This is a genomic window from Propioniciclava tarda (genome assembly GCF_900182665.1).
Lineage (GTDB): Bacteria > Actinomycetota > Actinomycetes > Propionibacteriales > Propionibacteriaceae > Propioniciclava > Propioniciclava tarda.
Genome location: NZ_FXTL01000006.1, coordinates 1 through 115,343, shown reverse-complemented (window position 1 = coordinate 115,343; position 115,343 = coordinate 1). Strand labels below are relative to the sequence as shown.

Genomic DNA, 115,343 nt, shown 5'->3' with positions numbered 1-115,343 from the left:
GATCGCATTCAACTGCAACCCGAAGGATCACTCAGATCAAGTTCGGCGATCGCCGACGCAGCAGCGGGTGATGATCCGAGCCATGCCTACCTTTGGATCCAGGACGCCCAGCCGCTCGTCTTCGGTGAGGAAGCCGGTCATGGCTGATATCGCTGCACGGCGCGAATCTAGATCTATACAGGTACAGTGGATCTGTAAAGAGTTGGATGCGAAGGTGCGTGATGAGTCGAACGGTTGGCATCGCCCCCTTGCCCGACTACTTCGGGCATCGGGAGGGGGTCGCAGCGCTGGGCGCGCGTGGGCTGAGGGCGGAACTGGACGCTGGCCGGATGATCCGCCTCAGCCGTGGGGTCTACCGAAAGAGCGACGCCGTCGGCGACGACAACCTCGCCGAGATCGGCTTGCTTTCGTCCACCGCAACGCTGTGTCTCACCTCGGCTCTAGCCCACCACGACCTCACGGACGCCATTCCCGCCAGCATCGACATCGCGATCCCACGCGGCACCTGGGCGCCGGCGACCAACGCCCCCGTGACCTGGCATCGCTTCGACCCGGCCACCTTCACCATTGGCCGTACCGACCTGGCGGTCACGCCCGAACTGTCCATCGGCCTCTACAACGCCGAACGGAGCATCGTCGACGCGTTCCGGCTAGCCCACACCGAGGGCAGCGAACAGGCGATCGACGCCCTGAAACGCTGGCTCAGGCGCGGCGGCCAACCGTCCCTCCTCCTGAACACCGCAGCCAACTTCCCCAAGGTGCTGCCCAAGCTCCGAGCGGCACTGGAGGTCCTGCTATGAACCGGCCAACACGCGACACCGTCGCTGGACGCGCCTACCTCGACCTGCAGAACCTGGCCCGCAAGCAGGCCCGTCCGAACGCCGAGTTGCAGCAGCTCTACGTCTTGGAAGGATTCCTCGCCCGACTGGCCGCGCACCCTGAGCCCACGCACCTCGTCCTCAAAGGCGGCGCACTTCTGGCCGCCTTCGGCGATCGCCGACCCACACGCGACCTCGACTTCCAAGCCTCACACCAGTCCAACGACACCGCAGAGGTGCTGGAGGTCGTCCGCGCCGTCGCATCCACCCCGTTACCCGACGGGCTCGAGTTCGACATCGACACCGGCCGGGCAGCCACCATCCGCGAAGGTGAGGACTACTCCGGCGTTCGGGTCAGCATGCAAGCAAGCCTGGCGGGCGCACGCCTCACCTTCCACGTCGACGTGAACTTCGGCGACCCCCTCTGGCCGGGGCCCGAACCGGTCGCGGTGCCCCGCATCCTCGGCGGGCCGCCAATCCTGGTCATGGGCTATCCGCTGCACATGGTGCTGGCCGAGAAGCTCGTCACGGCCATCGACCTCGGCACCGTCAACACCCGCTGGCGCGACTTCGGCGATCTGTGGACCCTCACCAGCACCCACCCCATCGCGGGCAGCGACCTGACCGTGGCCGTCGAGGAGGTCGCGCGCTACCGCAGGGTCACGATCCTTCCCCTAGCCGAGGCGCTCACCGGATTCGGGTCCCACGGCCAAGCACGATGGGCTGCCTGGCGAACCAAGCAACGCCTCGAAGCACTACCGCCCAACTTCAGCACCGTCGTTGGGGCCCTGATCGACTTCGCAGACCCCGTGCTGGCCGGCCAGGCAGCGAACAGCGACTGGGATCCGCAGGCCACGACGTGGCGTCCGCTAACGCACGACTAACGCACGAATCTGAACTCTTAGGATGTTGTACGAAGTCAGATCAGGAATCACCGAGGTTTCCTAAACCTTGTGTCGCAAGTTCGAATCTTGCTGGGGTCGCCACGCATCGTCCTGTCGGATGTGCCTGATGGCCCCGCAATTTCCCGATCAACCTCGGCACCCTCCGGCACGGTGTCGACCCGCTGAGGATCCGGATGGGCGCTCACCAGCCGCCCGCCCCGGACGCCGCCGCGTCTCATCATCTAGCCTGGGGCGTCCGATAACTGTCCACTTAGTCCGCCTCCCTCCACCGCGGTCACCGGGCGCTGACAAGGCCTAACAGCAGGAGGGGACAGCTACCCGGGGTACACATCCCCTCCGCGGATGAAAATTCGGCGCGTGTCCCCCAGCGAGAGGACTTGCGCATCCCCGTTCGACGCGTAATCTTTGGTGATGAGAGCGACGCCAGGCTGTTGATGTCTCCTGGGGGTGGGTAGACGGCTTCTAGCCCTTCGGCCGGCGTCGCTCTCTTTCTCATTTAACCCCCGCTGCCAGGTCGCCTGCGAGCGGCCCCACTACATTGGGCCGCATGGCGCAGACAGCACTCGACCGGGCACAAGCCAAGATGCGCGACCGTGGCGTCGCGCCCGGAGCCATCGACAGTTTCGCGCACTACTTCGAACTCGCCCGATCCGGAGCTACCGGCATCATCGCCGAGGCGTCTATCGAGCCGTTGACGGCGCCGGAGTCGCTCGCCGGCGTCCAGATCGACCCGGACGCCGCCCGCCAGGCCCTGGCCCAGACCGTCATGATCAAGCTCAACGGCGGACTCGGCACCTCCATGGGGCTCGATCGCGCGAAGTCGCTGCTGAGCGTCCGCGACGGCAAGAATTTCCTCGATCTGCAGGTCGCCCAGGTGCTGCACGCGCGCCGCGCCCACGGCGTCCGGCTGCCGCTGCTGTTCATGAACAGCTTCCGGACCAGGGACGACACCCTCGCCCACCTGGCTCGGTACGGCGACCTCGCGGTCGAAGGTCTGCCGCTCGATTTCGTCCAGAACGCCATCCCGAAGATTGACGCCCAGACGTTCGAGCCGGTTGCCTGGCCGGACGATCCCGAGCTCGAGTGGTGCCCGCCGGGGCACGGCGACATCTATGTCGCGCTGGAGGCGTCGGGCATTCTCGAAGACCTCCTTGACAAGGGCTTTCGCTACGCGTCCCTGGCCAACGGCGACAACCTGGGCGCCGGCCCGAACGCGACGCTCGCGGGCTGGTTCGCCGCGAGCGGCGCGCCGTACGCGGCCGAGGTGTGCGTCCGCACGCCGAACGATCGCAAAGGCGGCCACCTCGCGGTCCGGCGATCGGACGGCCAGTTGATCCTGCGCGACACCGCTCAGACGGCGCCCGACGAGATGGACTTCTTCACCGACGAGCACCGCCATCCGTACTTCCACGCCAACAACCTGTGGCTCGACCTGCGCGCCCTCGCAGACCGGTTCGCGCGCCACGGCGCCGTCCTCGGCCTGCCGCTGATCGTCAACCGCAAGACGGTCGATCCCGCGGATCCCACCTCGACGCCGGTGCTGCAGCTCGAGACCGCGATGGGCGCTGCCATCGAGGTGTTCCCGGGGGCGCGCGCCATCGCCGTCGGCCGCGACCGCTTCCTGCCGGTCAAGGGGACGAACGAGCTGCTCCTGCTGCGCTCCGACGTCTTCGACTTCGGCCCGGACGCCGTCCCGCGCGCCACCGTCCCGGACCAGCCGCGCGTGGACCTGGGTGCTCCCTACCGGCTCGTCGACGACTTCGAGCGGCTCGTGCCGGTGGTTCCGTCCCTGAGGCAAGCGCGATCGCTCACCGTCCGCGGTGCCTGGACCTTCGACCAGCCCGTGACCATCGTCGGTGACGTCACGATCCCGGAGGCCGGAGCGCCGGCGTCCGTTCCTGGCGGAGCCCTGGGCGACGCATGACGGACGCCGACTGGCACGTCGCCCTGGCGTACGCGCTCGTGGGCGAACGGCTGGACCTCCCCTCCCGAAGCACGCCGGACGCCTCCCTCCTGGCCGACGAGCTGGCCCGCGCGGGCTGGACCCAAGAGCGGCTGCTCGAGCATGCGCTGGCGACGCAGGCGTCCGAAGCGCCCTGGCCGCACCCCGTGCCGAGCGAGCTGCGGGCTGGACTCGGGGCGGCCCAGTTCCATGCCGCCGTGGGTCGCGTCCGCGTCGAGCTGGGCCTGGACGCCCTCGCTGCCCGTCCGCCGTCGGGCCGGACCGCGTTGACGCCGGACGAGCGCCGCCTGCTGGCCGAGGTGCCGCCCCACCACGTGCCCCACTAGGCAAAACACACGGGCCCGCCACCGATCGGTGGCGGGCCCGTGTGGGCTAGCTGGCTGAGATCAGCGCTTGGCGAGCAGGTCGCGGATCTCGGTGAGGAGGTCCTCCGTGGTCGGGGCGGAAACCTCGACCTCGGGCTTGGCGACGCGAGCCTGGATGGCCTGCACCGGCTTGATCACGAAAAAGTAGATCACCGCAGCGACGATGACGAACGAGATCGCGGCAGTGAGGAACGCGCCCACGTGAATGCCGTTGGGGGCGTAGTTGGAGAAGTTCGGCGAAGCGCCGATCATGCCCAGGATGTCCATGAACATCGTGGTGAAGGCCTCGACGACCTTCCCGAAGGCGCCACCGATCACGACGGCGACGGCCAGGTCGAGCAGGTTACCCCGCATCAAGAATTCCTTAAAACCCTTCATTTCATACCTTTCAGTCGAACCGCCCGTCGGCTTCCTGCGGGACTGCCCCGATCTGGGGCTCTGGGGGCGATTCCGTCCTCAAGTATGACCCGAACGGTTTTTGGTCGTCCACACCAAACCGGGAGCGGCGCATGAGAGTCTTGTAACAATTCCAAGCGAAACGGCTCTGGCTTGCTGCGATACCCCGTGTGGCGCGCCTACCTCACCGTGACGGTGAGGGTGCCCGAGTCGACCGCGGCGGCGACCGCACCTGCGGCGTCCAGGCTGACCTCCACGAGCAAGACGCGCTCAGCTGGTGTCAGCATGCCGGACGCGACCGGCGCTGGCGCAGCGACCACCCGCACGTTCGAGGCGACGGGTCCCTTCGAGGCGATGAGATCAATCCGGCTGCCCGCCTTCACCACATCGGCCAGCGCCGCGCTTGGCATCGGGACGGCCATCACGACGAACCCCGGGGACGCCAACGCGGCACCGGTGGCGACCGTGGCGCTCGTGATCGGCGTGCGCGCCGTCACTGGACCGTTGAGCACGGCCCCGGCGAGCCGATCGGGGGCGCCCACCGACCCGGAGGGCACGACGTCGGCCCCCAGCTCGAGCCGGATCAGGTCGGACGCCGCGAGCTTCGTCCCAGCCGGAAGGTCGCGCGCCGCCGCAACGACCGTGACGGTCGGCGTCCGCTGTGGTTGGAACTGGCCCACGAGCGCCAAGACGGCAACGAAGGCGGCCACCGCCGCGATCCAGCGACGATGCCAACGGAGGACGCGGACGATGGCGTCCGCGGCGCGGGGGAGGGCTGACGTTCTCACGTCAACACATTAGGCGGGCCGTGTCAGTTATCCACAGGCCCGGATCGGACGGCCGTCAGGCGGCCGGGGTGGACGTCGTAGAAGCGGTCTTCGACGCCTTGTCAGGCTTCGAAGCCTTGGTCGTGGACGCGGTATCCGAGGAGGTCGACTCCTTCGCGCCAGACGACTCTTTCGTCGACTCTTTCGCAACGGCCGTGGACGACGTGCCCTTGGTTCGGTTGTCGGTGGCGTAGAAGCCCGAGCCCTTGAAGACAACGCCGACCGCCGAGAAGACCTTGCGCAGATCGCCGTCACACTCCGGGCACTCGGTGAGCGCGGCGTCGCTGAACTTCTGCACGATCTCGAACTCGTTGGTGCAATCCGAGCAGCGGTACTCGTAGGTGGGCATGCGTTCGTCCTCGTCGAAAGGTGTTGAGCGCCCATCTTAACGGCCCGCGGCCCGGACCCTATTCCTGACCAGCCCGCGCCCACCCAGGCGCAGATTTCGGCCGCTCCAGGGCGTGCTGCGAGGCGTCCTGCTCGGGGGTAACTATCGTGACCCCATGGCCCTGTTCTCTCGCAAGAAGCCCGTGCCCGAGCCGGTCGTCGAGCCGGTCGTCGATGACGTCCCGCTGCCGCGCCGGACGCCCGACGAGCAGTTGGCCCGCCTGCTGGGCGGCGTCGACGCGCTGCGTCCGTTCGGCATGCAGATCAACGACGTCACGGGCTTGACGCTGTGTGAAGAGATCGTCAGCGACCTCGACCTGCCGATGGTGTCCACCGCGCGGACCGCCGGCTACGGCGTCCGGGCGGCGAACCTGGTGGGGGCGACCCCGGACCATCCGATCGACCTGCACGTCGTCGGTGTCATCGATCGCCGCGACACCATGCCGGCTGAGGCGGTCGCATCCGGGGCGTGCGTGGTGCTGTCGGAGGGCGCGCCGGTTCCGGCCGGAGTGGACGCCGTCGTGCCGGCGTCCGAGGCCACGTCGACCGGACGCGTCGCGCGGTTCGTCGGCGAAGCTGCGGTCGGGCAGCACCTGGCGGTGCGCGGATCGGAGTTGGCAGACGGCGCGAAGCTGATGAGTCCCGGACGCATCCTGGACGCGCGCTCGATCGCGCTGCTGGCCGAGATCGGGCTCGACAAGGTCCTGGTGCGGCCGAAGCCGCGGCTCGTCGTCTTCGCGGTCGGGGAGGGGCTGGTGTCGCCCGGCCTGCCGATCACCTCGATCGCTCAGCGGTACGCCTCCGGCACGTCGTACGTCACCGCCGCCGCCCGTGGCGACGGGGCCACGGTCTACCAGCTCGACGTGGTCGGACGCGAGGCCGCGGTCATCCGGCAGACGATCGCGGACCAGGTGATCCGCGCGGACGCCATCGTCGTGCTTGCCGAGGACGACACCGACGCGCACCTGGTGGCCGGCCTGCTCGCCGACATCGGGACCGTCGACGTGGCCCACGTCCTCGTCGACGGGGGCCAGACGCTGGCCGTCGGCCGCGTCGGCGACGAGCGCATCCCGGCGCTCGTGCTGCCGGCAGGAGCGGTGCGCTCGTGCGTCGGCTATCACCTGTTCGTTCGGCCGCTGCTCGACCGGCTCGGGGCGCGGGCGACGTCCGCGGCGACGCTGCGAGGCGTCCTGGCTACGGACCTGACGGCGGACGCCGACGGCGTCCGGTATCTGCCGGCGCGCCTCGAGGGCGAACGGGTGCGTCCGGTGTCGTCGGGGAACGACCACGCCTACGACCTGTTCCGGGCCGATGTGCTGGTGCGGCTGCCTGCGGGGGCGGAACTCCCGGCGGGGTCGAGCGTCGAGTGCATCGTCCTTCAGCCGGACGCCGACGCGTCGCCCGGACGCGGAGCCGCGGCGACGGCGTCCTGAGATGTTCACCAGCCGGAACTGGCCGGTGACGTTGGAGCACGGACCCGTCCGGCTGAGGCCGATCCGCCGCTCGGACGAGGCGGCCTGGAACGAGGTGCGCGCGCGGAACGGGGCGTGGACGGGTCCGTGGGACGCGACGCGGCCGCCCGAGGGCGCGGACGCCGGACGCACGTTTCCCCAGCTGGTCGGGGACTTCTCGCGGCAGGCGCGTACGGGCGCGATGCTGCCGTGGGCCATCGCCTACTCGGACGCCGGCGCGCGGCACGTCTTCGCAGGGCAGATGACGGTGTCGGGGATCACCTACGGGTCGGCGCGCTGGGCGATGGCCGGCTACTGGGTCGACCAGCGGTGGGCCGGACGCGGGATCGTCCCGACGGCCCTGGCACTCGCGGGCGACTACCTGTTCTTCGGGCTGGGACTGCATCGGCTGGAGGTGGCGATCCGGCCCGAGAACGCGAAGTCGCTGCGCGTGGTGGAGAAATTGGGGCTGCGCTACGAGGGACGGCGTCCGCGGTATCTGCACGTCGACGGCGACTGGCGCGATCACGAGATGTTTGCGATCCATGCCGACGAGGTTGGTCCGGGAGGGCTGATCGGACGCCTCGCGCGGTGAATCTTGCCGCCGTTCGGCGGGCCGTGGCGTGTCGGCCGAAGGCGGCGGAGGCGTCCCACTTAGGGTTCTGGCGTGGGGTTGACCGGACTGATCTTCGTAGCCTTTGCCTTGGCATGGCTCGTCTATCTGGTTCCCCTGATGCTGAACCGCAAGACGAACGGGCTGTATGACGACGTCGTCTCCGACGAGCCGATCACGCCCTCGGTGACGATCGTGCGGCGTGGCGTCCCGTTGGACGTTGCCGTCGAGGCGCCGGTCGTCGTGTCGACGCCGCTGAACCGTCGCGCCGCGCTGCGGGAGCTTGACTTGGTGGACGCCCGCGCGTCCGTCCGTCGGCGGATCGTGCTCGGCGTGCTGCTCGTGGCCGGGATCGTGCTGGGGCTCTTGGTCCATCTCGGACGTGTCCCGTGGTGGTCGATCGGGATTCCGGTCGGGTTGCTGGTGCTGTTCGTCGGTGTGGCGCGTGTGACGGTCGTTCAGATGCGAAAGTCGTTGGACGCCCGCGCGGCGGCGATTCGGTCGCTGGGTCAGGTCGAGGAGACCGTGTCGATCGCGGTGCTGGGTGCCGGGGACGACGTGGTCAACGGGGAGACCGTCGACCTGACGGCCCCGATCCAGGCGGTGTCGTCGCTCTGGGATCCGATCCCGATCACGAAGCCCACGTATGTGTCGAAGCCCCTCGCGCCGCGGACGGTCCGCACCATCGACCTGTCAGCGCCGGTGGCCGCGGTGAACGGTGGCATCCCCGTGACCGCGGACTCGCCCGAGCCTCCCGTGGCCGAGGGCCGGGGGGACCGGGCAGTCAACGAGTGACGCTGGCTTTTGGGGCGTCCGGGGTGCTGGTGTAAGGTGTTCGTGCTGTCGGAGACGTCCGGCAACACCTGGGGCTATAGCGCAGTTGGTAGCGCGTCTCGTTCGCAATGAGAAGGTCAGGGGTTCGAATCCCCTTAGCTCCACCCGGTTGAAACCCTGCCTGACAAGCAAACTCAGGCGGGGTTTCTGCTCGCCTGGGGCCAGGCGTGCAACATACGTGCAATAGCGCTGAGGGTGTTGGGCGCCGATGGCCGTCGGTGGTCAGGGATGCCCCTCGTGCTTCAGCGGTGCTCGGCGCGCCGACGGAAAGCGTCCAGGACGCCGTTGAGGGCGACGGCCAGATCGTTGAGCTCGCGTTGGTAGACCGCTCCTGAGACGAGCGCATGCCTGAGCTCCTCCAGGTCAGCTGCCCACTCCTGGACGCTGCGGTGCGCCGACGCTCTCGTAGAGCGTGGTTCGAGCGACGCCTGAGGTCCGTCGATGGCAGCGTGCCGGAGAGAGTTATCAGAGGGCGGGGTCACTGCCGACAGGACGTGCCCCCATCGTGGGTCGCCCTCCCTCGCTCGATCCTGAACGCCCAGCAGGACCTGCAAGCGCCGACTCCGGATTTCTCAGGACGCGTGCGACGGCCGTCTCGTCATCGGTGGGCGTGGGGCGGAGCGACCTATTCGGCGGATCGATAACGGACACGAGCCGAGGTTGGATGCCGACGACACGGTTCCCGCGCCGCTCGATGGATGCCTGAACCCGGCACGTCGACGAGCACCAGATCGGACGCCGTCCGCGCCCGCCGTAGTTCACCGGCTGTCCGCAGCGAGGGCACGGGTGTGGGCCGGATCGTGGTCGAACGAGCTCGTCCATGGGTCCTCGCACAGGGGGAACGTTGTTTCGTAATAACGAAACTAGCACCCTGGGTGCACCAGGTGTGCATGACTTCGTTGTTAGGGGGTACGTGGCCGGATCTCGCGAGGCGATGTAGCCACCCTAGGCGCCGTGTGTTCGTCAACGTAACCTTGACGGCCCGGCGCTCGCGAACGCAACGAAGTTGCCCGAGGGCTAGACGGCGTCAGTTCTCGGACTCACCCGGCAACCGACGCTCAGCACTTCCGACGGATCGTGAAGGCGCGCCAGCGGGTGGAAGTCTCCGAGAGAGCCCTTCGGGACGCGGTCCAGTCCGCCCGTGACGCCGGCGACTCGTGGACGATCATCGGCGCCGCCCTGGGTGTGACACGGCAGGCGGCGCAGCAACGCTTCGGCAGTTGACCGCCCCTGGGGCCTCCTCTCGGGCAGCGCCCTTGGACTCGCAGCCATTCCGTATTACGCTTTTGTCCATGGAGACGATCAACGGGAAGCCGATCACCGACGAACAGATCCAAGAGTGGGCAGACGAGGCCGAGCAGGGATACAACGTCGCCCAACTTCGGAAGCGCGGACGGAAACCCAAGGGCGACGGCCCGGCTAGGGTCGTGCCGATCCGGCTGGACGACAGTCTGTTGGCGGCGCTGGACGATCGCGCCGATCAAGAGCGGGTCAGCCGTTCGGATGTGATTCGAGCCGCCATCCGCGCCTACGTGGCATGAAGGTGCATCCTTCAGCTCTGAAGCACGGGATCGCCCCAGAGGATGCGCTACGGGCCGCCACCGAATGTGTGTACGTGAGCGAACCTGACGACGACGTTCCAGCCAAGCAGTTCCGGCTCGGCTTCGACACTCAGGGTCGTCTGCTTGAACTGATGGTCTTGTGCTTCGACAGCGGCAACGAACTCATCATCCACGCGATGAAGGCCCGTCGTCGCTACCTCAATTTGCTCAACTAAACGGGCTACTCGTAGTTGAGCGTGGTGGGTCGTTGATGCAAGGGCTCGTGGCCTTGCGCTGGGATGGGTGTTGCGAAGCATCCTCCCGGACAAGGACCACGAGCTGTGATCGAGCCTACGTGTTCGCTGCGTGACGCTGCGAGCGTGTTTTTCAACCTGCCCGACTACCACGTGATCGACGCGATCGACCTGCCCTCGGGTGGCCGTCGCGTGATCGTGCAGGCCAACACCGTCGCGGACGGCTGTCCTGACTGCGGAGTCGTGTCCGAGCGGGTCCATGCCTGGTCCCGGCAACGGGTGAAGGACATCCCGCAGGCCGGCGGTATCGAGCTCGTCGTGGTCAAGCCGCGGTTGGTGTGCGCCGAGCGAGCGTGCTCGCGCCGGACGTTCACCCAAGCCACGGCAGAGTTGCCGTCACGGGCCCGGTGCACGAGCCGGCTACGGCAAGCCTTGTTGACCTCGGTGATCGACCTTGGCCAACCTGTCGACCAGGTCGCGCGGAGCCACGGGGTCGCCTGGTGGACCGCCCAGAAGACGATCAACATGGCGATCGACACACTGCCCGATATCGACGCTTTGCACGTCACCCAGCTCGGGGTCGATGAGCACCGCTACCGAAGGGTGCGCTGGTACCGGAATGTCGATACCGGCTCCTGGACGCGGGTCGAGCCGTGGATGACCACGATCGTGAACACCCGCAGCGGGCAGGTCCTCGGCATCGTCGACGGCCGCGACAGCACAGCAGTCGAGGTCTGGCTGTCAGGTCGTAGCCGGGCGTGGGGGACCGGATCAGTGTGGTGGCAATCGACCCCTCGGCAGCGTTCCGCAAGGCGATCGTCGGCTGCCTCCCGAACGCGAAGATTGCAGTCGACCCGTTCCACCTGGTCCAACTCGGCAACCTCTGCCTCACCCGGGTCCGGCAACGCCTCGCCCACGACCTCCACCAACGACGAGGACGCAAGATCGACCCGGCCTGGGCACACCGGATGCTGCTGCTACGCGGCTACAACACCCTGTCGGCGCGTGGCCGCGACCGACTCCAAGCCGTGCTCGCCACCGACGACCCAACCGGTGAACTAGGCGCCGCCTGGGGCGTCAAGGAAGCCCTCCGGCTGATCCTGGCCAGCCCCACCATCGAGGCCGCCCGTGCCGCGAAGGCCCGCTTCGACGCCTGGGTGGCGATCGCGGACACCGACGAGACCGACCGATTCGCCGCGACCATCACCTCTTGGTGGCCCGCCATCGAGGTGACCATCGCCACCGGCGCGACGAACGCGCGGACCGAGGCCGCGAACACTGCCATCAAGCACATCAAGCGGACCGGGCGCGGCTACCGCAACAACGCCCACTACCAAGCCCGCATCCTGCTCCGCAGCGCCCACCGGGCGCGGCAACACCGCTTGACCAGCCAAGGCACCACGGCCAAGTGCGAATAGCCAGAAAGCTGGTCAAGGCGCTACGCCGCTACCGCACCGTCCAGATCAAGGCCGGCAACGAAACCGTGACCGCCGAGGACCCACTGCCCGACGGCATCCGCGCCGTCCTCGACGCCATCTACGACCGCACTAATTGAGCCAAGTCAGGTCGCACGTGGCCCCGCGTTGGACGCGACGCGACCGGGCAGCCACTCACTACCTACGCGACCGAGTCAGATGTGGCGAATATCCTTCCAAAACTTCACTAGGTTGGGTAGCCCAGCCCCACTCTCGGCGCGGAGAACATCATCTAACCTTGCGGTAATCTGCCAAATTCGATCCTGGCCGGCCCCCCTCCAAGTACGTGACTCGATGATGGAGTTTGCAACTGCCGCCTCGACAATTTCACCGATCAATGAGTCGGAGCTTCCCTTGAGTTTCAACTTGATCTGAGTCTCGCGAACAACCGTCGAGCGCTTGAACATGGAGAAGAGAGCACGAGCAGCTGAGACCGACTCCAGATGATCCTCGAAGTCTGTCAAGCGCGGCTCCGAGTCCTCGACGCGGAATATTCCGACTGACTCCAATGCGGCGCGAATGCGGTCCGGAGAAAATTCCCTCATCGAATCTTGGCCCCCGACCCTCACTGAATCTACCGAGCATCCATGCAAGGTAACCCGCGAAAACTGCGAGTGGGAGCCAATCTGAAGGTCGCCCAATTGGCAGTCGCGTAACTGCACATCATCCCACGTAACATTATCGAGACTCACGTTGACAAACGCCACTCTGTGCAGAATTGTGTGTGCCAGGTTCGAACCCTCCCATGAAATGCTCGAACTGATCGCAGGTGCGTCGAAGGTCCACGTTGCCGTGTGACGCATTGATAGAACAAAGGGTAACAAGGTCCCGACATTCAACTGAAGGTACGTCGGCCTAAGTTCAGTAACGACGATCGATTGCAGGGCCTTTAGTAGCTCTATCGTCTTGGCTTCGTCAAGCATCAGCATGCCAACGACGTATCGTGCCGTCGAGTCCGAGAGTTGAGAAACGGCAAGAAAGCGTGCCAGACCCGACCGGTCATGTCCCAATGCCACTTCGAGAAGTCGCCCGGCCAGCGCTACTGCAATGAAGTAGTCACGGAACTCAGGATGGTCGAAAGAGCGCATGTCTTCGGTGCTCTCCGGGGGACGTATCAGCAAGACGTGCATCCGCACCATATTAATGACTTGCTGGCGCGAATCTTGCGGGATGCCCCACGTGTCGAAAAGCATGGATGCGATCGTGTCAATGACTGGTACGGGCAGCCTGTCCGTGGCGCTCTGGTACATTTCCTCGGCGACATTGGCTAGGAGTTCACTATGCTGCTCAACAGTTAGGAATGGTTCGCCGGATACCCGATCCTTCCACTTCTCTCCGACCTCCCGTTGAATGAAGGCGTCCACGAGTGCGGCAATGCTCTCAAATTGGTCTTGCCCAGGACGCAAGAACTCGTCTACAGAGAGTCCAAGTTCAACGACAGCCTTGGCTGTTCGGGACAGCAGGAACGGCCTCGTAAGTACAGGGTGGTCTTCAACGCCACCCAGAGCCTCCAAAATCCTCTCATATAGGCCGACCGGATCCTCGGGTTCTCCGACCGGGGAGTCGAATCGCGTGCTCCCACCAGTTTCAAGTGCGTACTTGTCCAGGAGGTCGACAGACTCACGCCGCCCCCAGGGGATCAATCCCATTTCAACGAATTCGCAGGGCGACGTCGTAGACCGCTGGACCATTTTTGCGCGTCGAAGATAGTCGTCTGCGTCGAAGAAGGTGCGTCGGGCAGCAGCTACTATTGTTCCTTTGCCATCAAGCTGCGCTGTAATGCTCGCGAGAGCACCCAGTGACGTGTTACTTCCCTGCTCAGCCGACAGTTCATCGAAACCGTCGATTGCAACAACAAGGGCTCGCGATCTCATCAGTCGAACTAGGCCAGGCATCCATAGGCCGAACATGCGCAGGTCTCCGAGGTCACCCATCAGTGCCTCGTTCAGTCGCAGCAGCTGTCTCCCTTGAAGATCCAAGTGCCACAATAGATATCGAGACTGACCCGCGAGGAACTTGCTCGCCGTTCTTGCTTGTAGTTCTCGTAATAGCGCAGTCTTGCCCAGGCCCGCGTCGGCCGTAACGAAAACAATCCTAGTAATGAATGGACTTCCTTGTTTTAGCTCGTTATCTAGTGCGTGCATGGCGGAAGTTGCGTATTCAACATCCGAAGCGGGTCTTAATAGCCGAGCGGGGCCCTCCACAAAATGCGGTACGCCCGGTGCTCGCGCAAGGAGTCGATTGGCTAGGACGTCAAGCCTTCCGAGATTCACGGTCAGGAACTGCCGGTAGGTCAGTAGATCCTCGCCGACTTGGACGAAGATATCGTCGCCTTCCTCGAGAATTTGGCCCGATAGCTCGCGACCTTGACGCAATATCATGAAGTGGCCGTCGGGGCCAAGTGCGACCTCATCTTCATCGTCTGCAAATGCTGCCAGGTCCAGCAGGACCTCTTCGGGTCTCATGCCATCTCCTCGGAATCAATAGCAATATTCAGTTGTCGGACTCCAAGGTTTGCAAGTAAATCTCTTGTCGCCTGATCGTACGGATGCTCAAGGTTTGCGAATGCGACTGGTGCGCTTTGTATCGATGACGCGATTAGGCCAGGGACGAAGTCAGTGTCGTCGGAAAGGCAAACGATGGCGGGGTGAGCCAAGGATGCCAGCTGCAGCAGGTCGGCTGTGAGAAGAGTGTCGACTTGTTTCTGCTCGCGAGTTGTAAACATCTCGGCCGTGCGCACCTCGCAGCCAATGGTTGGACACACCTTGCTTCCCGCCCGGGTCATTTTTTGGAGTAGTCGGGGAGGGCACGTGTCGACAGCCCCGGCACACCCATCGGGACAAGGAGCTTTAGCTAATCTGAGTCTCGGCGGGGCTTGACGCTCGCGGAGTGTGTCACCGAATTGAATGTGCGGATGGGACAGCAGGGACTGAGCCAAATCCCAGGTTCCGTGGATGATCTTCCCATCGAGGACCAATGGAAATGGGAAGGCCAGGGCCATCGTCTGCCTTATCTTGCTCGCGCCTGTGGTAGCCAGCCCGCCTTGCTGCCAACCTCCGTACAGACGTATCGCGACTCGCGAAACGTCTCCGAATAGGGAAGTGCAGTCCCTTAGAAGGCGGATCAGTGTGTGTCGGGCCCATGCTCCATCCTGGTCATCTCGGTAGAAGAAGTTGTCAGCATCGATCAGCCAGTAGAGGTCCGCGCGTGGCTCACGCTCATCGGTGCGGAATGAGGTCGCCTCCGAGGCCAGGGTCTCGCTTGGAGCTTGCACGGTCCCACCATAGGCGTTGCCAGTGATTGAGCCTGGGTAGCCTGACAAGACTCGTCGCCGGGTCCGTCTTGAGTGTTCGGTGGAGTCGCAACGGATCCTTGTCGAGGGCTTAGTTCCTTCTACATGGCGGTTGCGCCGTCTCTTAGATGTGGTCGAGGAGGCTGCCTTCGCCGCGACGGCCATCGGATTCCCTCAGGTGATCGAGGGCGTCGGCGATGCGCTGGTCGGCTCCGGCGGCCGCGTGTTGGTAGCGCATCGCCATCGCCGGGGTCGTGTGGCCGAGGCGCGACATCAACTCGGCGAGAGTGGCGCCAGTCTGCGCGGCTAAGACAGCGCCGCTGTGGCGGAGATCGTGGACGCGAAGCGTCGGGCGGCCGGCGGCCTCGCGGGCCTCGGCGAACGACTTGGCGAACGTGGGGGCCCAGATGTGGCGTCCGGTTGCGCTCGGGAAGAGCAGCCCGTCCGCGCCCTTCTGGGCGTGGCGCACGAGGTGCTCCTGAAGTGGTTGGCCTGAGGAAGGCGGGAAGGTGCACGTCTCGGGTGCCGGCGGCCGTCTTGGGTGGCCCGACGGTCGCGACGCCTTTGGTCCAGGTGACGCCGCGTCGAACTTTGATGACCGCGTGCTCGACGTCGACGTCCTTGCGGCGTAGTTCGGCGATCTCCCCGTAACGGAGGGCTCCCCAGCTGCCGAGCAGCACGGCTAGACGCAAACGCTCGGGCATCGCGGCCACGAGCACGTCCAACTCGGCCGGGGTGAGCGGTTCGATCTTGTGGGCGCGGCTGGTGACTCCGGCGCCGCGGACCTGGCATGGGTTCGGTCCTGCGATCAGCTCGGCGTCGATCGCGCCGTTGAGGATCGAGCGCAATAGCGAATACGCCTTCGATCTGGCACGCGGGGTGCTCGGGTCGAGTTGGGCGTACCAGGTCCGGAAGTGGGCCTTCGTGAGCCCGTCGAGGGGAAGGTCGCCGAGGGTCGGCATGATGTGGTTCGTCAGCAGGCGCTCGTAGCCATCGCGGGTGGTCTCGCGCAACTCGCGGGCGGCCAACCATTGGGTTGCCCAGTCGCCCAGGGTGGTCGGCACCGTCGGGGGAGCGGCGCTCACAGGCTGAGGCGGTCGCCAGTCGCCGGCGTCGATCAGGCGCCGCTGTGAGATGAGCCAGCCCTCGGCGTCCATCTTGGTCGCGAACGTCGACGGGGCGGTGAAGCGGGCTCCGTTCGGGTCGAGGCAGCTGGCCTGCCAGCGCTTCGACGGGAGTTTCCGGATCGCTCCGAAACTGCGCCTGGTTCTGCCCGTCATCGCTACCCCTTAGTGCCGACGTGCAATATACGTGCAATAACAGTGGCCCCTTATAGGCGTGGTTGTCCACCTGTGGCCTTCGATGCACGTCGCCTGGCGTCGGTAAAACGCCTTGTCATCACAGAGTGAGAAGAGCAGATGTCCGCATCGAGCAGGAAGTAGGGGATGGGGTTCGAATCCCCTTAGCTCCACCGAAGTGAAACCCCGTCTGACAAGCAAAGTCAGGTGGGGTTTCTGCATCACGCCGCGAAAATTTGAATCCCTTACTAGCCAGCCTGTCTCCCGTCCCCCGCGCCTGCGACCAGCAGCACGACGGTGGTGGCCGGCTGCGTGGTGGTGGCCGGGGAGGGCTACAGCGTCGCGGACGCCACCGCCGCGGTGGACTCGCTGAACGTGGACTGGAACGGGGAGGCGGTGCGGTCGGCGGAGTCGTACCTCAAGTACTCTGCGTTCTCGTGCTCGGGGCTGCAGCGGCAGCTTTCGTCGTCGTCGGGCGAGGGGTTCACCAAGGAGCAGGCCGCCTACGGGGCGAAGAAGACGAAGGCGTGCGCCTGAAATCTGTCTGACCCTGCCGCCACGCAGGGTGGGCGATTGATGCTCGGTCCCACGTTTTGGGGCATCACGACCCGCTTCCCGCCCGCCTTCGACCGGCAACATCGCCGTGCGGAGGTAGCACCGCGACGACCCGCCAAAGCCCCCTGCAGCGAAGCGTTGCGATCCTGGCAGGGGTCAACACCCATCCTCAACCGCGCCGGGATGCAGAACCCGCGACCTCGCTACCCCGGACGCGCGCTCGGGTCCTACGTTGAGGACCAACCGAAGGGAGGGTCCGCATGAATCGTGTTGCGATCGTCGTGAACCCGACGAAGTTCGATGATCTGGACGCCGTGAAGGCGTCCGTGGCCGAGGTCACCTCCCGCCTCGGCTGGGACGAGGCGTCCTGGTTCGAGACCACCGCCGACGATCCTGGGCACGGTCAGGCCCGCGCGGCCGTCGACCAGGGCGCGACGCTCGTCTGCCCCCTCGGCGGCGACGGGACGGTTCGCGCGGTGGCGTCCGCTTTGGTGAAGACCGACACCCCGCTTGGCCTGCTGCCCGGCGGCACCGGCAACCTGCTCGCCCGCAACCTCGGACTTCCCGTCGACGATCTCGCCTCGGCCCTCGACGTCGCCTTGACCGGCGACGAGAAGCGCATCGACGTCGGCATGGTCAGCTTCGACCGCGGCCCCGAGGACGTCTTCCTCGTCATGACCGGCATGGGCCTGGACGCCGAAGCCATGGACACCGACGAGAAGCTGAAGGCGCGCGTCGGCGTCCTGGCGTACGTGGCGTCCGGACTGAAAGCCCTTCTCAAGCCCGGGTTCCGGGCGTCCCTCACGGCACCCACCGGACACCTCCGCCGCCAGAACGCCCGCATGATCGTCGTCGGCAACTGCGGCGAGCTGACCGGCGGCGTCGCGCTCCTCCCGGACGCCTCCGTCGACGACGGCCACCTGGACGCCGTCGTGCTGTCCCCGAACGGCCTGTTCGGTTGGGCCGCGGGGGCCGTCGACGTGCTGACCCGACACCGCCGCGGCCACGCACGCCTGCAGCACCTCACGGGCGAGCGGTTCGAGGTCCGGACCACCAAGCCCGTGGCGTCCGAAATCGACGGCGACATCGTCGGTGAACGCACCCACCTGGCAGCCCGTATCGAGCCGGCGGCACTGACCGTGCGTGTCCAGCGGAAGAACGCCTCATGAGCTGGCTGCACCGCTACGACGAGATCGACCGTCCGACGGTCCGCGGGGCCATCGGCGCGATCGGCAGCCGGGGCATCTTGCCGATGCTCGGCCTGCTCACCGTCAACCTCGTGATCGGCTTCATCATCACCCACCCCGGAGACGGCTGGCGCTGGGAGGACTCGGTCAACAAGGCGCTCCAGTCCGGACGCACCCCCCTGATGGACGCCCTCACGCGCGGCGCGTCTGCGATCGGCAGCGCGCCCGGCAACATCGGCGGCTGCATCCTGTTCATGGCGGTCGTCTCCTGGATCACCCGCCGCTGGTGGGTCGCCCTGCTGCCCGGCCTGGCGCTCTCGCTCGAGGCCATCGTGCACGCGGTGACGTCGACCATCGTCAACCGGGACCGTCCCGCCGTCGAGCACCTGGACGCCGCCCAGCCGACCGCCAGCTTCCCGTCCGGCCACGTCGGCGCGACGCTGGCGCAGCTGCTGATCCTGATCCTGCTGACCCAACACCTGCCGCAGCGCGCCAAGGCGATCATCGCCGGCGCATCGCTCGCGTTCGTCGCCTTCCTCGGCTTCTCGCGCCTCTACCTGGGCATGCACCACGGCTCAGACGTCACCGTCGGGATCGTCAACGGCATCGTCTGCGCCGCCCTCGCCTGGAACTACCTGCCCCGGAGACCAGCGGCACGCCGTGCGCTCTGATGATTGGCAATGTCCCGGGCCGTGGGCAGAGCGAGCGAGACCGCTCCGAAGACCAGCCAGGTGCCGGTGAAGGCCACGGTGTCGTAGGTCGATACCGCCGTGGTGAATCCCAGCTCGTACTTCGTGGCAGCCACGCTCAGTAGCATGGCGGCCATCCCCAAAGCAGAAGCCCCCCACACGCCGGAAAGGCTCCGCACCCTGGCGCTCGCCAACGCGAAGGTGGCGATCGTGATGGTCGACACGATCACCCCCGAGAAGGGCACGCTACTGCGGGTCGCCTTGATCAGGCCCATGGCGACGGGGCCGTTGAGGTAGTTCTTGGCATTGATCGCGAGCGGAAGCAGCGTCAAGCCCACGGTCACCACGGCGGCCGGGACCATAAAGACCAGCGTCCTCCGCCACTTGAAAGTCCTGACGAACAAGACGAGCAGCGGCAAAACGGTAGGCCACATGATGAAGCGGTAGGTGAGGCAACACCCGTATAGGGCGCCCACCGCGATGATGAGCCAGCGCCGCTCGGGGTGCTTTCTGGTGACGAGGTAGCCCCATCCAGCCGTCGCCACGACCCCGGCGGCGGTGATCCAGTTGTCGCTCTGAGAAGGGGTGGCGAGGCGGGTCCAGAGTGTGAGGCCGAAGATCATGCTCGCGGCACAGGCGCCATGGACGCCGACGGACTTGAGCAGGGCGATCGCGCCACCGAGGACCCACACGATGGTCTGGAAGAACACGTTGCCGAACAGCACCACAAAGGGGAGCGCCAGCAGGAAGCCTCCGAGCATCGGTGACAACGTCCCGCCGAACTTGGTCACGACGGCGTAGGGATCGCTGAGCCGCAGGATTTGCGTCGCGCCTCTCTCGAGAGCGTCGGCGTTGTCCGACCATGGACCCCACTTCGGCACGTACCAGGCGTACCAGGCCACGGTGAAGATCACGACCTCGATGAAGAGCAGACCCACGACCGGTCCGGGAAGTCGGAGTCGCGTCGGTGACATGAGAAGCAGCCAGATCAGCGCCGCGAGCAGGAAGCTCACGATGATCGCCGACTTGATCGTGGTGGTGACCATCGCGAGTTCGTTCTCAAGGTGGAGATTTCTCAAGAACCAGATGATCGGAACCGTCGAGGCGACCAGCATCACCGTGCAGGCGAGGAACTCCGGAAGCCGCCAGGTTCGGGCGGGGACTCGGTCCGCGAAGAGGTCGGCGAACGCGGCGCGCAGGTGCTCGATTGCCGTCGTCACTTTGGTCATCTAACACCATCGAAGGGCGACGATTGGGCGCCGCCGCGAAGGCGCGCCGTCGTCCCCTCGGAGCCGAGCCGCAATCTGAATGCCTCGCCTGGAACCTCTCTGCCCCCGCGAGAGCCGGACGCCTCATGTCCGGGCGAAGCGCGCCCTCGCGAACGAGTACAGCCCGTAGGCCGCGAAGCCCAGCCCGATCCCGGCGACCAGCGCTGGCCCGAAGGGGGCGCCCAGCAACACGGCCAGCGCGCCGTCGAGTCCGGTGGAACCGCTCGGGTCGTGCGTCCAGGCGGCGCGGAGGAACAGCCCGCCCACGACGAGCAGCGCCAGCCCCTTCGCCACATAGCCGACGATCGCCAGCACGCCGACGAGGCGTCCGGGACGCTCCACCAGATCAGCCACGAACCGTTTCTGGACGCCCTTCACCACGTGGAAGACGCCGACGCCGATCACGACCAGGCCTGCGACTCCGACCAGCGCCGCACCGAGCGGCCACGACATCAGCAGCGCGGTAATGTCGCGGGTCTGGGCGGCCGAGGACGCCGGCGTCCCCCGCATGAAGCCGACCGCGCCGGCGGCCAACGCCAGGTACAGGACCGCCTTCGCCGCGGCCTTGCCGCGGCTTCCGATCGGACGCCGACGCGCCACTTGGACGACCTGCCAGAGGCCGAGCAGGGCGAACCCGAGGACACACAGCCCCAGCAACGCCCAGCCCAGCGGCGTCCCGGCGACGGTGGCGAGCGCGCCCGACTGATCCGGTGACGCCGTGTGATCGCCGGACGCCAGTCGCACGGCCAACACGCCCATGATCAGGTGCAACACCCCACTGACCAGGTACCCCAGCCGGGCTCCGTGCTGGACGACCGGATGCGCTGCGACGTCCTCGGCGGCGTCCGCCACGACCTCGACCGCCGCCTCGACGGCATCCGAGACCTCGTCGGGGACGGCGTCCGAGGCGGCCATCAGCTCGCGTCCAGCTTGGGCACCAGGACCTCGCGGTACAGCAGCAACAACGACGCCACGGTCGGGATCGCCAGCAGTGCCCCGAGCACCCCCATCAGCGCCATGCCGCACGCGACGCCCATGATGACCAGTGCCGGCGGCACCTGCAGCGACCTAGCGAACAGCCGCGGCTGGACGAGGTAGGCATCCAGCTGCTGGTAGACGAGCATCACGCCGGCGACCACGAGGGCCGCGGTCGGCGACGCCGACAAGGCGATCAGGCCGCACAGCGCGATGGCGACGAACGACCCCACCGCCGGGATCGCCGTCAACGCCATCGTGAGCAGCGCCAGCGCCACCGCGAACTTGCCGAGCCCCATCACGGTCAGCACGGTGAACGTCAGGACGCCCCACAGCGAGACCACGAGCAGCATCGACAGGAGGTAGTCGCCGATCCGCTTGAAGATCTCGCTGGCCAGGTAGCGCACCCGAGGCCGCTTGGACGCCGGGGCGAGTTCGTAGATCGCGTCCTTGATCTGCGGGGCCGAGAAGGTGAAGAACAGCATGAGCACCGTCGTCAGGCCCGTGGACGCCGCGAAGTTCGCCGCCGCCAGTCCCGCCGCCGCGAAGCCGCCGAAGGCGCCGGAGATCCAGTCACCGGAGGCCAACATGGGCCCGACCCTGTCGAGGATCTTGAACTGGCTGTCCAGCTGAGCGATCACCGGGTTCTTCTGCAGCTCGGTGACGTAGGCAGGCGCGTTGTCGGCGAACGTGGTCGCCTGCTCGATGACCAGCGGGACGATCGCCCAGAGTCCGAGGATCAGCGCTGCGAACAGGGCCAGCGTCACGAGCCCAGCGGACGCCGTCCGCGGCAGCCCGCGCTTCACGAGCCATTCGATGACGGGCTGCAGGCCCAGCGCGACGAACAACGCGACCACCAAGGTGACGATGATGCTGCGCAGGTTGCCCAGCGCGGACGCCAGCGCCCACGCCGTGAGCACCCCGACGGCGAGGAAGAAGCCCAGCTTGAACGCGCGTCCGGGATTGCTGAGCAAGCCTTCGAGCACACTGCGGGTCTGACTGGCGATCGCGGCGGCGTCCACGACCGGGGCAGGAGCGGAATCGGACGCCGAAGCGTCGGCCGCAACGGCGTCCGCCCCCGAAACGGACGCGGGCACCGCGGACGCGACGGGCGGCTTCTGAGGGCCGCCGGGGCCGGGCAATGCGGAGGACTGCTGGTTCATCGGACCCCCTGGGCGGACGCCTCGTCGTCGGGCGCCGAGGTCTGACGCTGAGCGTAGTCGCAGGCGCCGACGGTCTTGCCGAGGGGTAGACGTGCAGATTTCGGCGGGGAGCAGGTAGATCCGGCCGACATCTGACGGTGGACGCCGCGGCGTCCTATGTTGAGCCCATGAGCGATGGCGACCAACTGATCAAAGAGGGACAGAGCTGGGCCATCATCGTGCCCGCCCTCGTGGTGTCGAGCCTGGAGCGGAGCGTGGACGTCTACACGCGCCTCTTCGGCTTCGAGCTGGACCACACCGAGCCGGAGCGGTTCGCGGTCGTCCAGCTGGGCGGCGGGCAGATCGTCCTCAATCAGTACCGGCCGGACGACCCCATGGTCGTCGCCGAACTGAGCACTCCCTTCGGACGCGGCGTCGCGATCCACGTCCGGACGTCTGACCCGAAGCCGGTCTACGAGGCGTTGCGTGCCGAGAAGTACCCGATCTATGTGCCCATGGAGCTCTCCGAGTTCACCCAGGGCGACCAGCGCTACACGATGACCTCGTTCGTGGTCCAGGATCCCGACGGGTACCTGCTGCGCTTCAGCGACTAGACGGACGCCGACAGCGGCGGTTGCGCGGACGAGTCTGGATGGGCGCCAGTCGTGGCTGGGGCGTCCGGCACGAAGCGTCCGTAGGCTCTGGCCAGCTGGACCAAGGTGACGGGGCCGTCCGGGCCTATCAGCGCTGTTTGGACGTCGGGGCGCTTGAGGAGGGCACGGGCGGTCTTGACGTCTTGGGGGTCCTTGTCGGAGTCCTTGGTGGCCGCGTCGATCGTGGTGAGCCAGGTGGAGCGCAGCACGAGCTCGGCGAGGGTGGGGAACTGGATGGCGACCACGGCGGCGCGCATCAAGACGTCTTGACCGAGGCCGTGAGCCAGATAGAGCTTGAGGGCCTGCAGCATGGTCCAGTAGTTGGCGATACGCCTGATCAGCCGGGGGTTGGCTGGGAGCAGCGCGACGTTGCGCTCCAGCAGATGCTCCTTGGCATGTTGGGCAGCGGGCTCGGCCTGACGGTTGACCACCATGCCTAGCACGCGGTTGCGGTCGTCCGTTGAGAGGGTCGTCACCCGGTTGTCACGGGCAAGGTCGTCCAATCGTGAGAGTGGGGCGCTCTTGATCTCCTCGACGAGCGCGTCGGCTGAGGCGATCGCTTGTTGGGGGGTCGAGGGCATGGGATCGGTGTCAACCTGCACGCCGGTGGCGTCGACGGTTTCGTCGTCGCGTGACATGGCCCGATGTCCGGGAACAGGGGCCGCTTGGGGTGCCAGGTTGGGCGGTTGGGTGCCCAGCCCGGTGACGTGCCGGGTGAAGGTCGCCACCTGCTGAGGGTTGAGTTCGGGGACGAGGACGGTGTGTTCGAACAGCTTCTGCAGGAAGTCGGCCCCGAGCGTTTTCGCGTCGTTGCCCAGCCCAGAGAAGTCCTTGAAACTCGTTGAGAACGCGGTGCGCACCCACTGGCTGTCCGCAGGAACGACAACCACGAGCGGCGCGATCGGTTGCTGGTCGTCGCCTCCGTCCGCCTGGCGAATCAAGACCTGGATCGTCTCGAGGAACGCGACGGTCGCCTCGGTCGAGCAGCGATCGAGGTTGTCCACGATGAGAATGATCGGGCGATGTGCGGAGGGATTGGTCTGGCCGACGGAGGTGGCCGGTGGCGGTGCGGTGAACAGCGTGGTGAGGCCCAGTACGGCGGCGATCGTGAGCAGGAGCACTGTGAACAGTGGCTGCTGCTGCGGCGGGATGGGAGTGTCGGGCCACAGTGCTAGGCCGACTTGCATCATCAGCAGGGCCAGCCCGAAGGCTGCCGTCCACTCCCATCGTCGGGAGGTGTTGTAGCGGGGGGTCCAGGCGCGCAACTGGGTCAGCATGGCGCGCACTTCTTCGTTCGGGTTGTCGTCCGTGCGGTGCTGGAGTTGCCCGAAGACGGGCGCAGACCAGAAGAGGACGCGGCTCAAAGCCAGGGCTGCCACTGCTACGCCGCCGATGGGCGCCAGCAGTTCGCTCATGGACTTCATCTGGGTCGGCCACAGCAACCCGATCAAGAGGACCACGACTACGGCGAGGGCAGTCCAGATGAGCGCGGGGGATCGCGCGATGCGTTGGGCAGCCCAAGTCAGGTTGAGAGCGGCCCGGGCTGGCCAGCTCCGCGATCGCTGGACCGCACGATGTAGCCCTACCGCCAGCGCCCACCAGGGCGGCTTGACGCCGCTCTCGCGCCAAGCGTCGAACTCCACGACGATCGGGTGGCGCAGAGCGCTGCCTTTGAGCACGTCGCTGGGCTGGCCTCCTTCGCTCAGCTTTTCCCGGAGTAGGCGGGTCAGCACCGTTTTGCCGCTGCCCCAGGGTCCGTCAAGCTGGACCACGATCGTGCCCCGGGTCGTCGACTCGGTGTCCAACAGACGATCGGAGCTGGCGATCAGGTGCTGCACGAGAATGTCACGGCTCAAGGCGTCCTCAGCCCCTGTGTTCTCACCACTCAATGCGCCCGTTTCCGATTGAGGGTCGGCCAACGGCTCCGAGCCATCATCGACCAGAATCCAATGGCGAATAGTGCCGTCTTGCCCCCCTGAAACAGCTGACTTGCCTCTGGTGCGGTCGGTGCCTATGGCGATCGAAAGAACCGGGCCGCGGTGACTCGTGATTGCCTGGCCGATGGGTTGGCCTGTGGTGGCGTCCCAGCGGCGGATGGTGGCGTCGTCACCTCCAGAGGCGATGTAGGGGCGGCCGGCGCGGTCGGCGCCGAGCGCCACCGACACGACCGAATCTCGATGGCCCGTGATGGCCTGGCCGATGGGCTGGCCGGTGGTGGCGTCCCAGCGGCGGATGGTGGCGTCGTCGCCTCCTGAGACGATGACAGTACGACTGTTGGCGTCGGCGCCGACCGCCAACGACACCACCGAGTCGTGATGCCCTTTGATGGCCTGGCCGATGGGTTGGCCGGTGGTGGCGTCCCAGCGGCGGATGGTGGCGTCTTCGCCTCCAGAGACGATGACGGTACGACTGCTGGCGTCGGCGCCGAGCGCCAACGACATGACCATGCCTTGATGGGTCGTGATGGCCTGGCCGATGGGCTGGCCGGTGGTGGCGTCCCATCGGCGGATGGTGGCGTCAGCGCCTCCAGACACGATCACGGTACGACTGTTGACATCGGCGCCGAGTGTCACCGACATGACCATGCCTTCGTGGCCGGTGATAGCCTGGCCGATGGGCTGGCCGGTGGTGGCGTCCCAGCGGCGGACGCTGCCGTCCTCGCCTCCAGAGACGATCATGGTGCGACTCTTGGCGTCAGCGCCGATCGCGATCGAGCGCACCCAGCCTCGGTGCCCCGTGAGGGGGGCCCCGATGGGTCGGCCGGTGGAGGCGTCCCAGCGGCGGACGGTGCCATCAGCGCCTCCCGACACGATCAGGATACGACTGTTAGCTTCAGCGCAGAGCGCGACCGAGCGCACTGCACCGCGGTGGCCGGTGAGAGCGTCACCGATGGGTTTGCCGGTGGTGGCGTTCCAGCGGCGCATGACTTCATCGCCACCCGAAACGATGTAATAGACGCCGGTGACGTCCTGGCCCGCGGCCACGGAACGCACTGCGCCTTCGCCATCACCAAGCGCGCTGCCGACGGGTCCCCCGCCGCTAAGGTCCCACCGCCGGGTGGCACCGTCCTCGCCGCCCGACAGAATGAGTGCGCGGCCATTGGCATCGAAGCCGAGGGCAACTGAACGCACTGCGCCACGGTGGCCGGTGATGGGGTCGCCTACAGGTCGGCCGGTGGTGGCGTCCCAGCGGCGAATGGTTCCGTCATCCCCGCCGGAGATAATGAGGGGCGCGGCGTCGGCGCCGGTCCCTATGGCCACTGATAACACTGAGCCCTGGTGGCCCATCAACGGATCGCCCACGGGCATCCCAGTGCTAGCGTCCCACCGGCGTATTGTTCCATCGGTTCCCGAAGAGGCGATGAGGGCTTTGCCTGCGACGTCGACGCTGATCGCCACGGAAAGGGCAGAACCTTGGTGACCGCTCAGGGGCTCCCCAAGGCTTTCGCCGGTGGTTGCGTCCCAGCAACGAATCGTGCCGTCGTCTCCAGCGGAAACAATCTGAAGTTGCCCATTGTCAATGGCTGCGATCGCCACTGACCACACCGAGCCCTGTTCAGACTGGATGGGCTCACCAAGTGCCTTGCCGGTAGAGGCGGTCCAGCGACGGATGGTGCCATCGTCACCACCCGAAACGATGAGTGCCCTTCCGGCGTTGTCGGTTCCAATCGCCACTGACCACACGGGACCTTCGTGATTGGTGGCAAGGTCCCCAACCGCGTTTGCGGTGTACCCTCCCCAGCGGCGGATGAAGCCGTCACGGCTGCCGTAAACCACAATCGGCATTCCGTCGTCGATGCCAACAGCCACCGACCGAACGGCCCCCGGGCTGGTCGCCGTCCACTCCTCGACCCACTGCTCTGCCACGTTCAGCCCCCCACCGACCTCGCTCGGGCGCCGAACCTACAGGACGCCGCCCTTGCCGACCAGGAAGCGGTTGAGCTCGTCGGTCAGCATGTCGACGTGCTCGCGCTCCTCGGCGGCCAGCTCTTCGTAGAGCTCGCGCTCGACCGAGCCCTCGGGGCATTCGGCCACGTGGCCCTCGAAGAACGCCACCGCGCGCTTCTCGAAGCCGATGGCGAGCTTGAGCAGGTTCGCGGGGTCGTCCGGCTGGTGCTCCAGGCCGGCGAAGATCGCCGCGCGCTTGGTCTCGAAGTCGGGGCTCGGCGCCGGAACCTCCGCGTGGTAGCGACGGGTCAGGGTGTCGAGGTGCTCGTCCTCCATCTCGGACATGCGCTGGAAGAGGTCCTTCAACGCCGGGTCGGACGCCTCCGTCGCGGCCTTGCGGTAGTACGCGCCGCCGCCCAGTTCGATCTCGAACGCGGTCCGGATCGCCTCCATCGCCCGCTCGTTGGACTCGTCCACCGGGCCCGCGCCGGCGTCCCGCACGAGCTTGCCCTGGCACATCGGGCACTGGCCGTAAGGGAAGGCAAAGCCTTCGCTCACCTTGCCGCACTGGGTGCACTTCCACTGCAGGGTGTCGCCGGCGCAGCAGATGTACTGCTCGGAACCCTCGATCGGACGGTGACAGCGGGGGCAGATGGTCACGCTTTCCTCCTGGTCGGTCGCGGTTGCGGTCGGTTGGGCTTCGATCATGGACGCCGCCGGCAGCGGCGTCTCCTCGGGGGTGGCGCCGATCTCCGGCTTGGGCGCCTCGACGGCGCCGACGGAACCGGCCGCCGCGGCGGCCTTCGCGTCGGCGTCCGATCCCAGCGCCGCGGTCACGGCGTCCATCACCTCGGGCGACGCGGGAACCTGCGGCGCGGTCGGCGGGACGAAGGCGTCCGCCATCTCCGACGTCACCGGCCAGGTGCGGCCCTCGAGGGACTTGCCGGACGCCAAGAAGGCGCCGATGGACTTGGCGGCACGGCGTCCGGAGCCCATGGCCAAAATGACCGTCGCGCCGCCGGTGACGATGTCTCCGCCGGCAAAGACGCCGGGCTTGTTCGTGGCCTGCGTGTCGTCGTCGGCGATGATGTAGCCCCACTTGTTGAGGGCCAGGTCCGGGGTCGACTGGGCGATGATCGGGTTCGCGTTGGTGCCCAACGCGTAGATCACGGTGTCGCACTCGATGTCCTCGAAGACGCCGGTGCCGACCGGGCGGCGGCGTCCCTTGTCATCGGGCTCACCGAGCTCGCAGACCTCGGTCTTCATGGCCGTGACGTTGCCCTCGTCGTCCAGGCGGATCTCGACCGGCGCGTGCAGGAAGCGGAACTCGATGCCCTCCTCCTTGGCGTGCCGCAGCTCCTCGATGCGGGCGGGCGCCTCCGCCTCAGAGCGGCGGTACACGCACGTCACCTTCGGGACGCCGACGCGCTTGGCGACGCGGAGGCAGTCCATGGCGGTGTTACCGGCGCCGATGACGATGACCGACTGGCTCTGGCTCACCGGGGTGTCGAGGTAGGGGAACTTGTTGCCGCCCATGAGGTTGATGCGGGTCAGGAACTCGTTGGCGCTCAGCACCTGGCCGGCGTGCTCGCCCGGGATGCCGAGGAACGACGGCGCACCGGCGCCCGTGGCGACGTAGACGGCGTCGAAGCCGCGATCCTGCATGAGCTTGTCGATCGTGAACGTCTTGCCGACGATTTTGTTGGTGTCGAACTGGACGCCGAGGTCGCGCAGTCCCTGGACCTCGCGCGTGATGATCTCGCGCGGCAGGCGGAAGCTCGGGATGCCGTACTGCAGGACGCCGCCCACGACGTGCAGCGCCTCGTAGACGACCACCTCGGCGCCGGCCTTGGCCAGGTCGGCCGCAGCGGCTAGGCCCGACGGGCCCGAGCCGACGATCGCGACGCGGCCCAGGGGCTCGTCCACCACCGGGGGAGTGTTGCGCCGCGGAACCGCGTTGTCGCCGACGAACCGCTCGAGGCGTCCGATACCGACGGCCTCACGACCCCGCTTCTCGTTGCGGACGATGCACTGGGCCTCGCACTGGGACTCCTGCGGGCACACGCGTCCGCAGATGCTGGGGAACAGGTTCGACTCGTTGATGACCTCGAGCGCGCCGTTGAGATCGCGGACGAGCACCTTGCGGATGAACCCCGGGATGTCGATCGACACCGGGCAGCCGGCGACGCACTTCGGGTTCGAGCACTGGATGCAGCGCTCAGCCTCCTCGAAGGCCTCCTTCATGCCGTAGCCGAGGTTGACCTCGGAGAAGTTGGTGGCGCGGATGTGCGGATCGGCCTCGGGCATCGGCGTCTGCTCGGGCGAGACCTTCATCGCGCTCTTGTAGTTGCGCTTGCCGTCGCCGATCAGCTCCTGCTCGACCTTGCAGACGTGGTCGTAGGCCTCGGCGGCCTTGACCTCGAGGTTCTTGAAGCGCGCCTGGCGCACCATCAGCTCCTTGAAGTCGACGGCGTGCCCGTCGAAGTCGGGGCCGTCCACGCAGGCGAACTTCACGACGCCGTCCACGGTGACGCGGCACGAGCCGCACATGCCGGTGCCGTCGACCATGATCGAGTTCAGGCTGACCATCGTCTTCGTGCCGTACGGACGCGTCGTCTCGACGCACGCCCGCATCATCGGCATCGGGCCGATCGCGACGACGAGGTCCGGCTTCTCGGTCTCGACGACCTCGCGCAGCGCCTGGGTCACGAACCCCGGACGCCCATAGGAGCCGTCGTCGGTGCAGACGATGAGCTCGTCGCAGAACTCCTTGAAACGGTCCTCCCAGAAGATCAAATCCTTGTTGCGGAAGCCGATGATGCCCGTGACCTTGCAGCCGGCCTGCTTGTAGGCGCGCAGCTGCGGGAACACCGGCGCGACGCCCAGGCCGCCACCGACGAGCACGACGTGGCCCTCGTTGCGAATGTGCGTCGGCAGACCCATCGGGCCCACGAAGTCGGTGAAGTACTCGCCCTCGCGGTACTTATCGCGCATCTCCTGGGTGGTCTTGCCCAGCGCCTGGACGACCAGGGTGATGGTGCCGCGTTCGCGATCGAAGTCGGCGACGGTCAGGGGCACACGCTCGGAGCCCTCATGAAGGCGGACCATGATGAACTGCCCCGGTTCCGCGGACGTCGCGACGTCGGGCGCCTCGACCTCCCACAGGAAATTCGTGTCCGAGAACTGCTCACGCCGAACGATTTTGTACACGTCTGTTGACCTCTCCGTTGATAGCCACGTCGATCGTATGACGACGTCGAGAGATTCGTGGCGGAAGCGGCAGAAGCGCACCAAGTGCACTTGTGGTGTATGACGGTCGGCCGACAGCGGGGCCCGTACGATGCCCGGGTGCACACAGCCACGAGGCCCGCGGCTCGGCCGGCGGCGTCCGGACTGTTCCTGTGCGCCATCGGGATCGTCAATCTGGTGGCGCTGCGCGAGGTCGTCCGAGCGCGCTGCCCTGGTACGGCGTCCTGGCGCTGCCGATCGTCTTCGCGGCCGGCATGAGCCTGTTCGACACCCTCGACGGCGTCATCATGAGCCGGGCCTACGGCTGGGCGCTGGACGACCCGCTGCGCAAGCTCAACGACAACCTCGTGGTCGCGTCCATCTCCGTCGCCGTCGCGCTCGGGATCGGCCTGGTCGATTTGGTCGGCATCCTCGTGGAGCGGGTCGGGGGTCCGAGTTGGTTGGACGCCGTCGCGGGCCTCGACCTCGGCTGGGTCGGCGTCACGCCGGCGTCCGGCTTCGCGGTGCTGTGGGTCTGGCTCGGCTGGCGGCGGAGGCGTCCGGCGTCGAGCTAGGCGCAGTAAGCCCGACCGAGTGCATGAGTGGGTGACCCGGGCCACGATGTCGGATCATGTCTGTCCGCCGTCCTCGCGTGAGATAGGAGCCTCATGTCGCATCCCGTTAGCCCTGGTCAGCCCGAGGCTGCTCGTCTGGACGCCCACGCCGCATCCCTGGTCGCCCTCGCCCGTAACGCCGTCCACCCGGACGGCGGCTTCGGCTGGCTGGATCCCGACAACCACGTGGTGGCGGAGCGTCCCGTGGAGACCTGGATCCACAGCCGCATGACCCACGTGGCCGCGCTCGGCGTCCTGCGTGGCGACGAGAGCCTGCGTCCGCTGCTGGACGTCGGCTACGACGGCCTCGTCCGACGCCTGCGGGACGCCGACCATGGCGGCTGGCTGCCGGCCGTCGGTGGCGTCGGCATCTACGAGGCGACCGACACGACCAAGGTGGCGTACGCGCACGCGTTCGTGATCTTGGCGGCGGCGTCCCTGACGAAGGCAGGTCATCCCGGCGGTCGCCACCTGTTGGATGAGGCCCTCGCCGTCTTCGACCGCTACTTCTTCGACCCGGACGCCGGCCTGGCGCGCGAGCAGTACGACCGCGCCTGGACGACGTGCGAGGGCTACCGCGGCGTGAACGCGAACATGCACACGGTCGAGGCATACCTGGCCGCCGGCGAGGTGCTCGGCGACGCCGCGCTCACCGACCGCGCGGTGGGCATCATCGAGCGGGTCATCCACGGCTTCGCCCGGGACGCCGACTGGCGCCTCCCGGAGCACTTCGACGCGTCCTGGAACGTCGAGCTCGACTACAACATCGACGAGCCCGCGCACCCCTTCCGTCCCTACGGGGTCACGATCGGGCACCTCCTGGAGTGGTCCCGGCTGACGCTGAACGCCCGCAACGCGCTGCTGGCCCGCGGCGAGGAGCCGCCCGCCTGGATGCTGGACGACGCCGCGTCACTCTACGAGGCGTCCAAGACCCGCGGCTGGTCGGTCGACGGCGCCGCCGGGTTCGTCTACACCACCAACTTCTCGGACGCCCCCGTCGTCCGGGAGCGCCTGCACTGGGTCTGCTGCGAGGCGATCGCGGCAGCCTGGGCGCTGTACGAGGCGTCCGGCGACGAGAAATACCGCGCTGACTACGACGAATACTGGGCCTATGCCCTTGAGCACCTCGTCGATCACGAGCGCGGCGGCTGGATCCACGAGCTGAGCCCGACCAACGAGCCGTCCGAGCTGGTGTGGTGGGGCAAGCCCGACCTCTACCACGCCTACCAGGCGACCTTGGTGCCGCTGCTGCCCGGCATGGTCAGCTTCGCCGGGGCGGCGTCCGGTCGCTGAAGCACCTGGCCACCCTGGGCTAACCATTCACCCGTTCGTCCACGAACGAGAACCGAGACAAATGCGGGTCGAGCGACCGCGTTTGGGGCTCTGCGCGCCAGATCCCCGCTCCTCCACCCGCATGAGTCGCGGGCGCCGACGCATCCGTCCGGCCGTGGCGGACTCACCTACCTGATACCCACCCAGCCGTAGATGCCCGTGAGCGGGACGTTGCGCTCGGTGACGCGGTCGTCGACGTTGCCTCCGATGACGCGGAGGTGGTCCGGGAACACCGCCACCACGATGTCGACGTGGGTGGAGCTCTTCACCGAGCCGGGACCTGTCCCGTAGAGCACCACGTCGCCGACACCCACCCCGGCCGTGCCCGGGTGTGCCTTGCCCTTCTTCTTTCCCCACGCGTAGATGTCGCCCGTGAAGCCGTAATCGGGGATCTTCACGCCCGCCTGCTGCCACACCCAAGTCGCGAAGTGGCCACACCAGGCCTCGCAGACCTTCGAGTAGGGGTTGCAGTTGGTCGGGGTCTCGGCCACGCCGAGTTGGCTGCTGGCGATCGCGGCCGCGATCGCGCCGACATCGGCCGCCGACGGCGTCCCCGCCGGAAGAGGCAGGGGAGTGGGGGCGGCGGTCGCCGAGTAGGGGCAGGCCGGGATCCGGGCCGCGTCGCCGCCCTCGACGAACGCCGCGGCGATGTAGCCGGCGGCGCCGTTGTAGGTGAGGTAGTCCCAGGTGGCCGTAGAACCCTGCGTGCCGGAGACGAGCGTCCCCTTGGCGCGACAGTCGACGATCACCGAGGCGCCCGGCGGAATCTGGCCGAGCTCGTTGCCCGTCGTCGCGGGGATGTGTCGCACCTTCAACGTGGCCGTTCCGCTGGCCACGGTCACGGTGAAAGTCGTGGGCGTCGCGGTGGGCGTCGGCGTCCCGGCGGACGGCGACGGTGACGACAGCAACGACGGGACGGCGCAGCCCGCGGTCAGCGCCGCGGACGCCGCCCAGGCCAGGAGTCTTAGCCGTCGCATGCCTCACGGTAAACCCGGTCGCGCGTAGGCGTCCGCATTGGCGGTGATCAGACGCGGGTGTCGTCCTGGGTCGTCCCGGCGCCGAACGCGGACGCCGCCGTGGTCGACAGTCAGTACTTTCGACTGATCGCACTGGAGTCCTCAACGGTTAGCCTGCTGGGAGCCGCGCTGAGGCGGCGTGAGCCAGACATCACTGGAAGGTGGTCCCTTCGTGAGGATCAAGTCTCTACTCATAGCGGTCAGCGTCCTTGCGCTGGCGGTCCCGACCGCCGCGCAGGCGGCCCCGACCAGCGGCGCGCAACGCGTCAACCCCGTTCGAGCCAAGGTGGACGCCAGCGTCCTGCCCAAGTCGATCGCGGACGACACCCGCGTCAACGTGATCTTGGAGATGGAGGGCGACCCCGTTGCCGTCGTCGAGGCCAAGGCGGAGCGCGTCCTGTCCGACTCCGAGCGGACCTCGATCCGCTCCGGACTGAAGAGCAAGCAGGACGCCGCACGCGCGGCCATCTCCGCCAAGGGCGGCAAGGTCACCGGCCAGATGCAGTCGGCCTACAACGGCGTCCAGGTGTCGGTGACCCGCAAGAACGTCGAGGCGCTCGCGTCCGTTGCCGGCGTCGTCGCCGTCCACGCCATCGCTCAGCACACGCCCGACAATGCGGTGAGCGTTCCCTACCTTGGCGTCCCGGGAGTGTGGCAGAGCACGGGCTACACGGGCGCCGGAGTGAAGATCGGCATCATCGACACGGGCATCGACTACACCCACGCCGACTTCGGTGGCCCGGGCACCGCGGCCGCCTACGCCGCCGCGAACGCCGCGGACACCGTGGCCGCTGACCCGGCGCTGTTCGGACCCAACGCTCCGCGCGTCAAGGGCGGCTACGACCTCGCCGGTGACGGCTACGACGCGAGCGGCAAGAAGGGGTCCACGACCGCGACGCCGGACGTCAACCCGCTCGACTGTTCGGACGCCGGTCACGGCACGCACGTCGCCGGGACCGCCGCGGGCGGCGGCGTCAACGCCGACGGGACGGCCTACGCCGGTCCGTACAACGCGGCCACCAGCGAGCGCTCCTGGTCGGTCGGACCGGGTGTTGCGCCCCAGGCGGACATCTACGCCTACCGGGTCTTCGGCTGCTTCGGCTCCACCGACCTCACGACCCTGGCCATCGACCGCGCCGTCCAAGACGGCGTCAACGTGATCAACATGTCGCTGGGCTCGCCGTTCGGGCTGCCCGATGACCCCTCCGCCGTCGCCGCCAGCAACGCGGTCGGGGCCGGCGTCGTCGTCATCGCGTCCGCCGGCAACAGCGGCGGCAACCCGTACCTCGTCGGCTCGCCGTCCACGGGCGCCGGCGTGATCTCGGTCGCTGCTCAGGACAGCACCAAGGAGTTCCCGGGCGCCCTGATCACCATCGCCGGTGGGACGCCCATGCAGGCGATCAACGCCAACGGCGCGTCGCCGCTGCCTGCGGGACCGTTCACGATCGTGGTGCTGACCGACGATCCGGCCACGGGCGAAAACGAGGCCCTCGGCTGTTCGGTCGCGGCCTACACGAAGGCCGGCGTGGTGGCCGATGGCGGCCAGATCGCGGTCTCGAAGCGCGGCACGTGCGCGCGAGTCGCGAAGGCCGTGAACGCGCAGAAGGCCGGCGCGGCGGCGGCGCTCATGTTGAACACCACCGACGTCTACCCTCCCTACGAAGGTGCCATCGCCGGCGATCCCGACACGGGTGAGGCCTACCCGGTGACGATCCCCTTCATCGGCGTCAAGTCCAGCCAAGCCGCCGCCATCATCGCGGCCGCTGGAAAGACCCTGACGCTGGCGGCCAACCGGCTCGCCAACCCGGCCTACACGGCGCTGGCCGACTTCAGCTCGGGCGGCCCCCGGTCCTACGACTCGGGCCTGCGCCCCAGCGTCACCGCGCCGGGCGTCTCGATCATGTCGGCCCTGGTCGGCTCGGGTAGCGGCAGTGAGATCCTGTCGGGTACCTCGATGGCCGCCCCGCAGACCGCCGGAGCGGCGGCGCTGACGGTCCAGGCGCATCGCAGCTGGAGCTCCCAGGACATCGCGGCAGCCCTCGTTTCGACGGCTGACGCCGGGAAGATCGCGGGCTACCGGCTCACCCTCGGTGGCCAAGGCCAGATCGATGTCGCCCAGTCAGTCGCCACGAGGTCGGTGCTCCTGGGCGACCAGTTCACCACCAGCACGGGGGTCCGCCTGCGTGAGCCGTCCGTCAGCTTCGGTTTGGCCGAGCTGTCGAGCAAGTACTCGGCCACCAAGAACGTCGTGATCAAGAACAACGGGACGACGCCGGTGACCTACACGATGTCGTCCGCGGCCACGCCGCAGTCGGTGGCCGCGTCCGTGATGGTCACGCCGCAGACGGTCCGGGTCGCTCCCGGACGGAGCGAGATCGTTCGCGTCAAGCTCTCGGTGGATCCGGCCAAGCTGAGCACGTCTGAAGGACCCGGCTTCCAGTTCGCCGAGGTGTCGGGCTCCGTGGTCGCCACCGCGTCCGACGGCTCGACGCTCGCCGTGCCCTACCTGCTGGTGCCGCGCGCCGAAGCCAAGGCTGCGGTGTCGCTCGGCGGCCGTCCGCAGGATCGCGACGGTCTGACGGCGACCTTCACGAACAAGGGCGGCGCGCTGCCGGCCGGCCTGGACTTCTACACCCTGGGTCTGCTCGACGGACGTGATCTGCCCGCAAACTCGCTCAGCGCCGGCATGGATCTGAGGGCCGCTGGCGTGCAGGCGTTCCCTGCTGACGACTTGCTCGTCTTCGCCATCAACAACTGGACGCGGTACTCCAACGCCGCCGTCCACGAGTTCGATGTGCAGGTCGACACGAACCTCGACGGGACGCCCGACTATGTGGTCTTCGCCGCTGACTACGGCTTGGTCACCACGGGTGATCCGAACGGGAAGATGGCGACGTTCGTCTACACCATGAGTGACGGGTCGCTGTACGCCACAGCGTTCACCACGGCGCCGACGGACAGCAGCACCGTGCTGTTGTCGGTGGGTCTGTCCGATCTCGGGCTGACGAGCGCTCATGGCACGTTCAAGTACACGGTCATGAGCTACAGCGGCGAGGACACTGCCACCGTCGACAAGATGGCTGGATGGGCCACGTACAACCCCTTCGCGAAGGCGCTGCTCAGCGACGGAACGTACGCGACGGTGGAGCGCAACAAGTCCCTGTCGATGAAGCTGCCCGTTGATCCGACTGCGATGGCCGCCACCAAGCCCCTCGGCCTGATGGTCGTCGCCTACGACAACGCGGCTGGTGCGTCCGAGGCGCTGTTGGTGCCCGTGCGCTGATCTCAAGCCCCGACGAATCGACGTCCGGCGCGCGACGCTTCCCGTCCGCGCCAGACGTCAACTTCGTGAGTCAGGCGTTGGGGCTGTCGCCACCTGTCAGGTGAGGGCGCGTGCAGAGCCGCGGGATGTCGTCGCTGCCGAAGTGCAAGTCGTAGCGCGTTCCGGACGCCGTGACGACCACTTCCCAGCCGGGCACCAAGGCCTGGGTGTACAACTGGCCAGGCTCGGGGCAGCCCAAGGAGCCGTCCCGCCAGGTGACCGCACGAGCGCTCGCCAGGATCACCCGGTCGGCGCCCACTCCTCGTGTGGCGAGGTCGGTGAGGATCGCGGTCCACTTTGCGTCCGGCACGGCCGCGGCACCTCCCGAAGGTCCCGGTGGGACCGACGGGACGGGCTCAAACCCTGCCGACGGATCCCGAGTGGGCGAACCACCCGGGGACGCCGGGGTCGCGGCCCCTCCCGGGCCCGCCGAGGTCGTTGGGCCTGCGGATGAAGTGGCTGACGTAGCCCCCGACGCGGGCGCGGCCGGCGCGCCGGACGGGTCACTGGGGGTCGACACGATTCCTCCTGACGAACAACCGGCCACGAGAACGCTCAGACAGACCACGGCAGCCGCCCGGCTGCGGTGGCGCTGAGGCGTCCATCCGGTCACGCCACCAGCATCGCTCGCGATGCAAGGCCACTGTCAATCCGACGGCAGGCGGTGTTCGATCACTCCCATCGCCTCCATGGCGGCGTACATCGTCACCGGCCCCACGAAGACGAAGCCGCGCCGCTTCAACTCCTTGCTGAGCGCCAAGGACTCCGGCGACTTGCTGGGGTAGCCCTCGGCCTCCGCCGTCGGATCCTCGGGACGGAACGACCACACCAACTCCCCGAGGTCGATGCCCTCGGCGGCGAGGGCGACCGCCGCCCTGGCGTTGGTGATGGTGGCGCGGATCTTCTGCTCGTTGCGGATGATGCCCGCATCGGCCATCAGCCGCGCCACGTCCCGTTCGGTGAAGCGGGCGATCTTGGCCGGATCGAAGCCATTGAACGCCTTGCGAAACGCCGGACGCTTCGCGAGCACCGTCGACCACGAGAGCCCGGCCTGGAAGCCCTCGAGCACGATCCGCTCGAAGACGTCGGACGCCTCCCGCACGGGGAGACCCCATTCCGTGTCGTAGTAGTTGCGCAGGAGGTCGGACGCCTCCGCCCACGTCGGTCTGTTCACGGCAACACATTAGGCGGGCCGTTTCAAACCTGTGGATAACCCGCCAGTACCTCAGTCGGCGTCGTCGTGACTAGGGGCTCCGGCCCCAAACACGCCAAACGCCGCCCCACGCCAGAGGCGCGGAGCGGCGTCCGATCAATGCAGCAAGCGGTTTAGTCCTCGTTGGAATCGTCCCGGTAGGCGCCGGGGGCGTCCACGATGAGGACCGCGCCCTCGGCGTCCTTCTTGAGCTCGGCCGGGGCGAGCGCGTGCGCGAGGTGGTAGACGATGACCGTCACCAGGGTGCCGAACGCGATGCCCGACAGCGTGAAGGAGTCGGTTACCTTCAGCGACACGTCGCCGATGCCGATGATGATGCCGGCGGCGACGGGAACCAGGTTGATCGGGTTGCCGAAGTCGACCTTGTTCTCTTTCCAGATCTTCGCGCCGAGCAGGCCGATCATGCCGTAGAGCACCACGGTGATGCCGCCCAGGACGCCGCCCGGGGTCGCGGAGATCACCGCGCCGAACTTCGGCGAGAAGCCGAACAGGATCGCCACGCCGGCCGCGACCACGTAGGCGGCCGTCGAGTAGACGCGGGTGGCGGCCATGACGCCGATGTTCTCGGCGTACGTGGTGGTCGGTCCGGCGCCGAGGGCGGTCGCCAGCATCGACGAGGCGCCATCGGCGGCGATGGCGCGGCCCATGTCCTGATCGAGGTTGGCGCCGGTCATCTCGGCGACGGCCTTGACGTGGCCGGTGTTCTCGGCGATGAGTGCGATGACGACCGGCAGCGCCACAAGGGCGAACGCCAGGTTGAAGGTGGGGGCGTGGAAGCCGACGACGTTGGTCGCGGCGTTGAGCTTCCAGGTGGCCAGGTCGGTCACAGGCGGCAAGCCGAACCACGGTGCGCTGGCCACTCCGGACCAGTCCACGCGCGGGTGCGTCGTCACCTTGCCAGCCGCGGGGGAGTAGCTCGTGATCGGGCCGAAGACGTTGTCGAACAGCCACGACAGCACGTAGCCGATGATCAGGGCGAGGAAGATCGCAATGCGTCCGATGAAGCCGCGGACGCCGACGCTCAACACGACGACGACCAGCATGACCAGCAGGCCGATCCACTGATCCTGCGGCCAGTAGACGTTGGCGACGACTGGCGCGAGGTTGAAGCCGATCAGCATGACGACCGCGCCGGTCACGACCGGCGGCAGCGCCTTGTGGATCACCCGCGACCCCGCCGCCGAGATGATGATGCCGACGATCAGCAGGGCTAGGCCCACCCAGAGCATGGCGCCCGTGACATCGCTGGGCTTGCCGCCGGCCCCGTAGATCGCTGTCGCGACGCCCACGAAGGACGCCGACGAGCCCAGGTAGCTCGGGACGCGTCCGCGGACGATGGCCAGGAACAGCAAAGTCCCGATGCCCGACATCATCACCGCGAGCTGCGGGTTCAGGCCCATGAGCAGGGGGAATACGAACGTCGCGCCGAACATCGCGACCACGTGCTGTGCGCCCAGGCCGGCGGTCTTGCCCCAGCTCAATCTCTCGTGGGGGGCCACCACCTCTCCGGGCTTCAAACTTCCGTCTCCGTGCAGCGTCCAGAGCGCCATGGTGGGTCCTCCCCGTTGGATTCGGCGAGGAGTCTAAGGGACGCCGCGGGGGCTCGCTATCGGCGTCCGGTGAGGCGCTGAGGCAGGGCTGAGATCAGATCCAGGAGCCCAGCCACATGCGCAGGCGCCAGTCGTTGTAGGGGAGGATCACGTCGGTCAAGACGGGGTACAGGAAGCCGAAGTTCACGATGACCAGGGCGACGACCAGGCCGGCGACGATGGCGCCGCGGAGGCGTCCGGACGATCGCGCTTTGCCCAGGATCAGCCCCAGCACCATGGCCAGCCCGATGACGGTGAACGGCACGATCGTGATGGCGTAGAAGAAGAACAGCGGACGCGTCGTCGTCACCCCTTGGTAGACCCACGGCAGCCAGGTGGCCGCCACGGCCACGACGGGGACGCCGAAGCGCCAGTCGCGTCCGGCGACCCACCAAACCACCGCGACGACCAGGGCGATGGCGGCGAACCACCACAGCAGCGGCGTCCCGATGCCGCTGATGACGCGCAGGCAGTTGCCGGACGTGGTGACGCACCCGTCCACGCCTGGCTTGATGTCGTTGACCGCGTCGATCCCGATCGGACGGATCATCAGCAGCCAGCCCGCGGGGTGAGCGTTGTAGACGTGCGTGGCCTTGTTGATGAAGTCGCCCGTGTGGAAGCCGTAGATCTCCTGGTGGTAGTGCAGCCAGCCGGCGATGTCGGGGCCGAACGTCGTGACCAGCGGATCGGTGGGGTTCTTGAATCCCCAGTCCCGAGCCCAGCCACCATGGCCATCCGTCGGGCTGGCGAACCAGCCCGCCCATGATGCGACGTACGTGACCACCGTGGTGCCGACGAGGGCGATGAAGGCCGGGACTCCGTCGAACAGCAGGGCCAGCCACGAGCGGAAGTCGGCGCCGGCGAGGCGGCGGGCGCCAACGTCCCAGAGCACCGACAGGACGCCGAACGCCGCGAGCACGTAGATCGAATTCCACTTCACGGCGATCGAGCAGCCGAACATCAGCCCGGCGACCCAGCGCCACGGACGCCACAGCGCGAGGCGTCCGAACCGGCCGTCGAGATCGGACGCCCCCAGGGCCGTGAGCTGGTCGGCGAGCCGGTTGCGGAACCAGTCCCGGTCGGCGACCACTGCCGCGACGCCGGCGACGACGAAGAAGGCCTGGAAGATGTCGAGCAGCGCGATCCGCGACATGGTGAACGCGAGGCCGTCGAAGGTGAGCAGGAGCCCGGCGATGACGCCCACCAGCGTCGAGCGCGACACTCGGCGAGCGAGCCGCATCGTCATGCCGACAAGGAGCGCGCCGAAGACGCACGCCATGAACCGCCAGCCGAACGAGTTGACGCCGAACATGGCCTCGCCGACGCCGATCAGCCACTTACCCAGCGGGGGGTGAACGACGAAGCTCGGGCCAGCCTGCAGATAGGAGTAGTCACCCGCGACGAACGCCTTGTTGGTCACGTCCATCGGGTCGGGCCACTGCCGCTCGACGCCGAACCGCATCATCGAATAGGCGTCCTTGGCGTAGTACGTCTCGTCGAAAATCAGGTAGTCCGGGTAGCCGAGGTTATAGACGCGGATCGCGAAGGCCATGGCGGTGACGATCGCGGTGAGTAACCAGGCGCGGAGGCGATCGGTGGGCATGAAGTCACGGAGTCGGACGATCGTCGGCAGGTCCGTGGTGCGGACCCCGGCCCTCGTGGCGCCGCCGAGCCCCGACGAGGGCGCCGCGGGGGCGGGGGTGCTGGCGGTGGGGGTCGTCACGGCGGTCATCCTAGACTCCGGGCTAGCTCATACTGAGGTCCGTGACCGTTCCCACAGGTTCCGACGCCGGCGGCGTCCTGGTGCTGGCAGCGACCCCGATCGGCGATATCGCGGACGCCAGCCCGGCGTTGATCCGCGAGCTGACCGGCGCCGGACTCATCGCCGCTGAGGACACCCGCCGCTTCAAAGCCATGCTCGGACGCCTCGGCATCACCGTCGACGCGCCCGTCGTGTCCTACTTCGACGGCAACGAGGCGTCGCGCGTCGGCGTCCTGCTGGACGCCCTCGCCGAGGGTCGCCGCGTGGTGGTCGTGACGGACGCCGGCATGCCGGTGGTCTCTGATCCCGGGTTCCGGGTGGTGGCGGCCGCGGCCGAGCGGGGCTTCCGGGTGACTGCGGTGCCGGGGCCGTCGGCCGTGTTGACCGCCTTGGCCGTGTCCGGGTTGCCCTCGGACCGCTTCTGCTTCGAGGGCTTCCTGCCCCGCAAGTCGGGGGAGCGTCGTCGCCGGCTCGAGGCGCTGGCGTCCGAGGAGCGCACGATGATCTTCTTCGAGGCGCCGCATCGGCTGGGCGATTTCTTGGCGGACGCCGCGTCCGTTCTGGGCGCGGACCGGGCAGGCGTCGTCTGCCGCGAGCTGACCAAGACGTATGAGGAGGTGCGTCGCGGATCGCTCGGGGAGTTGACGGCCTGGGCCGCGGAGGGCGTCCGCGGCGAGATCACCGTCGTCATCTCGGGTGCCGTCGCCGTCGTCGCTTCACTGCCGGACGCCGTCGGCGCGGTGTTGGGTCGGGTCGCGGAGGGGGAGCGCCTCAAGGACGCCGTCGCCGAGGTCGCCACGGCGTCCGGGCTGAGCAAGAGCGCGCTCTACGACGCGGCGCTCGCGGCCCGCAAGGGCTGAGCTGGAGCGCTCCACGCACGCTACCCCGGGGGGGTATGCTTCCGCCGTCCGACGAAGGAGCGTGGTGGCTCGATGGTGAACTGGTGGCTGATCCTCGCCGCGGGCCTGCTCGCGGGGGCGACCACCTGTGCGGTCACCCAGGGCGGGCTGCTGGTCGGCCTGATCGCGCGGCAACGCAAGGCGTCCGGTGCCGTTCGGCGCTCGGTCGCGGACGACCTGGCCCCGGTCGGCGGCTTCCTGATCGGCAAGCTGATCTCGCACACGGTTGCGGGCGCGGCGCTCGGCGCCGTGGGCGTGGCGCTCGGGCTGAGCCCCATGGTCGGCACGGTCGCGCTGCTGGTCGCGGGCGCCCTCATGGTGGTGCTCGGGTTCTCGGCGCTCGGGGTGCCCGGCTTCAAGAACCTCACCTTCACACCCCCTGACTCGTGGTTGGGGGCCGTCCGCAGGCAGACGCGTTCGGGGTCGGCTCTGGCGCCCTTCCTCCTGGGGCTGGCCGTCCTGCTCATCCCGTGCGGCGTGACGCTCTCGATGATGATGCTGGCCGCGACGAGCGGCTCGCCGATGACGGGCGCCCTTGTCATGGCGGTGTTCGTCCTCGGCACGGCGCCGCTGTTCGCCGTCTACGGCTTCCTCTCGGCCCGCCTGCCGTTTGGGCGCGCGCTGTCGACGGCGCTCGGCGTCCTCGTCGTCGCGTTCGGCGTCTGGACGTTCAACTCCGGCCTCGTCGCCGGTGGATCGCCGGTCTCGCTGCCCTTGCCAGGTGCGCGGGGGAGTGGTCCGGGGACTGTCGTGTCTGCGGCACCCGGTCAGGTGCAAGAGGTCCGGATTCAGGCCTTCGATCAGGGGTATCAGCCCAGCGACGTCACGGTCGCGGCGGGTGCCCCGGTCAAGGTGACCTTCACCACCAAGAACGTGTACTCCTGCATCCTGGCCACGACGATGCCGACGCTGAACCAGCGCACCTTCCTGCCCTCCAACGGCAGCAAGACGCTCGACCTCGGCGTCCTGGCCCCCGGCGACTACCCGATCGTCTGCAGCATGGGCATGTACACCGCGACCCTCCACGTCCGATGATGCGCAAGGTCACCTTCACCGTCACCGGGATGCATTGCGCCGCCTGCGGACTGCTCATCGACGACTTCCTGCTGGACGTCGAGGGCGTCGCGTCCGCGTGCACCGACCTCCGGACGGCGCGCACCATCGTTCATGCGGACGCCGACGTCACGGACGCCGACCTGATCGCAGCCATCGCCGAGGCCGGCTACCAGGCCACCCATATCTGCTAGGGCGCTGACGCCTGCGCTAGGGCGCTGACGCCTGCGCTAGGGCGCTGATGCTGGGTGCGGACGCGTATCGCACATCTCTGGACGCGTAGCCGGCCCGGCTAGGCTGCTTGGCGAACCACAGGAGGGTCACTCGTGAGCCACGCACGTCCGCCACTGCCCGAGCCGCTGCCGGCTCCCGTCACGGACGCCCACACGCACCTCGAGTCGACGACCGTCAAGGGCGGCCTGCGCGCGGACGAGGCTGTGCCGCTGGCCGCAGCCGTCAACGTCACCCGGCTGGTCGACGTCGGCTGCGACGTGTCCAGTTCGCGGGAGGCGATCGTGAACGCCGAGAACCACCCCGGGGTCATCGCCACGGTCGCGCTGCACCCCAACGACGCCGCGCGAGCCGGCACGCTGCAGGACGGCCCGAATGGCGTCACGGGGAGGCGCGCGTCGCTGGCCGACCAACTCGCCCACATCGAGGCGCTCGTGACGGCGTCCGACCGCGTTCGAGCCGTCGGCGAGACGGGACTCGACTTCTTCCGGACCAAAGACCCCGACGCTCAGGCGCGCCAGCGCGTGTCGTTCGCCGCCCACATCGCCCTGGCGAAGGCCTATGGCAAGGCGCTCGTCATCCACGACCGGGACGCCCACGACGACATCCTCGACGTACTCGACGCCGAGGGCTGGCCCGACCGGGTGCAATTCCACTGCTTCTCCGGCGACGCCGCCTTCGCGCGTCGCTGCCTCGCCCACGACGCCTTCCTGTCCTTCCCGGGCACGATCACCTACAAGGGCAACGACCAGCTGCGGGAGGCGCTGCGCGTCACCCCGGCTGATCGGCTGCTCGTCGAGACCGACGCTCCGTACCTGACGCCCGTCCCCTACCGCGGGCGCTCCAACTCCTCCTTTCTCGTGCCCGTGACCGTACGGGCCATGGCTGACATGCGCGGCGACGACCTCGGGAGCCTGTGCATCGCGCTGGACGCCAACGCCACGGCCCTGTTCGGCGACTGGGGTGGGCCGGCCCTTCGACAGGCTCAGGGGGCGGGTCCGGAGGCGCAGGGATCGGAGCCGAACCATGGCTGAGGGCCTCCTGGACCCGCGGACGATTCGCGCGCTGGCGTCCGAACTGGACCTGCGTCCCACGAAGCAGCGCGGGCAGAACTTCGTCCACGACGCCAACACCGTCCGGCGGATCGTCGCGGCGTCCGGCATCACCCCCGACGATGTCGTCCTGGAGATCGGCCCTGGACTCGGCTCGCTCACCCTGGGCCTGCTCGAAGTCGCCAAGCACGTCACCGCGATCGAGATCGAGTCGTCGCTGGCCCGCCGGCTGTCGGCCACGGTTGAACAGCGCCTCCCGGACGCATCCGGACGCCTCACCGTCGTTGAGGCCGACGCCCTGGACGTGACCGAGCTGCCCGGACCGCCCCCCACCGCCGTCGTTGCGAACCTGCCCTACAACGTGAGCGTCCCGGTGCTGCTGCACCTGTGCGAGACCTTCGACTCCTGGACGCGCGGCCTGGTGATGGTCCAACTCGAGGTGGCCGACCGCCTCGTCGCCGGACCGGGGAGCCGCACCTACGGCGTCCCCAGCGTGAAGCTGGCCTGGTTCGCGGACGCGTCCCGCGCGGGCACCGTGCCTCCCGCGGTGTTCTGGCCCGTGCCGAACGTCGACTCTGGGCTGGTCCGCATCGTGCGCCACGAACCACCCCAAACGTCGGCGTCCCGAGACGAGGTCTTCGCCATCATCGACGCAGCCTTCGCGCAGCGCCGCAAGATGCTCCGCGCCGCGCTGGTCGGGGTGTTCGGGTCATCGTCGGCGGCGTCCGAGGCGATCGCGGCCGCCGGAGTCGACCCGCAGGCCCGCGGGGAGACGCTGCGCGTCGCGGACTTCGCCCGCATCGCCGAGCAGCGCCGAGCCCGGAGCTGACTGGTCGGTCACGGTTCGCCCTCGGGCTTTCTCGTCCTAGCTAGGGGTGATAGGAAAGGGCCATGGCTGACGTCCGAGGGATCGACGGGGTGCGCGTGCGCGCCTCCGGCAAGATCAACCTCGCGCTGCGCGTCGGTCCGCGCCGATCCGACGGCTATCACCCGTTGGCCACCGTCTTCCAGAGCGTCAGCGTCTACGACGACCTGGAGGTGCGTCCGGCGCCGCCCGGCGAGTTCCCGGTCACGGTGACGGGGGCGCAGGCCGACCTCGTCCCCACCGACGGACGCAACCTCGTCGTCAAGGCCGGCCGGCTGCTGGCCGAGGCCTACGGCAGCCCGGACGCCGGCGCCGCGATCGCCATCCGCAAGAGCATCCCGGTCACCGGCGGCATGGCAGGCGGATCCGCCGACTGCGCCGCCGCCCTGGTCGCCCTCAGCGTGCTCTGGGACCTCGACGTCACCCAGTCCGAATTGCTGGACCTGGGCAAGCAACTCGGCGCCGACGTGCCGTTCTCGCTGATGGGACAAACGGCCTACGGCATCGGACGCGGCGACGACCTCGTGCCTGTTCTCAGCCGGGGCAGCTACCACTGGGTGCTCGCGTTCGCCGACTTCGAGCTGTCAACGCCCGCGGTGTTCGCCCGCTTCGACGAGTTGAACCCCGATCCAAGCCCGGCGCTCGGCGTCCCGACCGGAATGCTCGAGACGCTAGCGTCCGGGGACGCGACCGCGCTCGCGGGCGTCCTCGTCAACGATCTTCAGCCGGCCGCGCTGTCGCTGCGTCCGGAGTTGTCCAAGACGATGGCCGAAGGCATGGACGCCGGCGCTTTGGCGTCCATGGTGTCGGGCTCGGGACCGACGATCGCGTTCCTGGCGTCCAGCGAAGAGGCGGCAATCGACCTGTCCTTCCGGCTGAGCGCCGCGGACGTGTGCCGAACAGTGCGGCGGGTGAGTGGTCCGGTGCAGGGCGCGAAGTTGGTCGCCTGAGCGGCTCCAGGCGGACGCCGCACGCGCGCGTCGGCGTCCAAGCGGTCTCCAGACCACTCGATGCGCACGGTCAACTCGGCCTACCGCGCGTCGGTGTGCGGTTCAGTTCTGACCGTCGGGGAGCCGCAGCTCCGGATGAGGGTTGAGCTGGCGCATCCCGTTCCACGTCAGGTTGACGAGGTGGGTCGCGACCTCGCGCTTGGCAAGGCGGGTGACGTCGCGGTTGTCGACCCACCACTGCCCGGCCAGCGCCACGAGCCCGACCAGCATCTGCGAGTAGAGCGGTGCGATCTCGGGGTCGAAACCGCGGTGCGAGAACTGGGCGGCGAGCAGCCCCTCGACCCGGCTGGCGATCGAGCTCAGGATCGTCTGGTACGAGCCGCCCTGGGTGTACGGGGACGAGTCGCGCGAGATGATGCGGAACCCGTCGGTGTTCTCCTCGATGTAGTCGAGCAGGGCCATCGTGCCGAGTTCGATGAGCGAGCGCGGGTCGGTGCCCGGACGCGTGATCGCCCCGGCGATCGCTTCGTGCAGCTGCCGGACCTCGCGGTCGACGACGACCGCGTAAAGGCCTTCCTTACCGCCGAAGTGTTCGTAGACGACGGGCTTGCTGACCTGGGCGTGGATCGCGATCTCTTCGACCGACGTGCCTTCGAGGCCGCGCTCGGCGAACAGGGCGCGGGCTACGTCGACGAGTTGCTCGCGACGCTCGGCCCGCGTCATCCGGACGCGCGCGCGACGGGCACGGGGGGCGACCGGGCTGCTGCTCACGCCGCCAGTGTGTCCGATCGGACGCCGACGTGCGACCCGGACGCCCACGCGTCCCGAGTCGCGCCCGCAGCGTCCGCCGCCGTAAACTCCCCTGAGGCCCTTCGGGGCCGTTCCCCGGTTGGTCTTTCGGCAGGGCCCGCCTGACTTTGAATCAGGATTAGCGAAGTAGGTTCGACTCCTACCCGGGGAGCCACCATCGAGGAGTCATCGCCAACAACTGCCCATGCCTGAGGCCGCAGAATCGTCGCCCCGATAGAGTGCTGACAACGCATCAGGAGGGCTCGATGGTGGAAACAGGTCAGGTCTCGGGGGTCGCCGCAGTCGTCGTCTTGGCCGCCGGCGCAGGCACGCGGATGAAGTCGACGACGTCCAAGCTGCTGCACAAGGTCGCCGGACGCACCTTGCTGTCCTATGCCGTGGACGCCGCGGGCGCGCTCGATCCGCAGCACCTCGTGGTGGTGGTCGGCCATCAGCGGGACCAGGTCGAGGCCCACCTGGCCGAGATCGCACCGGGCATCACGATCGCCGTCCAGGAGAGCCCCAAGGGCACCGGGGACGCCGTCCGCTCCGGTCTGCTCCCCATCCCGGACGTCACCGGCGAGGTCGTCGTCACCATGGGCGACGTCCCGCTGCTGACCGGTGAGACGCTGAAGGCGCTCGTCGGCGTCCATCGGAGCAACGGCGACTCCGTGACGATCCTCACCACGATCCTGGACGACGCCGGCTCCTACGGACGCATCCTGCGCGACGAAGCCGGCGAGGTCGTCCGCATCGTCGAGCGCAAGGACTGCACCCCCGAGCAGGCCGCCATCACCGAGATCAACGCGGGCATCTACGTCTTCAACGCCGACACGTTGCGCGCCGGGCTCGCCTCGCTGACCACCGACAACGCCCAGGGCGAGCTCTACCTCACCGACGTCATCGCTTACGCGAAGGCCCAAGGCGGACACGTCCACCCGATGGTCCTGGACGACCCCTGGGAGGCCGAGGGCGTCAACGACCGCTCCCAGCTCGCCACGCTCGGACGCATCAAGAACCAGCGCATCTGCGAGTCCTGGATGCGGGGCGGCGTCACGATCATCGACCCCGCCACCACCTGGATCGAGGACGGCGTCGACATCGCCACCGACGTCACGATCCTGCCGGGGACGCACCTCGAGGGCGCGACGACCATCCACACCGGCGCGATCATCGGCCCCGACACCACCCTCCGCGACGCCGAGGTCGGCCAGGACGCCAAGGTCGTCCGCACGCACGGCCTGTTGGCCACGATCGGCGATCGCGCCTCGGTGGGACCCTTCGTCCACCTTCGTCCCGGCACCGAGATCGAAGCGGACGCCCGCGTCGCGGCTTTCGTCGACCTGCGCGCCGCCCACATCAGCGAGGGCGAGCGGGTGGCGCCGTTGTCCGCCGTGGACGGGCACGTCGTTTGAGCCTGGAGAGGCTGGGGCACGTCGCGGCGACGGTGACGTCGCCCGACCAGAAGGGTCCGTCAGTCTGAGGTCCGGATTTCGGCCGGTCCGGCGACGCCACCGTCCTCACCGCTCTCGTCGGAGCGTGGCGTCCCGCCAGGCCAGCCGACGCGACACGGGGGCGTCCGTTCACCGTTAGGATGGCCCGGTCACTGCCCACCAGGCACGCGAGGGGATATCGAGTGAGCGGCATCACCAGGCCGAACGACAAACACCTGATGCTGTGCAGCGGTCGCGCTTTCCCGGAACTCGCCGAGGAGATCGCCGACCTGCTGAACGTGGATCTCGTCCCGACAAGGCAAGTCACCTACGCAAACTCCGAGATCTACGTCCGCTTCGAGGAGTCGGTGCGCGGCGCGGACGCGTTCGTCATCCAGAGTCACCCGGCGCCGGTGAACGAGTGGCTCATGGAGCAGCTCATCATGATCGACGCCCTCAAGCGGGCGTCTGCCAAGCGCATCACGGTGGTCTCGCCGTTCTACCCCTACGGCCGCCAGGACAAGAAGCACGCCGGACGCGAGCCCATCTCGGCCCGCCTCATCGCCGATCTCTACAAGACCGCGGGCGCGCACCGGCTCATGTCGGTCGACCTGCACGCGGCGCAGATCCAGGGCTTCTTCGACGGCCCCGTTGATCACCTCATGGCGCTGCCGGTGCTGGCCGACTACATCAAGTCCAAGTACCCGGTGGACAACATGACGATCGTCTCCCCGGATGCGGGACGCGTCCGGCTGGCCGACATGTACACCGACCGGCTCGGCGCGCCGCTGGCGATCATCCACAAGCGCCGCGACCCGAACAAGGCCAACGAGGTCGCGGTCGGCGAGGTCGTCGGCGACGTCGAGGGCCGCTGCTGCCTCCTAGTCGACGACATGATCGACACCGCTGGGACCATCGTCGGCGCCGCCAAGGTGCTCAGGGAGCATGGGGCGGCCCAGGTGATCTGCGCGGCCACGCACCCGATCCTGTCCGGCCCCGCGATCGAGCGCCTCAACGCGTCCGAGTTCGAAGAGGTCATCGTTACGAACACCCTCCCCGTGGCCGACACGGACGCCATCCCGAAGATGACCGTCCTGTCCATCGCGCCCATGATCGCCAAGGCGATCCAGGAGGTCTTCACCGACGGCTCCGTCACCTCGTTGATGTCCGATTAGGTCGGACGTCGACCGTCGGCTCCCCGGTGGTCGGCTCACAAGACTCAGCTACGAGTGTCTTTCAGGGGCCGGATTGAAGGGGGCGGTATCCGTTCCCTGAGCTTGTCGAAGGGTCTCGACGAGCGCACTCAGCCGCGATTCGTGCCCGACGCCGCCGCGGCGCTACGATCTTCGGGTTACCTCGGCGAGGGGCTGCGGCCCGTGATCGACAAGGCGTTCCTCCCTTGCTGAGTCCCTGTACGCAAGGTGGTAGGAGAACACATGTCCAACGAAATCAAGCTCGTCGCCGAGTCGCGTGACGAGTTCGGCAAGGGCGCATCGCGCCGGATCCGCCGCGCCGGCAAGGTCCCCGCGGTCCTGTACGGCCACGGCACCGATCCCGTGCACATCACGCTGCCGGCCCACGAGACGCTGCTGGCGCTGCGCACCGCGAACGCGCTGCTCGCCCTCGACCTCGGTGGCAAGAAGCAGCTCGCCCTGCCCAAGCAGGTCCAGCGCGACCCGATCCGCGGAACCCTCGACCATGTCGACCTGATCCTCGTCCGCAAGGGCGAGAAGGTCACCGTCGAGATCCAGCTGGTCGTCGTCGGCGAGTTGTCCGAGTCCGATCTGGTCCTCAACCAGGACCAGCAGACCCTGGCGCTCGAGGTCGAGGCGACCAACATCCCGACCTCCATCGAGGTCAACATCGAGGGCCTGGGCGCCGGCGATCGCATCACGGTCGCCGACCTGACGCTGCCCGAGGGCGCGTCCTACCACGGCGTCGAGGCCGCCGAGGACAACGTCATCGTCTCCGTCGTCGTCGCCAAGGACGAGGTCGAGGAGACCGAAGCCGCCGAGGGCGAGGACGCTGCCGCCGAGGACGCCGAGTAGGCATTGGCTGCATGGCTCGTGGTCGGGCTCGGTAATCCGGGCCCGACCTACGCAACTCACCGGCACAACGTCGGCTTCATGGTGGTCGACGAGCTGGCCCGGCGTGCCCGGGCATCCTTCACGGCCCCGCGCCTCATGCGGGCCGAGGTGTGCGAGACGCGACTCACGGCGTCCGGTATCGGCGGCATCGGGGCGGACGCCGAACGCGTCGTCCTACTGAAGTCGCGCACGTACATGAACGAGTCCGGGATCGCCGTGTCGAAGGCGTCCGCCTTCTTCAAGATCGATCCGGCGCACACCATCGTCGTCCACGATGAGCTCGACATCGACCTCACTCAGCTGCGCCTCAAGCTGGGGGGCGGCGATAACGGCCACAACGGCCTGAAGTCGATCCGGGCCCACCTGGGCACCGGCGATTTCTATCGCGTTCGGTTCGGCATCGGACGCCCCCCGGGCCGCCAGGAGCCCGCGGACTTCGTCCTCACCAGCTTCCCCGCCAGCGCCCGCGACGACGTGGCCGTCGAGGTCGGACGCGCCGCAGACGCCGTCGAGGTGCTCATCGCCTCCGGCCTCGCCGAGGCGCAGAACCGCTTCAACTCGTAGCAGAGCCCGTCCGAGGGACGTCGGCGCACCTCACTACACTGACCGGGTGAATCTCGTCGGCCTCATCGACCTCGTCGCGTCCGAACCGGCCGTCGCAGAACTGCTGGACGATGCGCGGGCGTCGTCCGTGACCAAGGCCGACATCGCCGCACCGGAGGCGATGCGCCCGCTGCTGGTCGCGGCGCTGGCCTCGGCAACGCGTCCGCTGCTGCTGGTGACGTCCACGTACCGCGAGGCGGAGCAGCTCACCGCGTCCCTCAGCTCGTTCCTGAGCCCGGACGCCGTCGCGTACTACCCCGCGTGGGAGACGCTGCCGCACGAACGCCTCTCGCCGCGCTCGGACACGGTCGGACGCCGGCTGGCGGTCCTGCGCCGCCTGGCCGGCACCGATGAGCTGCCCCGGCCCCAGGTCGTCGTCGCGCCGGTCCGGGCCGTCCTGCAGCCGCAGGTGCAGGGCCTGGCCAACCTGCGTCCGGTCAGGCTCGTCGCCGGGCAGGACTTCGACATCGACGACGTCGCCCAGGCCCTCGTGGACGCCGCCTACCTGCGCGTCGACCTCGTCGAGCGGCGCGGCGAGTTCGCCGTCCGGGGCGGCATCGTGGACGTCTTCCCGCCCACCCAGGAGCACCCGGTCCGCATCGACTTCTTCGGCGACACGATCGAGGAGATCCGCCACTTCCAGGTCGCGGACCAGCGGTCGGACGCCGAAACCCTGCCCGAGATCACCGCGTCCCCGTGCCGCGAGCTGCTGATTTCGGACGCCGTCCGCGCGCGTGCCCGCGCCCACGCCAACAACGGAGCCATCCCGGCGCACCTGCGCGAGCTCTTCGAGCGGATCGCCGACGGGCACGCCGTCGACGGCATGGAGGCCCTCTCGCCGGCCCTGGTCGACGGGCTGGAGTTGCTCATCGACGTCATGCCCGCCGACACGATCGTCCTCGTCAGCGATCCCGAGAAGGTGCGGGCCAGGGCGCTCGAGCTGCACGCCACCTCGCAGGAGTTCCTGCAGGCGTCCTGGGCTGCGGCCGCCGAGGGCGGTAAGGCGCCGATCGACCTGGACGCGTCCGCCTACCGCAGCCTGGGCGACGTTCGGGGCGCGGCGCTCGACAGGGGCCAGGCCTGGTGGACGCTGTCGGCCTTCGCCGAGGATCCCGAGTCCCGCCAGGTCGCCGGGGTCGCCGGCGAGGTCTTCCGGGGCGAGGTCGAGCGTGCGCTCGGTGCCATCTCGGACGCCGTCGCCGCCGGTGCGACGACGGTCCTGGTCGCCGACTCGCCGGGACGCGCGTCCCGGATGACCGAGGTCTTGGGCGAGGCCGACCTCGCCGGACGCGTCAGCGTCTTGGTCGCCGACCTTCCGCACGGCTTCCGCCTGGTCAGTCCGCCGCTCGCCGTGTTTACCGCCGGCGATCTCTCGGGACAGACCGACGTCGACAAGGCGTCCCGGAAAATGCCGACGCGTCGGCGCAACACGATCGATCCGCTGGAACTCAAGTCGGGCGACTACGTCGTCCACGATGCCCACGGGGTCGGACGCTACGTCGAGATGGTGCAGCGCACCGTGGCCGGCGCGACCCGGGAGTACCTCGTCGTCGAGTACGCCCCCAGCAAGCGCGGTCAGCCCGGAGACCGGCTGTTCCTGCCCATGGACCAGCTCGACCAGATCACCCGCTACGTCGGGGGCGAGGCGCCGAGCCTCGACCGACTTGGTGGCGGCGACTGGGCCAAGCGCAAGTCGCGGGCCCGCAAGGCCGTCCGCGAGATCGCGGCGGAGCTGATCAAGCTGTACGCCGCGCGGCAGGCGTCCGCGGGGCATGCCTACTCGAGCGACACGGTCTGGCAGCGCGAGCTGGAGGACGCCTTCAGCTACGTCGAGACCCCCGATCAGCTCGCGGCCATCACCGAGGTGAAGGCCGACATGGAGCAGCTCGTTCCCATGGACCGCCTCATCTGCGGTGACGTCGGCTACGGCAAAACCGAGATCGCGGTCCGCGCGGCCTTCAAGGCAGTCATGGACGGCAAGCAGGTCGCGATCCTGGTGCCGACGACGCTCCTGGTCCAGCAGCACTACGCCACGTTCGCCGACCGCTACGCGGGCTTCCCGGTCACCGTCGCCCCGCTCAGCCGCTTCCAGTCGGACGCCGAGGTGAAGCGCACCGTCGAAGGGCTGGCGTCCGGTGCCGTGGACGTCGTGGTCGGGACGCATCGCCTGCTGTCCGACTCGGTGCAGTTCAAAGACCTCGGCCTGGTCATCATCGACGAGGAGCAGCGCTTCGGCGTCGAGCACAAGGAGGCTCTGAAGAAGCTGCGGCTCAACGTCGACGTGCTCGCGATGTCGGCGACGCCGATCCCGCGCACGCTGGAGATGGCCGTCACCGGCATCCGTGAGCTGAGCGTCATCTCGACCCCGCCCGAAGAGCGCCACCCCGTGCTGACGTTCGCCGGGCCCTACGACACGGGACAGGTGCGGGCGGCCATCCGGCGCGAGCTGGCCCGCGAGGGCCAGGTGTTCTACATCCACAATCGGGTGAACTCGATCGAGAAGGCCGCCAAGCAACTGGCCGATCTGGTGCCGGAGGCGCGCGTCGCCGTCGCGCACGGGCAGATGGGGGAGAAGGCACTCGAGCAGGTCATGGTCGACTTCTGGGAGCGCCGCTTCGACGTCCTGGTCTGCACCACGATCGTCGAGGCGGGCCTGGACATCTCGACCGCCAACACCCTGCTCATCGAGCGCGCCGACCTCATGGGGCTGTCCCAACTGCACCAGCTCCGCGGACGCGTCGGCCGCGGACGCGAGCGCGGCTACGCGTACTTCTTCTATCCCGGCGAGAAGCCCCTCACCGAGACGGCCCACGATCGGCTGGCCACCATGGCCGCCCACACCGACCTGGGCGCCGGCATGGCGATCGCCATGAAGGACCTCGAGATCCGCGGCGCCGGCAACTTGCTGGGCGGCGAGCAGTCGGGTCACATCGCCGACGTGGGCTTCGACCTCTACCTGCGGCTCGTGGGCGAGGCCGTCGCGGACTATCGCGGCACCACCCCCGAGCCCGAGCCCGAGATGAAGATCGAGCTGCCTGTCGAGGCGCATCTGCCCGGCGACTACGTCGAATCCGAGCGGCTCCGGCTCGAGATGTACAAGCGGCTCGCGTCCGTTCGGTCGGACGCCGACCTGGACGCCATCCGCGACGAACTTCAAGACCGCTATGGGACGCCGCCGGCGCCGGTCGAGGCGCTGCTCGAGGTCGCCCGCTTCCGGCTGCTGTGCCGTTCTGCCGGCATCACCGAAGTGCTGTCGGCGGGCACCATGATCCGGTTCGCTCCGGCCGAACTGCCCGACAGTCGCGCGCTGCGGCTGGCGCGCCTGTACCCGGGCGCCCAGCTCCGCAAGGCCCTGGGACACCTGCTGGTGCCCCGCCCCCTGACGCGTCCGATCACCGGGTCGCCGCTCAAGGACGCCGAGCTCTTGGCCTGGGCCACTCGGGTGGTGACCGACCTGTTCCTGTGAGCCTTGGCCACCGGTGCGGCATCCGGGAGCCCGACAAGCCCGGGCCAGGGCGGCCACCAGCCCGCCGGACGGCTAGGATTCAGCCCGACTCACGCACCAAGGAGAGCACGATGAAAACCGCCCGTTGCGCCGTCGCCGCAGTCTCGGCCGTCCTCGCACTCACCGGCTGCGCGACGTCCGCCGGTGACGCCGCCGTCGTGGACGGCGTCCCCCTCTCGATCTCCGACGTGTCGGCAGCGGCCAAGGTGGCCTCGCCGCTCGTGGGCCAGTCGGCGAACGACCTCACGCCCACGATCGTCCAGGCAGAGATCCAGGGCGTCATCGCCCAGAAGATCGCGGCCGCGCAGAAGATCGAGTTGAGCGACGTTGCCCGCGCGGAGGTTTTCAAGTCCAACGGCGTGCTGGCTGATCTCGCGGCTACCGCCGACGGCAAGCAGCTCGCCGTCCGCCTCGCCGACACCGCGATCGTCGCGGGCAAGCTCGACCCGGGGGTCTTCGCGGAGCAGTGCTCCACGATGTCCGTGGCGGCCAATCCCCGCTACGGCGTCTGGTCGAAGGAACTCTGCGGGTTCGAGAGCGCTGTCGGCAGCCTGAGCAAGCCGGCTCCGACCCCCACCACCAAGGGCTGAGGTCGTGGACGCCTCAGCGCAGTCGGGCCTAGCCCGACTGGCGGAGGTGATGCGTTCCATCCGACGCGGCTGCCCCTGGGACGCGGAACAGACCCACGCGTCCCTCGTGACGTACCTCGTCGAAGAGTCGGCTGAGCTCGTGGACGCGATCGACTCAGGCGACGACGCCGACCTGCGCGAAGAGCTCGGCGACCTGTTGCTGCAGATCTTCTTCCACGCCGAGATCGCGGCCGAACAAGGGCGGTTCACGCTCGACGAGGTGGCGTCCGAGATCGCCGACAAGCTCGTTCGCCGCCATCCGTACGTGTTCACCGACGAGGCCGTGCCCGAGGACGTGGTGGCTTCCTGGGAGCAGCGCAAGCGCCAAGAGAAGGCCCGCACCTCAGCCCTCGACGGCATTCCCGCCTCGCTCGCGACCCTGGTCCGGGCGACCAAAGTCATCGGACGGGCGCGCGCCCACGGCGTCCAACTCACGCTCCCGTCCGAGCCGATCGAGCCGGACGCCGTCGGCGCCGGTCTGCTTTCGATCGTAAGTCGCGCGCACGCGTCCGGCGTGGACGCCGACGCGGCCCTCAGAGCCGAACTCGGGCATGTTGAATCCCACATTCGGGCAGTGGAGGAGGGCGCGAAACGCCGTCATCCCTAACTCGCGGGTGGTGCGCTCGATTCACGGATCCGGAGGGTGGTGGGAATCAGTTCCTCGCCGGGTTCCAGGGGCTCCTTGCCCAACAGGGCAAGGGTCGCTCGCCGTCCTAGTTCGTAGAAGGGCAGCCGGACGGTCGTGAGGGTGGGCGTCAGCATGGTCGCCACGGGCTCGTCGTCATAACCCACCACCGTCATGTCCTGAGGCACCCGGAGGCCATGACGGGCCAGCGCCAGGTAGGCGCCCGCCGCCATCTGGTCGTTGCCACAGATGAGCGCCGTGGGGCTAGGCGTCAGCTCGAGGACCCGTTGGGCGAGGCTGTAGCCGGTGGTGAAGGTGTAGTCGCCGTAGAAGAGCCTGTTGCCCAGCGACAGTCCCGCAGACCTGAGAACCGCCTGCGTCTCCTGCACTCGAACGGAGGTGGCCCAGGCCTCACGCGTTCCGGCGAGCGTGGCGATCTCGCGATGGCCGAGCTGGACCAGGTGGCGCGCAAGCGCCCGCGCCCCACCCCGCTCGTCGGGCAGAAACGTGGGGAAGTCGCCATCATTCGCGAATGCGTTGACTAGCGCCACCCTTGCTCGACGGGCGGGCGCCGGCACATGGATCGTCCTGGTGCCGATGGCCGCGAAGAGGATCCCGTCGACCTGGCGAGCGAGCAGATCCTCGACCGCAGAGCGAGTGCGGTCGTCTTCGAGCGTCGTGTTGACCATCAGGATCATCTGGCGGTTTTCCCACGTCACATCGTGGGCCGCCGACACCATGGGCCCCGAGTAGGGCTGCACCCCGATGTGGTCCGTGATGAGTCCGATGGTCGACGATCGGCCGTGGCGCAGGCCTTGGGCGGTGCGGTTAAGTCGGTAGTCGAGCTGGGCGACGGCGGCGAAGACCTTCTCCTTGGTGACATCGCTAATGCGATCTGCCTTGTCAGCGAGCACGAGAGAGACGGTGGTGGGGGAGACGCCCGCGAGACGCGCGACATCGGCGCTGGTGGGCCGACTCCGGGTGGACGAATCGTCGGGTCGCGGCACGGATGCTCACCTCCTTGGGCGCCACCAGTGTGGGCCATGGGTGCGTTCCAACACCACAGTCCTGGGACGGTAAATCGGTTGACTAGATGCGATGGCGACGGTTGGGCGCCTGTAAGAACCCTTGATGCAGGCTCGTTGACGCGCCAAAACCCACATTCGGGCAGGTTGCGGAGACGTCACACCTGCGAGAACGGACACAAACAAGCAAAAGGATTTGCGTTTTCTCAACTCGGAGGCCTAGCGGCCCCTGCGCTCGTCCTCTGCGCTGGGGCCGCGCCTTCAGTCTGAGACCGAGAAGCTGAAGGTATGAAGCAAACAAAAGTGAGGTTTCAATGTCGAGTCCCGAACTCACCCGTCGCTCCCTGCTGATTGGCACCCTGGGTGTCGCAGCCGTTGGCGCGCTCTCCGCCTGCAGCACCGGTTCCACGGGTGGCAGCACCGCCGCTCCTGCGGGGGGCTCGTCCTCCGCCGCGGCTGCCGGCATCGACTGGACCAAGAAGGGTCCCATCAACTACGTCCAGGGCAAGGACACCTCCGGGTTCGTCCAGCCCACCATCGACGAGTGGAACAAGGCCAACCCCGATCAGAAGGTCACCCTGATCGAGCTGGCCGACAAGGCCGACGAGCAGCAGGCCAAGATGATCGAGAACTTCAACACGAAGGGCTCGTACGGCTACGACGTGCTGTCCGTCGATGTCGTCTGGACCGCTCAGTTCGCCGCCAACAAGATGATCGTCGAACTGCCGTCCGACATGTCCACCGACGGCTACATCAAGCCGGCTGTTGACGCCTGCAAGTACTTCAACAAGCTGTACTGCTTCCCGGCGACCTCTGACGGCGCGATGATGTACTACCGCAAGGATCTGCTGGACGCCGTCGGCGCCCAGGCCCCCAAGACGTGGGACGAGATGGTCGCCACGGGCAAGAAGGTCCAGGCTGCGAACCCCGGCATGATCATCTGGGGCGGCCAGTTCCAGAAGTACGAGGGCCTGACCTGCAACTTCGCCGAGTGGGTGAACGGCGGCGGCGGCAACTTCCTCGACGACCAGGGCAAGCCCTCGGTCAACACGGCCGAAGCGGTTGCTGGCGCCCAGTACATGGCCAACCTGTTCAAGGACGGCGTCATCGCCGCTGAGGAGTCCACCTGGCAGGAGGAGCCGTCTCGCACCGCTTTCCAGGACGGCAAGGTCATCTTCCACCGTCAGTGGCCGTACCAGTACTCGCTGGCCAACAAGACCGACGGCTCGTCCAAGGTCAACGGCAAGTTCGCCGTTGCGCCGCTGCCCGGCAAGTCCGGCACGGGCGTGTCGACCCTCGGTGGCCACAACATGGCCGTCACGGCGACCGCGAAGAACGCCGGGACCTGCAAGGCGTTCATCCAGTGGTGGAATGCCAAGGAGCAGCAGAAGGCCAACGTCATCAAGACGTCGAACGCCCCCACCTTCGAGGCGCTGTACACCGACGCCGACCTGGTGAAGCAGTTCCCGTACCTGCCGGTCCTGCAGGCGTCCATCGGCAACGCGAAGGCTCGTCCGAAGGCCGTCAAGTACTCCGACGTCACCCTGGCCATCCAGGATGCGGCGTACTCGATCGTCAAGACCCCCACGACCGACGTCAAGGCGGCTCTCGACACCCTGCAGACGAAGCTGACGGATCTCACCAAGTAGTTCTGGTAAGCGTCAACGTCCACCTGGGGCGGCTGGTAACCCATGGGTGCCAGCCGCCCCGTCTTCTAGGAGGCCACTCTTGTCTGTTACAACGCAGGCGGCCGCGCCGCCGGTCAATCGTAAGAAGAACTCTCTGAGCGATGGGCAGGGACGTCTGGCAGCGATGCTGCTCTCGCCGACGCTCTTGATCCTCGTGGTCGTCGTGATCATCCCGGTGATCATGTCGATCCGTGAGTCGATGTACCGCAAGCTGGATGGCGTCGACCCGAACACCGGTGAAGTGTTGGCTGGCGAGCCGTTCGTGGGCCTCGGCAACTACATCACGGCTTTCACCTCGGCGAGCGGTGAGAACGTCACGGGCGTCTTCGGCACCATGCCGCGCCTCGTGAACGCCTTCATCAACAACATGTACTTCACGGTCGTTGCTGTCTCCTTGGAGACGGTGCTCGGCGTGGCGATGGCTCTGATCATGGCCAAGGCCTTCCGTGGCAAGGGCCTCGTGCGCGCCTCGATCCTGATCCCGTGGGCTATCCCGACGATCGTGTCGGCCATGATGTGGAAGCTCATCTTCGACTCCAACGGTGTGGCCAACAAGATCCTGGGCCAGAAGATCCTGTGGCTTCAGGACAACGCGTACAGCCAGTGGGCGATCATCATCGCCGACGTCTGGAAGACCGCCCCGTTCATCGGCCTGCTGGCGCTGGCTGGCCTGCAGACGATCGACACGCAGGTCTACGAGGCGGCGTCCGTCGATGGCGCGAACAAGTGGCAGCAGTTCGTGAGGATCACGTTGCCACTCATGAAGCCCGCCCTGGTCGTAGCCGTGCTCTTCCGCACGCTCGCCACCATGGCGGTCTTCGAACTGCCCTGGGGCATGATGGGCCCGAACAAATACTCGGTCGAGACGCTGTCGACCTTCGCCTTCACCGAGGCTCGTGCCACGCGGTACGGCCAGGCAGCGGCGTACTCAGTCTTGATGTTCTTGCTGGTGGCCCTCGTGGCGTACCTGTTCATCAAACTCCTGGGTGCCGACGTCATCGGTGACGAAGAGGTCAAGGCAGTGTCGGCTCAGCGCAAGCGCGCCAAGGCCGCCCACAAGGCCGAACTGTCCGGCGGTGGGCACACCGGCGGCGGCGCAGGGGTTGTCACGACCACGAGTGGGGAGGCCCAGCAATGACCGCACCGGCATCAACGACTGAGTTCAAGACGACCGCTGCAGAGGTCGCGAGCCTGGCCAGGAAGGAACGCGACGGCAAGTACTGGTTTGGCACGATCGCTTCGATCGTCGGCATGGCCGCGATCGTCCTGTACTGCGTCCTGCCCTTCTACTGGATGATCGTGTCGTCGCTGCGCCTGCCCACGATGGGCATGAGCAACGACTTCCTGCCCAACCCGCCGTCTCTGGAGAACTTCGCGGCCGTCTTCAGCCCCGCGAACAACTTCGGCCAGGCGCTGATCAACTCGGTCATCGTTTCGTTCGTTACGACGATCCTGACCCTGCTGTTCGGCATCCTCGGCGCGTACGCCCTGGCCCGCCTTCGCTTCCCGCTCAAGGGTCTGGTCTTGGCGCTGATCATCGGCTGCTCGATGTTCCCGGGGATCACCCTGCTCATCCCGCTGCTGAAGATGTTCACCGGAACGTACGAGTGGTTCCCGAACTGGATGAACACCTACCAGGCGCTGATCATCCCGTCGCTCTCGTTCGGCCTGCCGCTGTGCGTGTGGAACCTGACGGCCTACTTCCGTCAGCTCCCGGTCGAGCTGGAGCACTCCGCGATGGTGGACGGCTGCACGCCGGCCCAGGCGTTCCGGCTCATCATCATGCCGCTGGCCGCACCGGGCGTCTTCACGACCGCCATCTTGGTGTTCATCGCTGTGTGGAACGAGTTCATGATCGCGAACACGTTCGGCACGACGAAGGCGATGATGACGGCCCCCGTGGCGGTGAACCAGTTCACCGGCTCGCTGGGCTTCAACACGCCGTTCGGCACGATCATGGCGGCGGGCGTGATCATCACGATCCCGCTGATCGTCCTGGTGCTCTTCTTCCAGCGCCGCATCATCGGTGGCCTCGCCGCCGGCGCCCTGAAGTAGCCTGCACGACCGTTTCGGCCCGCCGCCCCTGGGGCGGCGGGCCGTTTCGCATCACCCGGACGCCGGCGCGAGTCGCGCGCAGGGCGGCCACGGCCTCCGAGGTTTCTTTGACTTCCGAGCTGCTCGCTCGGACGCCGACGCGAGTCGTGCGCAGGCCGGCCACGGCGTCCGAGGATTCTTTGAAGACGCCCGAGTGGGACGGAGCCGCGCCGCGGCTGCCCGAGGGCCAACTAGGCTGTTTGACGAACATCGTGGGCACGGAGCGTTGCGCAGGCGCGAACGATCGGCGTCCGGGGGCTGGCGAAGGCGCGGTGGGGGCGGGGGTCCACTAGGCTGGCGCCGACGTCATTTTCTCTCCTGAAAGGCATCATCGTGGCATCCATCGACTTCATCGTCGCGCGCGAAATCCTCGACTCCCGCGGCAACCCCACCGTCGAGGTCGAGGTCTCCCTCGACGACCTCAGCACCGGCCGCGCAGCGGTTCCGTCCGGCGCGTCCACCGGCCAGTTCGAGGCAGTGGAACTGCGCGACGGCGACAAGTTGATCTACGGCGGCAAGTCGGTCCGTAAGGCCGTCGAGAACGTCGTGGAGCAGATCCAGGACGAGATCGTCGGCTTCGACGCCACCGATCAGCGCCTCATCGACAACGCGATGATTGAGCTGGACGGCACCGAGAACAAGGCCAAGCTGGGTGCCAACGCCATCCTGGGCGTCTCGCTCGCCGTGGCCCGCGCGGCCGCCGAGTCCGCCGACCTGCCGCTCTACCGCTACGTCGGCGGCCCGAACGCGCACATCCTGCCCGTCCCGATGATGAACATCCTCAACGGTGGCGCGCACGCCGACTCCAATGTCGACATCCAGGAGTTCATGATCGCCCCCATCGGCGCCGACTCCTTCCGCGAGGCGCTGCGCATGGGCGCCGAGGTCTACGCCGCCCTCAAGGGCGTTCTCAAGGCCAAGGGCCTCTCGACGGGCCTGGGCGACGAGGGTGGCTTCGCCCCCAACCTCGAGAGCAACCGCGCCGCGCTCGACCTCATCCTCGAGGCCATCAAGGCCGCCGGCTACGAGCCCGGCAAGGACGTCTGCCTCGCGCTGGACGTCGCGGCGTCCGAGTTCGAGAAGGATGGGAAGTACACGTTCGAGGGCAAGGAGCTCTCGGCCGACGACATGATCGCCATCTACTCCGAGTGGGTGGACGCCTACCCGCTGGTCTCGATCGAGGATCCGCTGAACGAAGAGGACTGGGCCGGCTGGAAGTCGATTACCGACAAGCTCGGCAGCAAGGTCCAGCTGGTCGGCGACGACCTGTTCGTCACGAACCCGGTGCGCCTCAAGCGCGGCATCGAGTCCGGCACCGCGAACGCGCTGCTGGTCAAGGTCAACCAGATCGGCACGCTGACCGAGACGATCGACGCCGTCGACATGGCCCACCGCGCCGGCTACAAGTGCATGATGTCGCACCGCTCCGGTGAGACCGAGGACACCACCATCGCCGACCTGGCCGTCGCACTGAACTGCGGCCAGATCAAGACCGGCGCCCCGGCCCGCTCCGACCGCGTCGCGAAGTACAACCAGCTGCTCCGCATCGAAGAGGACCTGGACGACGCGGCGGTCTACGCCGGTCGTTCCGCCTTCCCTCGCTACAAGGGCTGATCACACCAGCAATCGGTGGCCGGATCCTTCGGGATCCGGCCACTGTTGCGTTTGGCCGACATCGGACGCCGTGCGTCCGGTTCCCGTCGTCAGCTTGGGGTCTCAGCGTGGGGGTGGCCCCTCGGGGTGCGCCAAGGCGCCAGAACGAACCGGGCTGAGACTCGGGCAGCCTGTCTCGCGGGTCGCTCCAAGGGCAGCGGTCCGGCCCCGCCTATCCTGGCTGTCCGAGGGGAGGACCAATGGCACGCGAGCGCACCACCCGCCAGCCGGCCGGGCCCGGACGTACCGTCCGGCGTCCCCGCTCGCCCAAATCCGCCGTGTCCGCCTCGGAGGCCCCGACCCAGAAGCTCGTCACGGCGAAGCCGCGGAGGCGTCCGATCGCTCCCCGGTTCCGCGACATCGGCTTCACTCGCCGGGCCCTCGTGCTGGTCGGCGTGGTGGCGATCCTTGCCCTCTCGTACGCCAACTCGCTGCGCATCATGATCAACCAGCAGCGCGACCTGGCTACGGCCAACGCGCAGATTGCGGGACGCTCCGCCCAGATTGCAGAGCTGGACGCCCAGCTGCAGCGCTGGCGTGACCCGGCCTACGTCAAGAGCCAGGCGAGAACGCAACTGGGCTGGGTGATGCCGGGGGAGACCGGCTACCGGGTCATCGGGCTCGACGGCAAGGTCGTCACCGAGGACGGCGCGAGCTCGACGATCTCGACCACGGCCACGACCGATCAGATCCGCTGGTGGGAACGGCTGTCCAGTTCCGTCCAGGCCGCCGACGCCCTGCCACCGAAGGGCTGACCGCCTGGCGGCGGTGCCACGATTCGGCTCACGAACCGGCTCCACGTGTGACTTTGTCGGGTACACGCCAACAACGTCACACGTGAACGCCCGGCACGATCGCCAGGACGCCGCACTCGGCGTCCCCGCTAGATTTGCCCCCATGCCTGTCGAGCCTTACTCGGACGCCGACGCGTCCGTCGTCGAACAGCAGCTCGGACGCCAGCCGCGCGGGGTCGCCGGGGTGGCTTGGCGGTGCCCGTGCGGAAAGCCGGGAGTGCTGGCGACCGAGCCGCGCCTGCCGGACGGGACGCCGTTCCCGACCACGTACTACCTGACGTGCCCCCGGGCCGTGGCGGCGGTGTCGACGATGGAGGCCGACGGGGTCATGGCGGAGATGTCGCAGCGCCTCGTCGACGACCCCGCTCTGGCGGCCCACTACTACCGCGCGCATGAGGCTTACCTGGCCGCGCGCGCCGAGTTCGGCCCGGCCGTACCCGAGATCGGCGGCATCAGCGCCGGCGGGATGCCGACCCGGGTCAAGTGTCTGCACGTGCTGGTGGGCCACGCCCTCGCAGCCGGACGCGGCGTCAATCCACTCGGCGACGAGGCGCTCGACCTGCTCGGCGAGTTCTGGGCGAAGCCGTGCCTGGGGGAGCAGTGAGAGTCGCTGCGATCGACTGCGGGACGAACTCGGTCCGGCTGTTGATCGCCGAGGGCACGGACGCCGGCTTCGTCGACCTGGACCGGGACCTGCACCTCACCCGCCTCGGCCAGGGCGTGGACGCCACCGGACGCTTCGCCCCGGACGCGCTCGCGCGCACCCTGGACGCCGTCGCCGACTTCGGCGCCCGCATCCGAGCCGCCGGGGCCCAGCGGGTGCGCTTCGTCGCCACCTCCGCGGCCCGCGACGCGACGAACCGCGACGAGTTCTTCGTCGGCGTCCGCGAGCGGGTCGGCGTCGAGGCCGAGATCATCACCGGCGACGAGGAGGCCCGCCTGTCGTTCACCGGCGCGCTATCGGTGGCTCGGGATGTTGAGTGGCCCGTCCTGATCATGGACATCGGCGGCGGCTCGACCGAGCTAGTGCTGGGGCGTCCGGACGCCTCCGGCGCGGTGGCCGTCGAAGCCGCACGCTCGCTCGACGTCGGGTCGGTCCGGCTCCGGGAGCGCTTCCTGGCCTCGGACCCGCCCACCGCCGACCAGGTCGCGTCGGCGTCCGGCTACATCGACGAGCTGATCGACGCCTCGGGCGTCGACGTCGGCGCCGCCCGGACCTGGATCGGGGTCGGCGGTACCGCCACGGCGCTGTCGGCGATCAACCTCGGCCTCGATTTCTACGACCGGACGCGCGTCCAGGGTTCCGTGATGACGCGCGCCCAGGTGCAGGCGCTGGCGGCTCTGCTGCTGCAGTTGCCGGTGGCCGAGGTGGCGGCGATGCCGACCATGCAGCCGAAGCGCGCCGACGTCATCTGCGCCGGGGCGCTGATTGCGGCGCGGGTGGGGGTGCGCTGCTCGGTCGACCTGCGGGTGTCTGAGGCCGACATCCTCGACGGGATCGTCCTCGATCTGCTGCGCCCGTAAAGTTGTCTCCGGCCCTCGTAGCCCAACGGCAGAGGCAGGCGGCTTAAACCCGCTCCAGTGCGGGTTCGAGTCCCGCCGAGGGCACCGGCTCGCCGCGGCTGCCGGCCGCGCCGTCCTGCCCGACCCCAGCCCCGAGTTGCAGTCCGCACTCGATCGGACGCCTGCGCCAGGCGGCTCAGCCAGGCGTGCTCCGGCGCGACCGTCGCAGACCTCTCCGACTTGTCCACAGGTCGACCCCGGTCGAGCCGTTCTTTGTCGGATGCCCGTGAGAGGGTGACGGACGTGACCGAGTTCTGGCTGAGCGAGCCCCCGCCGGAGTGGGACGAGCTGCCGCCCGACCCACTCGACGACGACTGCGCGCTGTTCGCGGAGGCCCTCCCTGTCGCGCGACGCGCGCCGGACGCCGCCCCGACACCCCGGCCCGCGGGCCGCCGACCCGCGGGGTCACGACCAGAGTCCTCGACTCCCCGGGCACCAGCCGCACCGTCCGCGCTCCCACGACCGGACGCCTTCGGCGGCGACCTGCGATCCGAGGCGCTTGATGCTCTTCGGGCGCTGACTGGCCGCTCGGACGCCGCCTTCCACGACGGCCAGTTCGAGGCGATCGAGGCGCTGGTCCAGCGGCACGAGCGGGCCTTGGTGGTCCAGCGCACGGGCTGGGGCAAGTCGGCGGTGTACTTCATCGCCGCCTTGCTGCAGCGCCGCCGAGGTTCGGGTCCGGCGCTGATCGTGTCGCCGCTGCTCGCCCTGATGCGCGACCAGGTGGCCGCGGCCGAGCGGGCGGGCGTGCGGGCGGCGTCCATCAACTCGTCGAACGTGACGGAGTGGTCCGACATCCGCGACCTGCTTGATCGGGACGCCGTCGACGTGCTGTTCGTCTCACCGGAGCGCCTGGTCAACCCCACGTTCCGGGTCGAGCAGCTGCCGACGCTCATCGCGCGCTGCGGCCTGCTGGTGGTCGACGAGGCGCACTGCATCTCGGACTGGGGCCACGACTTCCGGCCCGACTACCGGCGCATCCGCGACCTCATCGCCGACCTGCCTGAAGGCGTCGGCGTCCTGGCCACGACCGCGACCGCCAACGCGCGCGTGGTGGCTGACGTCGAAGAGCAGTTGGCCGCCGGCGGCCATCCCGTGCACACGCTGCGGGGTCCGCTGGCGCGCGCGTCCCTGCGGCTCGGTGTCCTCGAACTCGGCACCAACTGGCGCCGGCTGGCCTGGCTGTCCGAGCACCTAGGCGACCTGCCTGGTTCGGGCATCGTCTACTGCCTCACGGTCGCGGCCGCCGACGACACCGCCGACCTCCTGGCCAAGGCGGGCCACCAGGTGCTCGCCTATACCGGACGCACCGACGCCGCCGAGCGCGTGGCCGCCGAAGAGGCGCTGAAGAAGAACGAGGTGAAGGCCCTCGTCGCCACGAGCGCCCTCGGCATGGGCTTCGACAAGCCCGACCTCGGCTTCGTCATCCACCTGGGCGCGCCCAGCTCGCCGGTCGCGTACTACCAACAGGTCGGACGCGCCGGGCGAGCGACCGCCTCCGCGGACGTCTTGCTGCTGCCCGGCGAGGAAGACCGCGCGATCTGGCACTACTTCGCCACGAACGCCATGCCCACGCAGGCCAAGGCCGACGCGATCCTGGACGCCCTCCGTTCGTCCCCCGGGCCGCTCAGCGTCGCGGCACTCGAGGCCCGCGTTGACATTCGCCGTAGTCAGCTTGAGTTGTTGCTGAAGGTCCTGGCGGTGGACGGTGCCGTCGAGAACGGTCCGGGCGGCTGGCGCAGCACCGGTCTGGCCTGGGCGTACGACGCAGAGCGCTATGACCGCATCGCCGAGGCGCGTCGGGTGGAGCAGCAGTCCATGCTCGAGTACGAGCGCCTGCAGGCCTGCCGCATGGCCTTCCTGACGACCGCCCTGGACGACCCGCACTCGGCCCCGTGCGGGCGTTGCGATGTCTGCGCCGAGCCGTGGTATCCGTCGTCGGTCACCATCCCAGCCGCCGAGAAGGCGCGCGCCGACCTCGATCGCGTCGGCGTCCCCATCGCGGCGCGGGCCCTGTGGCCGACGGGCGCCGACCGGCTGGGCATCACGGCCGACGGGCGTCCGGTCAAGGGCAAGATCGCCCCCGACGAGGCCTGCGACGAGGGTCGGGTGGTCGCCCGGCTCTCGGACCTGGGCTGGGGTGGCGCGCTCCGCGACCTGTTCGCGCCCGGCCCCGACGGCGGACCGGTGGACGCCGACGTGCCGCCCGACCTGGCGCGCGCGTGCGTCCGGGTGTTGGCCGGCTGGGGGTGGTCCGAGCGGCCGGTGGCGGTGGTGAGCGTTCCCTCGGTGACGCGTCCGAGGCTGGTCGCGTCGTTGGCTTCCGGCATCGCGGCGGCGGGACGCTTCGCCGATCTCGGCCCGCTGGCGCTCGCCCCCGGCGCCGGACCTCTGTCGGCGTCCACCAACAGCGCCTTCCGCCTCCGCGATGTCTGGCACCGCTTCAGCGTCCCGCCCGAGCTGGCGGGGGCCCTCGCCGACCTGGCGGGCGGGCCGGTCCTGCTCGTGGACGACCTGATCGACTCCCGCTGGACGATGACCGTGGCCGGACGCCTCCTGCGCGCCTCGGGCTCGGGGCCGGTGCTCCCGTTCGCTCTGGCCTCTGTCGGCTGAGCCCTCCGGTTCCACACCGTGCGCCCGAGGCTGAACGCGCGGGCCGAACCTGCGGCGTCCGGGAACCTCGCTGCTCGCCGAGGACCGCGATGCGGCGTCCCGGCTCCCCATCCCGGTGCGATCGCCGCCCCCCAAAAGCCCGGGCCCGCCCTGGTTCACCCCGGAACGAGCCGCAGGAACATAGGCGGCACCGGCGGCGTTGGATATCGTGATGAGCGATCCCCATCTTGAGAGGACCAATCCGCACATGCGAAGCACCAATCCGGTTCTGTCCCGTCCTGAGGCGTTCCAGCGCTCGGGCGGTCAGTACGACCAGTCCCAGTACGGCCAGGCGCCCTACGGGCAGGCCCCCTACGGCCAGCCTCAGTCGGGCCAGCCCCAGTACGGCCAGCCGTACCCCCAGCAGGGCTACCAGCAGGCCCCGTACGCTCCGGGCCAGTACTCGCAGCCCGGCTACACGCCGCAGGCTCCCGCGCAGGGTGTCATGACGATCGAGGACGTGCTCGCCAAGTCCGGCACGATCATGGGCGCGCTGTTCGTTGTGGCCGCCATCACCTTCATCTTCCTGCCGATGAACCTGCTGTTCCCGGCGATCATCGTCTCGGCGATCGTGGGCTTCGTCACGGTGCTCATCGTGTCGATGCGGCGCGTGGTCAACCCCGCGGCCGTTCTCGCCTACAGCGTGGTCGAGGGCGTCTTCATCGGCGCCCTGTCGAAGATGTTCCAGACTCTGTACCCCGGCATCGTGGTGCAGGCCGTGCTGGCCACCTTCGTCGCGGCCGGCGTGACGCTCGCCGCCTACAAGTACTTGCGCATCCGCGTCACCAGCCAGTTCCGCAAGATCGTCACCATCGCCACGATCGGCATCGCGGCGATGTACCTGATCAACCTGGTGGTCTCGCTGTTCGGCGTGAGCACCGGACTTGTCCAGATCGGCCCCACGGCCGGGCCGCTGTCCTGGCTCGTGTCGGCCGTGGCCGTCGCCCTGGCGGTCGCCAACCTGATCATGGACTTCGACTACATCGAGCGCGGCGTCGCGGCCCAGGCCCCGGCGTCCGAGTCGTGGCGCGCCGCCTTCGGCCTCACCGTCACGATGGTCTGGCTCTACACCGAGCTGCTGCGCATCCTGTCCTACTTCCGCAGCAACTAGCCCCGCACCAAGCAGAGCGGCCCTCCCGATCGGGAGGGCCGCTCTGTTGCGTTGTGCTAGGTGAGCCGCTGCTGCTGGCGATCCCAGCGCCACTGGCGAAGCTGGAGCGGCGCGTGCCGCTGCAGCAACGCGCGTGCCCCGGTCGCCCACGGCAGGTCCCGCCATCGGTCGGCCGGGATCCAGGCCGAGCTGGCCGTGGTCCCGCCCACGTCGTGCACCACGGGGTCGGTGGGGGCGGCGCAGTGGGCCACGTAGATCAGGCGGACGGCGTGAAAGTCCTCGAGCACGCCGCCGGGGGACATGCCGATCCAGTGGTCGGTCTGCAGGTCGATGAACTGGCGGACGTCGACAAACTGGCCGGTCTCCTCGTGGATCTCCCGTTGAACAGCCTGGGCCGGGTTCTCGCCCTCGTCGATGCCGCCTCCCGGCAGCGACCACAGCCCGGGGACGGCCGTCCGATCGCTGAACTCGGTCGCCAGGATGCCCCGCTCCGAGATCACCAGCGCGTAGGCGGCCAGCCGCTGCCGAAACACCGGCGCGACTCGGACGCGGGCGTCCGGAACCATCGTGCGGGTCCGCTGGGGGCCGCGCGGGACGACGGCCCGCCGGTGGCGCGTCACCTGCAGGGTGACCGCCAGATCGTCTTTGGTGCCGGACGCCGACAGCGGCCGGACGACTTTGTACCCCAGCTCCCACGTGACCTGGTGAGGATCCTCGCCGTGGCCGAGGGTGTAGGCGAACAGCGGCGCCGCGCCCCCCACCTCGACCCCGACGATCTCCATCCCGCCATGATCGCCCCCCGATGGCGGACAATCCAGTCGACGCACACAGTCGAGGGCGTATCGGGAGCGTCCGGGTTGGGTCCGTACGGGTATCGTTGGCGCGTCACTCAGCCCTTGGAGGAGCCGTGCAGTACAACTCGGGAGCCCAGCTCGATCCGTCGCAGGTCGAATACCGCAGCGGGGGAGTCGGCGGTCGCGTCGCGGTCGGCGGCGGCGTCAGCATCATCATGCTGATCCTGGCGTTGGTCTTCGGCATCAATCCCGGCGAGTTGATGGGCGGCACCAGCGGGTCCGCCGGCGGCTCGGCGTCCGGCACCGACCTGACGCAGTGCCAGACGGGCGCTGACGTCGCGAAGGACCGCAACTGCCGCTTCGTCGTCTACGCGAACACGGCCAATGCCTACTGGGCCGGCCTCCTGCAGGGATACCAGCCGATCAAGACGGTGCTGTTCGACGGCCAGACGCCCACCGGCTGCGGCACCGCCAGCACCCAGGTCGGCCCGTTCTACTGCCCGAACGACAAGAACGTCTACCTCGATCCGACGTTCACCGAGCAGATGCTCGTCAAGCAACTGGGCGGCAGGGGCGGCGACGCGGCGGAGGCGTACGTCATCGGCCACGAGTACGGCCACGGCATCCAGGACATGGTGGGGACGCTGGCCCAGGTGCAGTCGGCCGGCCAGTCGACCGGAGCCGACTCGGCGCAGGTCGCGCTCGAGTTGCAGGCCGACTGCTATGCCGGTGCCTACCTTGCACACGTCGCCCAGCAGCCGAACTCGCCGATCTCGCAGATCACCCAAGACGACCTGAACCGCGTCGCCGACGCGGCCCGGGCGGTGGGCGACGACAGCATCCAGAAGATGTCGACCGGCCAGGTCAACCCCGAGTCCTGGACGCACGGCAGCTCGGCCATGCGTCAGCACTGGCTGGCGGTCGGCTTCAAGACCGGCGATCCGCAGTCCTGCTCGAAGGTCTTCACCAACGGGCAGTGACCCGGACGCCTCGCGCGCATGATCAAGTACCTGGGTTCCAAGCGCGCGCTGGTGGGGGTACTGGGGTCGTTGGCGGACGCCGCCGGCGCGCGCTCGGCCGTCGACCTGTTCACCGGGACGACCCGCGTGGCCCAAGAGTTCTGCCGTCGCGGACTCGACACCGTGGCTGTCGACACCGCCGCCTACTCAGAGGTGCTCGCCCAGTGCTACGTCGAGACGGACGCCGCAGCGGTCGACGCCGACGAGGTGGCGGACGCCCTCGCCCGACTGTCCGCGCTGGCGTCGCGACGCGGGTACGTCACCGAGGTGTTCTGCGAGCGGGCGCGCTACTTCCACCCCGACAACGGCGTCCGGATCGACGCCATCCGCGACGGCATCGACGATCTGTACGCCGACTCGCCCCTGCGGCCCCTCCTGCTGACGTCGCTGCTCGAGGCCGCCGACCGGGTGGACGCGACGGTCGGCGTCCAGATGGCGTTTCTGAAGCAGTACCCGCCGCGGGCGCTGCGTCCGTTGCGGCTGCGGGCGCCGGTCCTGACGCCGGGTCGCGGCACGGCCGTCCGGGCGGACGCCCAGGCCTACGTCGCGACGATGCCGTCGGTCGACCTGGCCTACCTGGACCCGCCCTACAACCAGCACCGGTACTTCACGAACTACCACGTGTGGGAGACGCTGGTCCGCTGGGACGCCCCCGAGCACTACGGCATCGCCTGCAAGCGGGTGGACGCGCGCGACGACGCCACCCGCAGCGCCTTCAACTCCCGCCGGACCATTCACGCCGCCCTCGCCGACACCATCGCGCAGGTGCGGGCTGAGGTGGTCGTCGTGTCCTTCAGCGACGAGGGGCTGGTCGGCATCGACGACGTGGTCGCCTTCTGCGCCGCCCGGGGCGGGGCCGTGCGGGTGCTGGCGTTCGACTCGAGGCGCTACGTGGGGTCGACCATCGGCGTGTACAGCCCGTCCGGGGTCAAGGTCGGCCAGCCTGGACGCAGCCGCAACACCGAGTTTCTGGTGCTCGTCGGTTCTGAGGACCGGCTGCGTGCCATGGTGGTCGCCGCGGGCCCGGCCCACCTGGTGTCGGCGGCTACGGCTTGATCTCGTTGCCGGTCAGGTCGGTGACCAGCCGCGTGCCCTTGATCGTGAAGTACAGCCGGGGGGCGGTGAGGCTGTCGCGGGCGTCCGCCACCACCGACCACACCGTGTCCGCGCCGAACGTGCCACCGGTCTGCCGCTGCAGCACGCTCCAGATCACCGATCCGCTGACGGTGCGCGGGTCGAAGGGCGGGAGTCGTTCGTTGCCGCTGCGGCTGGCGTCCAGGACCGGAAACCTCGGACGCCGCTCGCGCCGCACGATCGTGGAGCCGTCCTCGCCCGGGTACTCGATGTAGGCCCCGGCGGCCGACGACACCGACACCGTGGTCGCGCTGGTGTGCGAGCCGAGCGCCTCGGCCAGGCCCTCCGTGATGCCGTAGGCGGTGTTGAAGTTGAACTCGCGGACGGGGGTGCCGTCCGGATCGAAGAACACGGTCCGGGTCTCGGGGTTCGTCGAGACGCTCATCTTCAGCTCGCTGGCGGCATGCTCGACGCGCCGCAGGTCGATGATCTGCAGCTCCTGGTTGGCCGACGAGCCGGCCAGGTAGCTCGCCGTCTTGAACAACTTGCCGACGTCCGACAGGTCGAAGGCGTCCGGGCTGAACGTGACCTGGCCCACGTAGACGAGGTCGGTGTCGATCTGCCGGATGAGGCCCTCGCGGTACGCCCAGGTGTACGGCTTCCCGTCGCGCAGGACGCTGACCGTGGCCTCGTGCTGGCGGACCGACACCATGATCACCTGGGTGCTGCTGGACGCCCGCACCAGGTCGCGGATCATGGTCTTCGCCACGCCGGGCTGGGTGAAGTCGAGGACGTCAGAGGTGGGCGACGCCGACGGCGTCGGGGTGAACGTTGATCCAGCGCTGGGGGAGCCAGCCAGAGGGGCCGAGTTGGCCGGAACGCAGCCAGCCAGGAGCGCCGTGACGGCCACGGCGGCGGCCTGTCGCGTCCAGAGCATGTGGCGAGCCTATGACCTTCCCGGCGAAGCGTTCGACCGGGTCACCTCATACGTGATCCGGTCGCGGTTCTTGTCTATCGCGACCGGATCAGGTGCCCGGTGAGGCGCGCCGCCGAGGCGTCCAGCTCAGGCGAGCGGCAGGTGCCGTCCCCACCAGTCGAGGATGGCGTCGAACCGCTGCTTGCGGTGGTGCGGCGTCCCGGAGCGCGACAGCTCGTGGTTTTCGCCCGGGAAGACCAGCAGTTCGGCGTCCACCTTGTTGAGCTTCAGCGTCGTGTAGTAGCGCAGGGCGGGTCCGAGCGGGCAGCGCAGGTCGTCCTCGGAGTGGATCACCAGCGTCGGCGTCCGCACCTCCGACGCGAACGACATCGGCGACTGCGTGACGCGATGGGCGGCGTCCGTGCCGTTGTACTCCTCGACGAAGAACCAGCCGATGTCGGAGTGGCCGATGAAGCTCTCGGTGTCGAGGAAGCCCCGCTCGACGATCGCGGCGGCGAAGCGGTCGGTGTGGCCGATCAGCCACGCCGTCATGTAGCCGCCGTAGCTGCCGCCCTGGACGCCGACGCGCGAGGCGTCCAACCCCGGGACGCTCGCCAGCGCGTGGTCGAGGAAGCTCAGGATGTCGGAGGCGTCCAGGTCGCCCATGGCGTCCTTGATGACGCGTCCGTGGTGCTCGCCGTAGCCGCCCGAGCCGCGCGGATTGCAGGCGACGACGGCGTAGCCGGCCTCGGCGTACACCTGGAACTCGTCGAAGAACGTGGGACCGTAGGTGGAGTGCGGTCCGCCGTGGATGTTGAGCAGGACGGGGTGCGGGCCATCCCCCGCAGGGACGTAGGCCCACCCGTGGACCGGGTAGCCGTCGGACGCCGTGGCCGTGAGCTCGATCGGACGCACCCCGGGCGAGGCCGCGCGGAGGCGTCCGGAGAAGTCGGTCAGCACGGTCAGCGCGCCGGAGGCGTCCAGGATGCCGACCTCGGGCGGGGAGTCGGGGGTGGTGACGGTGACGACGATGCGGGTGGGGTCGCCGGGGATCTCGGCGGCGCCCAGCACGGACGCCTCGCCCGTCGGCCACGTTGCGACGGTGCCGTCCGCGCGGACCGTCAGCGGACGCGTCGTCCCCCGCTCGTTGACGATGGTCAGGACGCCGTCGCGTCCGAAGGGCGTCAGCCCGTGCTCGACCTGCACGGTCTGGGCGTCGGTGAGCCGCCGGGGCTCGCCCGAGGCGTCCAGGGCGAAGACGCCACCGAGGCGTCCGACGAAGTCGCGGTTGGTGTCGCCCAGGTCGGCGCCGATCAGGAACATGGTGGCGCCGTCCGCGGCACCGCACGCTTCGTAGGCGTTCAGCCCCGGGGCGATCGGGCGCGGGTCGGCGTCCGGGGTCAGGGCGAAGGCGAAGACCTCGGTGAGGAGGTCCAGGTCGCGCTCGTCGTGGCGGGACGAGGCGGCGAGCAGGGTGCCGTCCGGGACGAACGTCGGGTCACTGTGGTCGAAGTCGCCGCGGGTGAGCTGCGTCGCCGGACGTACCGCCCCCGGCACGTCGACCGGCTTGTCGAGATCGGACGCCGCGGCCGCCAGCTTGGCGTCGGCCAGGGCCTTCGCCGCCCGGCCCTTGGGCTCGACGAACGGCTCGCCGTAGGGGTCCGGCACCTCGGTCACGAACAGCTGGCGGCGGCGGTCGTTGGTCCAGCCCAGGCCGTTGGACTGGAACTGCAGGGTCGTGATGCGGCGCGCGTCCTCGGCGGAGGCGCCGACCCCATCGAGGGTGCCGTAGCGGCCCTCTTCGGGCGTCCGGGCCGTGAAGGCGAGCAGACGTTCGTCGGGCGCGAAGGTGAACTCGCCGACGCCCAGCTTGGCGTCCGTGGCTTGGACGGGTTCGCCGCCGGCCGCAGGGATGACGTGCACTTGGGGGCGTCCGTCGGCGGGGGCGCGCAGGAAACCGATGAGAGAGCCGCCCGGGGAGAACTGCGGGGCGGCGTCCGCCTTGCCTCTGGTGAGGCGGCGGGGCGGCTCGGCGCCCCGCAGGTCGATGCGCCACAGCTGGCCGACGTACGCGTCGGCATCCAGGCTGGGGTAGGACGCGGCCACGACGGCCCAGGTGCCGTCGGGGTGGACCTGCGGGGCGGAGACGGACGGCAGCAGCGGCAGATGGTCGGGACGCATGGATCGACAGTAGCCAGATCGACGCTCTTGGGGCCCCGCGCGAGGGCGTTGGGGCTCTTCAGTTGTCCACTCCGGCGGCTACGGTGTCGACGTGGGGCACGGTCACGATCACGGTCACGGGCACTCGCATGCCACCGCGGCCCCGGACCAGCGTCGCCGCATCGGCGTGGCGCTCGGGATCACCGGCGCGATCCTGGTGGCGCAGCTCGTCGGGGCCGTGTGGACCGGCTCGCTGGCCCTGCTCACCGACACCGCCCACATGCTCACCGACGTGCTGGGGCTCGCTGTCGCCTTCGTGGCGTCGCACCTGATGTTGCGTCCGTCATCGGCCCGGCGCACCTGGGGCTTCCGCCGCATCGAGGTGCTCGCCGCGCAGGCCCAAGCCGGCATTCTGCTGGCCGTCGGGGTGTTCGCGGCCGTCGAAGCGCTGCACCGGCTGTCCGATCCGCCGAAGGTTCCGGGGGCCGAGCTGTTGGCGTTCGGCGTGATCGGGCTGGTCGGCAATCTGATCTCCGTGGCCGTGCTGGCCTCCCAGCGGGCGTCCACGTTCAACATGAGAGCCGCCTTCCTGGAGGCGGCGAGCGACGCGCTCGGCTCGGTCGGCGTCATCGCGGCCGCCGTCGTGATCTCACTGACCGGCTGGCAGGCGGCGGACGCCGTCGCCGGGCTCGCCATCGTGGCCCTCATCGTGCCCCGGGCGGTCATGCTGCTGCGCGAGACGGCGTCCGTGCTGATGGAGTTCACCCCGACCGGGCTGGACCTGGACGAGGTACGTCGCCACATCCTCGAGGTCGAGCACGTGCAGGGCGTCCACGAGCTCCACGCGTCGACCGTGGCGTCCGGGCTACCGGTGCTGTCGGCGCACGTCGTGGTGGCGGACGAGTGCTTCAACGACGGGCACGCGCCCGAGATCCTGCGGGCGCTCAAGGAGTGCATCTCGGCGCACTTCGAGATCGCACACTCGACGATCGAACTGGAAACGCCGGGCTTCGATGCCTTTGACCCGGCCCACCACGACTGAGGTCGGACGCCTCAGCGGCGCCGCGGCACCTGCACGACGACGGTGCCGGCGATCTTGTCGTGCAAGGCCTCTGACGGTCCCCCAACGGGAACCGCACGTCGAGCAGGCAGCACCAGGGTGCCAACCTTGTGTGGACGCCTCGTCAGAGTCCGAGGTGGCCGGCGGTCAGGCGTCCGGGGGCCAGGGCGGCGACGGCCAGCGCGGCGAGGAAGAGCAGCACCAGCCCGAGCAGCGTGACGGCGCCCGTGCTGAGCAGCGGCTGCTCGCCCAGCAGGCCCTGAACAAGGCTCGGCACGTCGCGAACGAACAGCAGCACCCATATGACGGCGGCGATCCAGACCGGCCAGCTCCCGCGCCGCCACGGCGGTGCCTGGGTCGGGGTGGGTGCGAGGAAGCCGGGAGCAAGGGCGTTGGTCATGGTCGTCCTGGGAGAGCGAATCGGTTGGTTCATGGCGAGGCGATCGCCAGCGACGTCGCCACGGGCTCGGGCGGAGGGTCCGGTGCCGCTCGGGGCCGTGCCGGACCTCTCGCTCAGAGGCTGACGAAGTCGATGGTCCCCGAGGTGTAGCTCTTCGTGGGCTGAGGGGCCCGCGATCCATCTGCGCGCCACCCGAAGACCGCCGTAGAGAAGCCCGTCATGGCGAGCTCCTTGCCCGCCCGGACCACCCGGAAGGGGCCACGGATGGTCAGGGTCTGGAGGTTGTCCAAGCCGATCGCGAGGCCGTCGTCCCGTACGGTGACGGAGGTCAAGCGGTGACAGTTGTCCATGGGGCGTCCGAACCATCCGTCGGGCGACCTCAATATCGGTGCATGGTCGGTGAAGGACCCAGCAATCTCGCTGATGGCAGCCTCGTACGACGCACTCATCGTGGACAGCGAGGACGCAAGCCTCGGCCGCAGCGAGCGTTCACGCCAAGCACACCCCGGTGGCATGGATCGGGCAGTAGCCCCCCGGGTTCTTGATGAGGTACTGCTGGTGGTAGCCCTCGGCGAAGTAGAACGGACCCGCGTCCGTGATCTCGGTCGTGATCGCCCCGTATCCGGCCCGCGCGTAGGCTTCCGCGAACTGATCCCGGACGCCCTCGGCGACGCTCCGTTGGGCGTCCGACACGAACAGCGCCGAGCGGTACTGGGTGCCGACGTCGTTGCCCTGACGCATGCCCTGCGTGGGGTCGTGCGCCTCGAAGAAGTGCCGTACGAGCGCCTCGTAGCTGACGATGGTCGGGTCGAAGCAGGCTCGGACCGTCTCGGTGTGGTTGGTCCGTCCCGAGCAGACCTCCTCGTAGGTCGGGTTGGGCGTGATGCCGCCCATGTAGCCGACGGCCGTGTTGGTCACGCCCGGCATCGACCAGAACAGCTTTTCCTCGCCCCAGAAGCAGCCCAGCGCGAAGTAGGCGACCTCCGAACCGGGCGGCGTGTCATGGACGTCCACCCCGAACACCAGGTGCTGGCACGGCCCGAGAATGGACGCCTCGCGTCCGGGCAGGGCGACCCGCGGGTCGACCAGGGTCGTCTTGGCGAACAGTCCCATGAAGCCTCCTGAAGGTTCCCTGCCCAGGGTAGGCGGCGCTGAAACGAAAGGGGAGGGCGGCCGCCCGTCGGCGTCAACCCTCCCCGATCGCACCCTAGTAGCGCAGCTGGGCTCCCATGACGACCGTCCGCTCCGGCGGGAGGTGGAAGACCGACGTGCGGTTCGCGGCGGCGGACGCCAACGTCAAGAACAGCTGCTTGCGCCAGGTCCGCAGCGTCGGGACGTCCGCGGCGTCCAGTCGCAGCGACGACAGGAAGTAGCGCGCCTCATCCGGATCGAGATCCATCTCCGGGCACTTGCCCTGGGCCCACAGCAGCGCCTTCGGGACGTCCTGGGAGTCGTTGAAGCCGACCCGGTACGACACGTGGACAATGCCGTCGTCGGTGTACCCGAGGTCGTGAACGGACGCCCGATCAACGTGCCGGATGTGCGGCACGTTCTCGTTGATGATGCTGACGATCGCCACCTGGTCGTGCAGGACGTGGGTGAAGTCGACCAGCTGGCGCAGCGCGAGCGGTGTCGTCTGCCGGTCCGGGTGCGGGAAGACGGCGAGACCGGGAACGCGGGGAATTTTCCGCTGGTGCAGGTCCGCGATGAACTCGTCGAGGTGACCCTCGATGCCGGCCCGCTCTGCTTTGACGTTCGCGTTCCCCTTCATCCAGGTCGTCATGATCGTGATGACGATGGCGGCGATGAGGAGCGGAAGCCAGCCGCCGCTGACGATCTTCGTCACGTTGCCGGCGAAGAAGACCACCTCGAGCGCCACGAAGGTGCAGACCGCGACCGCGATCTTCAGTGGCCCGACCTTCCAGACCCACGCAGCCAGGCAGAGGAACAGGAACGACTCCAGCAGCAGGGTGCCGGTGACGGCCAAGCCGTACGCGGCGGCGAGGTGCTCCGAACTCTGGAAGACCGCGACGAGCGTGACGACGCCGAAGAACAGGATCCAGTTGATGGAGCCGATGTAGATCTGCCCGCCCTCTTCCTTGGAGGTGTGCTTGACGTTGAGCCGGGGCAGCAGTCCGAGTCGGGTGGCCTGGCGGGACACGGAGTACGCGCCCGAGATCACGGCCTGCGAGGCGATGACGGACGCCATGGTCGCCAGGACGACCATCGGCACCTTCGCCCAGTCAGGCGCGAGCCTGAAGAACGGATTGTCGACGTAGTCGGGGTGCAGCAGGATCATGGCTCCCATGCCCATGTAGCACACGGTGAGGCAGGGCAACACGAGGATGAACCACGCCAGCAGGATGGGGCCACGGCCGAAATGGCCCATGTCGGCGTACAGCGCCTCGGTGCCGGTGATGACCAGGACGACGGCGCCCAAGGCGATGAACGCGACCCACGGCGTCCGGACCACGAACAACAAGGCGTGGTGGGGCGAGAGAGCGCCCAAGATCTCGGGGTTGGCCAACACCCACGGTAGGCCTGCGGCCGCGAGGGCCAAGAACCACAGGGCCATGATGGGTCCGAAGAACTTGCCGACCGCTGCCGTGCCCTTGCGTTGCACCGCGAACAGCGCCGACAAGATCACCAGAGAGGCGGGCAGCACCCAGGCGGCGAAGCCCTCATTGACGACCTTCAGGCCCTCGATCGACGACATCACGGTGATCGCTGGAGTGATCACCGAGTCGCCGTAGAAGAGGGAGGCGCCGATGATGCCCAGGATGGTGGCGATTCCGACGAACTTGGTGTTGCCGCCGAGCTTGAGCCGCAGCAGTGCGACGAGCGACAAGATGCCGCCTTCGCCGTCGTTATCGGCCCTCATGACGAGCATCGCGTACTTGAAGGTGACGATGATCATGAGCGTCCAGAACACCATCGAGATGACGCCGAAGACGTCTTCGCGCGTGGCGGCGACGGTGTTGTGGTTGATGCTGAAGACGGTCTGCAGCGAGTACAGCGGCGAGGTGCCGATGTCGCCGAAAACGACGCCGAGTGCGGCGAGCGCCAGACCGGTAGCCGGGCCGTGCTTGGTGTCCTGAGGCTCCGCGGGGACCGCGGGTCGCGGTGGGTCCGTCAACGGATCCGGGGTGGTGGAGCTGTCGGGCTCAGGCGAGGACGGCCCCGCGGTGTGGCTCATGCCGCACATCGTCGCAAGGTCGGCGTCCAATCGCCACTTCCGTTCACCACACGGCGCCCCGCAGCCGCTCAACGCCCGTCCGCGGCGTGGGTCTCCCGGCCCAGTGCGGACGTCCGCCGGAGCGGGCTCAGAGCTCGACGGTGCCGCGGACCATCGTCCGGACGGCCCCGCCGATCCACAGTCCGTCGGCGTCGTCCCGGACGTGGATCAGCCCGTCCGAGCCCAGCTGCATGCCCTGTTTCACCTGAGAGGACGCCGGCGCGGCGCCTTTGGCCCGCTGCCAAGCGGCGACCGCTGCGTTGAGCGAGCCGGTGACCGGGTCTTCGGCGGGTGACCCTGCGACGAAGGCCCGGACCACAGGACGCCGTCGGCGCCCTTCACCTGGATCAGGCCGGCCCCACACTCCTGGACGACGACGCCCGGACGCCGCGGCGCGCCGCCCGCCTCCAGCCAGGCATGGGCCGACCCCAGGGTGGGGTGCCCCGCAAACGGCAGTTCCTCCGACGTCGTGAAGATCCGAACCCGATAGTCGGCGTCCGGGCGGGTCGGGGGCAGCAGGAAGGTCGTTTCCGACAGCAGCGTCCAGTGCGCGAAGGCCTGGAGTTGGACGTCGGTCAGGCCCTCGGCGTCCAGGACGACGGCCAGCGGGTTGCCGGAGCAGGGTCCGGACGCGAAGACTCCAGGTGGGTGAAGCGGCGCATGAGACGAGCCTAAGCTGCTAGCCCGCTAGCGTCCGGCGGTCGGCGTCAGGGACGCCTCAGGGTCCAGGCGGATGCCGTGCCCTTGAATCTGCTAACTCCAGCTAGCAGCATGGTGCGCATGCAGGACTGGGAGTCGACCAAGGAGACGGACGCGCGTCCGGCGAGCCTCGGCGACTTCATCGCCACCCAGCGGCGCGCCGCGGAGCTGTCGCTACGCCAGCTCGCCGAGCGGGCCGGCATCTCCAATCCCTACGTGAGCCAGATCGAACGCGGCCTGCGGCGTCCATCGGCCGAGGTGCTGCAGTCGCTGGCGACGGCGCTGCAAGTCTCCGCAGGCACCCTCTATTCCTACGCGGGCATCGACCCGACCGACGAGGCGCGTCCGACGTCGGTGCAGGGCGCGATCCGCAACGACCCGCGGCTGACCGACGCGCAGAAGCACGCCCTGCTCGACGTGTACGCCGCCTTCCTCGCCGCCCCTGGTCCGATCCAGGGCGGTAACCCCGAGCCCACCCACGCCGGCTGACCGGCAGAGAAGGAGAACCCATGTCCGACAACGAGTTCCAGGCCGACGAGTTTCAGACTCCGGACGCCCCCGCCGACGTCACCGCTGAGGAGATCGTCGACAAGGCCGACGACAAGCTGACGATCGACAAGATCGACAAGGTGACCCCGAACCAGCTGGGCGACCTCGCGATGAAGTTCGCGTCCGAGACCGCCTACGCCGCCGCGGGCTTCGCCAACCTCGTCGCCGACAAGGCGCGCGAGTTCGCGGACAAGCAGCGCGAGTTCGCCGACAAGCAGCGGGCAACGCTCGCCGAGGCCGGCGAAGGCGACCCGGGCAAGGCGATCCTCGAGCAGTTCACGGCCCAGGTGAACAAGTTCGTCGAGGAACTGGGCCACACCTATAAGGACCTCGCCGATCGCGGACGCGACGCTCTGGCCAAGGCCCAGGCGCAGGCTAAGTCCGTCGCCAAGGACGACGCTCCCGGCATGTTCGACCTCGTCGACGGCGCCGAGACCGCCGAGCCGGCGTCCACGGTTGCCGAGGACGCCATCGACGAGGCCGAGATCCTCGACCACGAGCCATTGCACGTCGAGACCACGGAGGTCGACGAGCGCCAGGAGTCCTGACTCGCGCGCAGTAGCTAAGCGAGAGGGCCCCGGGATCACTCCCGGGGCCCTCGTCGTCGTTCAGGTCGCTGCTCAGGCGTCCTGGCTATAGACCAAGGCCGAATAGGGCGCGATCGACACGGTGCCGTGCCAGGCCTGGCCATCGGCCTCGCCCTCGAAGCCCTCAGCATCGAACGAGTCGAAGTCGCCGAAGAGCGCGCTATAGGCGGCGGCGTCCGAGTTGAACCGCAGCTTCCACAGACCGGGACGCGGCAGCCCGATGGTGAGGTCGGACTGCGCCTCGTTCGACAGGTTGACGACCACGATCGTGTCGTCGCCGGGGCCTCCGTCGGCGAAGCGGTGGAAGACGATCAGGTTGTCGTCGTCGTTGGCGTGGTAGACGTTGAGGCCCTGGCCGGTGAGCCCGCGGGTCTGCTGGGCCCGGTTGAGGCGCAGGTTGATCAGGTCGCGGTAGAGGTTGGCGATGCCCTGGAAGTGGCCGTCACGAGCCCAGTCCAGCGGCACGTTGTCGCGGAACCACGCGCCCTCCAGGAACTCCTGACCCTGGAAGAGCATCGGGATGCCCGGCGACGTGAGCACCAGGGCGGCCCCCAACGTCGAGCGCTTCTGCGCCGCCCAGCCGGACTGGTCGCCCGGATCGATCTCGGCCGGCACCCGGGCGCTGCCGTTGGCGACCTCGTCGTGGCTCTCGGTGTAGATGACGCGCGCGAAGGCGTCCCCGTAGTTGGTGCTGATCGCGTCGACGACGCTCGGGATCGAGCGCCACTCGTCGTTCGTCGTGGTGAGGGCCTCCCGAATCGGGTGCACGAAATGGCTGTCCCACTGCGCATGGAAGCCGGCGCCGTCGGCGTCCAGGCTCGTCACCGCGGCGTTGCCGTGCAGGTCCTCGGCGATCAGGATGCGTCCAGGGAAGTCGGTGCGGACGCTGTCGGCGATCCAGCGCATCAACGACCAGCCCTCGGGGATCTCGAAGCCGGAGCCGTCCACGGAGCGCATATAGGGGGTCATGTCGAGGCGCAGGCCGTCCATCTGGTAGTCGCGCAGCCACATCATGGCGTTGTCGTTGATGTACTGCCGGACCTCGCCGCGACCGTAGTCAGGACGCGTATCGCCCCAGGGCGTCGAGCTCTTCCAGTCGTTGAAGAAGTAGATGCCGCCCTTGCCGTTCTCGCTCCAGCCGTCGAACTGCCAGAGATCGAGGTCGGACGGTCCGAAGTGGTTGTAGACCACGTCCTGGATGACGGCGATGCCGCGCTTGTGGCACTCGCGGACGAACGTCTTGAGGGCGTCCGGGCCGCCGTAGGAGCTCTCGACCGCGAAGGGGTCGGACGGGTTGTAACCCCAGGAGACGTCCCCGGCGAACTCGGCGACCGGCATGATCTGGACACAGTTCACGCCTAGGTCGATGAGGTGGTCGAGGCGGTACGCGGCGTCGTAGAGGTTGCCGACGTTGCCAAAGGCCTTGTTGAACGTGCCGACGTGCAGTTCGTAGACGACGAGCTCGTTATGCGGCGGGCAGTGGGCCGAGGTGCCCTCCCAGTCGAAGGCGCCGTGGTCGTAGATCACCGAGTTGCCGACCGAGTTGGTCACCTGCAGCGAGTAGGGGTCGCGTCGGGCGACGGTGTTGCCGCCGTTGGTGATCGAGTACTTGTACTGCTGGCCGACGGACGCCCCCGCGGCGAAGCCGTACCAGTAGCCGTTGCCTTCGGACGCCAGCGGGGTCGCGCCGGCGTCCCAGCTGTTGAAGTCACCCATCACGGTGACGGCCTCGGCATGCGGCGCCCAGACGCGGAAGCCTATGCCGCCGTCGCCGATGATCGCGCCCATCCCGGACAGTGCTTGACCGTCGCTCACGAGTTTCGCTCCTCTGTTCACGTTCATCGTCATCGTAGGGCGCCTGGCCGGGGCGCCTGACCACGGGGGCGTCCGGTGGGTGTGGTGGGTACTAGAAATGCGTCTTCAACCCCACCGCGCGCGACGCTGGCGACGTTACGTGGCGGAGTTGGTGTTGTGGGGCAACAACAACTCCGCCACCAGTCGTTGCGTGGGCGTGGAGTAGCGTCCGGGCATGACCCGTCCCGTCTGGTTGCAGCTGTTCATCGACGTTCCTGCGTCCGGGTGGGACGCCGCGGTGCCCTTCTGGGCCGCGGCGTTGGGCTGCACGGTCTCACCCGCGCGCGGCGAGACCGGCCAGTTCGTCACGCTGGTGCCGCCGTCCGGGGACGCCTGGGTCAAGCTGCAGCGCATGGACGCCGAGGGCGGCGTCCATCTCGATCTTGACGGCCTGACCAGGCCGGAGGCCGTCCGCGCGGTCCTGGCGGCGGGGGCGTCCCCGGCGTGGCGCTACCACGACGTCGAGGTGCTGCGGTCGCCGGGCGGGCTGCTGTTCTGCTGCACGCTCGGCCGGCCCGGACGCCTCTACCGCGGCGGCGACACCGTGGCCGACCAGGTGGCGATCGACATCCCGGCCCTGTGGTGGGACGCCGAAGTCGCGTTCTGGACGCAGGTCCTGGGCCGCGAGCCGGTCCAGGGCAGGCGTCCGGAGTTCGTCTTCCTGCCCGACCCGGACGCCGGCGCGCGCGTCCTGCTGCAGAAGCTGGGGGAGGCGTCGGGGCCGGTGCGGGCGCATCCGGACCTGGCGGTGCGCGACCGTGCAGCCGTCACCCAGCGGCACGTCGGGCTGGGCGCGGAGGTGGTCGACGTCCGCGAGCGCTGGACGGTCCTGCGAGCGCCGGGCGGCCAGGTCTACTGCCTCACCGACCGCGATCCGGCCACGGGCCTCTAAGAAACACTGAGGGGTCATTCGTTGGCTGGGCTTGTCGAAGCCCCTTGCCGAGACGGCTTCGACCGGCTCCAGCGACAGATCAGTGCTTGCCTACAGCAGCGTCGCGAACCGCCGGACGCCCCAGGTGCGGATCAGCGTCCAGCCACCGAGGGCCAGCAGGGCCAGAACGCCAGTGACCAGGCCGAACGCTGCGGAGGCCCCCAGCGGCCTCGCCATCGCGAGACCAGCCACCGCCGCTAGCAAGACGAGCGCCATCCCGCTGAACAGCGTCACCACGACGGCCGCGCTCTGCTTCACGATGATGGTGTCGTTGGCGGCGTTGAGGTTCGTCCACACGAGGTTGTAGATCAGGCCCAACTCCGCGACCAGCACGCCCACGGCCAGCGGCAGGGCGACCAGCAGCAGGGCGTCCGCGATGCCGGCCCGGGTGGCGATGGCGGCCGCGATGGCGAACGGGACGATGCCGACGGCCATGAGCAGCACGTTGAACGCGAGCTTCGCGCCCAGGATGGTGGAGGTCGCCAGCGGGGCGCTTTTCACGATCCACAGACGCTGCCCCTCCAGCGAGATGGACGGTGCCGTCGTCGTCACGGTCGTGAGCATTCCGGACGCCGCCAGCGCGGCCAGCGTCGCTGGGGTCACGGCGATCACGGACGCCACGGTCCACCACTCGTTGGGCAGTGAGCGGACGACCAGGAGATAGCCGGCGCCGACGAGCAGAAAGGCGAGCCCGATGCCGGTGTTGAGGAAGTAGATCGACGTGCCGAAGAACCGCTTCGCCTCGCGTCGCACCAGCGCGGCGAACGGCGATCGGGTGCGCAGGGCGTCGAGGTCGACCCTCACTGCCGTGCCCCGCCGTGCGGACGCCCCCGAGACCAGGGCGACGAAGGCGCGCCCGACCAGCCAGGCAACGGCAGCGAACGGCACGACCGTGGCGAGGCCGAGCAACGCGATGGCCCCCGGCGAGCCGTCGATCGCGCCGTCGCGGACCCACGCCAGCGGGGCCAACCACGTCCGCACCCCTGCCCGCACCGAACCCGGGTTCGAGGTCAGGCGCTCCATGAGCGGCACTTGCGCAACCGCCGAGCCGCCCACCAGCGCGAGCAGCAGCACCATGCCCGCGACGTTCACGATCGTGGTGCCCTGGCGCAGGTTGCGGATCACCGAAATCCCTAGTCCGAACAGGACGGATGCAGCCGTGGCGAGCAGAGCCAGCAGCACCGCGTCCAGGATCAGGACTGGCCAGAACCAGCCCGGCGTGACGCCGTGCATCGAGTAGGCGAGGCCCGCGGGCAGCAGCATGCAGGCCATGAGCAGCAGGTTCTCGATGCCGACCGCAGCGAGCTTGGCGAGTGCGAGCGTCAGCCGCGAGATCGGCAGCGCCAGCAGCAGGTCGTTGTCGCGTCCCGCGAACACGAACATGCCGGCAGCCTGCGAGCCCATCAGCACCGCGAAGATCAGGCCGAGGGCGGGCATCAGCATGAGCACCAGATCGGCGTTGCCGGTCGGGGCCAGCATGGCGGCCAGCGCGAACGAGTAGACCGAGCTTATGTAGACCGCGAGTGCCCCGAACAGCGCCAGGATCAGCCACGCAGACCGCACCTTCGACTTGCGCGTGTTGCGGGCGCCGATCGAGGTCAGCAGTCCGCGCAACTGGACGCGCGTCAGCGTCCACAACAGCGTCATGCGGACGCCCCCGGCTGCGGACCTTCCTGGGCCGGCTGGGGCGTGGCTCCGGGCGGGGCCGCGCCGGCGGAGTCCCCCTGCAGATCGAGGAAGACCTTCTCGAGCGACGAGTCGCCGACGACGGAGGAGGTCGGTCCGGAGACGACGAGGCGTCCGGCGGAGATGATGGCGATGTTGTCGCACAGCGCCTGCGCGACCTCGAGGATGTGCGTGCTGAACAGCACGGCACCCCCGGCGTCGCAGAGCGAGCGCAGGTCGCCCTTGAGCCTGTGCGCGGCGACCGGGTCGAGGCCGACGAACGGCTCGTCCAGCATGAGCAGCCGCGGCGTCCGGATCAACGCGCTGACCAACGCGAGCTTCTGCTTCATGCCGTGCGAATAGCTGCCGACGGACGAGCCCAGGTCGCCGTCGATGCCATACGCGGTCGCGTAGCGCTCGATGAGGCTGCGTCGGGATGTGGCTGGGATGCCGTAGATGTCGGCGATGAAGCTCAGGTAGTCGAGCCCGGACATGAACTCGTACAGGTCGGGGTTGTCGGGCAGGAAGGCCGTCACGCGCTTCGCGCTGACCGGGTCGGTGCGCACGTCGTGGCCGTCGATGGTGATGACCCCGGCGTCGAAGTCGAGGATGCCGGCCGCCGAGCGGAGGGTCGTGGTTTTGCCGGCGCCGTTGCGTCCGATGAAGCCGGTGATGGCCCCGGGCGGCACGGTCAGGCTCAGGTCGGCGACGGCGGTCTTGTCGCCGTAGTGCTTGGTGAGGTGGGTGATGGTGAGCATGGGTGGCCTTTCGACGCGTCCACGCTACCCGCGTGCGGAGTCCGTCAAATCGTGTTGGGGCGGGACTCGGTCGCCGCTGGGGCGTTCGGCGGCTAGGGGGCGGCGACGCCCCAGGCGGCGCGCAGGGCGTCCACCTGGGAGGCGTAGAACAGCTTCGACTGCGGGGCGTTGAGGGCCAGGCCGTCGGCGCCGTGATAGAGGCCCTCGACCACCTCGATCGTGACGTCGACGCCCTCGGCGCGGAGCCGCTCGGCGTAGGCGACGTCCTCGCCGACGAACAGGTCCGGGGTGCCGACGCCGATCCAGGCGGGCGGCAGCGCGGCGAGCGAGGCGCGACGGGACGCCACCGCGTACGGCGGCGCGGCCGGGCCGCCGGGCTCGGCGCCGAGATAGGACGTCCAGCCGAAAAGGTTGGACGCCGGCGTCCAGACCAGCTCGCCGACGCCGGGCGGCGGGGTCTTGGTGCAGGTGCGGTCGTCCAGCATGGGGTAGATCAGGAGTTGCAGGGCCAGCGGGATGCCCGCGTCCGTGGCGCGCTGGGCGAGGCAGGCCGCGAGGCCGCCGCCCGCCGAGTCGCCGCCGATGGCGATGCGGTCCGGATCGATGCGGAGGGCCTCGGCGTTGTCGCGCACCCAGGTGAGTGCCGCGAAACAGTCGTCCAGCGCCGCCGGGAACGGGTGCTCGGGGGCGAGGCGATAGTCAACGCTGACCACCAGGGCGTTCAGGTCGTTGGCGTAGCGACGACAGACGGGCGTCGACGACGCCGCGTTGCCGGCTACGAAGCCGCCGCCGTGGATCCACAGCAGGACCGGCGAGCCCTTCGGTCGGTCGGGTCGCTCCGAGATCAGCACCGTGAGGTTGGGGTTGGCGTCCGGACCCTCGATCGCCTGGCCGCGGGTCGACACCCCCGGCAGCGTCGGCGCCGGCAGGTTGGCCAGCGCCCTGCGCAGGAAACCGAGGGTGGTCGCGTTGAAGGTCAACGGCACGTAAGCCATCGGCGCCCGGAGCTCGGACGGGATGCGCTTCACCTTCTGGATGCGGTCGCCGACCACTGCCGCGGCCGCCAGGCCCGTTGCCGCGATGCTGAGCCAGGTCGTTGCGCCGCCGAGTCGTCGAGCCATGGGACCTCCTTCGTTGCGTGAAGACTAGTCGCGCGGTCCCAGGGAGGGGGCGCCCAGGTGTGCGCGCCCGCTGCTGCTCAAACTGGGTGCGCCCGGACCTGGGTCGCCTGGCACGACCAGCGGGCGCGCTGAGGCGGTTCGCGTGTGACTTTGTCGGGGTAGGCGCCACCAACGTCACAGGTGAGGCGCCTCGGGGGGTTCGGGGGCAGCATGGGCCGACAACGACGACGTACAGTGCCCGGCATGTCGGCGATGCGGTCCTGGACGCCTCTCGCCTGGGCGGGCACGGTCGTCCTCGCCCTCGCGTTGGCTGCCTGCGCCCAACCGCCGGCGCAACTGCTGGACTGGCGCCCGGTCGAGGTGACGGGCGTCTCCGCGCTCGGGGTGGCGCCGGACGCCGTCATCGTCGGCCTAGCCGCGGACGCGGCGAAGGGGCAGGCGCCGCGGGTGTTGGTGTTTCGGGCTGGGCTGTCGTCTCCGGTCGAGGTGCGTCCGACAACGGGCTACGGCGCTGAGGCGTCCTGGCTGGGGTTCGCGTCCGGTCCGGACGGACTGGTCGCGGTCGGCGGAGCACGGGGCGGCGCCCACAGCAACGTCCGGTGGTCGGTCTGGGGTTCCTTGACAAGCTCGCGTTCCGCAAGCTCCCCTTCGACAAGCTCCCCTTCGACAAGCTCAGGGGCCGGGAACGGGTCCTGGACCTTTGGCACGGTGGCTGAGCCTGTCGAAGCCCCTAGTCCGACGGCCGGCTCGGCGGCCACTTCCTCAAACCTGACGTTGGTCGAACAGCCGCAGCCCTTCGAGACGTTCGGTGGCTGGGGCGCGGGTGCGCTCGTCGGGATCACGTCCGGCCCGGAGGGTCCGGTGATCGCCGGCTCCTGGGCCGGTGCGGTCGGCCTCGACATCGCCCTCTGGACGCCGGCCAGCCCGGCCACCTGGACGCGTCTCCCGGCGTCGCCCGACCTGAGATCGACGCCGCAGCTGCTCCGCAAGGCGGCGGGCATCGCGGCCACGGCGTCCGGCCTGGTTCTCGTCGGCGACGAGATCGACCTGACCGGCGAGGCGAGCCAGACGCCAGCGGCGTGGGTCGCGCGCGGGGCGTCCGGGCCATGGACCCGCGTCGCGCTCCCCGGCGGGCCCGGACGCGCGGAGGCGATCGGCTGTGGCCCGTCCGACTGCCTGATCGCCGGCGTGGGGGCCGACGGCCACGCCCGCGCGTGGCGACTGAGTGGCGTGGCGGCGTCCGAACTGGCTCTGCCGACCATCGGCGTTCCGGAGGGCGCCAAGGTCCCCAGCCCGACGACGGGCCAGCTGGCCTTCCCGACGGCGTCCGGGGGAGTGCTGCTCAACGTCGCGGGCGCCGGCGTCCGGCAACAAACCGCGCCCCCCGGGACGCCGACCGCCCTGGTCGAGCGGAATGGGTCCATCTACCTGGCGACCACGGACGCGGCTGTCACGACCCTGTGGACCGCCAACGTGGCCGCTTAGGGCTGCCTCTCTTGACGCCTCCCGCACGCGACCGTAATGTGCGCAGCGAACGGTTCGTTCGCAGGGTTGCTACTCCTCGATGAGGCAAGACCTGAGAGGCACTTCGTGTGCGTCTCGGGTCTTTTTGTTTGCGAGGCCTTGTGAGCGCGGCCGTCGACCCAGCCCGAAGGAGAGCCATGGCCACCTCAGCCGAACAGATCGTCGACGCAGTCGGCGGTCCAGGAAACATCCGATCCCTTACCCACTGCGCGACGCGCCTGCGCTTCGAGCTCAACGATGCTTCGAAGGTCGTCACCAAGACCGTCGAGTCCATCCCCGGCGTCATGGGCGCCGTCCCCCAGTCCGGCGACCGCTACCAGATCGTCATCGGCGGCGCGGTCCAGTCCTACTTCAGCGACATCATGGCTCTGCCGGCCATGAAGAGCATTGGCAGCGGACGCCTCAGCGACGCCGATGTCAAGGCCGCTGAGCGCGCGAAGGCACGCGGCAAGTTCGCGTGGCTTGACGCCTTCTTCGAGTACCTGTCCGACTCGTTCCGTCCGCTGCTGGGCGTGCTGCTGGGCGGCTCGCTGATCATCGCCATCGCGGCTGTCTTGGACGCGTTCCACATCGTCCCCTTCCAGGGCGTCGACCGTGCCAAGGAGGCGGGCGCAAGCTGGATCTTCTGGGATTCGATGTGGCGAGCCGTCCTCTACTTCCTGCCCGTGATGGTGGCCTACAACGCCGCCAAGAAGCTGAAGGTCGACCCGTGGCTCGGCGCCACGGTGATGGCGGCGCTGTTCACACCTGAGTACATGAGCCTCAGCAACCCGAAGGTCTTCCCGGGCACCGTCTGCACGACGAACCCGACCCTGGGCACCGACTCGTGCGTCGCCCAGATCTTCGGCCTGCCGATGCAGCTCAACGGCTACGGCGGCCAGGTGTTCGTGCCGCTGATCATGGTCGCGGTGCTGGCCTTGGTCTACCGGTTCTTGAAGAAGATCTTCCCCGAGAACATCCAGATGGTGTTCGTGCCGTTCTTCTCGATGCTCATCATGATCCCGGTCACGGCCTTCCTCATCGGCCCGCTCGGGATCTGGCTTGGCACCGGCCTCGGCTCCGGCCTCGCCTGGCTCAATGGCAACGCTCCGATCCTGTTCGCGATCATCATCCCGCTGCTGTACCCGTTCCTCGTCCCGCTCGGACTGCACTGGCCGCTGAACGCCCTGATGCTCGCCAACATCGCGAGCGCCGCCACCAACCATCAGGACTTCATCCAGGGCCCCATGGGCTCGTGGAACTTCGCCTGCTTCGGCGCGACCGCCGGCGTCCTCTACTTGACGACGCGCAACAAGAACCGCGAGCTGCAGCAGACCGCCATCGGCGCCCTGGCCGCCGGCCTGCTGGGTGGCATCTCGGAGCCGTCCCTCTACGGCATCCACCTGCGCTACAAGCGCATCTACCCGCGCATGCTCATCGGCTGTCTCGTCGGCGGTCTCGTCACGGGCATCCTGGGCTGGAGCTCCGGCGGCGTGAAGACGGGGACGTTCGCGTTCACCTCGCTGCTGACCATCCCCGTCTTCAACCCGGTGTGGGTCTACGTCATCGCGATCACCGCCGCGTTCTTCACGGCCATGATCCTCGTCATCATCTCCGACTACCGGACGCCGGAGCAGAAGGCCGAGGAAGAGGCCGAGCGCGCCCAGGAGGCCGCTGACCTCGCCCGCGAGCGCGAGCTGGCCCTGGTCGGCGCCGGTTCGGTGGCCGCCCCGGCCGCCGCGGCTGTTGCCCCCGCCCCCGTCGCGGCCGCACCTGCGGCGTCCGCCGCCGGGACGAAGACGACGATCGTCGCCCCCGTCGGTGGACGCGTCGTCGCGCTCGACGACGTGAACGACAAGGTGTTCTCGTCCCGGGTGCTCGGTGACGGCGTCGGGATCATCCCCACGTCCGGACGCATCACGTCGCCGGTGAGCGGCGTCCTGCTGACGGTGCCGAAGAGCGGTCACGCGTTCGGCATCAAGACGGACTCCGGCGTCGAGGTGCTCGTGCACATCGGCATCGACACGGTGCGTCTGAAGGGCGAGAATTTCACCGTGGCCGTCGAGAAGGGTGCGCACGTGAACGCCGGTGATCTGTTGGCCGAGGTCAACCTGGACGGCATCCGCGCCGCCGGGTACGACACGACCACGATGGTCACCGTCACCAACACCAAGGCCATGGGCTCGGTCACGCCGCACGTCGGCGAGACCGTCGTGGCCGGTGCTCCCGTCATCGACGTGGTTCGCTGACGTCCATGAGAACTGTTGAAGGCGCGGGTCGGCCGTGAGGGTGGTCCGCGTCTTCAACAACAACGTCGTCCTCGCGCTGGACGACGCTGGTGGCGAAGTCATCCTGACCGGCCGTGGCCTGGGCTACCAGGCCCGGCCGGGTCAGGTCGTCGCCGCCGACAAGGTCGCTCGCACGTTCGTCCCCGCCGACGGACGCGACCCCGACCACCTCGCCGCGCTGCTGGCGGGCATCCCGCCCGAGCACATCGCGCTGGTCGCGTCCGCCATGACCGAAGCCGGCCTGGACGCCCGCGCGGCAGCCTCCCCGACGCTCGTCATCGCGCTCGCCGACCACGTCAGCTTCGCCCTCAAGCGCCTCGACCTCGCCATGGTGTTCGATTACCCACTGCTCGCCGAGGTCCAGAACCTGTACCCCGAGGAGTACCGCCAGTCGGTCGCCCTGCTGGCCGCCGTCAACCGTCGCGTCGAGACGCCGCTGCCGGACGCCGAGGCCGTCGCCTTGGCGTTGCACCTGGTCAACGCGGGTTTCTCAACCGGCGACCTGTCGTTCACCTACACGATGACCGGCGTCATCCAGCAGCTCATCGAGGTCATCGAGCGGACCTACGGCTTCGCGCTCGACCTGGGATCGGTCAGCGTGGGTCGCTTCATCACGCACCTGAGATACCTGTTCGTGCGGATCGAGCAGCACCGCCAGCTCGCGCAGGAGCACTCCACGATCGGCTCCGCGATCCGGGAGGCCTACCCGCGCGCGCTCGAGTGCGCCGACCGGCTGGCGGCGATCCTCGAGTTGCGGCTCGGGTCCGCGCTGACGGACGACGAGATCGCCTACCTGACGCTGCACGTCGCGCGAGTGGCGTCCGACCAGGCCTGACGTGCGCAGAGCGGCATCCGGTCGGGAGCACGCGTCCGCTCGGGGTCAAAGACGTTCGCTCGGGGGCTAGCGTTCGGTCGGGACCAACGCGCGGGCGTCCGGGCTCTCAGGTCTGGTCCGCGCGGTGGGACTTGGTCTCCGCCTCGACGTCGGGTGCGCCCGGTGACGGTGGCTCGATCGCGCGCTCGCTCGTGGGCGACTCGGACGCCGCGGGCGCGGGCGACTGATGGGTGGCGGGCAGGTTCACCTTGAGGGTGACGCCGATCATGCGCAGCAGGAAGCAGGTGGCGGCCCCGGTCGCCATCGCCACCCCGGCGCCCGTGCCCAGGAGCGGCGCGACGGCCACGACGGCCGCACCGGCGGCGGCGGGCACCGCATAGAAGCCCTCCTTGAGCACCGCCGGAACCCGCTTGGTCATGACGTCGCGCAGGATGCCGCCGCCGATGCAGGTGACGACGCCCAACCAGATGGCCGGCACCGGGCCGAGCCCGTGTTCGAGGGCCTTTTGGGCTCCGACAACGCAGAACAGGCTGAGTCCGATGGTGTCGAGCATGCCGATGGTGCGTCCGAGCAGCCGCCGGGGACGCCGCAACACGATGGGAACCAAGGAGCCGACCAGGGCCACGGTGGGGTAGATCCAGGTGGCGAGCGCGACGGGCTGGACGTCCAGCAGGACGTCGCGGATGATCCCGCCGCCGACGGCCGTCACTGACCCCAGGACGATCAGCCCGACGATGTCGACCTTCGCGGCGCGGACGGCCGCATAGGCGCCGTTGGCCGCGAACGCGAACGTGCCGAGCAGGTCGATGACCCTGATGGCTTCGGTGATAGTCATCGGCAGGACGCCCGATCGGCAGGGCGCTGTTCCGGAGCTGAACCCGCAGCAGAGAGCCGGGACGAGAAGATCACCGGACCACCCTATTCGGGTTCAGTGCCACGACTGTTCGTCCACCACCCTGACGAGGGCCACCGGTCCGCCGGTCAAACCGGACAGTCGCACGGCGTTCTCGACGACGCTAGACGCCGACGCGCAGCATCGGCGTCCGAACAGAACAGGAGGGGGCCGTGGGTGAGTGACCAACCGGCCGAGCGGGTGTCGATGTGGGCGCCGCTCAAGCGGCGCGCCTTCTTCTGGCTGTGGCTGGGGATGATCGTCGCGAGCCTCGGCGCGTGGGCGCAGACCGTGGGCGCGCAGTGGCTGTTCGTCAACGACCCGAACGCGGCCACGATCGTCACGCTCGTGCAGACCGCGAGCACGCTGCCGATGATGCTTCTGGCGCTGCCCGCTGGCGTCCTGGCCGACTCGTTCGACCGGCGCTGGCTGATGATCGGCGTCCAGATCTACTTCGTGACGGTGGCGATCCTGCTGACGGTCCTCACCGCGATCGGGCTCATGCCGCCCGCCCTGATGCTCGCGTTCACCTTCGCCGTGGGCGTCGGAACGGCGATGTTGTCGCCGACCTGGCAGGCGATGATCACCGAACTGGTGCCCCGGACGCATATCCCGGCCGCGACCAGGCTCGACATGATCAGCGTCAACGTGGCGCGCGCGGCCGGGCCTGCGATCGCGGGGGCGCTGATCGCCGCGTGGGGTGTCCCGGTGGTGTTCGCGCTGAACGCCGTGTGTGGACTGTTCCTGGGTGCCGTGCTGATCGCGTGGCGGCGTCCGAGGGTTCGACGCTCCGACCCCGAGCGGTTCTTCCCGGCGCTCCTGGCTGGCGGACGCTACGTCCGGCACGACCCGATGATCCGCCGCCTGCTGGTGCGTCTGTCGTCCTTCGTCGGACCCGCCGCCGCGGTCTGGGCGTTGCTGCCGCTGATCGCGAGCCGCCAGCTCGGCCTGGGCGCCGCCGGCTACGGCGTCCTGTTCGCCGCCCTCGGGCTCGGCGCGCTGGGCGGCGCGTTGATCATCGGACGCGTCCGCGAGCGGTTCACCGCCAACCAGTCGCTGATCCTGGCGGCGCTCGCGTTCGCGGCCTCACTAGGGGCGTTGGCGTTCGCGCACACGCTGTGGGTGGCGCTGATCCCGCTGATGGTGTGCGGCCTCGGCTGGACCGCCACCGTCTCGGTCGTCGTCTCCGAGTTGCAGCTGCTCGTCCCCGGCTGGGTGCGCGCCCGCGCGATCGCGGTCTACCTGATGGCGTTCCTCGGGACTCTCGCGCTGGCGTCCCCGGTCTGGGGACTGGCGACGCAGTGGATCGGGCTGACCGAGGCTGTCCTGGCCGCGGCCGCCCTGGTCGCGGCCAGCGCCGCGGGCTCGTACTTCTTCCCCTTCCCCGAGCGGGTCTACCCCGACCGCTCGCCGGTCGCGTATTGGAGCGAGCCGGCGTTCGAGTCAGAGCCCGACCCCCAGGCCGGTCCGGTGCTGGTCACGCTCGAGATCGAGATCGACCCCAAGGACGAGGCCGAGTTCCTCGTCGCCATGGACGCCCTGCGCCTCTCGCGCCTGCGCAGCGGCGCCACTCGCTGGGAGCTCTACCGCGTCGGCGAGGCGCCGGACCGCTTCATGGAGCTGTTCCAGGTGCCGACCTGGGAGGTCCATCGGCGCCAGCACGACGGACGCCTCACCGCCGACGACCAGGCCATCGAGGACGCCGCGTTCGCCTTCGCCGTCCGCGACCCGCGCGCGCTCCACCTCCTGCCGCCGGACGCGTCCGTCACCGACTGAACGCGTCGCCGTTGGCCCTCCGTGCTGCAGGCGTCTTGGCTGCGGTTGGCCGCCCAGAAGGGGTCGACCGTCGCCATGAACGACGAGCTCACCCAGCGTCCGGCGCCAACGAACCCCGAGTGCCAGGATGCTGGCGTGGATGTCGCACTCTTCGTCAAAGCCCTCGGCGGCTTCTTCGCGATCATGAACCCGTTCGTGTCGCTGCCCATGTTCCTCACGCTGACGAGCGGCGATGATCTGCGGCGACAACGGGCAACGGCCGTACGCGTTGCGCTGTACAGCCTGATCATGGCGGTCGTGATCATGCTGAGTGGCACCGCGATTCTGTCGTTCTTCGGCATCTCGGTGAACCACTTCAGGGTCGCCGGCGGTCTGGTCCTGGGCATGATCGGCCTGGGAATGCTCAACGGCGGAAGCGACGCCCACGACGGGACGCCGCACGAGAAGGCTCGCATGCGGGCGAAGGCCGCCCACCCGAGCGCGGGCATCGATCTCGAGCGGACGCCCGGGTCGGCGTCCGATCGAACCTCGGACGCCGTCGGCGACGTGTCCTTCTATCCGCTCACCTTTCCGATGCTGCTGGGTCCGGGAACGATCACGGCGCTGATCGTCTTCACCGGTCAGGCCAAGGACGTCCCGGGCGTGACCGCGATCGTGGCCGCGCTGCTGATCGTGCTGGCGATCCTGTTCGTGGTGCTGTGGTTCGCGCCAGCGATCGGCAACCGGATGTCGCAGACCCTCCGCGGCATCATGACCCGCCTGATGGGCATGATCATCGCTGCCATCGCGGTGGCGATGGTGATCGACGGACTGCAGGCGCTGATCCCGGCGCTGCGCTGAAGACGGGTGCAGTGGGGACGCCTTCAGAGTGGCCCGTCGCGAGTGAGCAAGGGGTGCGCGCGCTAGTTCTGCCGGGCCCTCGCGCTCGTGCTGCCGCTGCGTTCACGCTAGATCTGCCGCTCATGGCGTCGGGGTGCGCAGTTGGCCAACCCGGCCGCAAGAAGGGCCCTCCATCGCGGAATAGCGCGGCGGCGTCCAAGGTTGAGTCTGGTGAACTCAACCCTTGAGTTGAGCCTGCTAGGCTCAAGTCCCGAACGAGTGTTCAGCAGAACTCTTACTGGAGGTAACACACCATGGCCCGTGCAGTCGGTATCGACCTCGGCACCACCAACTCTGTCGTCGCCGTCCTCGAGGGCGGCGAGCCCACCGTCATCCCCAACGCCGAGGGCAGCCGCACCACGCCGTCGGTCGTCGCTTTCGCGAAGGGCGGCGAAGTCCTCGTCGGCGAGGTCGCCAAGCGTCAGGCGGTCACCAACATCGACCGCACCATCCGCTCCGTCAAGCGCCACATGGGCACCAACTGGTCGACTGACATCGACGGCAAGAAGTACACCGCGCAGGAGATCAGCGCCCGCGTCCTGATGAAGCTGAAGCGCGACGCCGAGGCCTACCTGGGCGAGCCCGTCACCAACGCGGTCATCACGGTCCCGGCCTACTTCGGGGACGCCGAGCGTCAGGCCACCAAGGAGGCCGGCGAGATCGCGGGCCTCACGGTTGACCGCATCATCAACGAGCCGACGGCCGCCGCGCTGGCGTACGGCCTGGACAAGGGCGACAAGGAGCATTCGGTCCTGGTCTTCGACCTCGGCGGCGGCACGTTCGACGTCTCGCTGCTCGACATCGCGGACGGCGTGTTCGAGGTCAAGGCCACCAAGGGCGACAACCGCCTCGGCGGTGACGACTGGGATCAGCGCATCGTCGACTGGCTCGTCACGCAGTTCAAGAACGCCAACGGCATCGACCTGTCCAAGGACAAGATGGCCCGCCAGCGCCTCCAGGAGGCCGCGGAGCGCGCCAAGATCGAGCTCAGCTCGGCGTCCGAGACGCAGATCAACCTGCCCTACATCACGGCCGGCGCCGACGGCCCGCTGCACCTCGACGAGAAGCTCACGCGCGCCGAGTTCCAGCGCCTCACCCAGGACCTGCTGGACCGCTGCCGCAGCCCGTTCAACTCGGTCATCAAGGACGCCGGCACGTCCGTCGACAAGATCGACCAGGTCATCCTGGTCGGCGGCTCGACCCGCATGCCCGCCGTCGCTGACCTGGTCAAGGAGCTGACCGGTGGCAAGGAGCCCAACAAGTCCGTCAACCCCGATGAGGTCGTGGCCCTCGGCGCCTCGCTGCAGGCCGGCGTCCTCAAGGGCGAGGTCAAGGACGTGCTGCTGCTCGACGTCACCCCGCTGTCCCTCGGCATCGAGACCAAGGGCGGCATCATGACCAAGATCATCGAGCGCAACACGACGATCCCGACGAAGCGCTCCGAGATCTTCACCACGGCCGAGGACAACCAGCCGTCCGTGATGATCCAGGTCTACCAGGGCGAGCGTGACTTCGCGCGCGACAACAAGAGCCTCGGCAACTTCGAGCTCACCGGTCTCATGCCGGCCCCGCGTGGCCTGCCGCAGATCGAGGTCACGTTCGACATCGACGCCAACGGCATCGTGCACGTCTCGGCCAAGGACACCGCGACCGGCAAGACCCAGTCGATGACGGTCACCGGCGGCTCCGCCCTCGGCAAGGACGACATCGACCGCATGACGCGGGACGCCGAGGCGCACGCCGAGGAGGACAAGAAGCGTCGCGAGGCCGTCGAGATGCGCAACGAGGCGGACGCCCTGGCGTTCCGCACCGAGAAGCTGCTCAAGGACAACGCCGACTCCATCCCCGCCGAGGTCAAGACCCCGGTCGAGGAGGCGCTCGCCAAGCTGAACGAGGCCGTCAAGGGCACCGACAACGACGACGAGGTGAAGGCGGCCATGGCCGACCTGAACGAGAAGGCGTCCGCGATGGGTCAGGCCATGTACGCCGCCGCCCAGGCCAACCAGCAGGCCGCCGCGGCGGGCGACGCCGACGGCCCGGCCGGTGACGTGACCGACGACGACGGCATCGTGGATGCCGAGATCGTCGACGACGAGAAGAAGTGATCGACCGCACCGGATCGCCGGACGCCTCGGGGCGTCCGGTGATCCGGGACAAGCGCAGGATCGACCCAGACACCTTTGAGCCCCGCCCGACCGTCGCGGCCGGCGGGGCCGACCAACAGGAGAGCCCCATGGCTGACAACGAGTTCGTGGCCGACGGTCAGGCCGTCGGCGACGGCCCCGAGGCGCCGCTCGTCCCCGGCACCGAGCAAGCGGACGCCGCGGCGTCCGACCCGATCTACGGTGCGAAGATCGCCGAGCTCGAAGAGCTGGCGAACGAGCGGACCGGCGACCTGCAGCGCCTTCAGGCCGAGTACGCGAACTACAAGCGTCGCGTCGACCGCGACCGCGCGCTGGCGCGGGCGGCCGGGGTCGAGGCGGTCGTGCTGGACCTGCTGCCGGTCCTCGACTCGATCGAGGCAGCGCGCGAGCACGGCGAGCTGGTGGGCGGCTTCAAGCTGGTCGCGGACGAGCTCGAGAAGGTCGGCGCCAAGTACGGACTCGTCACCTACGGCGAGCTGGGCGAGGCGTTCGATCCGACCCTGCACGAGGCGCTGATGCACATGCCCTACGACGGCGAGCACGACGTGGTCGTCATCAGCGGGGTCATGCAGAAGGGCGTCAAACTCGGCGACCGGATCATCAGGCCAGCGCGCGTCGGCGTGGCCGATCCTGAGTAGCGGCGGACGAGGAAAGGAGGCGCCGTGAGCACCAAAGACTGGCTCGAAAAGGACTACTACAAGATCCTCGGCGTCGCCAAGGACGCCAAGCCCGAGGAGATCAAGAAGGCGTTCCGCAAGATCGCCCGCCAGAATCACCCCGACCAGCACCCCGGGGACGCCAAGGCCGAGGCGCGCTTCAAGGAGGCGTCCGAGGCGAACTCGGTGCTCTCGGACGCGACCAAGCGCAAGGAGTACGACGAGCAGCGCTCGCTGTTCGGTGGCGGGGGCTTCAGGTTCCCGGGTGCCGGTGGGCAGCCGGGCCAGTTCCGGCAGGGCCAGGTCAACGTCGAGGATCTCTTCCGCGGCGCCACGGGCGGCAGCACCGACATCGGTGACCTGTTCGGCGGGCTGTTCGGCCAGGGTGCCGGACGCGCCACGCAGAAGCGTCCGCGGCGGGGCCAGGACATCGAGGGTGAAGCCACGATCGACTTCGTCCAGGCCGTCGAGGGCACCACGGTGTCCCTGTCGACCTTGTCGGACGCCCCTTGTGCCGTCTGCCACGGCACCGGTGCGCGGTCGGGCTCGACCCCGCACATCTGCCCGACCTGTCAGGGCTCGGGCGTCCTCATGAACGGTCCGTTCGGCTCGGAGCCCTGCCCCGAGTGCCACGGACGCGGGATCGTCGTCGACGACCCGTGCCCGGCCTGTGACGGGTCGGGGCGCGGCAAGTCGGCCAAGACGATGCAGGTGCGGATCCCGGCGGGCGTGACCGACGGGCAGAAGATCCGCATCAAGGGTAAGGGCGCGCCGGGCGAGAACGGTGGCCCCGCGGGTGATCTCTACGTCGTCGTGCACGTACGTCCGCATCACCTGTTCGGACGCAAGGGCGACAACCTCACGGTGACCGTCCCGGTGCTGTTCACCGAGGCCGCGCTCGGCGCCGAGATCGAGGTGCCGACGCTGTCGGGCGCCAAGGTTCGGATGCGACTCGCGCCCGGCACCCCCAACGGGCGCACGATGCGCGTCCGCGGCAAGGGCGTCCCGCGCAAGGACGGGCACGGCGACCTGCTGGTCACCGTCGACGTCCAGGTGCCGAAGACGCTGTCGCCGGACGCCTTGGCTGCGCTCGAGGCCTATCGGGACGCCGTCGCCGCGGCTGATCCGCGGGTCGGCTTGTTCGAGAAGGCGTGACCGTGGCCGCCTTCCTGCCCCAGCAGTTCGACCTGGACGCGCCGCTGTTCACCGTGACGACCGCGGCCCGGCTCGCCGACATGCACCCCCAGACCCTGCGCGGCTACGACCGCCTGGGCCTGGTGGTGCCGTCGCGGGCCAAGGGCCGCGGTCGCCGTTACACGCTGCGCGACGTCGGACGCCTCCGGCACATCCAGGCGCTGTCGGGTGAGGGGATCAACCTCGAAGGCATCCGACGGATCCTGGCGCTGGAGGCGCAGGTCGAGCAGCTGCAGGACCAGGCCACCCGGTTGCTGGCGCTCCTGCAGCGAGTGGACGTGCCCGTCGGCGTCCGGACGTTCACGGCTGGTCCGACCGGGCAGGTCCGGATGGGCCGGCACGCGACCCTGTCGCGCAATCTGGCCCTGACCACCGGGGCGTGACCATCGGACGCCGCAGCCGACGGCGTCCCCTCTGATCTCGTGGAGAACTTCATGACTGACTCTTCGGGCCGCGTCCGCCCGCCGCGCCTGGCCAGGACCGCCGCCCTGGCCGCGGCCTCCCTGACGCTCGCGACGGGCTGCACGCCGTCCGGGCCAGCGAGTTCGCCCACGCCGCCGGCCTCAACGGCGGCGGCGAGCAGCGCCGCGAGCGCGGCGTCAGCCCCCACGGCCTCGACGCCGACCCAGCAGACTTCGGCCGCCGGATCGAAGCTGTCGGGTGCTGCCGACGACCCGGACGCCTGGCGCAAGCTCGCCGGTGTCGCCCTGGACGGCGGGGCATTGAAGGTCGACCACTACGCGTTGGTGATGGGCGTCACCCCGGCGGCCGACGGCGGCGCCACCCTCAGCATCGATCGGGTGGAGCGGGTGACGTCCGGCAAGCCCGAGGACGGCGTCTACCGCAACGACGTCGTCACGTTCGAGAACCTCTCGCTGCCGGCCGGCTCGGTCATCCTCGTCGACCCGGGGAATGCCTATCAGCCCTTGTCAGCGACGGACTTTGCGGCCTACGTCCCGATGAACGAGGGGGGCGTCCCCGTCGCGGTCCTCAGCGCGAAGCCCGGCAGCCCGCTGGTGCTCATCGAGCTGTACCAGGAGTAACCCCGCCGCCCGACGGGCTCAGCACTGTCCGGGATCGGCCTTCTCGGCGTCCCAGATCTTGAGGACGCCGGCGTCGCGCTTGAAGTACGCCGTCTCGGCCGTCATCTTGCCCTGGCTGACGACCGTCGCGCCTTTAACGGCCTCGGCCTTGGTGGCGTCGATGCAGGCGAGCAGCGCGGTCTCGTAGCCGTGGGAGGGTCCGCCGGCGACCGGCACGAGCTTCACCAGCTTGACGTCGCCCGTGATCTTCAGTCCGTCGGTGGCCAGCCGCGCGAGGTTGGCCTGCTGGGCCGCCAGGTAGGGCCCGCCGGTCACCGCGCCGAGCGCCGTGCTCGTCGTGGTCGAGCCGCCCTTGCGCTGCTGAGCGACGAACTCGGCGAAGAACCGGCCGTACACGTCCTGTGCGTCGACCGCGAGCTGCGCCTGGGCCTGCAGCTTGGAGAACTCCTCGGCGGTGCACGGCGCGGGCGCCCCGGCGAGCGGCGTGCAGACGTACGTGGGCGTCGGGGACGATGCCGCCGACCCCGTCGCGACCCACGGCGTCCCACAGCCGGACGCCGCCAGCACGATCCCCACCACGCCGGCCACCGCCGCTCCCCGTCTCATCCGCATCCCCTTTCGTCGGCGAGCCTTTCACGAGCCCGGACGCCTCCGGCGATGACGCCCCGACGAGGGCTGGATCCATGTCGCTCGGCCGCACGGATTGGATAGCGTTCGCTCGACATCCACTCGGACATGGGGGAGACGGCCATGAAGATCTTGGGCCTCGGGGAAGCGCTCGTTGACGTGGTGCACGCCGGCGACACCACCGTCGAGCACGTCGGCGGCAGCATGCTGAACGTCGCCTGCGGTCTCGGACGCCTCGGCCACGACTCCACCCTCGCCTGCTGGATCGGTCCCGACGATCGCGGACGCCGCATCGCCGACTACGCGGCGGCGTCCGACGTCGTGCTGGCGGCCGGCAGCGACGGCGCTGACCGGACGCCGATCGCGTTCGCCGAGGTGGACGCCGCAGGCAAGGCCACCTACACCTTCGACTTCGCGTCCGACCTGCCTGTGATCGCTGACCTGGATGCCTACGGCCACCTGCATGCGGGCAGCATCTCGGCCGCCTTCGAGCCGGGCGGGACCAAGATCGTGGAGGCGCTCGGGGCGGCGTCCGGTACCCGCTCGTACGACCCGAACGTGCGTCCGGCCCTGCTCGGGACGGCCGCCGAGGCGCTCCCCCGCGTCCACGAGCTGGTGGCCCTCGCCGACGTCGTGAAGGCGTCAGACGAGGACCTCGCCTGGCTCTACCCCGAGCTGTCGGACGCCGACGCGGCGCGCGGCTGGGCGGCGATGGGTCCGGCACTGGTGGTCGTCACGCGGGGCGGGGACGGGGCGCTCGCGCTGCTGGCGTCCGAGGGCGTCGTGCACGAGGTGGCGCCCGGGGCGGCGTCCGTCGTCGACACCGTAGGCGCGGGGGACTCGTTCATGGCCGGACTGATCTCGGGACTGGCCGACCTCGGGCTGTTGGGGTCCGCGGAGGCCCGCGCGCGGCTGCGCGAGGCGTCCTGGACGGACGTCGAGCCAGCCCTGAAGCGCGCGATCGCGACCTCGGCGATCACCGTCGGCCACGCGGGGGCTTACGGTCCGACGCGCGACGAAATCGGTGCCGACTAGCTGTTACGCCCGAATGTCGAACGCCTGGAGGCGCTTGCGATCGGCCTTGCTCGCGGACGCCTGCAGCGCCAGCAACTCCGCGTAGATGCCGCCTGAGGTGGCCAGCTCGGCGGGGGAGCCGATCTCGTCGACGCGTCCGTTCTTGAGGGTGACGATGCGGTCGACCGAACTGATCGTCGAGAGGCGGTGGGCGATGATCAGGGTCGTTCGATCGGCCATCAGCTCTTCCAGCCCGGCCTGAACAAGCCGCTCGGACTTGGAGTCCAGCGCGCTCGTGGCCTCGTCCAGCACCAGCACCGGCGCGTTCTTGAGCATCGCCCGCGCGACCGCGATGCGCTGCTTCTGCCCGCCCGACAGCTTGATGCCGCGTTCGCCGATCTCGGCGGCGTAGCCGTTGGCCAGCTTGGCCACGAACTCGTGGGCGTTCGCCTTGGTCGCTGCGGACTCGATCTCGGACGCCGACGCGCCGGGGCGTCCGTAGGCGACGTTCTCGCGGATGGTCCCCGAGAACAGCGCGGCCTCCTGGAACACCACGCCGATCTCGGCGCGCAGCTGCTCGACGGGCACGGTCGACACGTCGACGCCGCGCAGGCGGATGACGCCGGAGTCCGGACGGTAGAGGCCGAGCAGGAGGTTGACGAGCGTCGTCTTGCCGCCGCCGGACTCGCCCACGAACGCCACCCGCTCGCCCGGCGCGACGTCGAACGTGATGTCGTGCAGGACCTCGGTGTCGGAGTCGTAGCCGAAGCTCACGTGGTCGAACGAGATCATCGGGCCGTCGTCGCGGGCAGGCCAGGGGGCGGTGTCGCGGGGGGTCCCGGCGCCGATCGCGGCCAGCGGCTCGGGCGCCTCGTCCATGGCCTCGAAGAAGGACTTGCTGCCGGCGATGGCGCGCTGGGAGGCGTCCACGAGGAAGCTCATCATCGTGACCGGCTGCTTCGCCATTGCCACCAGTTGGATCAGCAGCACCATCGCGCCGAGCGTGAACGCACCGGACGCCGTCGACGTGAAGATGATCGCGTACACGCCGAAGAAGATCAGGTTGAGGGCGCCGCGACGGGCGACGTCCATGAGGTGCCAGAAGCGCGACTGCTGTTGGGTCAGACCGATGGTGCGTCCGTAGTGGCGGTCGAACAGCGCCAGCTCGCGGAGTTCGGAGGTGAAGCTCTTGACGACGCGGATCTGTCCGATGGCCTCGGCGAAGCGTCCGCCGGCGATGTCGAATTCGGTGTTCTTCTGCTGCTCGATCGGCTGCCAGCGCTTCGACGTGAGGGCGGTCAGCCACATGAAGACCGGGTAGATGATCACGAGCAACAGCGCTAGCCACGGCGAGTACAGCGCCGTGATGACCAGCACCGCGATCACGGTCAGCAGCATCGGGAAGAAGCTGTTGGAGAACATTTGCAGGAACTGCGTCGTCTCGGTGATCGACCTGGTGAGCCGGTTGATGATCGTGCCGGTCAGGTTCGAATCGAAGTAGCGCTGCGGCAGGCTCAGCATCTTGGCGTAGTAGCGCGACGACAGGATCGCCTTGAGGCGGGTCGTCATGACGTCGCCTAGGTAGCCGCCGATGTTCGAGACGACCGTGCCCAGCAGTTCGACGACCAGCAGCGCGACCGCCAGCCAGATCAGCGCCGGGACGCCGCCGCCGTTGCCCTGGGTCTGCGCGACCACCTCGTCGGTGGCGCCCTTGATGATGAACGGGGTCAGCAACGCGAGCGCGGCCGTCGCCACGGACGCCGCCGCGATGCCGACGTAGTAGGGCCACAGCTCGCGGGCGACGCCCAGGAGGCGGATCAGGCTACGCACGTGCTCTCCGATTGCATGCCCGAATGATACCCCAGGGGGTATGCGGGGTGGGGGTCACGGGTTGGCCGTTTCGGACGCGGAGGCGGCGTGTCCATCCAGCAGGGAGCGCAGGTGGACACGAACGCTCGGCCACTCGCGGTCGAGGATCGCGTACTGGGCGGTGTCGCGCAGTAGTCCGTTCGGCAGGCGCATGTGCTGGCGCAGGAGGCCCTCGAACTGTCCGCCGATGCGCTCGATGGCGCGGCGGCTGGTGGCGTTGAGGGAGTGCGTCCGGAACTCGACGCGGACGCAGCCCCAGTCGTCGAACGCGTGGGCGAGCATCAGCAGCTTGGCCTCGGTATTGGTGCCGGTGCGCTGTGCCGAGCGGGACTGCCACGTCGAGCCGATCTCAACCCGCGGCACGGAGGCGTCGACATTCATGAACGTCGTGGCGCCGATGAGGCGTCCGTCGGCGTTGCGGATCACGAAGGGGACCATGGATCCCGCGTCCTGGAGGCTGAGCCGTCGGTCGATGTCGGCGGCCATCTGATCCGGGGCCGGGACGAGCGTGTTCCACTGCTCCCAGAGTCGCCCATCGGACGCCGCCGCGACGAGTTCGTCGTGGTGCTCAGCCGCCAGCGGTTCGAGGACGACCAGGTCGCCGGTCAACGTCACGGGCAGTGCTTGCACGGCCACACCCTAGAACTCGCGCCCGCGCTGGTCGATTCAGTTCCTCGGCCTCGGCAAGGAGGAGGGTCAGGCGCCGGGCTTCGACAGGCTCAGCCATCGGGGGTGCTTCGGGCTTCGACAGGCTCAGCCATCGGACCTGGCCTTGCCCGCAGGCCGTTCCCTGAGCTTGTCGAAGGGCCTCCCCGCCACGCCCTAGGGTTCGACCATGGACGAGTTCTCGGTCGAGCGGGTGCTGCTGGCGACGTCCCTGGTGCCGGCCGGGCGCGTGGCGTCCTACGGAGATCTCGGACGCCTCGCGGGCGTTGGTCCGCGGCAGGTGGGGGCGATCATGCGGGAGCGCGGGTCCGAGGTGGCGTGGTGGCGGGTCGTGAACGCCTCCGGCGAACTCCCTGGCCAGCTCATGGAGCGCGCCGTCGAGCACTGGGACGCCGAGGGCATCGTGCATGCCGACGGACGCGTCCGGATGCGCGCCAGCCGTGTCGATCCGGACGCCCTCACGGCGTCCTATCGTGGCTCTGACTAGCGCTTCGACGGGTCGAAGCGACGCAGCCGCATCGAGTTGCTGACCACGAACACGCTCGACAGGCTCATGGCGAAGCCCGAGATCAGCGGGTTGAGCAGCCCGGCCGCAGCGAGCGGGATCGCCGCGATGTTGTAGGCGAAGGCCCAGACGAGGTTGCCCTGGATGGTCCGCAGGGTGCGGCGGGCCAGGACGATGGCGTCCGGAATGACGTCGAGCGTCCTGCGCAGCAGGATCACGTCCGCCGACTTGAGGGCGACATCGGTGCCCGAGAGCACGGCCAAACCGAGGTTCGCCGTGGCCAGTGCGGCGGCGTCGTTGATGCCGTCGCCGACCATGGCGACGCGGCGTCCGGAGGCCTGCAGCCGCTCGATCACCGCCGCCTTCTCGGTGGGCAGCACCTCGGCGATGACCTCGTCCACGCCGACCTCGGCGCCGATGGCGTCCGCGGCCCGCTGGCGGTCGCCGGTGAGCAGGACCGTGCGTAGCCCTAGTCCGCGGAGGCGCGCGACGGCGTCCGGGGCGGAGTCTTTGAGCCTGTCCGAGACCACGAGCGCGCCCGCGAGGCGTCCGTCGACCGCGACCAAGACCGCGGTGCGCCCGGCCTCGGCGGCCTCGTCCAGCAGTCTGGACGCCTCCGGTGAGACCTCGACGCCCTCGGTGGCCATCAGACCCGTGTTTCCAACGGCGACGCGCACGTCTTCGCCGTCGGGGAGATTGCTGGTGGGTTCGGTCCTGGTACTCGCGTCCCGATCCCGCCACCTGTTTCCGCCGGGGGTCACCAGACCCACCGCGCCCTGGCCGGGTACCGCCTTGACGTCGTGCACGGCCCACTCGCCCAGCCCCGCGTCGACCGCCCCCGTCGCCACGGCCAGCGCGATCGGGTGCTCTGAATGGCGCTCGACGGCGGCCGCGTAGGGGAGAGGGTCGATGTCGCCCAAGGCCACCACGCGTTCCAGCGCCATCGTCCCCGTGGTCAGAGTGCCCGTCTTGTCGAGGACGACGGTGTCGATCTTCCCGGACGCCTCCAGCGCGTCGGGCCCCTTGATGAGGATGCCCAGCTGGCCGCCGCGTCCGACCCCGACCATCAACGCCGTCGGCGTCGCCAACCCGAGCGCGCAGGGGCACGCGATGATCAGCACGGACAAGGCCGCCGAGAACGCCTGACGCGGCCCGGCCTGGGCCACGAACAGCCAGCCCAGCAACGTGACCAGCGCCAGCCCCAGCACCACCGGAACGAACACCGAGACGACCTTGTCGACCAGCGTCTGTACGGCGGCCTTGCGGGCCTGGGCCTGCTCGGCCAGCGTCGCGAGCTGGGCGAGCTGGGTGTGCGCGCCGATCTTCGTGGCCTCGACGATCAACGCGCCGGTCGTGTTCAACGTGCCGCCGAGCACGGCGTCGCCCTCGCCCACCTCGCGGGGCACTGGCTCGCCGGTCATCATCGAGGTGTCGATCGCGGACGCCCCCACGACCACGACGCCGTCGGTTGCCACTGACTCGCCCGGACGCACCAGGAATCGCTCGCCCTTGGCCAGGTCCCCGATCGGGACGACCACCTCGTGCCCGCCCCGGATCACGCAGACGGACGTCGGCGCGAGGCGTCCAAGGGCCGACAGGACGCCGCGCGCGGCCCGCTTGGAGCGGGCCTCGACGTAGCGTCCGGCCAGCAGGAACGTCGTGACCGCGGACGCCACCTCGAGATAGAGCGTGTCGGCCCCCGCGGGCGCCAGCCCGTAGCCGAACCACCGCGTCTCGCCGGGCGGGGAGCCCAGCACCGTGGAGGCGACTGACCACGTGAAGGCCGCGAGGATGCCGAGAGACACGAGCGTGTCCATCGACGTCGAGCCGTGCCGCAGGTTGCGCCAGGCCGCCTTGTGGAACGGCCACGCGCACCAGAACACCACCGGCAGCGAGCAGACGATCAGCACCCATTCCCAGCCTGGGAAGCGCATTTGCGGCGCCAGGGCCAGCACGATCGCCACGTCACCGAGCGGCACGGTCAGCAGGGCGGCGACCAGCAGGCGCTTCCAGAGCATCTTGACGCGGTCCGCGTGCCCTTCGGACTCCTCGCCGTCCACCACCTCGGACGCCCCGTAGCCGGCCGCCTCGACGACAGCGACGGCGTCCGGCGCCTTGTCGGGCGGTAGCCCGAGGACGATCGCCCGCTCGGTCGCATAGTTCACGGTGGCGCGGACGCCGTCCAGCTTGTTGAGCCGTTTCTCGATCCGTGCCGCGCAGGCAGCGCACGTCATGCCCGAGATGTCGAGTTCGACGCGGTTGCTCAGGCCGTCGTAGCGATCGGCGTCCGGCGTGGCTGGAAGGACGGGAACGGCCACTACAGCACCCTGCGTCCGGACTGACGATCGCGCTCGGCGAGCGCGGCCAGCATGTCGTTGTAGGAGTCGAAGGAGTCGTCCACGCCGGTGTCCTGGGCGACGTCGCTGACGGCGTTCTCGGCGCGGTCGTGGGTGAACCACTGGGCGGCCAGCGCGATCATGACCACGAACAACGGAATCTCGCCGAGGATCCAGGTCACTTGGCCCGCGGTGCTCTGGTCGGCCATCAGGTCGTGGATCCAGCTGATGTCGATCGAGCGGTAGAAGTCGCCGCCGATCAGCGAACGCGAGCTCATAATGCCGACCGCGAACAGGGCGTGGAACGGCATGATGCTGATCACCATCGCCAGCCGGACCAGGTGCGGCAGGTCCGTCAGCTGCTTGTCGACGCCGACGATCATGGCGAAGAACAGGTACCCCGTGACCATGAAGTAGAGCAGCATCAGCTGGTGCGCCCAGTGGTAGCGCATCAGCCACGGGAAGAGCGGCGTGTAATAGATCAGGAACAGCGAGCCTACGTAGTTGAGCCACAGCACCGGCGGGCTGAAGACACGCGATAAGGGGCGATGCTCGAAAAGCGCGTCCGTGACGCCGCGGACGTCCGGCAGGATCGTCCCGGTCCTGGACGCCTCGCGCGCCAGGGTGATCGGCCCGCCCAGGACGCACAGGGCCGGCACCAACATGTTCACCGTCATGTGGACGAACATGTGCCAGCTGTACAGGGCGGTCGAGTACTCCCACAGGCCCGAGACGGCGAGATAGAGCATGAGCAGCCAGCCGGCGGACCAAGTCAGCGTCCGCTGGATCGGCCAGGGGCGTCCGGCGCGGCGCACGCGCGCGACGCCCCACAGGTAGGTCCCGATGGCGACCGCGGCGAGCCCGACCCACAGGACGTTCGGACGCCCGAGGCCCAGCAGCCGCTCGATCGTTGCGGGCACGTTCATCTCGTAGCCGAGGTAGTTGATCTGGATGTTCTGTGGGATTCCGAACCGCGGCGAGGGCACGTGGTTCTCGGCGGACGCCAGCGCGAGGCCCGCGATGATGAGCATCACGTCGGGAATGACGGTGGTGATCGGGGCCACTTGGCGGATCAGCCACATCGCGATGAGCGCGGCGATGACGGCCAACTGGCCGAGGGCGACGCGGCCGTAGAGGCTCGCGGTCGGGTCGGTCCCGGCCAACTGCTGCCAGGCCACGACAGCGTGCCCGGCGAGGGCGACGACCAGCAGGGGCAGGGCCGTCCACTGGTAGCGCCGGATGCGAGCGCTTGCCGCGCCGTCGGCGTCCGCACTCAGCCAGACGCCGATCGCGACGGTCGCCGCGACGACGAAGGCGAGGGTGAGCCAGATGGCGGAGTCCGTCGCCCAGTCATGGTCGGCGCCGATGGTGACCGTGCCCGTGACGGCCACGAAGGTCAGGGCCAGGATGCCGGCGAGGTAGGCGAGGACGACCGGAGCGACCGTGCGGGCGGCGTAGGCGACCACCACGCATCCGGCCGCGACGAGGGCGGACAGCAGCCACGCCAGCCCGGAGGGGGTCGCGGACTGGAACTGCCACCACGCGTCCGGGCGGAGGGTGTAGCCGAGCGGGACGCCGTTGACGTAGGCGCTGTTGGCGAACGTCTGCAGTACGGACGCCCACAGCCAGAGTTGGCCCGCGTGCGCGGCGACGCGCGTGAGGCGTCCGGTGGCGGGGGAGAGGCGGTGGTCGGCGTCCGGGCGGACGAGGGCGACGATCGCCACCAGGGCACCCAGCGTGACGACGGATGCCAGCCGAACGACCAGGTCGCCGAACGCCGAGACGTACGCGGTGAACGGGTCGGCCTGGGGGCGTCCGGGGAGCTTGGGGCCGGCGTTGACGAGGCTGATGGCCCACCAGAGCGCGACGGTGGCGGCGACGGCGACGAGGAGTGGTCCGGCGAGGGCCGCTGGCGTGAGGCGTCCGGGCTGGGGGTTGATGGTCGACGTGGTGGCTGGGTTCGGGGAGCCCGGCGCAGAGTCGGCGTCCTCCGTGCCCGGGGCTCCGGAGCCCGGCGCGGGGGGCGGTGGAGCGGGGTCCGTCCGCGGGATGCTCGCGGATTCGTCCACAGCCACTCCTTCGCCCGGGCCCGACCGTCTCGGGCTCAGGGCTCATTGTGCCTTGACTTGCAGCGGGGTCCCCAACCCGGACCGCTGCCTGGTTTCCGGAACGAGGGGCGGCGGGCGTTTCGGGTACAGCGTGGTTGTCGATGGCCTCATGGGCGAAACGGCTCTGTTTCGGACATCGAGAATCACGCTGTACCGAGAACAGCCGATCGCCGCATCCACCTGATGGTTGAAGGATCAACTAGATGCGGTACGCTGTGGTCATGACCGACCGCCAGCCCGTCTTGTTCCTGTCGCACGGCGCACCGCCGCTGGCCGACGACCGCCTCTGGACCGCCGAGCTCTGCGCCTGGGGTCAGTCGCTGACCAAGCCGACAAGCGTCCTGATGGTGTCGGCGCACTGGGAGGACGCGCCCATCGCGGTCAGCTCGACGACGCCAGGCACTCCGCTGTTGTACGACTTCTACGGCTTCCCAGAGCGCTACTACCGCGTGACTTACGACGCGCCCCCCGCGCCCGAACTCGCCCTCGACGTCGCCCGCGCCCTGGGCGGCGCGGTCGCTCAGGACCCCAAGCGTGGCCTCGACCACGGCGCCTACGTGCCGCTCAAGGAGATGTTCCCGGACGCCGACGTCCCGGTCTTGCAGCTCTCGCTGCCCACGCTCGACCCGGCCGCCCTCGTCGAGGTGGGTCGTAGGTTGGCCCCCTTGCGCGACTCAGGCACCCTGATCGTCGGGTCCGGCTTCACCACCCACAACCTGCGCTGGTTCGGGGGCATGGGCGCCGACCCGGACGCCGCCCCGCCGCGTCCCTCGGCGGAGTTCGACGCCTGGGCCGCCGAGGCGGTGAGCGCCGGTGACCTCGATGCCCTGATCGACTTCCAGCGGGTCGCCCCGGCCGCCCGCGAGGCGCACCCGCGCACCGAGCACTGGGCCCCGCTGTACGTGGCGCTCGGCGCGGCAGAGGCGTCCGGGCTCGACGCGACCAGCGTCGTCGACGGTTTCTGGTACGGGCTCTCGAAGCGGTCCTGGCAGTTCAACTGAGCCCGTCGGCTCTTCGACAGGGTCAGGGAACGGGCCGGTCATGAGCGTCCCGATGTGGTTGACCGTTGCAGGTGGCTGAGCCTGTCGAAGCCGTGATGGCCGTTCGGCCGAGCCGACCCTTCGACAAGCTACGCGTCCGGCAGGGGAGCGCCGCTGAGCTGCTCGATGACGGCCTCGGCGAGATCGGTGACGTCCGCTTCGCCGAAGACCGGGCCGCCTGCGAGGAGCCCGTCGGCGCCGAGCAGAAGGGCGGCGGGGTACGCCCCGCCGAGCGAGGCCAGGGCCTGCCCGTGGAGGTCGTACAGCCAGCGCCTCTGTTCGGGGTAGGTGGCTTCGGTGGAGCCCTCGCTCATGGTCGAGACCAGTTGGATGTCGATCGCCGGGGCAGCCTCGCGCCAGCGGTCGACCTGATCGACGACCGACCGCGTGCCTCCGCAGCCGCAGGTCACCCAGATCAGGAGCTGAGCCTTGGTCCGCGCCAGGGCGGCCAATGTGGTCGGCGTGCCGTCCTGCAAGACCATCAGCGGGGGGATCGGCGCGCGCTGGTAGTCATCGATGTCGGACGCTTCCGCCGGCGCCGCGCTCACCGGACGCTTCGGCGGCAGCCCGGCCCGTTCGCGGACGACCCACCGGACGACCGCGGCGGTGACGATCAACGCACCCAGCCAGGCCCAGTCGGTCGCGTCGAGGTCGGCGAGCGCCCCGGGGACGGTCCACCCGGCGACGCCCCAGCCGATCGACACTGCGGCCAGGCCGCTCAGGACCACGTTCCGCGCCAGGGTGTCGCCGGTGATGGGGCTCCCGACGGCGCCGAAGCAGCCACACGAAGGACGCGGATCGAACGTGAGTCCGCGCGCGACGACCGCCGTGTAGGCCAACATCAGCGCGAGCACGGCGGCGCTCACGACGATGAAGGCCGGCGAGACTGGCGCGACGACCAGGGCGATCGCCAGGGCGAGTTCGATGGGTGGCAGCCAACGGACGGGTCGGTTCAGCACGGCAGGCAGCCGCAGGAGCTGCGTCGCCGACACGAGCGAGTCGCGAGCGTTCCATTTGGCCACGGACGCCGCCACGAGCACCGCGGCCAGCAGCAGGGGGGCTGTCACCAGAGCTGTCACGGGCGTGAGTCTAAGCCGCGGTCGCGATGGACCCGACGCGGGGCAGTCTGGGACGCCGACTGCCGAGCCCTCGGGGCGTCCACGGGTGTCCTGAACTGGAATACCAGGCATCCCTACAGAGTTGAGTCTGGTGAACTCAACTTCTGTCGCCTAGCCTGACGACTAGGCATGTTTTGACGAAAGGCCCCCCGTGGATACTGCCAAGCTGACCGCCAAGAGCCGCGACGCGGTGACGGCGGCCCTCCGCACCGCACTCACCAACGGCAACCCCAGCGCCGAGCCGAGCCACTTGCTGCACGCGATGCTGATGGTGCCCGACAACACCGTCGGCGCCCTGCTTCAGGCCGTCGGCGCCGATCCCGCCGCGATGGACGCCGCCGCGCTCGCCGCGATCAAGAAGCTCCCCAGCTCGACCGGATCGTCCGTGTCGCAGCCCCAACTGTCCGGCTCGTTCGCCCGCGTGCTCGCGGACGCCGAGACCCGCGCCCAGCAGCTGGGCGACCAGTTCGTGGCCACGGAGCACCTGCTGATCGCGCTGAGCGCGGTCCCGTCCGACATCAACGCCGCGCTCAACAAGGCCGGCGCCACTGCCAACGCGCTCACCACCACCTTCAACGAGCGCCGCGGCGGCAAGCGGGTCACGTCCGAGGCGGCGGAGGGCGGCGAGTCCGCGCTCGACAAGTACTCGATCGACCTCACCGAGCGTGCACGCGACGGCAAGCTCGACCCCGTCATCGGACGCGACTCCGAGATCCGCCGCGTCGTCCAGGTGCTGAGCCGGCGCACCAAGAACAACCCCGTCCTGATCGGCGAGCCCGGCGTCGGCAAGACCGCGGTCGTCGAGGGGCTGGCCCAGCGCGTGGTCGCCGGCGACGTTCCCGACTCGCTCAAGGGCCGCCGCGTGGTGTCGCTCGATTTGGCGTCCATGGTGGCCGGCGCGAAGTACCGCGGCGAATTCGAGGAGCGGCTCAAGGCCGTCCTGAGCGAGATCACCGAGGCCGAGGGTCAGGTCATCACGTTCATCGACGAGTTGCACACCGTCGTCGGGGCCGGGGCGTCCGAGGGTGCGATGGACGCGTCCAACATGCTCAAGCCCATGCTGGCCCGCGGCGAGCTGCGGCTCATCGGCGCGACCACCCTGGACGAGTACCGCGAGCGCATCGAGAAGGACCCGGCCCTGGAGCGCCGCTTCCAGCAGGTCTACGTCGGCGAGCCGTCCGTCGCGGACACCGTCGCCATCCTGCGCGGGCTGCGGGAACGCTACGAGGCGCACCACAAGGTGCGCATCACCGATCAGGCGCTGGTGGCGGCGGCGTCCCTGTCGAACCGCTACATCCCCGGCCGCCAGCTCCCGGACAAGGCCATCGACCTGATCGACGAGGCCGCGTCCCGGCTGCGGATGGAGATCGACTCCTCGCCCGAGGAGATCGACACCCTGCGCCGCGTCGTCGACCGCCTCACGATGGAGCGCTTCGCCCTCGAGAAGGAGGATGACGCCGCGTCCCGCGAGCGCCTCGGACGCCTCAGCGCCGAGCTCGCCGACACCGAGGAGAAGCTGCGTGGGCTCGAGGATCGCTGGGAGGCCGAGAAGTCGAGCCTGAACCGCGTCGGCGATCTCAAGAAGGAGATCGACGAGCTGCGCGTGGTCGCCGACAAGCTGCAGCGCGAGGGATCGTTCGCGGGGGCGTCCGAGATTCTGTACGGCAAGATTCCGGCGCTGGAGCGCGAGCTGGACGCCGCGGCGTCCGCCGAGCATGCGGCGTCCATGGTCAGCGAAGAGGTCAGCTCGGAGGACATCGCCGAGGTCGTGAGCGCCTGGACGGGCATCCCGGTCGGCAAGATGCTGCAGGGCGAGTCCGAGAAGCTGCTGGCGATGGAGACCGTCGTCGGCAACCGGCTGATTGGCCAAAAGGCTGCGGTCAAGGCCGTCGCGGACGCCGTCCGGCGGTCACGCGCGGGCATCTCTGATCCGAACCGGCCGATCGGCTCGTTCCTGTTCCTGGGTCCGACGGGCGTGGGCAAGACCGAGCTGGCGCGAGCGCTGGCGGAGTTCCTGTTCGACGACGAGTCGGCGATGGTCCGCATCGACATGAGCGAGTACGGCGAGAAGCACACGGTCAGCCGCCTCGTCGGCGCGCCTCCCGGCTACGTCGGCTACGAGGAGGGCGGCCAGCTCACCGAGGCGGTGCGGCGGCGTCCGTACTCCGTCGTCCTGCTGGACGAGGTCGAGAAGGCCCATCCGGACGTCTTCAACATCCTGCTGCAGGTGCTGGACGACGGACGCCTCACCGACGGTCAGGGCCGCGTGGTCGATTTCAAGAACACGATCCTGATCCTGACCTCGAACCTCGGCAGCCAGTACCTGGCCGACCCGAAGCTCGACGAGGCGACCAAGCGCGAGGCCGTCATGGAGGTGGTCCGCAAGTCGTTCCGGCCCGAGTTCCTGAACCGGCTCGACGAGATCGTCCTGTTCGAGCCGCTCACGATGACCGACCTGACCCACATCGTCGACATCCAGCTCGGACGCCTCAACAAGCGCCTCGCCGACCGTCGCATCACGCTGCACGTGAGCGACGCCGGCAAGGAGTGGCTGGCGATGGCCGGCTTCGATCCGGTCTACGGGGCGCGTCCGCTGAAGCGGCTGGTCCGGTCTTCGATCGAGGACGCCCTCGCCCGCGGTCTCCTGTCGGGCGAGATCCACGACGGTTCCACGGTGACGTTCGATGCAGCGTCCGATGGGTCGGGTCTGCAGTTGGCGAGCTGATCAGCGATGGCTGGCGGAATGGGTCTCGGTAGGCGAGACCCATTCCGCCATCTTTGCCCGGTGGAGAGCGCGAGGCTTCACAGGATGCGCCCAGCGGACTCAACGGAGCCGCCTGATCTGGTGTCACAGCTTTGACGTCGTCGGCGCACGAACGTGACCGACCCGACGCGGCCCCACCGCCCAACGACGAGGACTTCGATGACCACCAGCCACGAACCCGCCCGCAACAACTGGCGCGACGCCTCCGGCGTCCTGCTCGACGAAGAGGACCGCGGCCTGCGCTACGACCTTCCGCAACTCTCCCGGCGCGGAGTGCTCGGACTGTTCGGGGGGCTCGGCGTTGCCGCGCTCGCCGGCTGCGCCGCCACGACGACCTCCGCCGCCACCACGGCGGGCGCCTCGAGCGCAACCACCACCGGAACGGCGACAGCCACGGCAGCGGCGTCCGGTGGACTGTTCGAAGCCCCGAGCGAGACGGGCGGACCCTATCCGGCCGACGGGAAGGGCGGCCAAGGCGGCGCGTCCGTCAACGTGCTGGACGACGCTGGCATCGTGCGTCGCGACATCACGTCCAGCTTCGGGGGGCCAACCGGCAAGGCTGAAGGCGTGCCCCTGACGGTCACCATGACGCTGAAGGACATGGACACCTCGAAGGCCCTCGTGGGCGCCGCGGTCTACCTGTGGCACGCCGATCGCGACGGCAGGTACTCGATGTACTCCACGGGCGTGACGGGCGAGAACTACCTGCGCGGCGTCCAGGTTACGGACGCCTCCGGCTCGGTGACCTTCACCACGATCTTCCCGGGCTGCTACGACGGACGCTGGCCCCACATCCACTTCGAGGTCTATCGCGACCAGGCGGCCGCGACCAGCGGCGGCCAGATCATGAAGACGTCGCAGATCGCGCTGCCCAAGTCGGCCTGTGACGAGGCGTACGCCCAGACGGGCTACTCGGCCTCGGTCGGCAACCTCAGCCGCGTGTCACTGGCCACGGACAACGTGTTCCGCGACGACCAGGGGATTCATCAACTGCCCGTGATGTCGGGCTCGGCCACGCGGAAGTTGTCAAGTCAAATGAGACGTCTCAAGCCTTCTGAGGTTGGTAGTTCGGGATTCGTTTCGCGGGGTCGTTGATGGTGACGCGTTCGGGG

At 68.9% G+C, this 115,343-nt stretch carries 97 protein-coding genes, 3 tRNA genes and 3 pseudogenes; 65 read left to right on the top strand and 38 right to left on the bottom strand.

The genetic code is table 11. The annotated features are described in order from the left end of the window. The first annotated feature begins 221 nt into the window (after positions 1-221). The 4 genes from FN821_RS14225 to FN821_RS06640 all read left to right on the top strand — a co-directional run bounded on the left by FN821_RS14225 (position 222) and on the right by FN821_RS06640 (position 4,012). Complete coding sequence (locus FN821_RS14225) at positions 222-800, top strand: type IV toxin-antitoxin system AbiEi family antitoxin domain-containing protein (RefSeq protein WP_165489281.1); 579 nt, start codon at positions 222-224, stop codon at positions 798-800. Next, on the top strand, positions 797-1,702 hold the full coding sequence (locus FN821_RS06650; protein ID WP_131171928.1) for a nucleotidyl transferase AbiEii/AbiGii toxin family protein: 906 nt from the start codon (positions 797-799) through the stop codon (positions 1,700-1,702). The genes FN821_RS14225 and FN821_RS06650 overlap by 4 nt, the downstream gene beginning before the upstream one ends. Before the next feature lie 568 nt (positions 1,703-2,270). Beyond that, a complete protein-coding gene (locus FN821_RS06645) occupies positions 2,271-3,647 on the top strand; it encodes a UTP--glucose-1-phosphate uridylyltransferase (RefSeq protein WP_131171927.1) in 1,377 nt (458 codons plus the stop codon). Beyond that, positions 3,644-4,012: a hypothetical protein gene (locus tag FN821_RS06640; protein WP_131171926.1), complete on the top strand. Its 369-nt coding sequence runs from the start codon at positions 3,644-3,646 to the stop codon at positions 4,010-4,012. The genes FN821_RS06645 and FN821_RS06640 overlap by 4 nt, the downstream gene beginning before the upstream one ends. A 60-nt stretch (positions 4,013-4,072) precedes the next feature. Here FN821_RS06640 and mscL read toward each other — a convergent pair whose 3' ends face one another. From mscL to FN821_RS06625, 3 genes are all read right to left on the bottom strand, one after another. Further along, on the bottom strand, positions 4,073-4,429 hold the full coding sequence (gene mscL, locus FN821_RS06635; protein ID WP_131171925.1) for a large conductance mechanosensitive channel protein MscL: 357 nt from the start codon (positions 4,427-4,429) through the stop codon (positions 4,073-4,075). 197 nt (positions 4,430-4,626) lie between these two features. Beyond that, positions 4,627-5,235: an SAF domain-containing protein gene (locus FN821_RS06630; RefSeq protein ID WP_131171924.1), complete on the bottom strand. Its 609-nt coding sequence runs from the start codon at positions 5,233-5,235 to the stop codon at positions 4,627-4,629. 55 nt (positions 5,236-5,290) lie between these two features. Then, a complete protein-coding gene (locus tag FN821_RS06625) occupies positions 5,291-5,623 on the bottom strand; it encodes an FmdB family zinc ribbon protein (protein ID WP_131171923.1) in 333 nt (110 codons plus the stop codon). Positions 5,624-5,777: 154 nt separating this feature from the next. Between FN821_RS06625 and FN821_RS06620 the strand changes: the two genes are divergently transcribed. From FN821_RS06620 to FN821_RS14220, 9 genes and pseudogenes are all read left to right on the top strand, one after another. Then, positions 5,778-7,094 (top strand): MoeA family protein, encoded by a 1,317-nt coding sequence (locus FN821_RS06620; RefSeq protein WP_131171922.1) that lies wholly within the window; start codon positions 5,778-5,780, stop codon positions 7,092-7,094. A gap of 1 nt (position 7,095) precedes the next feature. Continuing rightward, on the top strand, positions 7,096-7,707 hold the full coding sequence (locus FN821_RS06615) for a GNAT family N-acetyltransferase (RefSeq protein WP_131171921.1): 612 nt from the start codon (positions 7,096-7,098) through the stop codon (positions 7,705-7,707). A gap of 72 nt (positions 7,708-7,779) precedes the next feature. Beyond that, positions 7,780-8,520 (top strand): hypothetical protein, encoded by a 741-nt coding sequence (locus tag FN821_RS06610; RefSeq protein WP_131171920.1) that lies wholly within the window; start codon positions 7,780-7,782, stop codon positions 8,518-8,520. Positions 8,521-8,590: 70 nt separating this feature from the next. Further along, a tRNA-Ala gene (locus tag FN821_RS06605) sits at positions 8,591-8,663 on the top strand. Positions 8,664-9,851: 1,188 nt separating this feature from the next. Further along, positions 9,852-10,100 (top strand): ribbon-helix-helix domain-containing protein, encoded by a 249-nt coding sequence (locus FN821_RS06600; protein ID WP_180319746.1) that lies wholly within the window; start codon positions 9,852-9,854, stop codon positions 10,098-10,100. Further along, the gene (locus FN821_RS06595) at positions 10,097-10,336 is read left to right on the top strand and encodes a toxin (RefSeq protein WP_131171919.1); all 240 of its coding nucleotides are present in this window, start codon (positions 10,097-10,099) and stop codon (positions 10,334-10,336) included. The genes FN821_RS06600 and FN821_RS06595 overlap by 4 nt, the downstream gene beginning before the upstream one ends. 63 nt (positions 10,337-10,399) lie before the next feature. Continuing rightward, a pseudogene (locus FN821_RS14655) lies at positions 10,400-10,642 on the top strand (hypothetical protein); the annotation flags it as partial. Positions 10,643-11,133: 491 nt separating this feature from the next. Further along, positions 11,134-11,772, top strand: a complete 639-nt coding sequence (locus tag FN821_RS14650; protein WP_241660151.1) for a transposase — start codon at positions 11,134-11,136, stop codon at positions 11,770-11,772. Continuing rightward, positions 11,763-11,909 carry a hypothetical protein gene (locus FN821_RS14220; RefSeq protein ID WP_165489280.1) on the top strand — a complete coding sequence of 49 codons (147 nt, stop codon included), beginning with the start codon at positions 11,763-11,765 and terminating at the stop codon, positions 11,907-11,909. Before FN821_RS14650 ends, FN821_RS14220 begins: the two co-directional genes overlap by 10 nt. Positions 11,910-11,984: 75 nt before the next feature. On the opposite strand, the gene FN821_RS06585 is transcribed toward FN821_RS14220, so the two are convergent. The 3 genes and pseudogenes from FN821_RS06585 to FN821_RS15025 all read right to left on the bottom strand — a co-directional run. Continuing rightward, the gene (locus FN821_RS06585; RefSeq protein WP_131171918.1) at positions 11,985-14,294 is read right to left on the bottom strand and encodes an NACHT domain-containing protein; all 2,310 of its coding nucleotides are present in this window, start codon (positions 14,292-14,294) and stop codon (positions 11,985-11,987) included. A 951-nt stretch (positions 14,295-15,245) separates the two neighbouring features. Beyond that, positions 15,246-15,590: a tyrosine-type recombinase/integrase gene (locus FN821_RS14465; protein ID WP_206662031.1), complete on the bottom strand. Its 345-nt coding sequence runs from the start codon at positions 15,588-15,590 to the stop codon at positions 15,246-15,248. Between the two features lie 436 nt (positions 15,591-16,026). Next, a pseudogene (locus tag FN821_RS15025) lies at positions 16,027-16,401 on the bottom strand (tyrosine-type recombinase/integrase); the annotation flags it as partial. A gap of 318 nt (positions 16,402-16,719) precedes the next feature. Here FN821_RS15025 and FN821_RS06575 point away from each other — a divergent pair. From FN821_RS06575 to FN821_RS06565, 3 genes are all read left to right on the top strand, one after another. Next, entirely contained in the window at positions 16,720-16,956 is a 237-nt protein-coding gene (locus FN821_RS06575; protein WP_206662030.1) for an Ltp family lipoprotein, read from the top strand. Between the two features lie 278 nt (positions 16,957-17,234). Beyond that, entirely contained in the window at positions 17,235-18,143 is a 909-nt protein-coding gene (locus FN821_RS06570) for a diacylglycerol/lipid kinase family protein (RefSeq protein ID WP_131171916.1), read from the top strand. Next, positions 18,140-18,832 (top strand): phosphatase PAP2 family protein, encoded by a 693-nt coding sequence (locus FN821_RS06565; protein ID WP_131171915.1) that lies wholly within the window; start codon positions 18,140-18,142, stop codon positions 18,830-18,832. The genes FN821_RS06570 and FN821_RS06565 overlap by 4 nt, the downstream gene beginning before the upstream one ends. Here FN821_RS06565 and FN821_RS06560 read toward each other — a convergent pair. The 3 genes from FN821_RS06560 to FN821_RS06550 form a co-directional block, all read right to left on the bottom strand. Continuing rightward, positions 18,793-20,079: a hypothetical protein gene (locus FN821_RS06560; RefSeq protein ID WP_142640442.1), complete on the bottom strand. Its 1,287-nt coding sequence runs from the start codon at positions 20,077-20,079 to the stop codon at positions 18,793-18,795. The genes FN821_RS06565 and FN821_RS06560 overlap by 40 nt on opposite strands. Before the next feature lie 123 nt (positions 20,080-20,202). Next, positions 20,203-21,033, bottom strand: a complete 831-nt coding sequence (locus tag FN821_RS06555; RefSeq protein ID WP_131171913.1) for a DUF1206 domain-containing protein — start codon at positions 21,031-21,033, stop codon at positions 20,203-20,205. Next, positions 21,033-22,256, bottom strand: a complete 1,224-nt coding sequence (locus FN821_RS06550) for an AI-2E family transporter (RefSeq protein ID WP_131171912.1) — start codon at positions 22,254-22,256, stop codon at positions 21,033-21,035. Before FN821_RS06550 ends, FN821_RS06555 begins: the two co-directional genes overlap by 1 nt. A gap of 167 nt (positions 22,257-22,423) precedes the next feature. Between FN821_RS06550 and FN821_RS06545 the strand changes: the two genes are divergently transcribed. Beyond that, positions 22,424-22,849 (top strand): VOC family protein, encoded by a 426-nt coding sequence (locus FN821_RS06545; RefSeq protein ID WP_131171911.1) that lies wholly within the window; start codon positions 22,424-22,426, stop codon positions 22,847-22,849. On the opposite strand, the gene FN821_RS06540 is transcribed toward FN821_RS06545, so the two are convergent. Together FN821_RS06540 and gltA are read right to left on the bottom strand one after the other, a co-directional pair. Further along, entirely contained in the window at positions 22,846-26,697 is a 3,852-nt protein-coding gene (locus FN821_RS06540; RefSeq protein ID WP_131171910.1) for a P-loop NTPase fold protein, read from the bottom strand. The genes FN821_RS06545 and FN821_RS06540 overlap by 4 nt on opposite strands. A gap of 93 nt (positions 26,698-26,790) precedes the next feature. Continuing rightward, positions 26,791-29,985: an NADPH-dependent glutamate synthase gene (gltA, locus tag FN821_RS06535; RefSeq protein WP_206662029.1), complete on the bottom strand. Its 3,195-nt coding sequence runs from the start codon at positions 29,983-29,985 to the stop codon at positions 26,791-26,793. Between the two features lie 191 nt (positions 29,986-30,176). Between gltA and FN821_RS06530 the strand changes: the two genes are divergently transcribed. Both FN821_RS06530 and FN821_RS06525 read left to right on the top strand, forming a co-directional pair. Further along, positions 30,177-30,578 (top strand): HoxN/HupN/NixA family nickel/cobalt transporter, encoded by a 402-nt coding sequence (locus FN821_RS06530; RefSeq protein WP_241660150.1) that lies wholly within the window; start codon positions 30,177-30,179, stop codon positions 30,576-30,578. Between the two features lie 93 nt (positions 30,579-30,671). Further along, positions 30,672-31,910: an AGE family epimerase/isomerase gene (locus FN821_RS06525; RefSeq protein ID WP_131171908.1), complete on the top strand. Its 1,239-nt coding sequence runs from the start codon at positions 30,672-30,674 to the stop codon at positions 31,908-31,910. A 167-nt stretch (positions 31,911-32,077) separates the two neighbouring features. On the opposite strand, the gene FN821_RS06520 is transcribed toward FN821_RS06525, so the two are convergent. Next, complete coding sequence (locus FN821_RS06520; protein ID WP_131171907.1) at positions 32,078-32,926, bottom strand: CHAP domain-containing protein; 849 nt, start codon at positions 32,924-32,926, stop codon at positions 32,078-32,080. Positions 32,927-33,137: 211 nt separating this feature from the next. Here FN821_RS06520 and FN821_RS06515 point away from each other — a divergent pair, with 211 nt between their 5' ends. Then, positions 33,138-36,248, top strand: a complete 3,111-nt coding sequence (locus FN821_RS06515) for a S8 family peptidase (protein ID WP_206662028.1) — start codon at positions 33,138-33,140, stop codon at positions 36,246-36,248. Between the two features lie 70 nt (positions 36,249-36,318). Here the strand turns inward: FN821_RS06515 and FN821_RS06510 are convergent, their stop codons facing one another. The 4 genes from FN821_RS06510 to FN821_RS06495 form a co-directional block, all read right to left on the bottom strand. Continuing rightward, positions 36,319-36,597 carry a hypothetical protein gene (locus FN821_RS06510; RefSeq protein WP_131171906.1) on the bottom strand — a complete coding sequence of 93 codons (279 nt, stop codon included), beginning with the start codon at positions 36,595-36,597 and terminating at the stop codon, positions 36,319-36,321. A gap of 336 nt (positions 36,598-36,933) precedes the next feature. After that, the gene (locus tag FN821_RS06505) at positions 36,934-37,461 is read right to left on the bottom strand and encodes a DNA-3-methyladenine glycosylase I (RefSeq protein WP_131171905.1); all 528 of its coding nucleotides are present in this window, start codon (positions 37,459-37,461) and stop codon (positions 36,934-36,936) included. Positions 37,462-37,613: 152 nt separating this feature from the next. Next, a complete protein-coding gene (locus tag FN821_RS06500; RefSeq protein WP_131171904.1) occupies positions 37,614-39,050 on the bottom strand; it encodes a uracil-xanthine permease family protein in 1,437 nt (478 codons plus the stop codon). Positions 39,051-39,144: 94 nt separating this feature from the next. After that, positions 39,145-40,692, bottom strand: a complete 1,548-nt coding sequence (locus FN821_RS06495) for a dolichyl-phosphate-mannose--protein mannosyltransferase (RefSeq protein ID WP_131171963.1) — start codon at positions 40,690-40,692, stop codon at positions 39,145-39,147. 161 nt (positions 40,693-40,853) lie between these two features. On the opposite strand from FN821_RS06495, the gene rsmI reads away from it, so the two are divergent. The 6 genes from rsmI to FN821_RS06465 all read left to right on the top strand — a co-directional run bounded on the left by rsmI (position 40,854) and on the right by FN821_RS06465 (position 45,901). Then, positions 40,854-41,711 carry a 16S rRNA (cytidine(1402)-2'-O)-methyltransferase gene (rsmI, locus tag FN821_RS06490; protein WP_180319745.1) on the top strand — a complete coding sequence of 286 codons (858 nt, stop codon included), beginning with the start codon at positions 40,854-40,856 and terminating at the stop codon, positions 41,709-41,711. Between the two features lie 72 nt (positions 41,712-41,783). Further along, positions 41,784-42,785: an urease accessory protein UreH domain-containing protein gene (locus FN821_RS06485; protein ID WP_131171903.1), complete on the top strand. Its 1,002-nt coding sequence runs from the start codon at positions 41,784-41,786 to the stop codon at positions 42,783-42,785. Next, positions 42,782-42,997 carry a heavy-metal-associated domain-containing protein gene (locus tag FN821_RS06480; RefSeq protein ID WP_131171902.1) on the top strand — a complete coding sequence of 72 codons (216 nt, stop codon included), beginning with the start codon at positions 42,782-42,784 and terminating at the stop codon, positions 42,995-42,997. Before FN821_RS06485 ends, FN821_RS06480 begins: the two co-directional genes overlap by 4 nt. A 132-nt stretch (positions 42,998-43,129) precedes the next feature. Next, entirely contained in the window at positions 43,130-44,068 is a 939-nt protein-coding gene (locus tag FN821_RS06475) for a TatD family hydrolase (RefSeq protein ID WP_131171901.1), read from the top strand. Then, positions 44,061-44,915, top strand: coding sequence for a 16S rRNA (adenine(1518)-N(6)/adenine(1519)-N(6))-dimethyltransferase RsmA (gene rsmA, locus FN821_RS06470; RefSeq protein ID WP_131171900.1), 855 nt, complete (start codon positions 44,061-44,063; stop codon positions 44,913-44,915). Before FN821_RS06475 ends, rsmA begins: the two co-directional genes overlap by 8 nt. A 62-nt stretch (positions 44,916-44,977) precedes the next feature. Beyond that, the gene (locus FN821_RS06465) at positions 44,978-45,901 is read left to right on the top strand and encodes a 4-(cytidine 5'-diphospho)-2-C-methyl-D-erythritol kinase (RefSeq protein WP_131171899.1); all 924 of its coding nucleotides are present in this window, start codon (positions 44,978-44,980) and stop codon (positions 45,899-45,901) included. Between the two features lie 102 nt (positions 45,902-46,003). Here FN821_RS06465 and FN821_RS06460 read toward each other — a convergent pair whose 3' ends face one another. After that, positions 46,004-46,672 (bottom strand): TetR/AcrR family transcriptional regulator, encoded by a 669-nt coding sequence (locus FN821_RS06460; protein WP_338324581.1) that lies wholly within the window; start codon positions 46,670-46,672, stop codon positions 46,004-46,006. 111 nt (positions 46,673-46,783) lie between these two features. Between FN821_RS06460 and FN821_RS06455 the strand changes: the two genes are divergently transcribed. The 8 genes from FN821_RS06455 (at position 46,784) to FN821_RS06420 (ending at position 55,554) form a co-directional block, all read left to right on the top strand. Next, positions 46,784-46,865 (top strand) — tRNA-Gln (locus FN821_RS06455). 91 nt (positions 46,866-46,956) lie between these two features. Next, positions 46,957-48,105 (top strand): bifunctional UDP-N-acetylglucosamine diphosphorylase/glucosamine-1-phosphate N-acetyltransferase GlmU, encoded by a 1,149-nt coding sequence (gene glmU / locus FN821_RS06450; RefSeq protein WP_131171898.1) that lies wholly within the window; start codon positions 46,957-46,959, stop codon positions 48,103-48,105. Between the two features lie 221 nt (positions 48,106-48,326). Further along, the gene (locus FN821_RS06445) at positions 48,327-49,298 is read left to right on the top strand and encodes a ribose-phosphate diphosphokinase (protein ID WP_277751012.1); all 972 of its coding nucleotides are present in this window, start codon (positions 48,327-48,329) and stop codon (positions 49,296-49,298) included. Positions 49,299-49,559: 261 nt separating this feature from the next. Beyond that, entirely contained in the window at positions 49,560-50,171 is a 612-nt protein-coding gene (locus FN821_RS06440; RefSeq protein ID WP_131171896.1) for a 50S ribosomal protein L25/general stress protein Ctc, read from the top strand. Positions 50,172-50,174: 3 nt separating this feature from the next. Further along, entirely contained in the window at positions 50,175-50,774 is a 600-nt protein-coding gene (pth, locus tag FN821_RS06435; protein WP_131171895.1) for an aminoacyl-tRNA hydrolase, read from the top strand. A gap of 46 nt (positions 50,775-50,820) precedes the next feature. After that, on the top strand, positions 50,821-54,279 hold the full coding sequence (gene mfd, locus FN821_RS06430) for a transcription-repair coupling factor (protein WP_131171894.1): 3,459 nt from the start codon (positions 50,821-50,823) through the stop codon (positions 54,277-54,279). A 110-nt stretch (positions 54,280-54,389) separates the two neighbouring features. Continuing rightward, positions 54,390-54,908 (top strand): hypothetical protein, encoded by a 519-nt coding sequence (locus tag FN821_RS06425; RefSeq protein ID WP_131171893.1) that lies wholly within the window; start codon positions 54,390-54,392, stop codon positions 54,906-54,908. Between the two features lie 49 nt (positions 54,909-54,957). Beyond that, entirely contained in the window at positions 54,958-55,554 is a 597-nt protein-coding gene (locus tag FN821_RS06420) for a nucleoside triphosphate pyrophosphohydrolase (RefSeq protein WP_131171892.1), read from the top strand. Here the strand turns inward: FN821_RS06420 and FN821_RS06415 are convergent. Next, positions 55,551-56,579, bottom strand: a complete 1,029-nt coding sequence (locus tag FN821_RS06415; protein ID WP_131171891.1) for a LacI family DNA-binding transcriptional regulator — start codon at positions 56,577-56,579, stop codon at positions 55,551-55,553. The two genes, FN821_RS06420 and FN821_RS06415, sit on opposite strands and share 4 nt — an antisense overlap. A 332-nt stretch (positions 56,580-56,911) precedes the next feature. On the opposite strand from FN821_RS06415, the gene FN821_RS06410 reads away from it, so the two are divergent. The 10 genes from FN821_RS06410 to FN821_RS06365 all read left to right on the top strand — a co-directional run bounded on the left by FN821_RS06410 (position 56,912) and on the right by FN821_RS06365 (position 68,152). Then, on the top strand, positions 56,912-58,246 hold the full coding sequence (locus FN821_RS06410; RefSeq protein ID WP_131171890.1) for an ABC transporter substrate-binding protein: 1,335 nt from the start codon (positions 56,912-56,914) through the stop codon (positions 58,244-58,246). Positions 58,247-58,325: 79 nt separating this feature from the next. Continuing rightward, entirely contained in the window at positions 58,326-59,423 is a 1,098-nt protein-coding gene (locus tag FN821_RS06405) for a carbohydrate ABC transporter permease (RefSeq protein ID WP_241660147.1), read from the top strand. Further along, positions 59,420-60,340, top strand: a complete 921-nt coding sequence (locus FN821_RS06400; protein WP_131171888.1) for a carbohydrate ABC transporter permease — start codon at positions 59,420-59,422, stop codon at positions 60,338-60,340. The genes FN821_RS06405 and FN821_RS06400 overlap by 4 nt, the downstream gene beginning before the upstream one ends. A 372-nt stretch (positions 60,341-60,712) precedes the next feature. After that, positions 60,713-61,993, top strand: a complete 1,281-nt coding sequence (gene eno, locus FN821_RS06395) for a phosphopyruvate hydratase (protein WP_206662027.1) — start codon at positions 60,713-60,715, stop codon at positions 61,991-61,993. 239 nt (positions 61,994-62,232) lie between these two features. Next, positions 62,233-62,787 (top strand): FtsB family cell division protein, encoded by a 555-nt coding sequence (locus tag FN821_RS06390; protein ID WP_131171886.1) that lies wholly within the window; start codon positions 62,233-62,235, stop codon positions 62,785-62,787. Positions 62,788-62,929: 142 nt separating this feature from the next. Continuing rightward, a complete protein-coding gene (locus FN821_RS06385) occupies positions 62,930-63,430 on the top strand; it encodes a DUF501 domain-containing protein (RefSeq protein WP_131171885.1) in 501 nt (166 codons plus the stop codon). Beyond that, positions 63,427-64,350, top strand: a complete 924-nt coding sequence (locus tag FN821_RS06380; protein WP_131171884.1) for a Ppx/GppA phosphatase family protein — start codon at positions 63,427-63,429, stop codon at positions 64,348-64,350. Before FN821_RS06385 ends, FN821_RS06380 begins: the two co-directional genes overlap by 4 nt. A gap of 11 nt (positions 64,351-64,361) precedes the next feature. Then, positions 64,362-64,434, top strand: a tRNA-Leu gene (locus FN821_RS06375). Positions 64,435-64,872: 438 nt separating this feature from the next. Next, on the top strand, positions 64,873-67,002 hold the full coding sequence (locus FN821_RS06370; RefSeq protein WP_131171960.1) for a RecQ family ATP-dependent DNA helicase: 2,130 nt from the start codon (positions 64,873-64,875) through the stop codon (positions 67,000-67,002). A gap of 211 nt (positions 67,003-67,213) precedes the next feature. Next, positions 67,214-68,152: a Bax inhibitor-1/YccA family protein gene (locus FN821_RS06365; protein ID WP_241660146.1), complete on the top strand. Its 939-nt coding sequence runs from the start codon at positions 67,214-67,216 to the stop codon at positions 68,150-68,152. A 56-nt stretch (positions 68,153-68,208) separates the two neighbouring features. Here the strand turns inward: FN821_RS06365 and FN821_RS06360 are convergent, their stop codons facing one another. Then, complete coding sequence (locus tag FN821_RS06360; protein ID WP_131171883.1) at positions 68,209-68,934, bottom strand: NUDIX hydrolase; 726 nt, start codon at positions 68,932-68,934, stop codon at positions 68,209-68,211. A gap of 125 nt (positions 68,935-69,059) precedes the next feature. Between FN821_RS06360 and ypfJ the strand changes: the two genes are divergently transcribed. After that, positions 69,060-69,926: a KPN_02809 family neutral zinc metallopeptidase gene (gene ypfJ, locus FN821_RS06355; protein ID WP_241660145.1), complete on the top strand. Its 867-nt coding sequence runs from the start codon at positions 69,060-69,062 to the stop codon at positions 69,924-69,926. Between the two features lie 18 nt (positions 69,927-69,944). After that, positions 69,945-71,021: a DNA adenine methylase gene (locus tag FN821_RS06350; protein ID WP_131171881.1), complete on the top strand. Its 1,077-nt coding sequence runs from the start codon at positions 69,945-69,947 to the stop codon at positions 71,019-71,021. On the opposite strand, the gene FN821_RS06345 is transcribed toward FN821_RS06350, so the two are convergent. Together FN821_RS06345 and FN821_RS06340 are read right to left on the bottom strand one after the other, a co-directional pair. After that, positions 71,011-71,976 (bottom strand): hypothetical protein, encoded by a 966-nt coding sequence (locus tag FN821_RS06345; RefSeq protein WP_131171880.1) that lies wholly within the window; start codon positions 71,974-71,976, stop codon positions 71,011-71,013. The two genes, FN821_RS06350 and FN821_RS06345, sit on opposite strands and share 11 nt — an antisense overlap. 126 nt (positions 71,977-72,102) lie before the next feature. Then, the gene (locus tag FN821_RS06340; RefSeq protein WP_131171879.1) at positions 72,103-74,136 is read right to left on the bottom strand and encodes a S9 family peptidase; all 2,034 of its coding nucleotides are present in this window, start codon (positions 74,134-74,136) and stop codon (positions 72,103-72,105) included. A gap of 91 nt (positions 74,137-74,227) precedes the next feature. Between FN821_RS06340 and FN821_RS06335 the strand changes: the two genes are divergently transcribed. Beyond that, positions 74,228-75,157, top strand: a complete 930-nt coding sequence (locus FN821_RS06335) for a cation diffusion facilitator family transporter (RefSeq protein WP_131171878.1) — start codon at positions 74,228-74,230, stop codon at positions 75,155-75,157. Between the two features lie 142 nt (positions 75,158-75,299). Here the strand turns inward: FN821_RS06335 and FN821_RS06330 are convergent, their stop codons facing one another. The 6 genes and pseudogenes from FN821_RS06330 to FN821_RS14640 form a co-directional block, all read right to left on the bottom strand. Beyond that, positions 75,300-75,575, bottom strand: coding sequence for a hypothetical protein (locus FN821_RS06330; RefSeq protein ID WP_131171877.1), 276 nt, complete (start codon positions 75,573-75,575; stop codon positions 75,300-75,302). 113 nt (positions 75,576-75,688) lie between these two features. Then, positions 75,689-75,907, bottom strand: a complete 219-nt coding sequence (locus tag FN821_RS06325) for a hypothetical protein (RefSeq protein WP_131171876.1) — start codon at positions 75,905-75,907, stop codon at positions 75,689-75,691. Positions 75,908-76,064: 157 nt separating this feature from the next. Next, positions 76,065-76,688: a peptide-methionine (S)-S-oxide reductase MsrA gene (msrA, locus tag FN821_RS06320; RefSeq protein ID WP_131171875.1), complete on the bottom strand. Its 624-nt coding sequence runs from the start codon at positions 76,686-76,688 to the stop codon at positions 76,065-76,067. Positions 76,689-76,782: 94 nt separating this feature from the next. Further along, positions 76,783-78,771, bottom strand: a complete 1,989-nt coding sequence (locus FN821_RS06315; RefSeq protein ID WP_131171874.1) for a potassium transporter Kup — start codon at positions 78,769-78,771, stop codon at positions 76,783-76,785. A gap of 127 nt (positions 78,772-78,898) precedes the next feature. Next, positions 78,899-79,129, bottom strand: a complete 231-nt coding sequence (locus FN821_RS14645; RefSeq protein ID WP_241660144.1) for a PhzF family phenazine biosynthesis protein — start codon at positions 79,127-79,129, stop codon at positions 78,899-78,901. A gap of 74 nt (positions 79,130-79,203) precedes the next feature. Beyond that, positions 79,204-79,389 (bottom strand): annotated as a pseudogene (locus FN821_RS14640) (PhzF family phenazine biosynthesis protein); the annotation flags it as partial. A 201-nt stretch (positions 79,390-79,590) separates the two neighbouring features. Here FN821_RS14640 and FN821_RS06305 point away from each other — a divergent pair. Further along, positions 79,591-79,998: a helix-turn-helix domain-containing protein gene (locus tag FN821_RS06305; RefSeq protein ID WP_131171873.1), complete on the top strand. Its 408-nt coding sequence runs from the start codon at positions 79,591-79,593 to the stop codon at positions 79,996-79,998. Positions 79,999-80,018: 20 nt separating this feature from the next. Then, positions 80,019-80,606, top strand: a complete 588-nt coding sequence (locus tag FN821_RS06300) for a hypothetical protein (RefSeq protein WP_131171872.1) — start codon at positions 80,019-80,021, stop codon at positions 80,604-80,606. Between the two features lie 72 nt (positions 80,607-80,678). Here the strand turns inward: FN821_RS06300 and FN821_RS06295 are convergent, their stop codons facing one another. Further along, positions 80,679-82,460: an alpha-amylase family glycosyl hydrolase gene (locus tag FN821_RS06295; protein WP_241660143.1), complete on the bottom strand. Its 1,782-nt coding sequence runs from the start codon at positions 82,458-82,460 to the stop codon at positions 80,679-80,681. Positions 82,461-82,674: 214 nt separating this feature from the next. Here FN821_RS06295 and FN821_RS06290 point away from each other — a divergent pair, with 214 nt between their 5' ends. Continuing rightward, positions 82,675-83,391, top strand: a complete 717-nt coding sequence (locus FN821_RS06290) for a VOC family protein (protein WP_131171870.1) — start codon at positions 82,675-82,677, stop codon at positions 83,389-83,391. Positions 83,392-83,481: 90 nt separating this feature from the next. Here FN821_RS06290 and FN821_RS06285 read toward each other — a convergent pair whose 3' ends face one another. The 3 genes from FN821_RS06285 to FN821_RS06275 form a co-directional block, all read right to left on the bottom strand. Beyond that, the gene (locus FN821_RS06285; RefSeq protein WP_131171869.1) at positions 83,482-85,077 is read right to left on the bottom strand and encodes a hypothetical protein; all 1,596 of its coding nucleotides are present in this window, start codon (positions 85,075-85,077) and stop codon (positions 83,482-83,484) included. Beyond that, entirely contained in the window at positions 85,074-85,853 is a 780-nt protein-coding gene (locus tag FN821_RS06280; RefSeq protein ID WP_131171868.1) for an ABC transporter ATP-binding protein, read from the bottom strand. The genes FN821_RS06285 and FN821_RS06280 overlap by 4 nt, the downstream gene beginning before the upstream one ends. 92 nt (positions 85,854-85,945) lie before the next feature. After that, positions 85,946-86,974, bottom strand: a complete 1,029-nt coding sequence (locus tag FN821_RS06275; RefSeq protein ID WP_131171867.1) for an alpha/beta hydrolase — start codon at positions 86,972-86,974, stop codon at positions 85,946-85,948. A gap of 243 nt (positions 86,975-87,217) precedes the next feature. Here FN821_RS06275 and FN821_RS06270 point away from each other — a divergent pair, with 243 nt between their 5' ends. The 3 genes from FN821_RS06270 (at position 87,218) to FN821_RS06260 (ending at position 91,600) form a co-directional block, all read left to right on the top strand. Further along, positions 87,218-88,459 (top strand): hypothetical protein, encoded by a 1,242-nt coding sequence (locus FN821_RS06270; protein WP_131171866.1) that lies wholly within the window; start codon positions 87,218-87,220, stop codon positions 88,457-88,459. Between the two features lie 176 nt (positions 88,460-88,635). Continuing rightward, the gene (locus tag FN821_RS06265; RefSeq protein WP_131171865.1) at positions 88,636-90,726 is read left to right on the top strand and encodes a glucose PTS transporter subunit IIA; all 2,091 of its coding nucleotides are present in this window, start codon (positions 88,636-88,638) and stop codon (positions 90,724-90,726) included. Positions 90,727-90,760: 34 nt separating this feature from the next. After that, a complete protein-coding gene (locus tag FN821_RS06260; protein WP_131171864.1) occupies positions 90,761-91,600 on the top strand; it encodes a PRD domain-containing protein in 840 nt (279 codons plus the stop codon). Positions 91,601-91,706: 106 nt separating this feature from the next. On the opposite strand, the gene FN821_RS06255 is transcribed toward FN821_RS06260, so the two are convergent. Further along, positions 91,707-92,435: a trimeric intracellular cation channel family protein gene (locus FN821_RS06255; protein ID WP_131171863.1), complete on the bottom strand. Its 729-nt coding sequence runs from the start codon at positions 92,433-92,435 to the stop codon at positions 91,707-91,709. A gap of 234 nt (positions 92,436-92,669) precedes the next feature. Between FN821_RS06255 and FN821_RS06250 the strand changes: the two genes are divergently transcribed. The 7 genes from FN821_RS06250 to FN821_RS06220 all read left to right on the top strand — a co-directional run bounded on the left by FN821_RS06250 (position 92,670) and on the right by FN821_RS06220 (position 100,184). After that, entirely contained in the window at positions 92,670-94,268 is a 1,599-nt protein-coding gene (locus tag FN821_RS06250) for an MFS transporter (RefSeq protein WP_241660142.1), read from the top strand. Between the two features lie 135 nt (positions 94,269-94,403). Next, on the top strand, positions 94,404-95,108 hold the full coding sequence (locus FN821_RS06245) for a MarC family protein (RefSeq protein ID WP_165489284.1): 705 nt from the start codon (positions 94,404-94,406) through the stop codon (positions 95,106-95,108). A gap of 293 nt (positions 95,109-95,401) precedes the next feature. Then, positions 95,402-97,252 carry a molecular chaperone DnaK gene (gene dnaK / locus FN821_RS06240; RefSeq protein ID WP_131171861.1) on the top strand — a complete coding sequence of 617 codons (1,851 nt, stop codon included), beginning with the start codon at positions 95,402-95,404 and terminating at the stop codon, positions 97,250-97,252. Beyond that, positions 97,249-97,929, top strand: coding sequence for a nucleotide exchange factor GrpE (gene grpE, locus FN821_RS06235; protein ID WP_338324580.1), 681 nt, complete (start codon positions 97,249-97,251; stop codon positions 97,927-97,929). Before dnaK ends, grpE begins: the two co-directional genes overlap by 4 nt. A gap of 24 nt (positions 97,930-97,953) precedes the next feature. Further along, positions 97,954-99,102: a molecular chaperone DnaJ gene (dnaJ, locus tag FN821_RS06230; RefSeq protein WP_131171860.1), complete on the top strand. Its 1,149-nt coding sequence runs from the start codon at positions 97,954-97,956 to the stop codon at positions 99,100-99,102. Positions 99,103-99,104: 2 nt separating this feature from the next. After that, entirely contained in the window at positions 99,105-99,524 is a 420-nt protein-coding gene (locus FN821_RS06225) for a heat shock protein transcriptional repressor HspR (protein ID WP_131171859.1), read from the top strand. A 51-nt stretch (positions 99,525-99,575) separates the two neighbouring features. Beyond that, a complete protein-coding gene (locus FN821_RS06220) occupies positions 99,576-100,184 on the top strand; it encodes a hypothetical protein (RefSeq protein ID WP_131171858.1) in 609 nt (202 codons plus the stop codon). An 18-nt stretch (positions 100,185-100,202) separates the two neighbouring features. Here FN821_RS06220 and FN821_RS06215 read toward each other — a convergent pair whose 3' ends face one another. Further along, positions 100,203-100,790 carry a hypothetical protein gene (locus tag FN821_RS06215; RefSeq protein WP_131171857.1) on the bottom strand — a complete coding sequence of 196 codons (588 nt, stop codon included), beginning with the start codon at positions 100,788-100,790 and terminating at the stop codon, positions 100,203-100,205. A gap of 144 nt (positions 100,791-100,934) precedes the next feature. On the opposite strand from FN821_RS06215, the gene FN821_RS06210 reads away from it, so the two are divergent. Then, complete coding sequence (locus tag FN821_RS06210; protein WP_206662026.1) at positions 100,935-101,846, top strand: carbohydrate kinase family protein; 912 nt, start codon at positions 100,935-100,937, stop codon at positions 101,844-101,846. A 3-nt stretch (positions 101,847-101,849) separates the two neighbouring features. Here the strand turns inward: FN821_RS06210 and FN821_RS06205 are convergent, their stop codons facing one another. Further along, positions 101,850-103,655, bottom strand: coding sequence for an ABC transporter ATP-binding protein (locus FN821_RS06205; RefSeq protein WP_131171855.1), 1,806 nt, complete (start codon positions 103,653-103,655; stop codon positions 101,850-101,852). Positions 103,656-103,709: 54 nt separating this feature from the next. After that, positions 103,710-104,324 (bottom strand): GNAT family N-acetyltransferase, encoded by a 615-nt coding sequence (locus FN821_RS06200; RefSeq protein ID WP_131171854.1) that lies wholly within the window; start codon positions 104,322-104,324, stop codon positions 103,710-103,712. A gap of 205 nt (positions 104,325-104,529) precedes the next feature. Between FN821_RS06200 and FN821_RS06195 the strand changes: the two genes are divergently transcribed. Further along, positions 104,530-104,847 carry an MGMT family protein gene (locus FN821_RS06195; protein WP_131171853.1) on the top strand — a complete coding sequence of 106 codons (318 nt, stop codon included), beginning with the start codon at positions 104,530-104,532 and terminating at the stop codon, positions 104,845-104,847. Here FN821_RS06195 and FN821_RS06190 read toward each other — a convergent pair. Continuing rightward, a complete protein-coding gene (locus FN821_RS06190; RefSeq protein ID WP_131171956.1) occupies positions 104,844-107,099 on the bottom strand; it encodes a heavy metal translocating P-type ATPase in 2,256 nt (751 codons plus the stop codon). The two genes, FN821_RS06195 and FN821_RS06190, sit on opposite strands and share 4 nt — an antisense overlap. Before the next feature lie 83 nt (positions 107,100-107,182). Further along, positions 107,183-109,270: a cytochrome c oxidase assembly protein gene (locus FN821_RS06185; protein WP_131171852.1), complete on the bottom strand. Its 2,088-nt coding sequence runs from the start codon at positions 109,268-109,270 to the stop codon at positions 107,183-107,185. Positions 109,271-109,512: 242 nt separating this feature from the next. Between FN821_RS06185 and FN821_RS06180 the strand changes: the two genes are divergently transcribed. Next, positions 109,513-110,310: a dioxygenase family protein gene (locus FN821_RS06180; RefSeq protein WP_241660141.1), complete on the top strand. Its 798-nt coding sequence runs from the start codon at positions 109,513-109,515 to the stop codon at positions 110,308-110,310. Positions 110,311-110,438: 128 nt separating this feature from the next. Here the strand turns inward: FN821_RS06180 and FN821_RS06175 are convergent, their stop codons facing one another. Further along, entirely contained in the window at positions 110,439-111,428 is a 990-nt protein-coding gene (locus FN821_RS06175) for a MauE/DoxX family redox-associated membrane protein (RefSeq protein WP_165489279.1), read from the bottom strand. 190 nt (positions 111,429-111,618) lie between these two features. Between FN821_RS06175 and clpB the strand changes: the two genes are divergently transcribed. Both clpB and FN821_RS06165 read left to right on the top strand, forming a co-directional pair. Further along, entirely contained in the window at positions 111,619-114,192 is a 2,574-nt protein-coding gene (gene clpB / locus FN821_RS06170; protein WP_131171850.1) for an ATP-dependent chaperone ClpB, read from the top strand. Positions 114,193-114,390: 198 nt separating this feature from the next. Next, the gene (locus FN821_RS06165) at positions 114,391-115,326 is read left to right on the top strand and encodes an intradiol ring-cleavage dioxygenase (RefSeq protein WP_131171849.1); all 936 of its coding nucleotides are present in this window, start codon (positions 114,391-114,393) and stop codon (positions 115,324-115,326) included. Positions 115,327-115,343 lie beyond the last annotated feature (17 nt).

Coding starts and splice junctions, on each gene's coding strand:
- FN821_RS14225 (WP_165489281.1), top strand. CDS start 222: ATGAGTCGAACGGTTGGCATCGCCCCCTTGCCCGACTACTTCGGGCAT.
- FN821_RS06650 (WP_131171928.1), top strand. CDS start 797: ATGAACCGGCCAACACGCGACACCGTCGCTGGACGCGCCTACCTCGAC.
- FN821_RS06645 (WP_131171927.1), top strand. CDS start 2,271: ATGGCGCAGACAGCACTCGACCGGGCACAAGCCAAGATGCGCGACCGT.
- FN821_RS06640 (WP_131171926.1), top strand. CDS start 3,644: ATGACGGACGCCGACTGGCACGTCGCCCTGGCGTACGCGCTCGTGGGC.
- mscL (WP_131171925.1), bottom strand. CDS start 4,429: ATGAAGGGTTTTAAGGAATTCTTGATGCGGGGTAACCTGCTCGACCTG.
- FN821_RS06625 (WP_131171923.1), bottom strand. CDS start 5,623: ATGCCCACCTACGAGTACCGCTGCTCGGATTGCACCAACGAGTTCGAG.
- FN821_RS06620 (WP_131171922.1), top strand. CDS start 5,778: ATGGCCCTGTTCTCTCGCAAGAAGCCCGTGCCCGAGCCGGTCGTCGAG.
- FN821_RS06615 (WP_131171921.1), top strand. CDS start 7,096: ATGTTCACCAGCCGGAACTGGCCGGTGACGTTGGAGCACGGACCCGTC.
- FN821_RS06600 (WP_180319746.1), top strand. CDS start 9,852: ATGGAGACGATCAACGGGAAGCCGATCACCGACGAACAGATCCAAGAG.
- FN821_RS06595 (WP_131171919.1), top strand. CDS start 10,097: ATGAAGGTGCATCCTTCAGCTCTGAAGCACGGGATCGCCCCAGAGGAT.
- FN821_RS06585 (WP_131171918.1), bottom strand. CDS start 14,294: ATGAGACCCGAAGAGGTCCTGCTGGACCTGGCAGCATTTGCAGACGAT.
- FN821_RS06570 (WP_131171916.1), top strand. CDS start 17,235: ATGAATCGTGTTGCGATCGTCGTGAACCCGACGAAGTTCGATGATCTG.
- FN821_RS06565 (WP_131171915.1), top strand. CDS start 18,140: ATGAGCTGGCTGCACCGCTACGACGAGATCGACCGTCCGACGGTCCGC.
- FN821_RS06560 (WP_142640442.1), bottom strand. CDS start 20,079: ATGACCAAAGTGACGACGGCAATCGAGCACCTGCGCGCCGCGTTCGCC.
- FN821_RS06555 (WP_131171913.1), bottom strand. CDS start 21,033: ATGGCCGCCTCGGACGCCGTCCCCGACGAGGTCTCGGATGCCGTCGAG.
- FN821_RS06550 (WP_131171912.1), bottom strand. CDS start 22,256: ATGAACCAGCAGTCCTCCGCATTGCCCGGCCCCGGCGGCCCTCAGAAG.
- FN821_RS06545 (WP_131171911.1), top strand. CDS start 22,424: ATGAGCGATGGCGACCAACTGATCAAAGAGGGACAGAGCTGGGCCATC.
- FN821_RS06525 (WP_131171908.1), top strand. CDS start 30,672: ATGTCGCATCCCGTTAGCCCTGGTCAGCCCGAGGCTGCTCGTCTGGAC.
- FN821_RS06520 (WP_131171907.1), bottom strand. CDS start 32,926: ATGCGACGGCTAAGACTCCTGGCCTGGGCGGCGTCCGCGGCGCTGACC.
- FN821_RS06500 (WP_131171904.1), bottom strand. CDS start 39,050: ATGGCGCTCTGGACGCTGCACGGAGACGGAAGTTTGAAGCCCGGAGAG.
- FN821_RS06495 (WP_131171963.1), bottom strand. CDS start 40,692: ATGCCCACCGATCGCCTCCGCGCCTGGTTACTCACCGCGATCGTCACC.
- FN821_RS06485 (WP_131171903.1), top strand. CDS start 41,784: ATGGTGAACTGGTGGCTGATCCTCGCCGCGGGCCTGCTCGCGGGGGCG.
- FN821_RS06480 (WP_131171902.1), top strand. CDS start 42,782: ATGATGCGCAAGGTCACCTTCACCGTCACCGGGATGCATTGCGCCGCC.
- rsmA (WP_131171900.1), top strand. CDS start 44,061: ATGGCTGAGGGCCTCCTGGACCCGCGGACGATTCGCGCGCTGGCGTCC.
- FN821_RS06465 (WP_131171899.1), top strand. CDS start 44,978: ATGGCTGACGTCCGAGGGATCGACGGGGTGCGCGTGCGCGCCTCCGGC.
- glmU (WP_131171898.1), top strand. CDS start 46,957: ATGGTGGAAACAGGTCAGGTCTCGGGGGTCGCCGCAGTCGTCGTCTTG.
- FN821_RS06440 (WP_131171896.1), top strand. CDS start 49,560: ATGTCCAACGAAATCAAGCTCGTCGCCGAGTCGCGTGACGAGTTCGGC.
- FN821_RS06425 (WP_131171893.1), top strand. CDS start 54,390: ATGAAAACCGCCCGTTGCGCCGTCGCCGCAGTCTCGGCCGTCCTCGCA.
- FN821_RS06420 (WP_131171892.1), top strand. CDS start 54,958: ATGCGTTCCATCCGACGCGGCTGCCCCTGGGACGCGGAACAGACCCAC.
- FN821_RS06410 (WP_131171890.1), top strand. CDS start 56,912: ATGTCGAGTCCCGAACTCACCCGTCGCTCCCTGCTGATTGGCACCCTG.
- FN821_RS06400 (WP_131171888.1), top strand. CDS start 59,420: ATGACCGCACCGGCATCAACGACTGAGTTCAAGACGACCGCTGCAGAG.
- FN821_RS06390 (WP_131171886.1), top strand. CDS start 62,233: ATGGCACGCGAGCGCACCACCCGCCAGCCGGCCGGGCCCGGACGTACC.
- FN821_RS06385 (WP_131171885.1), top strand. CDS start 62,930: ATGCCTGTCGAGCCTTACTCGGACGCCGACGCGTCCGTCGTCGAACAG.
- FN821_RS06365 (WP_241660146.1), top strand. CDS start 67,214: ATGAGCGATCCCCATCTTGAGAGGACCAATCCGCACATGCGAAGCACC.
- FN821_RS06360 (WP_131171883.1), bottom strand. CDS start 68,934: ATGGAGATCGTCGGGGTCGAGGTGGGGGGCGCGGCGCCGCTGTTCGCC.
- FN821_RS06350 (WP_131171881.1), top strand. CDS start 69,945: ATGATCAAGTACCTGGGTTCCAAGCGCGCGCTGGTGGGGGTACTGGGG.
- FN821_RS06345 (WP_131171880.1), bottom strand. CDS start 71,976: ATGCTCTGGACGCGACAGGCCGCCGCCGTGGCCGTCACGGCGCTCCTG.
- FN821_RS06340 (WP_131171879.1), bottom strand. CDS start 74,136: ATGCGTCCCGACCATCTGCCGCTGCTGCCGTCCGTCTCCGCCCCGCAG.
- FN821_RS06330 (WP_131171877.1), bottom strand. CDS start 75,575: ATGACCAACGCCCTTGCTCCCGGCTTCCTCGCACCCACCCCGACCCAG.
- msrA (WP_131171875.1), bottom strand. CDS start 76,688: ATGGGACTGTTCGCCAAGACGACCCTGGTCGACCCGCGGGTCGCCCTG.
- FN821_RS06315 (WP_131171874.1), bottom strand. CDS start 78,771: ATGAGCCACACCGCGGGGCCGTCCTCGCCTGAGCCCGACAGCTCCACC.
- FN821_RS06305 (WP_131171873.1), top strand. CDS start 79,591: ATGCAGGACTGGGAGTCGACCAAGGAGACGGACGCGCGTCCGGCGAGC.
- FN821_RS06300 (WP_131171872.1), top strand. CDS start 80,019: ATGTCCGACAACGAGTTCCAGGCCGACGAGTTTCAGACTCCGGACGCC.
- FN821_RS06290 (WP_131171870.1), top strand. CDS start 82,675: ATGACCCGTCCCGTCTGGTTGCAGCTGTTCATCGACGTTCCTGCGTCC.
- FN821_RS06285 (WP_131171869.1), bottom strand. CDS start 85,077: ATGACGCTGTTGTGGACGCTGACGCGCGTCCAGTTGCGCGGACTGCTG.
- FN821_RS06280 (WP_131171868.1), bottom strand. CDS start 85,853: ATGCTCACCATCACCCACCTCACCAAGCACTACGGCGACAAGACCGCC.
- FN821_RS06275 (WP_131171867.1), bottom strand. CDS start 86,974: ATGGCTCGACGACTCGGCGGCGCAACGACCTGGCTCAGCATCGCGGCA.
- FN821_RS06270 (WP_131171866.1), top strand. CDS start 87,218: ATGTCGGCGATGCGGTCCTGGACGCCTCTCGCCTGGGCGGGCACGGTC.
- FN821_RS06265 (WP_131171865.1), top strand. CDS start 88,636: ATGGCCACCTCAGCCGAACAGATCGTCGACGCAGTCGGCGGTCCAGGA.
- FN821_RS06255 (WP_131171863.1), bottom strand. CDS start 92,435: ATGACTATCACCGAAGCCATCAGGGTCATCGACCTGCTCGGCACGTTC.
- dnaK (WP_131171861.1), top strand. CDS start 95,402: ATGGCCCGTGCAGTCGGTATCGACCTCGGCACCACCAACTCTGTCGTC.
- FN821_RS06220 (WP_131171858.1), top strand. CDS start 99,576: ATGACTGACTCTTCGGGCCGCGTCCGCCCGCCGCGCCTGGCCAGGACC.
- FN821_RS06215 (WP_131171857.1), bottom strand. CDS start 100,790: ATGAGACGGGGAGCGGCGGTGGCCGGCGTGGTGGGGATCGTGCTGGCG.
- FN821_RS06210 (WP_206662026.1), top strand. CDS start 100,935: ATGAAGATCTTGGGCCTCGGGGAAGCGCTCGTTGACGTGGTGCACGCC.
- FN821_RS06195 (WP_131171853.1), top strand. CDS start 104,530: ATGGACGAGTTCTCGGTCGAGCGGGTGCTGCTGGCGACGTCCCTGGTG.
- FN821_RS06190 (WP_131171956.1), bottom strand. CDS start 107,099: ATGACGTGCGCTGCCTGCGCGGCACGGATCGAGAAACGGCTCAACAAG.
- FN821_RS06180 (WP_241660141.1), top strand. CDS start 109,513: ATGCGGTACGCTGTGGTCATGACCGACCGCCAGCCCGTCTTGTTCCTG.
- FN821_RS06165 (WP_131171849.1), top strand. CDS start 114,391: ATGACCACCAGCCACGAACCCGCCCGCAACAACTGGCGCGACGCCTCC.